Annotated in this window: 79 protein-coding genes, 3 tRNA genes, 3 rRNA genes, 1 pseudogene and 1 riboswitch (2 of these 87 running past the window's edge); of the genes and pseudogenes, 21 read left to right on the forward strand and 65 right to left on the reverse strand. The window is 46.7% G+C overall.

Features of this window, described 5'->3' with window-relative positions; genetic code table 11:
* The 13 genes from MKS89_RS13430 to MKS89_RS13490 form a co-directional block, all read left to right on the forward strand.
* Positions 1–55, forward strand: the 3' end of a protein-coding gene (locus MKS89_RS13430; protein WP_072958130.1) for a glycoside hydrolase family 31 protein. It extends 2321 nt beyond the left edge of the window; 55 of the gene's 2376 nt are visible here — the last part of the coding sequence; its start codon lies off the left edge, out of view; it ends in the stop codon at positions 53–55.
* A 12-nt stretch (positions 56–67) separates the two neighbouring features.
* On the forward strand, positions 68–1543 hold the full coding sequence (locus MKS89_RS13435) for a mannitol dehydrogenase family protein (protein WP_072958128.1): 1476 nt from the start codon (positions 68–70) through the stop codon (positions 1541–1543).
* A complete protein-coding gene (gene uxaC, locus MKS89_RS13440; protein WP_072958126.1) occupies positions 1543–2955 on the forward strand; it encodes a glucuronate isomerase in 1413 nt (470 codons plus the stop codon). The genes MKS89_RS13435 and uxaC overlap by 1 nt, the downstream gene beginning before the upstream one ends.
* 3 nt (positions 2956–2958) lie before the next feature.
* Entirely contained in the window at positions 2959–3915 is a 957-nt protein-coding gene (locus MKS89_RS13445; RefSeq protein ID WP_072958124.1) for a sugar kinase, read from the forward strand.
* A 9-nt stretch (positions 3916–3924) separates the two neighbouring features.
* The gene (locus MKS89_RS13450) at positions 3925–4554 is read left to right on the forward strand and encodes a bifunctional 4-hydroxy-2-oxoglutarate aldolase/2-dehydro-3-deoxy-phosphogluconate aldolase (RefSeq protein ID WP_072958121.1); all 630 of its coding nucleotides are present in this window, start codon (positions 3925–3927) and stop codon (positions 4552–4554) included.
* 838 nt (positions 4555–5392) lie between these two features.
* Positions 5393–6904: an asparagine synthase family protein gene (locus MKS89_RS13455; RefSeq protein WP_072958119.1), complete on the forward strand. Its 1512-nt coding sequence runs from the start codon at positions 5393–5395 to the stop codon at positions 6902–6904.
* Between the two features lie 4 nt (positions 6905–6908).
* Positions 6909–7676 carry an enoyl-CoA hydratase/isomerase family protein gene (locus MKS89_RS13460; protein ID WP_072958116.1) on the forward strand — a complete coding sequence of 256 codons (768 nt, stop codon included), beginning with the start codon at positions 6909–6911 and terminating at the stop codon, positions 7674–7676.
* A 5-nt stretch (positions 7677–7681) separates the two neighbouring features.
* Complete coding sequence (locus tag MKS89_RS13465) at positions 7682–8515, forward strand: TauD/TfdA dioxygenase family protein (RefSeq protein WP_072958113.1); 834 nt, start codon at positions 7682–7684, stop codon at positions 8513–8515.
* 78 nt (positions 8516–8593) lie between these two features.
* Positions 8594–9745: a proline dehydrogenase family protein gene (locus MKS89_RS13470; protein WP_072958111.1), complete on the forward strand. Its 1152-nt coding sequence runs from the start codon at positions 8594–8596 to the stop codon at positions 9743–9745.
* 3 nt (positions 9746–9748) lie between these two features.
* Positions 9749–10021: a 2Fe-2S iron-sulfur cluster-binding protein gene (locus MKS89_RS13475; RefSeq protein WP_072958109.1), complete on the forward strand. Its 273-nt coding sequence runs from the start codon at positions 9749–9751 to the stop codon at positions 10019–10021.
* Positions 10021–10860, forward strand: a complete 840-nt coding sequence (locus MKS89_RS13480) for a formylglycine-generating enzyme family protein (protein ID WP_077316517.1) — start codon at positions 10021–10023, stop codon at positions 10858–10860. The genes MKS89_RS13475 and MKS89_RS13480 overlap by 1 nt, the downstream gene beginning before the upstream one ends.
* A gap of 102 nt (positions 10861–10962) precedes the next feature.
* Positions 10963–11820 carry a DMT family transporter gene (locus MKS89_RS13485; RefSeq protein ID WP_131814888.1) on the forward strand — a complete coding sequence of 286 codons (858 nt, stop codon included), beginning with the start codon at positions 10963–10965 and terminating at the stop codon, positions 11818–11820.
* Positions 11817–12341, forward strand: a complete 525-nt coding sequence (locus MKS89_RS13490) for a carbapenem self-resistance protein CarG family protein (protein WP_072958105.1) — start codon at positions 11817–11819, stop codon at positions 12339–12341. Before MKS89_RS13485 ends, MKS89_RS13490 begins: the two co-directional genes overlap by 4 nt.
* Before the next feature lie 149 nt (positions 12342–12490).
* On the opposite strand, the gene MKS89_RS13495 is transcribed toward MKS89_RS13490, so the two are convergent.
* Positions 12491–13630 (reverse strand): ROK family transcriptional regulator, encoded by a 1140-nt coding sequence (locus tag MKS89_RS13495; RefSeq protein ID WP_072958102.1) that lies wholly within the window; start codon positions 13628–13630, stop codon positions 12491–12493.
* Between the two features lie 41 nt (positions 13631–13671).
* Entirely contained in the window at positions 13672–14547 is an 876-nt protein-coding gene (locus tag MKS89_RS13500; protein ID WP_106406953.1) for a glucosamine kinase nucleotide-binding domain-containing protein, read from the reverse strand.
* Between the two features lie 311 nt (positions 14548–14858).
* Here MKS89_RS13500 and MKS89_RS13505 point away from each other — a divergent pair, with 311 nt between their 5' ends.
* Positions 14859–16007 carry a Gfo/Idh/MocA family protein gene (locus MKS89_RS13505; protein WP_072958098.1) on the forward strand — a complete coding sequence of 383 codons (1149 nt, stop codon included), beginning with the start codon at positions 14859–14861 and terminating at the stop codon, positions 16005–16007.
* A gap of 79 nt (positions 16008–16086) precedes the next feature.
* Here the strand turns inward: MKS89_RS13505 and MKS89_RS13510 are convergent, their stop codons facing one another.
* The 4 genes from MKS89_RS13510 to MKS89_RS13525 form a co-directional block, all read right to left on the reverse strand.
* Entirely contained in the window at positions 16087–17442 is a 1356-nt protein-coding gene (locus MKS89_RS13510; RefSeq protein WP_072958096.1) for a glycoside hydrolase family 28 protein, read from the reverse strand.
* Between the two features lie 99 nt (positions 17443–17541).
* A complete protein-coding gene (locus MKS89_RS13515) occupies positions 17542–18360 on the reverse strand; it encodes a carbohydrate ABC transporter permease (protein ID WP_072958094.1) in 819 nt (272 codons plus the stop codon).
* Positions 18360–19232 (reverse strand): carbohydrate ABC transporter permease, encoded by an 873-nt coding sequence (locus tag MKS89_RS13520; protein WP_072958092.1) that lies wholly within the window; start codon positions 19230–19232, stop codon positions 18360–18362. Before MKS89_RS13520 ends, MKS89_RS13515 begins: the two co-directional genes overlap by 1 nt.
* A gap of 71 nt (positions 19233–19303) precedes the next feature.
* Positions 19304–20629 (reverse strand): extracellular solute-binding protein, encoded by a 1326-nt coding sequence (locus MKS89_RS13525; RefSeq protein WP_072958090.1) that lies wholly within the window; start codon positions 20627–20629, stop codon positions 19304–19306.
* Between the two features lie 509 nt (positions 20630–21138).
* Between MKS89_RS13525 and MKS89_RS13530 the strand changes: the two genes are divergently transcribed.
* Together MKS89_RS13530 and MKS89_RS13535 are read left to right on the forward strand one after the other, a co-directional pair.
* Positions 21139–21738 (forward strand): GNAT family N-acetyltransferase, encoded by a 600-nt coding sequence (locus tag MKS89_RS13530; protein WP_072958088.1) that lies wholly within the window; start codon positions 21139–21141, stop codon positions 21736–21738.
* Positions 21739–21756: 18 nt separating this feature from the next.
* On the forward strand, positions 21757–22851 hold the full coding sequence (locus MKS89_RS13535) for an ABC transporter ATP-binding protein (protein WP_072958085.1): 1095 nt from the start codon (positions 21757–21759) through the stop codon (positions 22849–22851).
* A gap of 232 nt (positions 22852–23083) precedes the next feature.
* Here the strand turns inward: MKS89_RS13535 and rraB are convergent, their stop codons facing one another.
* The 33 genes from rraB to lysC all read right to left on the reverse strand — a co-directional run bounded on the left by rraB (position 23084) and on the right by lysC (position 62910).
* Positions 23084–23503 carry a ribonuclease E inhibitor RraB gene (rraB, locus tag MKS89_RS13540; RefSeq protein WP_072958083.1) on the reverse strand — a complete coding sequence of 140 codons (420 nt, stop codon included), beginning with the start codon at positions 23501–23503 and terminating at the stop codon, positions 23084–23086.
* Positions 23504–23540: 37 nt separating this feature from the next.
* Entirely contained in the window at positions 23541–24992 is a 1452-nt protein-coding gene (gene tldD / locus MKS89_RS13545) for a metalloprotease TldD (RefSeq protein ID WP_072958080.1), read from the reverse strand.
* On the reverse strand, positions 24989–25822 hold the full coding sequence (locus tag MKS89_RS13550; RefSeq protein WP_072958078.1) for a carbon-nitrogen hydrolase family protein: 834 nt from the start codon (positions 25820–25822) through the stop codon (positions 24989–24991). The genes tldD and MKS89_RS13550 overlap by 4 nt, the downstream gene beginning before the upstream one ends.
* Complete coding sequence (locus tag MKS89_RS13555; protein ID WP_072958076.1) at positions 25819–29757, reverse strand: YhdP family protein; 3939 nt, start codon at positions 29755–29757, stop codon at positions 25819–25821. The genes MKS89_RS13550 and MKS89_RS13555 overlap by 4 nt, the downstream gene beginning before the upstream one ends.
* A 19-nt stretch (positions 29758–29776) precedes the next feature.
* A complete protein-coding gene (gene rng, locus MKS89_RS13560) occupies positions 29777–31246 on the reverse strand; it encodes a ribonuclease G (RefSeq protein WP_021019755.1) in 1470 nt (489 codons plus the stop codon).
* Positions 31247–31266: 20 nt separating this feature from the next.
* Complete coding sequence (locus tag MKS89_RS13565) at positions 31267–31836, reverse strand: Maf family protein (protein WP_072958074.1); 570 nt, start codon at positions 31834–31836, stop codon at positions 31267–31269.
* Positions 31833–32321: a rod shape-determining protein MreD gene (mreD, locus tag MKS89_RS13570; protein ID WP_072958072.1), complete on the reverse strand. Its 489-nt coding sequence runs from the start codon at positions 32319–32321 to the stop codon at positions 31833–31835. Before mreD ends, MKS89_RS13565 begins: the two co-directional genes overlap by 4 nt.
* Complete coding sequence (gene mreC, locus MKS89_RS13575; RefSeq protein WP_072958070.1) at positions 32311–33198, reverse strand: rod shape-determining protein MreC; 888 nt, start codon at positions 33196–33198, stop codon at positions 32311–32313. The genes mreD and mreC overlap by 11 nt, the downstream gene beginning before the upstream one ends.
* 57 nt (positions 33199–33255) lie before the next feature.
* Positions 33256–34299, reverse strand: coding sequence for a rod shape-determining protein (locus MKS89_RS13580; RefSeq protein ID WP_021019751.1), 1044 nt, complete (start codon positions 34297–34299; stop codon positions 33256–33258).
* Between the two features lie 178 nt (positions 34300–34477).
* Positions 34478–36412, reverse strand: a complete 1935-nt coding sequence (csrD, locus tag MKS89_RS13585; protein ID WP_373636454.1) for an RNase E specificity factor CsrD — start codon at positions 36410–36412, stop codon at positions 34478–34480.
* Positions 36413–36825: 413 nt separating this feature from the next.
* Positions 36826–38022, reverse strand: coding sequence for a hydrogenase nickel incorporation protein HypB (gene hypB / locus MKS89_RS13590; RefSeq protein ID WP_289781701.1), 1197 nt, complete (start codon positions 38020–38022; stop codon positions 36826–36828).
* Positions 38015–38365, reverse strand: coding sequence for a hydrogenase maturation nickel metallochaperone HypA (hypA, locus tag MKS89_RS13600; protein WP_021019748.1), 351 nt, complete (start codon positions 38363–38365; stop codon positions 38015–38017). Before hypA ends, hypB begins: the two co-directional genes overlap by 8 nt.
* Before the next feature lie 9 nt (positions 38366–38374).
* Positions 38375–39376, reverse strand: coding sequence for a hydrogenase expression/formation protein HypE (hypE, locus tag MKS89_RS13605; protein ID WP_072958063.1), 1002 nt, complete (start codon positions 39374–39376; stop codon positions 38375–38377).
* Positions 39377–39382: 6 nt separating this feature from the next.
* Positions 39383–40537 carry a hydrogenase formation protein HypD gene (gene hypD / locus MKS89_RS13610; RefSeq protein WP_077316409.1) on the reverse strand — a complete coding sequence of 385 codons (1155 nt, stop codon included), beginning with the start codon at positions 40535–40537 and terminating at the stop codon, positions 39383–39385.
* A 4-nt stretch (positions 40538–40541) separates the two neighbouring features.
* A complete protein-coding gene (locus tag MKS89_RS13615; RefSeq protein WP_072958062.1) occupies positions 40542–40793 on the reverse strand; it encodes a HypC/HybG/HupF family hydrogenase formation chaperone in 252 nt (83 codons plus the stop codon).
* 68 nt (positions 40794–40861) lie between these two features.
* Positions 40862–43132 (reverse strand): carbamoyltransferase HypF, encoded by a 2271-nt coding sequence (gene hypF, locus MKS89_RS13620; protein WP_072958060.1) that lies wholly within the window; start codon positions 43130–43132, stop codon positions 40862–40864.
* Between the two features lie 89 nt (positions 43133–43221).
* Complete coding sequence (locus tag MKS89_RS13625; RefSeq protein WP_072958057.1) at positions 43222–43800, reverse strand: HupE/UreJ family protein; 579 nt, start codon at positions 43798–43800, stop codon at positions 43222–43224.
* Between the two features lie 36 nt (positions 43801–43836).
* Entirely contained in the window at positions 43837–44664 is an 828-nt protein-coding gene (fdhD, locus tag MKS89_RS13630) for a formate dehydrogenase accessory sulfurtransferase FdhD (RefSeq protein WP_072958055.1), read from the reverse strand.
* Between the two features lie 14 nt (positions 44665–44678).
* Positions 44679–46760 carry a sigma 54-interacting transcriptional regulator gene (locus tag MKS89_RS13635; RefSeq protein ID WP_072958052.1) on the reverse strand — a complete coding sequence of 694 codons (2082 nt, stop codon included), beginning with the start codon at positions 46758–46760 and terminating at the stop codon, positions 44679–44681.
* Between the two features lie 90 nt (positions 46761–46850).
* Positions 46851–48995 carry a formate dehydrogenase subunit alpha gene (fdhF, locus tag MKS89_RS13640; RefSeq protein ID WP_072958415.1) on the reverse strand — a complete coding sequence of 715 codons (2145 nt, stop codon included), beginning with the start codon at positions 48993–48995 and terminating at the stop codon, positions 46851–46853.
* A 43-nt stretch (positions 48996–49038) separates the two neighbouring features.
* A complete protein-coding gene (locus MKS89_RS13645) occupies positions 49039–49587 on the reverse strand; it encodes a 4Fe-4S dicluster domain-containing protein (protein WP_072958050.1) in 549 nt (182 codons plus the stop codon).
* 239 nt (positions 49588–49826) lie between these two features.
* Positions 49827–50285, reverse strand: a complete 459-nt coding sequence (hycI, locus tag MKS89_RS13650; RefSeq protein ID WP_072958048.1) for a hydrogenase maturation peptidase HycI — start codon at positions 50283–50285, stop codon at positions 49827–49829.
* The gene (locus MKS89_RS13655; RefSeq protein WP_021019737.1) at positions 50282–50734 is read right to left on the reverse strand and encodes a formate hydrogenlyase maturation HycH family protein; all 453 of its coding nucleotides are present in this window, start codon (positions 50732–50734) and stop codon (positions 50282–50284) included. Before MKS89_RS13655 ends, hycI begins: the two co-directional genes overlap by 4 nt.
* A complete protein-coding gene (locus MKS89_RS13660; RefSeq protein WP_072958045.1) occupies positions 50721–51542 on the reverse strand; it encodes an NADH-quinone oxidoreductase subunit B family protein in 822 nt (273 codons plus the stop codon). Before MKS89_RS13660 ends, MKS89_RS13655 begins: the two co-directional genes overlap by 14 nt.
* On the reverse strand, positions 51539–52207 hold the full coding sequence (locus MKS89_RS13665) for a formate hydrogenlyase complex iron-sulfur subunit (protein ID WP_077316405.1): 669 nt from the start codon (positions 52205–52207) through the stop codon (positions 51539–51541). The genes MKS89_RS13660 and MKS89_RS13665 overlap by 4 nt, the downstream gene beginning before the upstream one ends.
* A gap of 7 nt (positions 52208–52214) precedes the next feature.
* Entirely contained in the window at positions 52215–53954 is a 1740-nt protein-coding gene (locus MKS89_RS13670) for a hydrogenase large subunit (RefSeq protein ID WP_072958042.1), read from the reverse strand.
* A gap of 12 nt (positions 53955–53966) precedes the next feature.
* Positions 53967–55571: a hydrogenase 4 subunit F gene (locus MKS89_RS13675; RefSeq protein WP_205409151.1), complete on the reverse strand. Its 1605-nt coding sequence runs from the start codon at positions 55569–55571 to the stop codon at positions 53967–53969.
* Positions 55572–55575: 4 nt separating this feature from the next.
* Positions 55576–56211, reverse strand: coding sequence for a hydrogenase 4 membrane subunit (gene hyfE, locus MKS89_RS13680; protein WP_242656021.1), 636 nt, complete (start codon positions 56209–56211; stop codon positions 55576–55578).
* A 22-nt stretch (positions 56212–56233) separates the two neighbouring features.
* Complete coding sequence (locus MKS89_RS13685; RefSeq protein ID WP_072958037.1) at positions 56234–57673, reverse strand: hydrogenase 4 subunit D; 1440 nt, start codon at positions 57671–57673, stop codon at positions 56234–56236.
* 11 nt (positions 57674–57684) lie between these two features.
* The gene (locus MKS89_RS13690; RefSeq protein WP_278247334.1) at positions 57685–58641 is read right to left on the reverse strand and encodes a respiratory chain complex I subunit 1 family protein; all 957 of its coding nucleotides are present in this window, start codon (positions 58639–58641) and stop codon (positions 57685–57687) included.
* Entirely contained in the window at positions 58638–60671 is a 2034-nt protein-coding gene (gene hyfB, locus MKS89_RS13695; RefSeq protein ID WP_072958031.1) for a hydrogenase 4 subunit B, read from the reverse strand. The genes MKS89_RS13690 and hyfB overlap by 4 nt, the downstream gene beginning before the upstream one ends.
* 1 nt (position 60672) lies before the next feature.
* Positions 60673–61278 carry a 4Fe-4S dicluster domain-containing protein gene (locus MKS89_RS13700; protein ID WP_072958029.1) on the reverse strand — a complete coding sequence of 202 codons (606 nt, stop codon included), beginning with the start codon at positions 61276–61278 and terminating at the stop codon, positions 60673–60675.
* Positions 61279–61548: 270 nt separating this feature from the next.
* Positions 61549–62910, reverse strand: a complete 1362-nt coding sequence (lysC, locus tag MKS89_RS13705) for a lysine-sensitive aspartokinase 3 (RefSeq protein ID WP_072958026.1) — start codon at positions 62908–62910, stop codon at positions 61549–61551.
* 110 nt (positions 62911–63020) lie between these two features.
* Positions 63021–63197, reverse strand: a riboswitch (Lysine riboswitch).
* Positions 63198–63383: 186 nt separating this feature from the next.
* On the opposite strand from lysC, the gene MKS89_RS13710 reads away from it, so the two are divergent.
* Positions 63384–64514: a pyridoxal-phosphate-dependent aminotransferase family protein gene (locus MKS89_RS13710; protein WP_072958023.1), complete on the forward strand. Its 1131-nt coding sequence runs from the start codon at positions 63384–63386 to the stop codon at positions 64512–64514.
* A gap of 2 nt (positions 64515–64516) precedes the next feature.
* Here MKS89_RS13710 and MKS89_RS13715 read toward each other — a convergent pair whose 3' ends face one another.
* From MKS89_RS13715 to MKS89_RS13730, 4 genes are all read right to left on the reverse strand, one after another.
* Positions 64517–66229 carry a PglL family O-oligosaccharyltransferase gene (locus MKS89_RS13715; RefSeq protein WP_072958021.1) on the reverse strand — a complete coding sequence of 571 codons (1713 nt, stop codon included), beginning with the start codon at positions 66227–66229 and terminating at the stop codon, positions 64517–64519.
* Positions 66230–66318: 89 nt separating this feature from the next.
* Positions 66319–69141, reverse strand: a complete 2823-nt coding sequence (uvrA, locus tag MKS89_RS13720; protein WP_072958019.1) for an excinuclease ABC subunit UvrA — start codon at positions 69139–69141, stop codon at positions 66319–66321.
* A 138-nt stretch (positions 69142–69279) separates the two neighbouring features.
* Positions 69280–70167, reverse strand: coding sequence for a UTP--glucose-1-phosphate uridylyltransferase GalU (gene galU, locus MKS89_RS13725; RefSeq protein ID WP_072958017.1), 888 nt, complete (start codon positions 70165–70167; stop codon positions 69280–69282).
* 117 nt (positions 70168–70284) lie between these two features.
* Positions 70285–70932 (reverse strand): response regulator transcription factor, encoded by a 648-nt coding sequence (locus MKS89_RS13730; protein ID WP_072958014.1) that lies wholly within the window; start codon positions 70930–70932, stop codon positions 70285–70287.
* A 272-nt stretch (positions 70933–71204) separates the two neighbouring features.
* Here MKS89_RS13730 and MKS89_RS13735 point away from each other — a divergent pair, with 272 nt between their 5' ends.
* On the forward strand, positions 71205–71741 hold the full coding sequence (locus tag MKS89_RS13735) for a single-stranded DNA-binding protein (RefSeq protein ID WP_072958012.1): 537 nt from the start codon (positions 71205–71207) through the stop codon (positions 71739–71741).
* Positions 71742–71837: 96 nt separating this feature from the next.
* Here MKS89_RS13735 and metH read toward each other — a convergent pair whose 3' ends face one another.
* Entirely contained in the window at positions 71838–75512 is a 3675-nt protein-coding gene (gene metH, locus MKS89_RS13740; RefSeq protein ID WP_072958010.1) for a methionine synthase, read from the reverse strand.
* Between the two features lie 190 nt (positions 75513–75702).
* Here metH and MKS89_RS13745 point away from each other — a divergent pair, with 190 nt between their 5' ends.
* The gene (locus MKS89_RS13745) at positions 75703–77019 is read left to right on the forward strand and encodes a cation:proton antiporter (RefSeq protein WP_072958008.1); all 1317 of its coding nucleotides are present in this window, start codon (positions 75703–75705) and stop codon (positions 77017–77019) included.
* A 70-nt stretch (positions 77020–77089) separates the two neighbouring features.
* Here MKS89_RS13745 and MKS89_RS13750 read toward each other — a convergent pair whose 3' ends face one another.
* From MKS89_RS13750 to dusA, 14 genes are all read right to left on the reverse strand, one after another.
* The gene (locus MKS89_RS13750) at positions 77090–78031 is read right to left on the reverse strand and encodes a phospholipase A (protein WP_077316401.1); all 942 of its coding nucleotides are present in this window, start codon (positions 78029–78031) and stop codon (positions 77090–77092) included.
* 176 nt (positions 78032–78207) lie between these two features.
* A protein-coding gene (locus tag MKS89_RS13755) for an IS630 family transposase (protein ID WP_252518332.1) occupies positions 78208–79234 on the reverse strand; the annotation gives its coding sequence in 2 pieces (ribosomal slippage) (positions 78208–78783 and positions 78785–79234; 1026 coding nt in all).
* Between the two features lie 160 nt (positions 79235–79394).
* Positions 79395–79471 (reverse strand) — tRNA-Asp (locus MKS89_RS13760).
* 163 nt (positions 79472–79634) lie between these two features.
* Positions 79635–79750: ribosomal RNA gene (gene rrf / locus MKS89_RS13765) — 5S ribosomal RNA — on the reverse strand.
* 80 nt (positions 79751–79830) lie between these two features.
* Positions 79831–82720 (reverse strand): 23S ribosomal RNA (locus MKS89_RS13770).
* A gap of 298 nt (positions 82721–83018) precedes the next feature.
* Positions 83019–83094, reverse strand: a tRNA-Ala gene (locus MKS89_RS13775).
* Between the two features lie 95 nt (positions 83095–83189).
* A tRNA-Ile gene (locus MKS89_RS13780) sits at positions 83190–83266 on the reverse strand.
* Between the two features lie 62 nt (positions 83267–83328).
* Positions 83329–84870: ribosomal RNA gene (locus MKS89_RS13785) — 16S ribosomal RNA — on the reverse strand.
* Together the 16S, 23S and 5S rRNA genes with 3 tRNA genes alongside form the textbook arrangement of a ribosomal RNA operon.
* 606 nt (positions 84871–85476) lie before the next feature.
* Positions 85477–86253, reverse strand: coding sequence for a phosphoadenylyl-sulfate reductase (locus MKS89_RS13790; RefSeq protein ID WP_072963491.1), 777 nt, complete (start codon positions 86251–86253; stop codon positions 85477–85479).
* A complete protein-coding gene (gene cysI / locus MKS89_RS13795) occupies positions 86246–87979 on the reverse strand; it encodes an assimilatory sulfite reductase (NADPH) hemoprotein subunit (RefSeq protein ID WP_072963493.1) in 1734 nt (577 codons plus the stop codon). The genes MKS89_RS13790 and cysI overlap by 8 nt, the downstream gene beginning before the upstream one ends.
* Entirely contained in the window at positions 87979–89832 is a 1854-nt protein-coding gene (locus tag MKS89_RS13800) for an assimilatory sulfite reductase (NADPH) flavoprotein subunit (protein WP_106407003.1), read from the reverse strand. Before MKS89_RS13800 ends, cysI begins: the two co-directional genes overlap by 1 nt.
* 83 nt (positions 89833–89915) lie before the next feature.
* Positions 89916–90152, reverse strand: coding sequence for a hypothetical protein (locus tag MKS89_RS13805; RefSeq protein ID WP_027694418.1), 237 nt, complete (start codon positions 90150–90152; stop codon positions 89916–89918).
* A gap of 135 nt (positions 90153–90287) precedes the next feature.
* A complete protein-coding gene (locus tag MKS89_RS13810; RefSeq protein WP_072963498.1) occupies positions 90288–90488 on the reverse strand; it encodes an envelope stress response protein PspG in 201 nt (66 codons plus the stop codon).
* A gap of 156 nt (positions 90489–90644) precedes the next feature.
* Positions 90645–91592 carry a tRNA dihydrouridine(20/20a) synthase DusA gene (gene dusA, locus MKS89_RS13815; protein WP_373636455.1) on the reverse strand — a complete coding sequence of 316 codons (948 nt, stop codon included), beginning with the start codon at positions 91590–91592 and terminating at the stop codon, positions 90645–90647.
* A 338-nt stretch (positions 91593–91930) separates the two neighbouring features.
* On the opposite strand from dusA, the gene MKS89_RS20990 reads away from it, so the two are divergent.
* Together MKS89_RS20990 and MKS89_RS20995 are read left to right on the forward strand one after the other, a co-directional pair.
* Positions 91931–92206, forward strand: a complete 276-nt coding sequence (locus MKS89_RS20990) for a hypothetical protein (RefSeq protein ID WP_306345686.1) — start codon at positions 91931–91933, stop codon at positions 92204–92206.
* Positions 92207–92247: 41 nt separating this feature from the next.
* Positions 92248–92877, forward strand: a complete 630-nt coding sequence (locus MKS89_RS20995) for a tyrosine-type recombinase/integrase (protein ID WP_306345687.1) — start codon at positions 92248–92250, stop codon at positions 92875–92877.
* A gap of 219 nt (positions 92878–93096) precedes the next feature.
* On the opposite strand, the gene MKS89_RS13825 is transcribed toward MKS89_RS20995, so the two are convergent.
* The 7 genes and pseudogenes from MKS89_RS13825 to MKS89_RS13850 form a co-directional block, all read right to left on the reverse strand.
* Positions 93097–93999, reverse strand: a complete 903-nt coding sequence (locus tag MKS89_RS13825; protein WP_072963501.1) for an esterase/lipase family protein — start codon at positions 93997–93999, stop codon at positions 93097–93099.
* Positions 94000–94432: 433 nt separating this feature from the next.
* Positions 94433–95779, reverse strand: a pseudogene (gene rpsA, locus MKS89_RS13830) (30S ribosomal protein S1); the annotation flags it as partial.
* A 468-nt stretch (positions 95780–96247) separates the two neighbouring features.
* Positions 96248–96679: a conjugal transfer protein TraN gene (gene traN / locus MKS89_RS21040; protein ID WP_435303527.1), complete on the reverse strand. Its 432-nt coding sequence runs from the start codon at positions 96677–96679 to the stop codon at positions 96248–96250.
* Positions 96654–97592: a hypothetical protein gene (locus tag MKS89_RS21045; protein ID WP_435303528.1), complete on the reverse strand. Its 939-nt coding sequence runs from the start codon at positions 97590–97592 to the stop codon at positions 96654–96656. The genes traN and MKS89_RS21045 overlap by 26 nt, the downstream gene beginning before the upstream one ends.
* Positions 97593–97698: 106 nt before the next feature.
* Positions 97699–99405, reverse strand: coding sequence for a cyclic peptide export ABC transporter (locus MKS89_RS13840; protein WP_072963507.1), 1707 nt, complete (start codon positions 99403–99405; stop codon positions 97699–97701).
* A gap of 75 nt (positions 99406–99480) precedes the next feature.
* Positions 99481–107733: a non-ribosomal peptide synthetase gene (locus MKS89_RS13845; RefSeq protein WP_072963509.1), complete on the reverse strand. Its 8253-nt coding sequence runs from the start codon at positions 107731–107733 to the stop codon at positions 99481–99483.
* 2 nt (positions 107734–107735) lie between these two features.
* Positions 107736–115343 carry the 3' portion of a non-ribosomal peptide synthetase gene (locus MKS89_RS13850; protein ID WP_252518333.1) on the reverse strand. The gene runs 5265 nt beyond the window's last position, so only the last 7608 of its 12873 coding nucleotides appear in the window; the start codon falls outside the window, past its right edge; its stop codon occupies positions 107736–107738.

A 115343-nucleotide genomic window follows, 5' to 3' on the forward strand; every position in this document is an offset into this window, starting at 1 on the left:
GCAACTTATCGTCAACGGTCAACCGACCGAGAACCATCATCGCATTTCAATCTGAGAAGAGAGCAACATGAATACAATTGCAAATACACAACTGAATTCTGGCGTATCTTTACCAGAATATGATCGAAGCCGTCTGGTCACCAGAATGGTTCACTTAGGATTCGGTGCCTTCCACCGCGCACACCAGGCACTGTTTACCCATGAATTGTTACAAAAAACCGCCAGTGACTGGGGGATTTGCGAAGTCAGTCTATTTACCAGCGAAGACTTGATCACCGCGCTGCGTCATCAGGATCACTGCTACACCGTGGTCGAAAAAGGCGCGCAGGAAACAGCCGTCAAAGTTATCGGTTCGGTGACAGAGTCATGCCACCCGAAACTGGACAGCATTCAAGCCGTACTGGAGAAAATGGCAGAACCTCAAGTGGCAATCGTCTCGATGACGATCACCGAAAAAGGCTACTGCGTCGATCCGGCAACCGGTCAGCTTGATCTGAATCATTCCCTCATTCAGCAAGATCTACAAACACCCGAAGCCCCGAAATCCGCACTGGGCTATATCGTTGAAGCATTGAAACGACGCCGTGACCGCGGCTTACAACCCTTTACGGTCATGTCATGCGATAACATTCAGGAAAATGGACATGTGGCCAGAGCGGCGATACTTGAATTTGCCCAACAACTTGATCCACAACTGCGCCTCTGGATTGAAGAGCATGTCACTTTCCCTTGTACCATGGTTGATCGCATTGTACCGGCGGCAACGCCTGATACGCTCGACGAAATTGCAACCTTACTGGGTTGCCACGATCCATGTGCCATTGCCTGTGAACCGTTCAGCCAATGGGTCATCGAAGATAATTTCGTCGCCGGACGTCCCGAATGGGATGTGGCTGGCGCAGAGTTTGTCGACAATGTCGTCCCCTACGAAGAGATGAAGCTGAGAATGCTCAATGGTAGTCATTCGTTTCTCGCTTATCTTGGCTACCTCGGTGGCTACGAGCATATCTCTGACACCATGACGGATGCGGGTTATCGACAAGCAGCGTTCGACATGATGATGAAGGCGCAGGCACCCTCACTCAATATGCCGGAAGGGACGGATCTACAAGCCTATGCCACACAATTGATCGAGCGTTTCACCAACCCGAGTTTGAAACATCGCACCTGGCAAATCGCGATGGACGGCAGTCAGAAAATCCCCCAACGGATGGGACGTAGCCTAGCCTACCACCTGACGCATGGCAGTGATTTTTCGTGGATTGCGACTGGCATTGCCGGCTGGATGCGTTATGTCTCGGGTGTCGATGAAGCGGGAAACGAGATTGATGTACGCGATCCGATGGCAAAACAGTTGCGTGACATCTGTGATCAACACGGCCTCAACGTCTCAGTCGTGCCGGCGTTACTCGGCGTAGAAGCGATTTTCTCTCGTGAACTGGGCCAAAACCCACAAGTGATTGAGGCTGTCAGCCGTGCCTATCAATCGTTATTGGATAACGGCGCCCGCGCAACGGTCGCCGCGCTGTCAGGAGAAAAATAATGAAAAACTTTATGGATGAAGACTTTCTACTGGAAACAGAGACAGCACGTCGTCTGTACCACGAATATGCCTGTCATCAACCCATCTATGATTATCACTGTCACCTGAGTCCGGCAGATGTCGCCAATGATCGTCACTTTGAAAACCTGACTCAAATCTGGCTGGCGGGGGATCACTACAAATGGCGAGCCATGCGCTCAGCGGGTGTATCTGAGCAGCAGATCACCGGGGATGCAAGCGACTACGACAAGTATCTCGCTTGGGCACAGACGGTTCCACAGACGCTAGGGAATCCTTTATATCACTGGACCCACCTCGAACTGCGTCGCCCGTTCGGTATCACCAATACCTTGTTGGGGCCACAAACGGCTGATGCTATCTGGGAGCAATGCAAAACGTTATTAGCCACCCCCGACTACTCGGCCCGTGGGATCATGCAACAGATGAACGTCGTCATGGCCGGAACCACGGATGATCCGATTGATTCTCTCGAACACCACCAAGCTATCGCTCAAGATGACAGTTTCGACATTGCCGTCCTCCCAAGCTGGCGCCCGGACAAAGTTTTCAAGATTGAACTTGATGGCTTTTCTGACTATGTACAACAGCTGGGCGAAGTCGCTGATATCAATATTGAACGCTTCAGTGATTTATTAAGTGCACTCGATAAGCGTCTGGCTCATTTCGATGCCCACGGTTGTCGCGCAGCAGACCACGGGATCGAGATTGTCCGCTATGCACCGATTCCGGATGACAAAACCCTCGATGCCCTGCTAACGCGTCGTTTCAATGGCGAGACGCTTTCTGAGCTGGAATGTGCCCAATTTTCAACTGCGGTACAGGTTTGGCTTGGTCAACGCTATGCCAAACTGGGCTGGGTGATGCAGCTCCATATTGGTGCCCAGCGTAACAACAATAGCCGCATGTTTACCCAACTTGGCCCGGACACCGGTTTTGATTCGATCGGGGATCGACCATTTGCTTTTGAACTGGCTCACCTCTTAGATGAGATGGATAAAACCAATGCATTGCCTCGCACCATTTTGTATTGCCTCAACCCCAGAGATAACGAAATGATGGCAACCATGATCGGTAACTTCCAGGGTGGCGGTATTGCCGGCAAAGTTCAGTTTGGATCCGGATGGTGGTTTAACGATCAGAAAGACGGCATGCAGCGCCAAATCGAGCAACTCTCACAACTTGGTCTGCTCAGCCAGTTCGTCGGAATGCTGACCGACTCACGTAGCTTTCTCTCTTACACCCGTCACGAGTATTTCCGCCGGATTCTGTGCAATCTGCTAGGGCGCTGGGTTGAAAGCGGCGAAGTGCCAAATGACTTCTCACTGCTCGGTCCAATGGTTGAAAATATCTGTTTTGGCAATGCGCAACGCTATTTTGAGGAGAGGAATTAACTGATGAAACATATCGCCATTATCGGTGAATGTATGATTGAGCTGAATGGCAAACCATTCGGCCCGATGCAACAAACTTTTGGCGGTGATACCCTCAACGCAGCCGTTTATCTTTGTCGCGGTTGCGCAGCCAATGCCGAGCCGGAGAGTATAAAAGTCTCCTACGTCACGGCTTTGGGGCGCGACCCGCTTAGCCAAGGTATGCTCTCGCGTTGGCACCAGGAAGGACTCGATACCGAATTGGTATTGCGTGATGAACAGCGCTCTCCGGGGTTGTATTTAATCCAGCTCGATGAGCAGGGGGAACGAACGTTCTTGTACTGGCGTAACCAATCGGCAGCGCGCTATTTGATGCAACATCCGGAGATTCACCAGATCAAAGCAGCGTTGACCGATGTCGATATGGTATTCCTCAGTGGTATTACCCTCGCCATTTTGCCCGAGCAAGATCGGATGGAACTGCTCAACCTGTTGGCAAAATTGCGTCAACAAGGCGTGGAAATCGCATTTGACAGCAATTTCCGTCCGGCACTTTGGCCCGATGATCATCATGTCACCGTGAAAACGATCTACGAGGCCATGTATCGGCTCACCGATCTAGCCTTGGTGACATTTGATGACGAACAACAATTGTGGGGCGATCTCACACCGACACACACGCTGAATCGCTTGAAAAAACTCGGGGTACAGCGTTGCGTCGTTAAAATAGGGGCGGATGGATGCCTCGTTCAGGGGGATGATACATCGGTTCACACCGTGGCCACGACGCCTGTTGCACAGGTTGTCGATACGACCTCGGCCGGTGACTCATTCAATGGCGGTTTTTTGTCTGCCTATTTAGCCGGATACGGACTGATAGCCTCGTGCCAACGCGGTAATCAACTCGCGGGGACTGTCATTCAACATCGCGGTGCGATTATCGATCCTATCTATACTCAGGCTGCGCTACTCTCTCAATAAGGAACAACCATGTCTGACATTAAACAGCAAATCAAAGCAATCAAAATCATTCCTGTGATTGCGATCGACAAAGCCGAGGACATTATTCCTCTGGGTAAAGTATTAGTAGAAAACGGCCTGCCCGCAGCAGAAATCACCTTCCGTTCTGATGCAGCCGCGCAAGCCATTCGCCTGCTACGTGAATCACAACCGGACATGCTCATCGGTGCAGGTACTGTGCTTAACCGGGATCAGGTTATTGCCGCCAAAGAAGCAGGTGCGACATTCATTGTCTCTCCCGGTTTTAACCCCAACACTGTTCGGGCTTGTCAGGAACTAGGGATTGAAATCATTCCGGGCATCAACAATCCGAGTGTCGTTGAAGCCGCGCTTGAAATGGGCATCACCACCATGAAATTCTTCCCGGCAGAACCATCGGGCGGCATCAGCATGGTTAAATCTTTGCTTGCCCCATATACCAATCTGGAGCTGATGCCGACCGGCGGGATTAAACCATCCAACGTCAAAGATTACCTCGATATCCCCCGCGTGATTGGCTGTGGCGGAACTTGGATGGTCGAGAAGTCACTGATTGAAAATGGCGACTGGGAAGAACTCGCCCGTCTCACTCGTGAAGCTGTCGCTTTGATTCAGGAGTAATGCCTGAAACACCCTATCGATAACAACTGAAAAAGCCTTGTGATAACAAGGCTTTTTCTTCATCACCAACCACAACGGATACGGAGCATCAGACGCTTCATCACCGTCTAATACACATCTAATACAGGGCCTTTCCCAATATTACTTTTCCCTGAACAGCGAAAACACAACAGTCATAGATGTCGTACTTCTCTATCACATGTCTTCATTTTTCAGCTTTCTGATGATCAATTATTTCCTCATTCAGAGACGAGCATATTGTTGTCTCGTAACCAAACAGTAGTAACTCATTTTTTGAATCAATTTTTATTGCCATATATAATGATTCGGTCAATAAGTAATAAAACGAATCAAATACTGACAACTCGAATAATTAAATAATTGATAGAAAACAGTTCAAATATCATCAAAAAACACAATAAAATATATTTTATAATTAGTGAATAAAATTCAAAAATATATATTAACTAAACAGAAATTTACACACAATGTAACAAAATAAATAACATCTTAACATTTATAAAAACCATTATAAATCATATAGTTATACAAATGGATTAGCCAAAAAATACAGAAAAATCAAAAAAAACCATAGAAAAAACTAATTTAACTTATTATTCATATAGATAAAAAAATAGTTTTAATAATTAAGAAATGCATGATAATTATTTAAACCTGGTTGCAAAATTTAATTTATTTAAATTGTGTTAATAAATTATTAATAATGTGATCTATATATCATTTAAATATTTATCAACATTGACAAAAAATTAATGTCGTTTAGATTACCCAGCACAAAATAATCACTTAAAATAAATTGAATTAAATAGAGGTTTCCATGGAGACAGGATTTTCTTTAATCAAAAAACCCGGTGTAAATATAGACAAAAGAATAGAAACATCTTTTAATTGCAATGTAATCTCCATTTCTGATGGAATATTGTGCGTAGGAAAAAGAGAGAATTACAGCCAGTATAATGAAGAAAAAATCATTCATTTAATTGGCGATATACATAACTTGGATTTTATTAACGAGCTTATATCAAACTTGTGTTCAAATGCGAAAAATGCAGAACCTGCTCACATCATCATGATCATGATAAAGCAATTAGGTATTCAATCGCTGTCTTTACTTGAGGGTGATTTCTGTATCATCATTGAGAATAACAATTCAACATACCAAGTTATTACCAATCCATTTGGAATGAATCCTGTAAGTATTATTTCATCTCACGATGAGCATTCATTATGGATTACAAATAATCTAAAAGTATTTGCAAGTGTTGAAGGCGACAAAGCCATTCACTTCAAAAATCCGAGTCTAGTTTGTATCGATGGCCCAAGACAAAATAATTATTCTCCGATCCATAATGCAATTAAATTGAAACCGGCCAGTATTAATGAAATATCTTTTGATCGTAAAGGATATTTTTATAACAAAGTTTCAGACCTACTCTTTTGTAGCAATCATTGTGAAACAAATTTTGATGAAGATCTGCTTCTTCAAATTATTGACAATTATATACAATCACCGATCAGTGATTCGTACAATCAGTATAAAAAGGTCGGAATCCCCCTCTCTGGCGGACTGGATTCCAGCCTCATCACGCTCCTAGCAAGTGAGCAGTTTGACAATATTTATACCTACTCAATTGGTACAGAGTCCTTCAATGAGTTTCCATACGCAGAAATCGTTTCTGAGTGTCTACATACCAACCATGAAAATAAAATATTAGATGAGAAAGATATTATCAACGGTGTCATTGAATCTATTTACTACAATGAAATTTTTGATGGGCTTTCGGCAGAAATTCAATCTGGCTTATTTAATGTCTACAAAATGGCAAATAAAAACTCCGAACTGCTATTGACTGGTTACGGTTCAGATCTACTGTTTGGTGGTGTAATCAACCCTAGCAGTCAGCATGATCCAAACCAAGAATTGAGCCAATTAGTCTATAGAACTCAGTGGACTTCAGAATTTTCAACGCTTGGCCCTCGTGAATTCGGCATTGATGTCAGACACCCATTCTGGACAAGACGGTTGATTTCATTGTGTGAAAATATGAATCATAAATTAAAAATCAGAGACAATGAAAACAAATATATTCTTAGAAAATATGTTGATTCATTTAAAAAATTACCCGATGAAATTGTTTGGCGTAAAAAAATTGGTATCCATGAGGGGTCTGCTGTCGACCAATCGTTTGCCAATACACTTGGTGTCAAAGTTGATAATTATTATGAGAAGAATTTATTTACATACAAGATGTATCAGTCATTGATATTAGGCAGAATTAATATTAACGATTACAACTTAGATGAAATAAAAAAAATAATTACGGAGTAATATCATGACAATCAAAACATCTGACATTAATTCTGTCAGAGTGATTACACTCAATCATAAAAGTATTCATAACCCATTTAGTGAAGCGCTTGAAGATGCAATGAAAGCCGCTTTAGTTGAAGCAGATCATGATACCAATATCAGTGCCATCGTGGTTTATGGTGGTGATAATCGTTCTTTCAGTGCCGGCGGTGACTTCAATGAAGTCCGCAATCTGAAAGGCGGGGCAGAAGTGGATCGCTGGATAGATAGAGTGATTGACTTGTATCAAACCGTACTCAATGTCAAAAAGCCAACCGTTGCAGCAATCGATGGTTATGCGATTGGGATGGGTTTTCAATTCGCCATGATGTTTGATACCCGCATCATGTCATCCACCGGTAAGTTCATTATGCCTGAATTAAAACACGGGATTGGTTGTTCTTTGGGCGCTCAAATACTATCACACTGCATTGGCTATAACGCGATGAAGTCTATTGTTTACAGTTGTGATGAGTTGGATGCCGCCGAAGCGACTCAACTTCACCTCGCTGATTCAATAACACCGCCAGAGCAACTTTTATCAACCGCGATAAGCGAAGCACAAAAATTGTCGGCCTACCCTACGTCATCTTTCCGCTCGACTAAAAAAGTAATGAACCATGGCTATTTTGAGCTTTTGGAAACCGCAAGAAAAGAATCGAAAGAAGTTCACCGACTTTCGTTTGGTGCCGGAGATGCACAGCAACATTTTAACCGAGTATTAAAAACAACGTCAGAAATAGGAGCATAAAACCAATGGATTATGAACCAATCATGAGTACCAGCTTTGGTGCAAAAATGACCGAAGAAAGCTTTAAGCAATCAACACCTGAAGAAATCAAACAGCTTTTGAGAGAAAAAGGATTCTTGGTTGTTCAAGATATTAAACTCGATGCCAATGATTTCCGGGATTTTTATACCGCCTATGGTGAAATTGTTGAGTATTCAGAGGAGCGAATCGGGGTTGGATTTGGTTATGTCGATACACTCAAACTCGATGGTGAAAAAGGAAAAATTGTCACCGGTCGAGGACAATTACCACTCCATGCGGATGGTGGATTACTACTCACGGCTGTGGACCATGTTTTTCTTTATTCTAACACCATCGAAAACATGAAATTCAGAGGTGCGACAACCGTTGTCGATCATGTTCTTGCAAACCAAGAAATGCCGAACCACCTGAAAGATATACTTGAAAATGAGACATTCCAAGCGCGTGTTTTAGAAAAAGGGTATTACTCTGATGTCTCACCGGAAGGTTGGTTTGATGTGCCAGTTTTTACAGATTTAGGCTGGATTAAAAAAATGCTGATTTATTTTCCATTCCATGAAGGTCAGCCAGCAAGCTGGGAATCCAGAATCGTTGGTTTTTCACAGGAAGAAAATGACAAGTTCTTCAGAGAACTTGAAGCGTTCTACAAGCAAGACCGATATTATTACAAACATTATTGGAAAAGTAATGAACTCCTCATCATGGATAACCGAAGAGTCATTCACGAAAGAGAAGAGTTTCAAGATGACAATATAGTTCGACGTCTATATCGCGGCCAAACATCTGAAGCTGAAGAACTAGCTGAATTATCTGCTTAAAATAATAGAGGCAAGCAATATGCAATATAGTGCTTGCCTTATTTTTTATAATGATAAATATCTCATGGAGAGACATTCATGTATTATCGACACTCAAATTTAGAATTAATATTTAAATATTTTTCATCTGTCATTTTATCCAACCGATATATTGGCGTTATATTCGTAAAAATATTTAAATGGTTAATCACTAAAGGTGTCCGTTCAAAGTTCCATGAAATTATATATAAAATATATTTTGGCGGAGAAAATATCAAGGAAGCGATTGACACATCCGATAAACTCAGCCGAGATGGAACTGCCAGTTTACTCGACTATGCTGTCGAAGGTATTGATCACTCATCTGGGTTCCAAGCTGCACTCGACAATACAATAAGATTAATCAAACTATCGAGCCATAATAAACATCTCCCATTTGTTGTTATTAAGCCTTCTTCAATTGGTTCTAGTCTGATTTATCAAAAGATATCTCAACGGCAATGCCTTTCGGCTGGTGAAATCAATGACTGGAACCAAATCAAGCAACGTTATGAAGATATCTTTCAATTTGCATCTCAACATAATGTAAAAGTCATGGTCGATGCGGAACAGTCTTGGATTCAACCCGCCGTGGATGAGCTGGTCATTCAATCGATGAAGAGATATAACACCACCCAAACCGTGATTTATTTAACGATCCAATGCTACCTTAAGGATAAATTGACATTTCTCCAGCATTGCTATCAAGAATCTATTCAACATCACTTCAAAGCAGGTATTAAATTAGTTCGCGGGGCCTATTTGGAAGATGAGCGAAGACATTGTACGGATATAGCTGAGTTTCCTATTTTTTCAACAAAGGAAGAAACTGACAATAATTATTCATCTGCTATTGAATTTATTGCCAATAATATTAAAAACTTTTCTCCTTTCTTTGCGACACATAATAATGAAAGTATTGATAAAATAGTTCAATACCCTGTACTCTCTCATGCTTGGTCTGGCCAACTTTATGGGCTTTCTGATCATTTAACTCTTCGTCTTAAACAATATGGATTTAAAACAAGTAAATATGTTCCCTATGGCCCGATGGAAAGCTCCCTTCCCTATCTACTGCGACGAATTGAAGAAAATTCAATCTCTACACAATCTTTCATTGAAGAGCAAGAAACGATTAGAAAAGAGATAAAAAACCGACTATTTCATAGAAAGTCATCTTCAAAATTAGATCAATTAGATAACAAGAGATAAAGAATGCAAAATAATAAATGTATCATCAATGAAGAAATAATTGAGTTTCCTCTTGATAAGGAAAATTCAATATTAGACACTGCATTGAAACATGGCATTGATTTACATTATAATTGCCAAGCCGGATTTTGTGGTCGATGTAAAGTATTATTAAAAAAAGGGCAAGTAGACATGGATCACTCCGGTGGTATTTCTCGGACAGAAATAAAAGAACGCTACATTTTAGCTTGCTGTTCCACGCCCCTGACTCCAATTGAAATAGAGGTTGTTAATTGATGCGTTACTTATTATTTTTATGCATTTATTCTATCAATTTTTCTGTCTTCTCATCGACTAAAAATATACCGAAAGTAGAAGAGTCCCTTGTTCAAGCAGGAGACTATTACGTTGGTGACGTTTTTGGTCAACAACCGTATGAAAAGCACACAAATGTGACGATAAAGTCTTTCTATATCATGCAAAATGAAGTGACACGTTCATTGTTGGATCAGGTCAAAAATTGGGCAATCCAGCATAGTTTAGTGAAAGGCGATATGATTAAAGAATCAAATAAAGAAGAATCAAATATAGCTGCTGCGAATGTGTCATGGTGGGATGCTATTATTTTCTCAAATATGATCAGCCGTTATTATGATCTATCTCCTTATTATTTAGACAAGTCAAACCATCCTATTTTTGAACGCCCCGAAGATGGAATCGTCACAGTCGATGATTCAGCTTCCGGTTATCGTCTTCCTAGTATTTTTGAATGGCAAATTGCAGCGCGAGGGGGACAAGAAGCATTAAAAAATCAGACCTATGGAACATTATTTGCCGGTTCAGATCAGAGAGATTCTGTGGGTTGGTTTCCAACCGATGATTTATCACAACAAGAAATGCCTTATCTTGTCAGACAGAAAAAACCGAATGAACTTAATCTATTCGATATGTCTGGCAATGTTGCGGAATGGACTGGAGAAGCCTTTAATCTCGATGACAATAACATCCTTTACTTCTATTGCGGAGGAAGTTTTATCATCAGCGATGACTCTCTGGCAAATTGTGATATCCATTCCCGCGGTCATAAAAGACCTGACTTAGGTTTTCGATTAGTGAGATATGCCTCGCAGCCTTGAACATCCCACAACGGACACGGTGAGAACTCTATTTTGAATCATGCCTACAAATATTATATTGGCGTACTAATTGCTGTCATCCTATGGGGAAGCAATTTTGTAGTGATAAAAATCGCACTACAACAAGTGGATACATTAGCGCTACTCTCGATTCGTTTTGTGTTGAGCACCATCATTCTTGGGGGGATCTGCCTTTTTAGACAGCAAGCAACCACACCACTGTCATTGAGAAACTATGTTTTCCTTTTTTTCCTTGGGATACTCGGAATTGCGGGGTTTAATCTGGGGCTGTTTTACGGACTCAATGACACATCACCTATCCATGCGTCACTGATTGTGTCTCTTTCACCTTTGATGACCTTATTTATTGCCAGTCGATTTAATATAGAGCGAGTTAATCTGTCTCACATTATCGCCCTTTTACTCTGTATGATTGGCGTTGTTTTAGTGATAGGTTCACCACTGGATGATAGTCAATTTATGATTAAGGGCGATTTGATTATTTTTGCAGGCACACTGTCGTGGAGTGTCTATACCATTTTTTCAACGAAAATAAAATCTCAACTAGAGCCACTTCAGTTAACATTCCTTGTGATGCTCTTTGGTTCAATTTGTATTGTCTTGCTGAGCTCATTTCAGCTGAATTTGTTCAGTGTATTGACAGAAATAAACACTCAGACTTGGGGGCTCATTCTATATATGGCGATATTTACAACCTGTATTCCTCACATCTTATGGGTTCACTCCGTAAGAAAAATCGGACCAACTGAGTCTTCTTTGTTTTTCAACTTAATCCCTGTCTTTGCCGCTATATTTACAATTTTTACCGGTTTCATCCCAGATCAATACCAAATCATCGGTATTATCATCTCGTTTGCAGGATTAGCGCTCCCGAACCTATACACCTATCTCATGAATCGCTCTCATTTGTTAACTAAAAAAGAGGCGATCAACAAATGAGATATCTATATTTATTCATACTGTTGTTACACCCTTTTAATACTTACGCTGCGGCCACTTTTTTTGAACTCAATAGTGGCTTAAATCACTTGGACTTAAACTCAGATGGCATCCTTGATGCTGTTTTTTATTCGCGGTTTGATAACAACACATCTCATCCGGATCCGACACTCTCGGTTTATATCAAGAATAGCGACGCAACCTACTCGATTGTACCGACACCGGTAGGTGACCGATTTACGCTATTTGGTATTAATGTCTCTGTTTCAAATGTCTTGGTGAGAAGTTTTGGTTTTATCAAAACATCAAAGAAGGTCTATCTGGTTGTTGCAGTTAAATCCGGGGACTCACCTCACTTAAAGCAACACTTCAAATTCAAACTTTATCAGATTGAGAAGAACTTGGAACACCCGGGCATTCCGCTATACGGCTGGGTCCAAACATCGGAAAAAGTCAGTAAAGACAAATATATGTCAGCAGATGTCGCAATCCGCGAATGCCCCCGAACATGTTTTGAGTAACCGGAGCTATAAAGAACCTTCATCGTCTTCGAGATACAGAGCATCTCTCATTTTCTCATTAAAAGAAAAACTCGGAAAATATGTGAATTGCCATCCGATAAGATTCTCACTTTTGGATAATGTGGAACGACTTGGACAATAACAACAAATCAGTTTGCCTGTTTTTCATTATCTATCTCACTAGCTAACATATCCAATAATCGATTAACTGCAAAACCGGCGGCACCTTGTGCCCACATCCGTGATTCAGTGAGAAAATGAAGCGGCGTCACCTGAGGCGTGACACGCAGTCGGTATTTTTGAAAGCTCTGAAGAACTTGATCAAATAAAATACGCGATACCGTTTGAGGCTCTGTGGTCAAATAAACAATATCCGGGTCAAAGGCAATGGATAAATTCGCCAAAGACACACCGAGGTGATGTCCTGCATTCGTCAGAGTCTCAATCGCCATCGGGCTCGGATTAAGCTCTAGCTCTTGTAAAGTGCGTGGTGGATTTCGTTTATCAATATCTGGGTCATGATCCAACAAATACTGCAAAATTGCCCGTGACGAGGCCACGCTTTCTAATTCTCTTTCAGAACCATCGCCCAACAACCCATTCCCTATTTCACCGGCATTACCATGACGACCACGATACAACTGGCGATTAATAATAATCCCCGCGCCGATGCCCTGACCAAAAGTAGCAAGAATTGCTGACGAGGACTGCCCAATCTGGCCAAATACGACCGAAGCCAGCGCTAATGCATTGGCATCATTCTCAATAAATACCGGAATCGAAAAACGCTCAGTCAACTGCGAAGCAATATCGACATTATTCCAATCAAGCAAAAATGAACGCAAACAGCGGCCGGAATCAGGATCGACAACCCCTGATATAGCAAGGCCAATGGCACCGATGTTTCTATGTGACGCAGTCGATTTCATAAACTTAGCTAACGCATCACCAAGCTGCTTTGGTGTTAATTTGCCGATTGAAATCTGTTGCTCACCAATCAAAGTACCGGCCAAGTCAGTCATCACAATAAGATTACGCTCTGTATTAAGCTGAACACCAATCACACATGTAAAATCAGGGTTGATACCCAACAGCGTTTTCGGTCTCCCCATTGAGACCTTACGTAATCCTAACTCACGAATAATACCTTTGTTCAATAGCTTATTCGTCGCTTGGGAAACAGCTGACATACTCAGTGAACTACGCACTTTCAAGTCTGACTGACTGATTGAAGCATGTTCAACAATCAAACGAAGTAAACGAGTAGTGATGGATGGTGGTGTCGGCATAATTAAACTCAAAATTATCTAGTGGTTACGGCGTTCGTGCATTATATGTATTCACAGGACAAACGCGACAATATCAATGCGCCATCAAGCGCATCACCTTTGGCATCGATTAGAACCGCCTGATTACGAGGTGATAGCCATGGCACAATCGGCTTCGCCAGCCCACCCATCAAAGTCGCTCCGTTCTCACCTTGATGTGTTAAATAGTCCAGCATTTGATCTATTTCACTTGCAGTCTTTCGCACAAGTTGTGTTGCAACGACATCTCCAAGTTCAGCGTAGTGAAAAATTGTAGGCGAAAACTGGCCCCAATCAGCTGGAGTCGCGTTGGTCGACCAAGTAAGCATTTGTTCTGGCGAGTTGTCAAATTGACTCATTATTTTTCGAGTTAGGGCTGTCGGTTCAATTAAATTCTCATGAGCTTGTAGTGCGCACCGAACCGCCCGGCGTCCTAAAATCGCACCGGATCCTTGATCGGCAAGACTAAACCCCCAGCCTCCGATTCGACTAAATTGCGTACCATCCCATCTCACACCTTGACTGCCCGTACCTGTGATTAGCACAGCACCGCTTTCACCTAAGTGACCGCCAACACAAGCAATTTCAGCATCAGACACGACTTTCACATGTGCAAAACCTTTAAGAGCTTTTTGAACACACTGACGATAGGACTCAACGTTGGCTCCCGCTAAGCCAAGTACCACACTAGTACAAGCAGAGGATTCAAAAGGCAAATTGGCCTGTAAGTAAACATCAGCGATCAGACGGCTTACGGTTTCGAATGCTTTATCAAACGCAGAATAGATATTAGCTGAACCCGCGACACATTCAGCGAGAATCTCACCATCAACATTCATTAAACGAGCTCGACATTTAGTGCCGCCACCATCCACACCGATAAAATATTGACAATCCAAATTGTGTTTCCCCTTGATACATGGTTGAAATGGGTCACCTGCCATTTGTAACCTTTAGCCAAAATAGATAAAAACAACTCCAATATCAACAAAAAAGATTTCATATAAAAAAACTAAATAAAATAAAATAACTTTAAGATATTGATTTATATACATACATTAAAAATCACACCAAAAATAACTCATTAAAAATCTTTATTTACTTTTTTTTGTGAAGTAAATGAGATAGATTAAATAACATTCATCTATTGGTACTATTTGTCTTACCAGAACTGAGCTCGGCTCATCACGTAACTGGTCAGGGAGGAAAAATGAAAGTAGGGATAATTGGATTAGGGCATCGCCTTTCTCACGTCCTTAGAGACATGAATAAAGCGGACCCAGACTTTTCAATCACAGGTTATGTCGACCCGGCGCCAGCCGGACTACCAAATTTACACCAATTTGGCATAGAGCCCGGCCAGTCTTATGAAAATCTTGACGCAATGCTAAGTGCCGGAGGCTTTGATTTGCTGATGGTGGGCACACCCAACTTCATGCATCTTGAGCATATTCGTGCTGGTCTACAAGCAGGTTATACCGTGTTTACGGAAAAGCCGGTGGTCATCAACCAGGAACAAAGCCTTCAGCTAGCCAAACTGGTGAAGGAATACGGTGAAGATAAAATTATTGTGGGGCTGGTACTACGCTATTCTCCGTTATATCAGGATTTAATCATCGCGAAAGAACAAGGTACACTGGGCGAAATCACCTCGATTGAAGCGACCGAACATATTCCTCCCCATCATGGTGCCTTTTTCATGCGAGACTGGCGCAGAATGGAGAAATACGCCGGACCTTATATTTTAGAAAAATGCTGTCATGACATCGACCTTTACCAAGGGCTCGTTGGTGAGCGTCCGGTGCGCGTTGCCAGCTTCGGCGGTAAAAAATCATTTACGCCCGAACATGCACCGACAGGAGCCGTTACCGTAGATTCTGAGATGTACCACACTAAGCCCAGCGGCTGGAATAGCACTGACGCCGTATTTGATAGCGATGCTGATATCATTGACTACCAAAATGCCATCATTGAATATCAAGGCGGCGCCACACTCTCGTTTCATGCCAACTTAAATGTCCCTGATGAGTTCCGTCGTTTTTGCGTGATCGGTACCGACGGAATGGCAGAAGGTGATTTTGTCCGTAACTTTTTTAAAGTCCACGATGCTCGAACCACAAACTGCTTAACCGACAAGCAGTATGAAGGCACAGCTTATGATGGTCACTACGGCTCAGATGAATTAATGGCACAAGAAGTCGTCAATCACATGCTTCATGGTACACCGCTTAAAGTTTCTGTTGTGGATGCTCTGGAAGCGGGCTTAACGGCTATCATGATCGACCAAGCAAGAAAAGACAAAACCGTCATCGATATGACGGAATGTTGGGCTGAATTCGATAAAGCACTTGGGCGCTAACGATTTACGGTTAGCAAAAAACATGTTCGAAATGAAGCCGCAGCACTAAGCTGCGGCTTTTGTTCTATCTACACAAACCTTATATTTGGACGTCCCCCTTCAAATCGTGCACAAAGACGACTTGTTCCGGATTCCAACTTGAGCCTTCTTGCTGAGTAAAGCAGCAAGACTCTAACCTGATCTCCGTCTTACAGATGTTATGAGCAAACACGGCTGGTAATCCATTTGGGTAGAGCCAAACGCCCCAAGGACGAGTCTGTCCTTCTAATATGGTATAGGCATTGTCCATCCCTGAATTATCACTTTGATGAGGGTTACATGGCGGACGAACGTCATAAGTGCCACGATCGGGGTGATGGTGCCCAAGCTGAGCTTGACTGACATTAAACAAACGAATGTCTTTAATCAGCCCTGCCTGCTCGGCATGGAAGTTAATCGCGCCCTCTGACCGAATCGTAATATTAGACATAGTAATATGTTTAATGACACCACAAGGGCGAGCGGCTTGACGTCTTTTTGCAGTGATATAAATAGAGTCAGCTTTCCCCCAATGACATGGCGCTGTAAACTTGGTTTCGATTGAAATATTGTCAAAGCTAACATTGCGAATATCCCCACCATCACGAGAAACCAACGCTAAGCCTCGATTTGAGTCACTGATAATGCAGTTGCTAAATTTGATGTTTTTGAAATCATTGAAACTTTCAGTGCCTATTTTCAACGCAGAGCTATGCGAGTGAATCAAGCAATTATCGACTAAAATATCTTCGCATGCCTGATCCATTCGAGCAGCCTTACGACTGGTTTTAAGGCACACGCCGTCATCGGCAGTGTGTAACTGACAGCCACTAACGATAAAATGGCGGCAACCATCTAAGTCAATCGCATCGGTATTCGTGTATTTAAAGCTATTTTTCACCTTCACATTGCTAATCCGTCCGTACTCACATGAGACCATATGCAATGTCCACATTGGCGAATCAATAATGCTGATGTCCTCGATCACCACATCGCGACACTCTTCAAAAATAACAGTACGAGGCCTTTCAGCATCTGGCTTACGGTAGCCAAGTTCATCTGCTATTTCAGCGTTATAAGCCGGTGCGTTACCATTGATCTTACCTTGCCCCAAAAGCCCAACATTTTGTTTGCCTTTGGCAAAGATAAAACCGTAGTAACTCCCTTCAGCGGCGACTTCACTCACCCCCGCAGAAAAATCGCTATAATTGGGAGAAGCAATTAACTCCGCCCCAGCACTTAAATACAGTAATACATTGTTTTCTAGGCAAATACTTCCACTTAAATAGCGCCCCGGTGGTACATACAAGATACCGCCACCTTGTGCGCTCACCGTTGCAATAGCCCGCCGAAATACGTCAGTATTTAAGTTATGCCCATCGGCAATTGGGTGAAAATCATTAAGATTGGTATACATGATAATTCTCTTTGCTTCCTCGGCGCTGCTGAACTTTCGTGGTTGAATTTCGTTCAATCTGAACGGGCATTGATCACGGCACGGGTCAACAGCCCCGAATTATTTCACCGCACCCTCAGTGACACCACTAATGAATTTTCGCTGGAATATCAAAAAGATAATAATAAGCGGAAGAATAACAATCATGGCACCAGCCATCAGAACAGGGATGTTTATAGTATTCCTGTTCTGAAAAAACATCATGCCAATAGGTAGTGTGCGCAATTCTTCTTTATTCACTAATACCAACGGGATGAGGAACTCATTCCAAGTCCAGATGAATAGCAACAGCCCCAACGTTAATAAGGTCGGACGAATAGCCGGCAACAAAATTTTCCATAAAATCGTAAATCGTGGCGTGTTATCCATAACTGAAGCTTCAATGAGCTCTTTCGGTACTTGATTAAACGCAGTCGCTATCATCAAAGTACTAAACGGTATCGAAAGTGCTACCTGAGGCAAAATAAGTGCTAAACGGGTATTTATCAGTCCGAGCCAGTGCATTTCATGATACAGCGGAATCATAAATGCCTCAGAAGGCAAGACCATGCCAAGTGCAAGCAACAAAGCAAGAAAAGGCTTCCCGGGCAACTTCAAAAACGCGAATGCAAACCCAGATAAAGTACCAAGCGCCATACTGGCAATCACAACCGGAAATACGATCAAAAGCGAGTTCACAAAATATGTTTTAAAGTGTCCTTCCTGCCATGCAGACACATAGTTCTGAAAGCTAAAATGTTCTGGAAGAGAGAAAAAACCTTGCAGCATTTCCGATTGAGACTTAAACGATGCCGATAACACCAATAAAAACGGTGCGATGGTCAAAATGGCAAAAAACCACAGTAACATGCGAGATAGCATGGGGTTATTCGAGGTCATTAATGTCGCTCCCTAAGCACAAAATGCAGAAATCCATTTACCGCAAATACAATCGCCATACTGACTAAGGCAACAGCAGAAGCATACCCAAAATGGTGTAAATCAAAACCCTGCTGGTACATATACATATTCGTAATTAAAGTTGATGTTCCCGGACCACCTTGGGTCATCACATAGATCAGATCAAAAGCTTTCAGACTGGCAATAACGGTAAGAATCAAGGCAACACGCACTTCTGGCAGCAATGCTGGTAAAGTAATACGAACGAATTTTTTCCAGTGCGTTGAACCATCCAGTTCTGATGCTTCGTGAATTGACGGATCCATACGTTGGATGCCCGACATAAAAAGAACCAAACAAAAACCGAAGAAATACCAAACTGCAACAAAACCAGTTGCCGGAAGTGCCCAATCAAAATCCCCAAGCCAAGCTTTGGCCATTGACGGCATACCAATATATCTAAAAAACTGATCAATCGGTCCAAATGCTGGGTTATAGAGCCAGCGCCAAACCACACCCAATACTGCCATCGGCATAATATAAGGCATGAAAAATAAAATTCTCATCATGGTGAGTTCTTTTTTATTTTTCAATTCGTTGAGAAAACTACACAAGACCAGCCCCAAGCCAATCGGTATTACGGTGTAAAATCCCATCAGTTTGACATTGTTACCGATCGCTATCCAAAATTTCGGATCATTGAAAATCCCGATGAAATTTTGCAGACCGACAAACACAGGATAGCTACCGCCATCCCATTCTGTCACGCTAACACCCAGTGAGGTCATCAGTGGGAATAAAAGAAAAACGCAATAAATAAACAATGAAGGTAATACATAGAGCGCATTTCTTGTAATAGAAAGGTTAAGCATGGTCACAATCCCTGTACGACAAGAGGCTGGCTCGTAAGCGCCATGCGCTTACGGCCTCACTGAGATAAAAACTATTGGTGAAGAGACTTCATATAACTTTGGTAATTTTCATCTAGATGACTCGACAGTTGCTGTGGTGTAACTCTGTCCGCCATTAACATCTGTACATTTTCATTCAGTGTAGCCAGCATACTTGGCGTAGACCAGTCGACGTAGTGACCCAGTGCATTATCCTTGTTCACTTGGACCCAAGCTGTATAAATATCACCAAGTAATTGATTATCTTCTGGTAAAACGACTTTATCAGCTTGAGCAGCAGGAAGAAAACCATGACTTAACCAATTCGCTGCCACTTCGCTTGAAACAAGATAATCGATAAACTTCGCAGCAGCTTGTTGCGTTTGTTCAGTGTTAGCGGTAGTGGTAATTGAGAAAGGTAAATCCGTGCCACCGACCATTAAAGGTTTGTCGACGCCATCAAATTTAGGCATGCCAATAAAATGGATATCTTTGTTCGCTTTAAACTGACCGGAGTACCAAGTACCGCTGATGAAGAATGCCGCTTGACCATTTTGAAATAACGTTGCTGCGTCATCCTTACCAATCCCTTGGAAACCTGGGAAAAAATAACCTTTTTTATTCCAGCTTTGCATCAACTCTGCAGCATGTTCAAGCGCTGCATTTTTAAAAGTACCGCCTTTGCCGTAAATCAGCTTATCCAGAGACTCACGTTTGCTAGCATCAATCTGGCTTTCCCAGATAGCACTTAACATTTGTTGCCCGGCGTTACCATCAAGCAACCCAAGTATGATTGGAGCGATACCTTTTGCTTTGAGTTTAGCCATATCCGCTTCAAATTCAGCCATTGTTTTTGGAGCGGTAAGGCCGGCTTGATCAAGCAAAGCTTTGTTATAATACAAACCTATCATTTCGCCCAGACAGGCAACACCATACAACTCGCCGTCACCAAACTGACCACTTTTTGACCAGCGATTCCGTTTTAAAATCGATTCAGGGAAGCGGGTTGTCCAGTGGTAAGTTTTGTCAAGATCGTCCATTGGTACTAACAAATTTTGCTTGACCAGAGCCCCCATATCTCCAACCCCTTGGTTAACCTGAGCAACCTGAGGACCGTCACCGGAGGTCAGCGCAAGTTTTAGCGGAATACGCATATCGGCAAAAGAGTGGATCGAACGTTCAACAGTAATATTTGGATTCTGCTTACTAAAGGTCTTAATCGCATCTTGAATCACAGCCGATTGACTGGGGTAATTATATATATCCCATGTATCCACAGCCGTTTTGGCTTGAGTCGAAAACGCCAAGCCTGACATAACAATCGGGGTGATTAGCGCACATATTTTCTTACGGTTAAAAAAGGGGAATTTACGATCCATGTGGAATCTCCAATAACACAACTCATCATTTCACTAGACGAACCAAATCTTACTTCCTGTACGAGCTTTCGCCTAACCCACAAATAGACTTACTTCTTTTCATGAACAAAGTAAAGCTTTATTTCAAAAATGTTAACAAAATTGTTGTCACGTCAAACTATCCATCAACCAGGTGAATATTCGATTTATAGCACCTGCTCCACACCGCCATCCTTTCGCCCCCCGACAAAGGTGTTTACCTTAGAATTAACATATAACTTATTGTTAATTTATATTTTTCCTAATATCCAAAAGAAATAAGTTTGGTTCTATATCAGAGTCAACACTGAAAATCACATCGCTTCCCAGAGAATTTTTCATTTGAAATACCCGCTTGAAAATGAACAAAATTTCGCCATGTTGCACTTTACATATCCGTAATTAAATCTTGCTTAATGTTTTTATTTATTATTTACTGAGAATTAAGTTGATTAACATTCACTCGTAAAGTACAGAAAAGGAGTTCTGTAATGTCAACCCGCTGTTTTATTCGTCAGGCTCGCGTAGAAGATGAAGAAGCCCTTTATCAAATTTGTCTTAAAACCGCTAAGGCAGGTGATGACGCCAGTGATGTCTATAGCGACCCTCACTATCCCGGTCAACTATATGCAGTGCCTTATGCCCGTTTTGAACCTGAATTAGCATTTGTCCTCATCTGTAATGAACAAGTGGTCGGCTACGCCGTTGCTACTTCAAATACTCGGCAATTTGAACAGACTCTAGAAAATAAGTGGTGGCCGGTACTGCGTCAGGCATACGCAAATCGCGAAGAGCAAAAGCCATTTGACCATAAGGTACTGAATCAAATTCGTCATCCTCATGTTGCCGCCCAAGAGCTGGTATCAAAGTGGCCTGCACACCTACACATTAACTTACTTCCTCAAGTACAAAGTGGTGGATGGGGAAGTAAGCTCATCAGTGCTGTGGTTGATGTCCTTCAGAAAAAGCAAGTCCCCGGGGTTCATTTAGGTGTTAACCTACAAAACGAAAAAGTATGTGAATTTTATAAAAAACAAGGATTTATCCATATCATTCGCAGTAATGCGATCTATATGGGTCGCGAACTGTAATGCATAGGAAGGCAGAAAATGGCAAAGCTTGAACTTATCGGCATTAGAAAAAGCTGGGATAATCAGGAAGTCATACACGGCGTTGACTTAAAAATCAAAGATGGCGAATTTATTGTATTTGTCGGCCCATCAGGATGCGGAAAATCAACCTTATTACGTATGATATCCGGACTAGAAAAAATCAGCGAAGGCTCTCTAGTGATCGGTCGCAAAGAAATGACGAATACCCCAGCGGCGAATAGAGGCATTGCGATGGTATTTCAGTCATACGCACTGTATCCCAATATGTCAGTCCATCATAACCTCGCTTATCCGCTCGAAATGGCCAAACTACCTAAAGCAGAGATTGAACAAAAAGTTGCCGAAGTAGCAAAAACACTGCATCTTGAACCAATGCTTGACCGGCTCCCCAAAGCACTTTCCGGCGGTCAAAGACAGCGTGTGGCGATTGGCAGAGCCATCATCCGCGAACCTGACATCTTCTTATTTGACGAGCCACTATCTAACCTTGACGCTGAACTACGCCTCCAAATGCGGATTGAGATAGCCAAACTGCATGAATCTCTGGGGACAACCATGATCTATGTCACTCATGATCAGCTAGAAGCGATGACGTTAGCCGATCGCATTGTCGTACTTCGTGATGGAAGAATTGAACAAGTTGGCTCACCACTTGAGATCTACCATAACCCGAACAATATATTTGTTGCCGGATTTATTGGCTCACCCAAAATAAACTTACTTCCGGCAGAAGTGGTCAATGCCTACCAAGGCCAAATACAAGTTCGCGTACCTGCTCTTGGGCTTGATCACCTTATTTTTAGTCTGGAAGCTCCCGTGAACGAAGGCCAGAAAATTTCTATTGGTTTCCGACCGGAACATATTATTGACGACATCAATGATGTTGCAAATAGTCAAGTATTTAAAATGCCAGTGGCCTATAGCGAGCATCTTGGACATACCAATTACCTTTACCTTAATGTGGGTGAAGAAGATATGTTTGTCGTTGAATCGCGCCAAACCGAAACTATCGCCAATCATAAGCTAGTCTCGTTTGCTGTAGATCCGCAAAAGGCACTGATATTTGATGAAAACGGTTTACGACTTCGCTAATGTCTCAGCGTAATCGGATTACAATACATAAAAAAACCAGCGATCATTCGCTGGCTTTTCATTCTTATAGAATGGCTATGACTCAAATCTCGGCCTTCTCTGAGCCCAGTGATTCTCGCTGAAACTGCATCTTGAGGTCATTTGGGTATAGCTCTTATTATTTTCGATTAGATATAAAAAACCTTGCTTTGCAGCAAGGTTTTTTATTTGAATATTCATCTAAATCAGATCATTATTCATCGTCGTCGTCATCATCATCGGGATACAGGGCATCCTCACCTTCGTAGTAAGTCCCCCAACCGTCATAGATAATGTCGAACTTCTCAGCCAGATGGATTAGTTTTTCAGCCTGCTCATCAATGGCTTCGGCATTCAGCGCTGACTGCATTGTTGCGTCGCAGCAAAACAGTATTTCGCCATCTTCTTCATCTTCAACTTCTTCGGCTTCCAACACTTCAAAACCCATCTTAAATGCTTCAACTGCGACTTTTTCAAGCTGCTCAAAAGTTTCAGCAAACAGGTGGTGCTCTATCTCATAGAGCGCTTCGGGGTCACTACCATCTTCCAATAGTGCCTGAATAATTTCTCGGGTATCTTCTTTCTGTAATTCGATTAACGACTCAACAGAAACATAATCGTCTTCATGGGACATGTTCATACTCCAGCTTGATATTTAAAAATATTGATGATTAATCCGTCCCACCAACAGTAATTGCATCGAGTTTGAGTGTTGGCTGTCCGACACCGACAGGTAAGCTTTGTCCGGCTTTACCACACACACCAACCCCTTTATCAATTTGTAAATCATTACCGACCATCGAGACTTGTTGCATCGCTTCAATTCCGGAACCGATTAAGGTCGCCCCTTTGATAGGTCGAGTAATTTTGCCGTTTTCGATCAAATAGGCTTCAGATGCAGAAAAAACAAACTTTCCGGAGGTAATATCCACCTGACCGCCACCAAAGTTTGGTGCATACACACCCTTTTCAACCGTTGAAATAATTTCTTCCGGTGTATGCTGACCGGGAAGCATATATGTATTGGTCATTCTCGGCATCGGTAAATGGGCATAAGACTCCCGGCGACCATTGCCGGTCGGTGCCATCCCCATCAGGCGTGCATTCAATTTATCTTGCATATATCCTTTCAGCACACCATTTTCGATCAGGACATTATACTGTCCCTGAACCCCTTCATCATCAACATTCAATGATCCACGGCGATCTTTTAACGTGCCGTCATCGACGATGGTACAAAGATCCGAGGTGACTTTCTGCCCGATCTTACCGGCAAATACCGACGATCCCTTGCGATTAAAGTCGCCTTCAAGCCCATGACCGACGGCTTCATGTAGTAATACACCCGGCCAACCGGCTCCGAGAACAACAGGCATAGTACCCGCAGGTGCGGCAACCGCTTCGAGATTGACCAGTGCCTGTCGAATCGCTTCATCAGCAAATTCATAAGCCACGGACATGCCGTCTTGCCCAGTCAAGAAGTAGTCATAACCGACTCGACCACCGCCTCCGGCACTGCCTTTTTCACGACGATCACCTTTTTGTGCCAGTACACTAATGGATAATCGCACTAACGGCCGCGTATCTCCGGCATATGTACCATCGGAAGCAGCAATTAAAACTTGTTCATAGACGCCGCTCAGACTGATCGACACTTCTTGAATCAGCGGCTCTTTGGTGCGGATATAAGCATCCAACGCTTTCAGTAATTCAGTCTTCTGTTGCTTTTGCCAGCTATCAAGCGGATTATCCATACCGTAATAATCCTGCGTATTGCTGCGAGAAAATGGCCGGACCCGATGTTGACCACTTTGGCCTTGCTGAGCAATCCCTCTTGCTGCGGTTGCACTCTGCTGCAAAGCCTCTTCGGTCAACTGGTCTGAATAAGCAAAACCGGTTTTTTCACCACTGACCGCCCGGACACCAACGCCCCGATCAATATTGAAAGATCCGTCTTTAATCAAACCATCTTCCAGAACCAGCGATTCATGCCAACTGGACTGAAAATACAGATCCGCATAATCGATCTGCCGAGCCATCATAGTCGACAACGTTTGCTCAATGAATTGTTCAGAAAGCCCGGTCGGATGAAGCAGTGCTTGTTCTATATGTTCAATTGTCATAATTCGCTCTTTTGTTCCAAAAACTGATTGCTAAATCTTGTATGCGATAATACCGGCATTGAAGTTCTCACCTGAGCCAACAAATCAAGATCAATATCGGCGACCAATGTCGCTGCGGTTTGTGCCAGACTTGCCACGATCTCTCCCCAAGGGTTAATCACCATGGAGTGCCCCCAAGTTTCCCGGCCTCCCTCATGGACGCCCCCCTGATTGACCGCGACCACCCAACATTGGGTTTCAATCGCTCGGGCTCTCAGGAGTATCTCCCAGTGAGCCCGTCCGGTCACAGCGGTAAACGCGGCCGGAACCAATATAACCTGAGCACCTTGCTGGCGTAACATAGAATAGAGATGGGGGAAACGGACATCATAACAAATCGAAAGCCCCAACTCACCAAACGGTGTGGACGCGAGCCGAACTTCCGAGCCGGGAAGAAAGATATCTGACTCACGATAATGACAGTGTCCATCGGCGACATCAACGTCAAACATATGCAGCTTATCATAAGAGGCGACGAGCTGACCGTCAGCGGAATACACCAGCAGAGTGGTCGTCACTCCCTGTGGCGTTCTCACCGGAAAACTACCAATGACGAGCCAGACTGAAAAGGCTTTTGCAATTCGACTCAAAGCATCCTGTAAAGGGCCGCTCCCCAACACTTCAGCATGATGATGATAGTCCTGTTTAGAACCCAAAACGATGGCATTTTCCGGTGTCACAATCCACTCAGCTCCCTGAGCAGATAACGCTTCAACCTGTGTTTCAATCCATCGCATATTGTGCTCCGGATCAGATCCGGATGTCATCTGAATTAAACCGACTCGGCTCATTGGGTTGCTCCTTGTTTGTGTTGCTGTGCTTCTTCTCGTAGTTTTTCCGGTAGTTTGAACTCACCTTTACTACGGGAGATCTCTTTCACAACAGGGCTGTCAATCGGCCCTTTCACTTCGTAATTGACTTCTGTGAATACCTCAACCACCGGGGAGATCACCGTTGTGATGGCCAACACATAGATTGCTGTCACCGGGTTGACCGCAAAAGCACTGAGGACAGGTAATCCTGACGTCACATCAGGCACAAAATTCACTTCAGCATCAATGGTATTGGCGTTCAGGTCAACCATACCTTTAATTTTCATATTGCCAGCCAAAGCATCCATCTCAATATTATTGGTCACGAACACACCCTGTGATATTTCTCCGCTCCCTTGAATTGAGTCAAACGACATTCCCTGATCAAACACATCACTGAAATCGAGCTGCATCTTACGAATAATAGAATCTAAACTAAATAATCCCAGAAAACGTGCCGCACCACTGACATCGGAGATACTGCCTTTACCAAGTTTTGAACTGACCGAACCGCTGAGGGTATCAACCTGTGCCGCCCACGGAGCGCCATCCCATGACATCTGCGTCTTGATCGAGAATGGGGCATTCTGAATCCCCGACGTGATCCCAAAACGTTCCATCAGATCACTATTGTTATCGCCTTTCAAATCCATGTTTAACACAGTATGGGACTGTTTCCCATCCAGTGTCCACTGACCATTGGCATGAATTTCATTACTTCCGCTGACGATATCAATTTTCTTCCATGCCAGTGTTTTCCCCTGTCGCTGGAAGTCCATGTTCAAATGACCAACTTTATACCCTTGAAACCAGAAGTCTTTGATCACTAATGTCAGGTTTGGCATCAACAGATGAAACTGACGATCAAAATTGGTAATCCGACGCTCATTTTGACGGGATTCATCAACAAATAATGAATCATGCTCTTTGCGCTTTTCCAATGCAGGAACATAAAGATGCAGTTGATCCAAAGCCACACTCAAATCATAGGGCGCAATATAATTGGCTTTCCCTTTCACTTCTTGGCTCTGGAGGTTCATACGCCAGCCAAAACTTTTATGTCGGGCAAGAAAATCCACATCATGCCATTCCAGTGACGCCAGTGTCAGATCTTTCACCTGCAATTCAACATGATCCGGTACCGGAATTTGTGGCATTGACATCGCTTGACGGACATTGGTTTTCGGTGCACCAGAAGACGCTTCTTCTTGGGTCAGCAAGGTAATCCATTGATCGAGATCGAAATGGTCCAGACGGATGGTGGCTGAATGGCCGACAATCGGACTGACTTTAAAGCTCCCGTTCCCCAGAATCAGGTTGGTTGCCGTGAGCACTGGCTCGGATTGTGTGACATCGATTTCTGTCTGATACTTGCCATGAGGCACCTGAAGCCGGGCACTGATTGTTTCCTGATTACCAGAAATCTGTAGGACGCCTTTCCCTGATTCCTGAGCCTTTTTATTGAGTGGATAAGGATACAGACTGGCTATCGCTTGCAAATCAGTGTTCAAGTTTGCCTGATAAGAAAAACCAATATCATTGAGTTGAATATCAACGCCCATCTCCCACGGTGCATGCCCGGAGAGCGGTGCAATCCATTTTTGGCCGACATAAGATGCCAAGGGCGTGACTTCCCAATCGCCGACCGTATCGATATGAACATTGTATCCCTTGCTGCTGCTTTCTCCCTGAAAATCCCATGTAACAGGTTGACCGAGCATCTCCCCCTGCAACGATGACGCAGTGACTACATCATTATCAAACCGGATACGTCCGGAAACTTTGCGTAAATCAAGTGGCGGGGATTGAATATCAACGCGGTTGTTCTTGAGGTCAGCCCAGCCCCATGCTCTCGGCTCTTGGTGGCTTTCAAAAGGAATATTGAGCTGAAACTCAGATTGAATCTTGCCGTTAACCTGCACAGTCGTTAATGCGGCACCGACCGAATGAACCAACGGGGTCGATGTCATAAAGTCACGCAGCGCATTCCCTTGGGCTTGGGCTTTTGCTTCAATTTCAATATGGCCCGAATGCATTAATGCCGGTATCCGTCCGGTTATCCGTAGCGCGTTCACATCCATCAGATGCGCCTTTCTCGAATCAAGATACATGGACTCATTCTGAAACAGCAGATTTAGCTGTAAATCGGTTAAAGGTGGCCATGCCGTATTGTAACTGAACCGGGCATTTTTCAACCCGACCCAAGCCTGAAAAATACCGTTATTACGCTGATAAGGAAAATCCTTGAGACGCCCGTACCACAATATTTTCGCCGTTTTAACCTTCCCGCCCTGAATGGCAGTCGACAGATAATCGGTCAACTCATCGCCTAATGCCCGGACCGGCAAATAACGCCATGTTTCTCCGGCTTGAAAGAGATCAACTTCACTATATAGTGACAGTAACGGACTCTGATCATGGAAAACATCCAGTTTAAATTGACCAACAGTCTGTAAATCCGGCGTGCGTACGGCTACGTGATCTGACCATAAGGACCAGCCATCCGCCGTAGACTGCCAGACTAAATTAACCTGACCTTTTTGGATAATCAGCGGTGCCTGAAACACATCACCGTAAGGGAGCGTGTCATCATCCAGATTGGCACGAATCACCGCTTTATCGGTGTTGCCACGGATACTTGCCTGAAGATGATGCACTTCTGGCAATAAATACCACTGCTGAATCGCGCCTTCGGAAAGTTGCGCGGAATATTGTCGGATGCCCTGCATATCACCGGCTAAGCGAATATCATGCAAGGTACCTTCCGGTTTCAGTTGTGTCAGCACTCCTTGCAATTGCTCTGACAAAGGCATCCGTTTAATCAACGGCACTAATGAACCGATGTTAATCTCACCGATATTCATCAGCCAATGATCAGGCTGCCATTTCATCAAAAAATTGAGTTCCGGCCATTGGGTCTCGTCTGTTTGCAATACCACAGACTGAGCTTGAATCACCATGCCATCTTGCTTCGGAATCAGCCGGAACACCCCTTCTTGCATATGTAAACGGTGTTGTTTACTTGTCGCTGAATCTGCATGTTGAGTGGATAAATCCGACCAGAACAGATCGGAAGGACGAACCTGCACATAGCCATCTTTCGGGGTATTGTGTTCGAGCGTCAACCAGCCATCAAAACTAACCTGCCCACTATGAATACCTGTCTCTTTTTTCAGGTACTGAGTCAGCCATGGACCAACGCTAATTTTGTCCGAACTGACATAGAACTGGCCAGAAATATCATGGAATGAGTCAAAATCTTCAAAGTCAGCACGAACAGAAAGAGAGTTAATACCGGTATTGGTGACACTGACCACGCCTTGGGCCTGATGGTGGTGACCATTATTCTTCCATTTCAGTCTGGCAATTTCCAACTGTCGGACATCACCCGAGATTGAACGGTAACGAATAGTCGAGTCCAGAACCGAAAAATCATCAAGTTGACGCAGAAAAATATTGTCCAGATGACGAATGGTTTCCTGTTGTACTTTCTTTTGCTCTTGGGAATCATTGGATGACTGTTGTTGAAACAGATCAACCGAACTCACATCTAGTTTTGACTGGTGAATGACTAAGTTGGCAATCACGGGCTGCCATTGCAGCAATGATTTAAATAAATCGAATTCAATATCAACCCGATCCGCGGCAAAATGAATATTCGATTCATCGGGTAAATGCGCTCGAAATCCCGTCAAAGACAGAGATGGGTGACGGTTACGCCAGAATCCTTGTATATCCTTCACAGAAAACTGAATTTCAGCCTGCCGGTTCATCCATTCGGTCATCGGTATCTGATACTGATTCATATGAGGTAAAGCTACTCTCAAAGCTGAAATCAGAATCGCAAGCAAAACCAACAGGCTTAATAAAAGCCATAATGATGTCCGAACAAGACGAGAAACTATAAAACGCACAATACCCTACTCAGTTAAGTCACATCATGACAACGTCAAACTGTTCCTGGACATATAAATGTTCCGCTTGAATCCGTACCTGTTTGCCGATAAAGACCTCAAGCTCTGCCAATGCATGCGATTCATCACCCTGTAGAGAATCCGCGACCGCTGGCGAAGCATAGACGACAAAGTTATCGGCATCATAAGCACGGTTAACTCGGGTGATTTCACGCAAAATTTCAAAACAAACGGTTTCAACAGTTTTGACTTGTCCACGTCCTTCACATGTTGGACAAGTCGAACACAATACATGTTCAATACTTTCCCGTGTTCTTTTGCGTGTCATCTCGACCAATCCCAAATGCGTGAAACCATTGATATTGGTTTTAACACGATCTTTACTCAGTGCCGTTTCTAAAGAGGTCAGCACGCGAGTCCGGTGTTCTTCCGAGACCATATCAATAAAATCAATAATAATGATACCACCCAAATTGCGCAGCCGAAGTTGACGGGCAATCGCTTGGGTTGCTTCTATATTGGTGTTGAAAATCGTCTCTTCCAGATTACGACGGCCGACAAACGCACCGGTATTAATATCAATGGTGGTCATGGCTTCTGTTTGGTCGATAATCAGATAGCCACCGGATTTCAGCTCAACCTTACGCTCCAGAGAACGCTGGATTTCATTCTCTGTATCATACATATCAAAAATAGGTTTATCGCCTTCATACAACACCAGCTTTTCGGTCAGTTCCGGCACATATTCAGAGGTAAATTCTTTGAGGTTTTCAAACTCCAGACGCGAGTCTACTAACACTTTGGTTAAATCGGTTCCGACGAAATCTCTGAGGATCCGTTGTGACAGTCCCAATTCGCCATAAAGGGTAGTACGCGTTTTATACTTTGCCCGCCGCTCGATGATCTTGCTCCACAAGCGCTTGAGAAAAGCGGCATCCTGAGAGAGTTCTTTCTCATCCGCACCTTCTGCCGCAGTACGGATAATGAAGCCTCCCAATTCATCACAATAATTGGCGACGATATTCTTGAGACGTTCTCTTTCACTCTCACTTTCAATTCGTTGGGAAACACCGACATGACTAGCTCCGGGCATGAAGACCAGATAACGGGAAGGTAACGTAATATCCGTCGTCAGGCGGGCGCCTTTTGTGCCGAGCGGATCTTTGACAACCTGTACGACGATATCTTGTCCCTGACGGACAAGTTCAGAGATATCGCGCACCTGAAACTGCTGCTTTTCATTTTCCGCCACACACTCAGTGTGAGGAACAATATCCGAAGCATGAAGAAAAGCGGCCTTATCCAGACCGATATCAACAAATGCAGCCTGCATACCGGGCAGCACCCGGCTCACTTTTCCTTTATAGATATTTCCGACGATACCGCGTTTTGCATCCCGCTCGATATGGATTTCCTGAAGGACGCCACCCTCTATCATCGCCACGCGACTCTCACTCGGAGTTACATTCAACAACAACTCTGCACTCATGAGCGCACCTCAATTTGATTTTATAAAAATTTATGCAAGAGCTGGTCAGTTTCAAATAGCGGTAGCCCGACAACGGCAAAATAACTACCTTCAATCCGAGTTACAAATTTTCCACCCAATCCCTGAATTCCATAACTGCCAGCCTTATCACACGGTTCACCCGATTGCCAATAACGTTCTATCTCATCATCCGACAACGGCTTAAACCATACATCGGTGGTTACAACTATCGTGTGTGTTTGTTGGGCATCGGTCACCGTCACTGCGGTCATGACCCGATGGTTTCGCCCAGAAAGCTGTAAGAGCATCTGCCGAGCATGCGTCAAACATGTCGGTTTTTCGAGAATATGCTGATCAATCACCACAATCGTATCAGCACCTAAAACAACCGCTTGCTCCGACCTCACCATGTCCAAACCCGCGATCGCCTTCTCTCGGGATAATCTCGACACATAGGCTTTTGCTGATTCATGGGCCTGATGCGCTTCTACGACCTCAGGTAAAATAATGTCGAACGAGTAACCTAACTGCGTCAGGAGCTCTTTTCGTCTCGGGGAAGCTGATGCAAGATAAAGTATTCGGTCATTCATCGAATATTCCAGTAGCGTCTCACTCGTCTCAGCAGTAGGAAAAGCCACGGCCACAGAATGCAACTAATGATCCCGCCCCATAAAGAAAGCGCATTGAACTCAACGGGCCTGAACAAAAATTCGCCTCCCAGAACCATGACATCAAGTGCGATTGTCAGTAATCCGATCACGATCGCCTGCTGCCACAACGCCATATTCCGCAGAATCAAAAAATTCATCGCAACAATATACACAATAATAGACAACATCATGCCACGGATTCCCAAGGTCGATCCGAGAATCAAGTCCCAGAGTAACCCAAGTACCAGCGCAGTTCCGACATTCACACGATGAGGCAGTGCAAGTACCCAATAACAGAGAATCAGTAGAATCCATGAAGGGCGCAATAACTCAAACGTTCCCGGCCATGGGATAGTCTGTAAAACGAGTGCACAAAAGAAGGATATCCAGATCACAACATGCCCTTTCAGGACTTTATTGGCCACGCTGCCCCTCCTTATCCAATGTATCCATTAAAGACTGACGGGCGTTCTTTTGTCGATCCTCATTCGGCCAGACCAGCAACAAATAGCGTAAGCGATCAAAATCAACCACCGGCGTTGCTTCAATCACAGCGAACTCACGACGAGTGTCTTTATCCACTTTGGACACTTTGGCAACAGGATAACCTTCCGGATAAATGCCCCCTAACCCTGAGGATGCTAATAAATCTCCCACTTCAATATCGGTACTACTCGGAATATGTTCCAGTTGAATATACTCCGATTGACCATTACCGGAAGCAATCACCCGAATATCATTACGTAGATCCTGAACAGGAATCGCACTATTTGCATCAATCAGCAATAAAACCCGGCTATTATGCGCTGCCACAAAAGTCACCTGACCGACAATTCCGTTTTCATTAATGACGGGTTGGCCTTCATAGACACCATCAGTGCGGCCTTTATCAATGACAACTTGGTGGGTATAAGGTGAAGTATCGACAGCCATCACTTCCGTGACCATCTTGCGCTCATCCCGGACAAAAGAAGATCCCAGTAGCTTTCTTAAGCGCTGATTCTCTTCTTTGTACTGATTGAATAAAATCAGATCACTTCTGAGCGTCAACACTTCTTGTTTCAGGCGTTGATTCGATTTCAATAGCGTCCGATGACTCTGCATTCGCTCATATAAACCATCAAATAAAACTCGTGGCAGGTCAGCAGCATACTGAATGGGTGCAACGAAACTGTTGAGGAAATAACGTACGTGAGAAAAAGTATTTAAACGACTATCAGCCAGCATGAGACTGGCTGATAAAACAACGGCAAAAAATAGACGTAGCGAAAGAGATGGACCTCGCCCAAAAATTGGCTTCATGATGACAATCCCGTATTGCAGCGTTTCTTCATCTCAAACAATGACACAAAGATGGCACTACTCTTCACTAAATAAATCACCGCCATGCATGTCGATCATTTCTAGTGCTTTACCACCACCTCGGGCGACACATGTCAGTGGGTCATCGGCGACGACAACAGGGATCCCCGTTTCTTCCGTCAGCAGACGATCAATATCTTTCAACAGTGCACCACCACCTGTCAGCACCATTCCGTTTTCAGAAATATCGGATGCCAGTTCCGGTGGACATTGCTCTAATGCAATCATCACGGCAGAAACAATTCCCGTGAGCGGCTCTTGAAGGGCTTCCAGAATTTCATTCGAGTTCAGCGTAAAGCTACGCGGTACACCTTCGGCTAAGTTACGGCCACGAACTTCGATTTCTCGGACATCATCTCCCGGATAAGCCGTCCCGATTTCATGTTTGATTTTTTCAGCCGTCGCTTCACCAATCAAACTACCGTAGTTCCGACGTACATAATTGATAATGGCTTCATCAAATCGGTCACCGCCAATCCGTACTGAAGACGAATACACGACACCATTCAGAGAGATAACCGCAACTTCGGTCGTACCACCACCGATATCAACAACCATTGAACCGGTCGGTTCTGAAACTCGAAGTCCCGCACCGATGGCCGCAGCCATAGGTTCATCAATCAAATAAACTTCCCGTGCACCGGCACCTTCTGCCGATTCTTTGATCGCGCGCCGTTCAACCTGAGTTGAACCACAAGGAACACAGATCAACACCCGTGGGCTCGGTTTAAGAAAACTATTGTCATGGACTTGTTTGATAAAAGTTTGCAACATTTTCTCAGTGACGTAAAAATCAGCGATTACACCATCTTTCATCGGGCGGATCGCGGAAATATTTCCCGGAGTTCGTCCCAGCATCTGTTTCGCCGCATGTCCGACGGCAGCGACACTACGACCACCACGCCCTTTATCTTGGCGAATTGCTACAACGGAAGGCTCATCAAGAACAATACCTTGTCCTTTGACGTATATAAGCGTGTTGGCAGTCCCTAAATCAATCGATAAGTCGTTTGAAAACATGCCACGAAGTTTCTTAAACATATTCTTCGTTCATCCTGCAAGAAAATTGAAGATTAAAATTCCGTTAAATGTACCAATGCCTTGCTGTCACAGCAAGATATAGACACAGAAACATGGACAGAAACACGCAATTTCTAACAGATTTCTTACTCAAGGCTAAGATTCCGTCTGAAATAGCACCGAATCTTAGTCTGTTCTGTCAGCGCAGAGCGGGTTTCGTTTTCCAGCGTTTCCGTTTCCCCGGTTTAACATTTGTTATTCGAGGCTTAGGAATCCATTGAGATTCGACATCAAATAATCGTCCTTGAACACCGTTGACCCCCAAAGACTGAAGTATTTTCCATTCGCCTTCGGATTCAACACCAACGGCGATAATCTGAGTGTCCGCACCACGGCAGACACCAACCATACTCCGAACGAACAACTGGTTCTCGGAACGTCGTTCGATCCCTTTGACCAGACTACGGTGAAGTTTCAGATAGTCAATTTTGAATTCTTTGATGTAATGCGTACTGACAATCGTGCGCCCGACCTGTCCAACCACAATCTGGCAGTTGAACGCCGCAATCATTTTTAGTACGGGCCGCATATAGTCAAGATGTTTGACTAAATGACTTTCCGTAAACTCAAAGCAGAGCCGCTGACGATACGCTTGAGGCAGTTGCATCAACAAATTCCTGAACCAGATAAAATGCGTACGCTGAGCAAATGAAGTGACATATAAATTGATCGAATATATATCAGTTCCTGCGCCTTCCTCACGGAGAAACCGTACGACGCGATGAGTGGTAACACGATCCAGCACCATCTCGTATCCGACAGCGACAATCGCTGAGATAAACCGAGACGTTTTCATAAAGCCCTGCCCCGGTTCGGGAATTCTGACAAAAAGTTCTCGATGAGCAACCGAGAGTTGCTTTTGACGAGAGATGACATAACAGTCCTGTTTGAACAAACATATTTTCTCTTCTGTCAGATTATGTTCAAACAAACTCCGCCACCGGACGTTGCCTCTTTCATCATCGACCGTTTTAACCTTGTTAAAACGACTCCACGCATTGACGCCTTCCAGTTGGGCGCTTTTTAATGCAGTCTCCACCTCATCAATAATTTTCCCCCATTGTTCACCTTCGGTGTACATCGTGATGCCGATATGGCACCAGTTACTCCGATCCAGCGGCACAGGCGGACTAAGCCGATCGATACCTTTCAAGCATTGAACCGCGACTTGAGCCACTTCTTTTGAACTTTGGTGGGGGATCAACACCGAGAAAACCGCATTATAATAACGCGATAGAATGGCATCCGGATAACGTTGGATCACATTCGAAATACATTCCCCGACCTGAACAACCAAATGATCGAATTCCGCTTTATCAAGCCCGTCCAGTTCATCGATCTGTAACATCAGTACACCGCCACGTGCATCATTTTCAAGTAAAGCGGCTTCCAGCTTGCTATCAAATAACACTCGGTTGGCTGTGCCCGTCAGTTGATCCAAGAATGTCTGCGTGCGGATAAATGTATCAAAACGACTTCGTTCCTGTCGGGCATCCTGAAGCTCTTCAATCAGTCGGTCGAGCGCCTCACTCGCGGTATAAGGCCATTCTCTTTCATCCCCCTTTGCATAACGTTCTACCTGCCCTGCAAGGATCATTCTGCCGCGTTCTTCAAGCAATTCAGAACCAAGCAATTGAGCCTGTAACCATTTCACACCTCTGAGCAGACACACAATGATCAAAATCACTGCAAAGGTTGTAGACCACATGGCACTGAAAGAGTAAGTAAAACCGATATAGGGCGGGACAGCCTTAAAATGTAAGGTGTAATCATGATTGCGTTTCAGATCAAAATTCGCATGATACAACCGACTTTCCTCAACCGAGGAAGTGGTATCTTTAAATCGGTACACGACACCTGCTTTCGAAGTGAGTGTCATTTCAACGATATTACTGGCATGAAGTAACTTGGGAACCCAGCGCTGCATAGAATAGGCAGCATCAGGTTCATCTAATTCTTTATCAATAACTTCAACCACACCATATAGGTAATGATTGAGATATTCATGTCCCAACCGTTGAAAAGAAAGAGTTCCGCCAATAAACAAGATAAAAATCGCCCCAGTCACAATCATCGTGACCACCGCAACCAATCGGGTGCTGAGCTTGAGCGTTGGCGTATATCTCATGAATATCAAATCCTTTTATATTCATTGAAAAATTGAATTGTCTTTCATTCAGGATACAACAAATCATGTCATATGACGGTGAGTCGTATAACATGATCAAAAATAACAGGGAAACACTGACCATTCCATCGAGGACAATATATACCTGAACCGAAGTATCCAAAAGAACACCTTCATTCACTTTTTACGCGCAAGCTTGGTTTAATTCTGCCTGTTCCTTTCTTTTCTCAGATAATTCCCCCTATTTCATCAAGATATCCGTCGTAATAACCGATTTTCTCTAACTTAGCTTCATCGAGATAGTTCAACGTAAATTTGAGAGATCCCTCCCATAAAGCAGCGTATCAACCACCGCACAGTCAGGACGCGAGTTGCTTCTGCTGCTGAGAGAGCCAATCAATCCAAGCAGACATGCCTTCACCGGTGGTGGCAGATAATTTGATCACTTGAATTTGCGGATTGATCTGACGCGCGTTCGCAATACAGGCTTCGATATCAAAATCGACGTAATCTAACAGATCAATCTTATTCACCAGCATTAACTGAGAAGCAGCAAACATATTTGGATACTTCAATGGCTTATCTTCCCCTTCCGTGACAGATAAAATAGTCACTTTATGCTGCTCTCCCAAATCAAAACTCGCAGGGCAAACTAAATTACCGACATTTTCAATGAACAAGATACCGGATGTTTGCATGTCAAGCTGATGATAGGCACGGTGAATCATCTGAGCGTCCAGATGGCAACCTTTGCCTGTATTGACCTGAATCGCCGGCACATCTGTTGCCCGAATTCGGTTCGCATCCTGACTGGTCTGTTGATCCCCTTCAATCACCGCACATGAATAGTTGGATTGCAACTGCTTCAGCGTTTCGACCAGAAGGGTCGTCTTACCGGATCCCGGACTCGACATCAGATTCAAAACCAGTTGACCATGTGCTTGAAAATGAGCTCGGTTCTCATCAGCGATTCGATCATTCTGGCTCAGAATATCTTGTTCCAGATGGATTAACTGACGCTGAGATACCCCGGTAACATGTGTTTGAGCGGCCCCCTGACCATAGTGAAGATCTCCCTGCACCGTCACTGTCGGCTGATGGGGTTCTTCGTGGTGATGATGGGACTCATGATGATCAACTGCATGATTGAGTGCTTCGTCAAAATGAGCTTCGTGAACATGAGCTTCATGAAAATGAGCACCGTGAGAATGCGTTTCATGATGATGGGGCGTGTGGTGATGAGCACCCGCAGGCTCATGCACCGTCTTCATCTCTGACGGCAATTCATCCTGATGCACATGATAGTGAATATGATGGTGGACATCGCCCTGATGACTGTAATGATGATGAACGACCAACGGCTGTACTTTTGACGGTTCAGCATGTGTATGAGGATGAGAGTGACCATGATGGTCATGATGGTCATGATGGTCATGATGGTCATGATGGTCATGATGGTCATGATGGTCATGATGGTCATGATGGTCATGATGGTCATGATGGTCATGATGATGCTCGTCCAAGTGACTTTCGCCACAACCGCAAACACTACACATAAGATTCTACCTCTATCGATTTAATTTTTAATTCTTGTCCGGTTTCAACGATTAACTGATATGAATGGCAAAGCGGACATCCGGTATAATGGGTCTCAATATCAACTTGCTGTTGGCACACTTCACACCAAGCGGTGGCAGGAATCATCTCCACTAAAAATTGCGCACCTTCCGCTAAAGTCTCGCGACTCGCAAATTGCAGGCCGGTCAATAACGCATCCGGCTCAATACAAGAAAGCACACCGATTCCCAAGGTCACTGCCGTTACCCGATGAGATTGGCGCTGATGGGCATGTTCAACGACAAGATCAATCGTTTTCAGACTCAGAGATAATTCATGCATGATTGACTCCTAGCAAATGCGCGGTAATAACTCGCCTGCGGGGAAATCAAGATAGCGCCGACTTCCCCACGCGGTATGCAAGACGGGTTTCGCCGGCGATAACGAGACGGCTTCGCCAATCACCGCTGCCTGTGAATGAAACTGCTGCAAGACTTCAAGCGTCCGCTGTGCCTGTGCCGCAGGGACCGCAATGACAAACGTCCCTTCATTCGCCAAATCACAGGGCTCAAACCCACATAATTCACAGATACCCCGCACGGCATCATCGACCGGGATTTGTGCTTCCTCAATCGCCAGTTGCAGCCCGCTACTCTGACACCATTCATTCAACACCGCAGACAGTCCACCACGCGTTGCATCACGCATCGCATGGATATCGATGGAATCGGCTAACAACGCCTCAACCACTGGCCACAATACGGCACAGTCACTGATGATGGGGTGAGCAAGCCGTAATGATTCTCTGGCAGCCAGAATACAAGCGCCGTGGCACCCGATATCCCGGGAAACCAAAATCACATCCCCGGCCATGATTCGGTGAGCCGAGACATCCGCTTTTTGTATTGCACCGATACCCGTGGTATTGATGAACACCTTATCAGCCATGCCTCTGGGCACGACTTTGGTATCACCACAGACGATTTGGGTCTGACCGACTGCAAGCTCTGTTGCCATGGCATCGACAATTGCCTCTAACTCACGGATGAGCGTGCCTTCTTCAATGATAAAGCTACAACTCAAATAAGTCGGTTTTGCTGCAACCATCGCCAAGTCATTACAAGTCCCGGCGACCGCAAGTGTCCCGATGTTGCCACCGGCAAAAAAATGGGGAGAAACGGTGAAACTGTCGGTGGTCATAGCCAGTGGTGACGGGATATTCAATGTTGCAGCATCTTCAGCCTGATTGAGAATATCGTTACCAAACCGTTGCCAAAACAGATGCCGGATCAGGTGATTCATCTCCACACCGCCACCACCATGGCTCAATTGAACTGTCGGTTGTTTGTTCATGAATGATTACTCCTGTGGCGCTGTATGAAAACCGGCATAACGATAATAAGCATTGCAAGCACCTTCAGAGCTCACCATACAACTCCCCATCGGCCGACTCGGTTGACATGCTTTACCAAAAACTTTGCAATCCGTCGGGCTGGCAAGCCCGCGTAAAATATCCCCGCAGCGGCACGCTTTGTGATCCGGTACCGGGGCTTGTGGTAACAGCGATTCAAACAATACTTCCGCGTCCATATCCGCATATTGCGCCCGAAGCTTCAGGGCAGACTGCGGAATATTCCCCAACCCACGCCAGTTAAATGCAGCGCGGACATCGAAAACATCGGCAATACATGTCTGAGCAACAGCATTTCCCTCAAATGAAACCGCTCGCGAGTATTGCGTCTGCAAAGCAGGCTGGCCACTCAAAGCGAGTTCAACCAGCATCAATACCGATTCCAACACATCGACAGGCTCAAACCCGGCCACCACCACCGGAATTTGGTAATGCTGAACGATCGGTTGATAAATCTTTGCACCGGTTATCACGCTGACATGCGACGGGCCGAGAAATGCATTCACGCGCGTCATTGAATCCGCCATCACTGCATCCATTGCAGGAGGCACCAGTACATGATTAATGTGAAAACTGAGATTGGTCAGTTGTAGACGTCGCGCTTGTTGTACTAAAACCGCAGTCATGGGGGTTGTGGTTTCAAAACCGATAGCGAAATAAACCACCTTCTGCTGTGGATTCTGTTGTGCAATCTCAAGCACATCCATCGGGTCATAAATCGGCACAACCGAACCGCCATTGGCCCGACATTCCGCCAAAGACAAACGAGAACCCGGCACCCGAATCATATCGCCTAAGGTCACCAGAATGACCCCTTCGGTCTGTGCCAGAATAATGGCATGGTCAATCCGTTCTTTCGGCATGATACAAACCGGGCACCCCGGCCCATGCACAAAATGTAAATTCTCCGGCAATAGTTGTTGAATGCCATATTTCATAATGGTGTGCGTGTGCCCGCCACACACTTCCATCATGTAAAGCGGCTCCGGTAAATCACGCGCTTTATGTCGAATTTGCTCCGCCAAAGCACGAATCACAGCCGGTTGCCGAAAGCCCTGATACAAAGTCCGGACCGAATCTGTCACCGTTATTTCGTCATTCATCACTTTACCCGACCCACATTTCATCAGAACCAACCTGACTGATCAGTTCGCGATAGGTTTGCAGACTTTCCTTTGCTTCTTGCTGATCAATTTTACTGATCGCAAATCCCACATGAATCAGTAAGTGTTCACCAACTTGAATGGGTTCTGATATCAAGTGGGTACTAACTTCTCTCTCGACACCTAATGTATCGACGACAGCGGTCATCTGTTCTTGATCGACACTGACAACACTCGCGGGAATACATAAACACATCTCTCATTACTCTCTGTTGCCCGATCAATCAGCCCCAAGGACTGCCCCATCGGATAATTCTCAATTACTCAGCGCTGGTGAATGCCATACCAGAGCTGTCCCATCGCAATACCGCTATCATTGACCGGAACCATTGTGCCGCTATATATCGGCTGTGTGTTTTCATCCCAGTTGTGCCACAAGATATCCATCAACAATCGGTTCTGAAAAACGCCGCCACTGACAATCACCGGCAGTGATGGATAACGACCCGCCATCTGCTGAATCGCCCCGGCCAGCGCTTCAATCAGCCCCTGACAAGCATCGGACACGGCCTCTTGGCTGAGCCAAATTTTCGATTCAATCCCCCGAATCAACAGCGGTTGCCAATCCAATACCGAAGTGCCGTCTTCCCAGTTCATCTCCCACGGCGTATCGGTTTGCCCCGCTGTCATTGCCGCGGATTCCACCAGTAAGCCACTTTCGCCGTCAAAATCAGGCCGCTCCAGCAATGCGCCTAAACAGGCCCACGCATCGAACAGTCTCCCGACAGAAGTACACAGCGGAGAGTGTTGACCGGACAGCCACAGTTGATGAAGGTTGAAAAAATCATGTTCATGCCACGATTGAAATGCCGGATGTGCCAGTGACTGGATGTCTTGCAGCGAATAATATTCAAGTAGCATCGCCAGAAGAATCCGGGCGGGCTCACGAATGGCCTGCTCTCCGCCAATCAAGCGAAACGGTCTTAAACAACCACAACGTTGATAACCTTGCGTATCCGCCAGCAAGACTTCCCCGCCCCAAACCGTGTCATCATCCCCCATGCCGGTTCCATCAAATGTAAATCCTAATACGGGGCCGGTTAACTGATATTCCGCCATTACCGCCAGAATATGAGCGTGATGATGCTGTACCTGTAAAAGACTACCGGATTGTGTTTTAGCAAACTGGGTCGAAAAATATCCCGGGTGATAATCACAAACCCATTGTGAAGGCTCACATTGGTATAAATGTTGAAATAACGAAATCGTCTTTTCAAATCGTTGTTGTGTATCCAAATCATCCAGATCACCGATATAGGGCGACAACATCGACTGCCCGGACAAGGCCATAGCGATCGTCGATTTTTGCTGGGCCCCCATTGCCAGAATAGGTGCGCTCTGGTAATCACAGTGATGACTGAATGGTGCATAACCTCTTGCCATCCGCAGTACCCGAATGGCGTGACCGGCCTGATGAACAATGCTATCGTCACATGGATTGGCAATCGGCCGATCATGATCCAATACACCATCTAAAACCTCGCCAAACAAACGCAGCATCTCATCGCTGTCAGTCACTAATGGCATCCCGGAAAGATTGCCGCTGGTCATAACGAGAATCGGCTCACTCCGGTAGCGACGATATTGCTCAAATAGCAGATGATGTAACGGGGTATAAGGGAGCATCACACCCAAATAAGGACTGTCGCACGAAACGTCGGGGACAATATGAGGATGAGAGCGACGCTTCATCAACACGATCGGTGCAGCACTGGCGGCTAATGCCTGCCATTCGGCAGTTTCCCCACTGACATATTGCATCGCGGTTTCGACACAATCGACCATGACTGCAAAGGGTTTACGCTGACGGTGCTTCATTTGGCGCAATTTCATCACACTGGCTGGCAAGGTTGCATCACAAACCAGATGGAAACCCCCAATCCCTTTCACAGCGATCACACCGCCCCGGCTGAGTATCTCGGCAGCGTGTTCAAATACCTCATCATACCGGGTAGCCTGGGTGTCACGCAGAGAAACCCTCGGTCCACAATGATGACAACTGGTGGGCTGAGCATGATAGCGTCGATTGCTCGGCTCTTGATAGGCCTGTAAACATGACGGGCAGAAATCAAACGCTTTCATCGATGTATTCGCCCGATCATAAGGCAGTTGCTCAATAATCGAATATCTGGGACCACAATGGGTACAGTTGATAAATGGATAGTGATAATAAGGAGAACGTTCATCGTTCATTTCAGACAAACATTCAGGACAGATCGATTGATCCGGAGCAACACTGACGGCAACATGCGTCTCATGCTGACTCGGATGAATGGTAAACCCTTGTGCGCGCCCCAGATGCTGACGCGAGCAAGCAACATCATCAACTCGGGCAAGCCGGGGCGGACGTTCATGCAGCGCCCGAACAAACAAATCAAGTGCCTCTTTGCGTCCCTGAACGTCAATTTTGACACCGGCAGAGCTATTCATCACCCAGCCGGATAAATGATGCTGAACCGCAAGTTGATAGACAAAGGGGCGGAAACCAACCCCCTGAACAACCCCGGAGACACAAATAAAATATCGTTCATTCATGGCACAACCAGCCCTGAGAACTAAAGAGACTAGAGAACGAAAAGCCCGCTCACTGAGAACACTTTCTTACGGAAGAAAACCCTGCCCACTCAAGAGAGTAGAAACGAACCGCCCAGCATAGCAACAATAACGCCGAGCATTTTGACCAAGCGGCCGCTGGCTGAAAAACGCAACACAGCGCTGCCAATGACAATGCCCGTCATATGTAACAAAAACGTGGAGAGCACAAAGCCACTGAAATAAGCCAATGCATGGCTATTGAACGGCATCTCTGCACCGTGTGCCATCCCATGAAATACTGCAAATGCCATGACTAGAACCGTTACCCACAAATGAGAAACCTGCACACTACGCCAGAGCAAAATACCCATCACGACGACACTGAGTGCGATATACAGTTCTACGCTCGGGATCACTAAACCGGATACCCCTAAAATACCACCCACAATCATCAATGCGATGAAAGAAAGCGGCATCTGCCAGCGACTTCTTCCCCCAAATAAAGCCGCCAAGACACCAACACTGATCATCACACTAAGATGATCGACACCAGTCAGTGGATGCAAGATGCCACTTTCAAAACCATGATCTCCCCCATGACCGGAGTGTGCGAATGCCAGTGGAGAAAACAAAACCAGTAACCCGAGGAGTAAATTCTTTATTTTCATGTTTCTCTCTTTATCTAAGACTAAATATATTCCCAACTATTGATTCAACCCGAGAATCCTTTCTGCGTGCGTATAAATATTGGCTTGTCCCGGCCGACAGTAACCACACAACGTGACATTGAGACGTTCCGCTAAATCAACCGCCATATCAGTCGCGGCTGAGATAGCACATAAAATTTCAACCCCACCGGCTGCGGCTTTTTGCACCATTTCAAAGCTGGCTCGGCTCGTGACCAATACCACCCCTTTCCGTTTATGATGCTTGGTGACCCAACCGATTAATTTATCGAGCGCAATATGCCGTCCGACATCTTCAAATACTGCTTCCAACTCACCGTGTGTATTCATATATGCCGCAGCATGACAAGAGCCGGTCAGTTGATTCAGTTGCTGGCTCTGCTGCAAACGATTTAAAGCATCATCCAATTTCTGCAAATGAAATGTTGTATGGCTTTCCAGTGGTGTTTGTACACGACAAACATGAGCCAATTGGTCCGTACCACAGAGACCACATCCGGTCATGCCCGCCATTGTCCGCCGTTTTTCCTGAAGACGGCTGATACAGCGATTGGCAATATCGATCGAGAGCGTGATGCCATCAGGGCTCATCTGAATGTTGATATCATGAATATCACGATCATGATCAATGATGCCTTCCGTCAGTGAAAAACCGACAGCAAACATAGCTAAATCTCTGGGGGTACACATCATGACGGTATAAGCCACCCCGTTATATTCCAAAGCAACAGGCACTTCCTGAATCAGCGTATCGTCAACCAGATGACACTGATGCTCCTGCCGATAGCGAACAATTTTTTTATGACTGACAGAATCAATGTTCTGTACCGTGAAAGATTCATTCATAGGTCAATCCTGATTCATGACGAGGTTGATTCAGTCTCAGGCAAATAGTCCTTGCTGCTAATCCCCATCCGTTGCATTCGTGATAGTAATGTGGTTCTTTTTAAACCAAGCTTTGCAGCCGCACCACGGGCGCCAGCGACAATGCCATTACTTTCTTTAAGCGCCTGAATCACCGTATCACGATTTATTTCAATCGTATCGGTTTTCTCTCGCTGAGCGTCTGCGGCATGCTCCTGTTGCTGCGATTCAGCTTTCGGGACTTCCAGACCTAATTTCACTAATTCATCCAATGGAACATTCAGCACATCGCCACGCGTTAAAATCACGGATCGCTCAATAAAGTTACGTAACTGCCTGACATTACCCGGCCAGGCAAACGCGGTCAGTGCACGCATCGTTTCATTGGTAATCGCAGTAATATCTTTCCCCATTTGCTTGGCAATCACCCGTGTAAAATGCTTCACCAATAAGGGGATATCTTCCGGCCGCTGACGGAGCGGCGGGATTTCTATCGGAAAAATATTCAATCGGTAATACAGGTCATTGCGAAACGTTTTTTCCTGAACCATGGAGAGTAAATCAGCATTGGTTGCAACCACAATCCGCACATCAACCTGAATCAACTGGTTTTTCCCGACCCGTTCAATTTCATTTTCCTGCAATACCCGCAACAACTTCGGTTGCAACGCCAACGGCATATCACCGATTTCGTCTAAAAACAGCGTCCCTTGATGGGCCTGCTCAAAACGCCCAACCCGCTGATGGACGGCTCCGGTAAATGCACCACGTTCATGCCCGAAAAGCTCACTCTCAAATAACCCCTCCGGCACGGCGGCACAGTTCATTTTCACCATCCGTTTTTGGCTACGCCGACTCATCTTATGAATCGCCCGGGCAACCAGTTCTTTACCGGTTCCGGTTTCACCCAGAATCAAAACTGTACTATCACAATCAGCGACCATCGCAACCTGATCAAGCACTCGGTTCATCGCCTCACTCTGGCTGATAATATCGTCAAAAATACGCTGCTTCTCATCTTTTGACTCAATCGAAATGTATTCACTTTTCGGCAGCACTTTCGTGTGCGTTTCATGCACACTTAAACTATGCATCGCCATCGCAACCCGCGCCGCAATTTGCTGAAGCAAGTCAAGATCGAGCGCCACATTTTGATCGTTCTTATGCAGCATATAGGCAATGTATCCGACGCGATTGGTCCGGAATACCATGGGAATCACGATCAGCTGTTCGATATCTTCTGCAAACTCAATTGCATTCTTCTGAAAGAATAATGGCCTTAAATCATCGCCCTGAATGAATACGGGCGAATAAGGATCTTTCGTGTTGTGAAACGCACTGTCATCACTAAAAAAATGGCAATGATGATGAATATTGCCCTGATTCAGATCACTGGTGTACTGTATATAATGCCCTTGATAAGGTTCAATCAGTGCTAAATGATGCATCGCAAAATGTTGCTTCAGACAACGGAGCAAAGAATTGAGTAATGTTTCTTTACTATTTTGGCTGATAACCGCATTCGTCACGTCCACCAGAATATGATAGTTATCTCGCTCATGGCTCAGTTGCTGAGCCACATTTGACGCTAATTCATGCTCGACAACATGCGCAATGAAAGAGACGAGAATACTACTGACCATGCGAAACTGCTTTTCACCATCCGCCATATGACTGAGCTTAGGGTTGATAAACTCAATCACTCCCAGTTGCTGACTGACTGTGTTCAGCGGCATTTTGCAATAATGACCAATGTCCCGGTAAGCCGGATGATCAGCAAAATGAGGATAGTAATAAGCAAAGCCGTCACGATCGAGTTCGTAGACGCCATCATCATAAGACTGATGATATAAACCTATCTCTTGAGGATGAAATGTCTCATGCTGAACTTGCTGATCGCTATCAACATAGTAAAGAAGCAATTCATCAGAAACGTCCCGATGCAGGATAATGTTGATCCGCTCGACTTGCAGAAACGAACATTCCTCATCATTTAGAAATTTCAATAAGTCAGACATATCGTGAATCGATAGCATGGCTTTTGAAAAATTCATCAACTCTTGAGCAATTCTATTCATAATCAGTCACGACTCAATCAAAGGCTCTTTACACCAGATGAATATATACAAAACATTGTACACATACGTAAAGAGCCCATATTGATCTAATCACGCATATGCAACATGTGATTTAAGTCGCGCTTTCATTTGACTATATTCAGACTGAACATGGTTTTCAGCCCATGCCTGATCCTCAATCGCCTCAACCTTGACAGCACAATACTTGAATTCAGGTGTGCTCGAAATCGGATCAACATGCTCAATCGTCAGCTCGTTACATGCACCGATCCACCATTGATAAGTCATGTAAACCGCACCGACATTAACCCGCTCTGAAACATTGGCGCGCGTAATCACTTTGCCTCGCCGAGAAGAGACCCAAACTAACTGCTGATCAGCGATGCCCCGTTGCTTCGCATCCTGTGGGTTCATCTGTACGTATCCCGGTTCATCTGCCAGCGTTGAAAGTGCTTTGCAGTTGCCCGTCATCGAACGACATGAGTAATGGCCGATTTCACGAACAGTAGAGAGAACGAGAGGATACTCGGCATCCGTTTGTTCCAACGGTGGACGCCAAGGCGCACCGATAAACTTCCCTTTTCCTGATGGGGTGGCAAACTTATTGCCTTCAAACAAGAACGATGTTCCGGGGTGGTCTTCCGTCGGGCAAGGCCACATCACAGATTTCAGTCCTTCCATTTTTTCGTAGGTAACCCCGGCAAATAACGGGGTCAGTGCCCGCATTTCATCCCAGATTTCTTGCGTATTTTCATACTGCATCGGATAGCCCATGCGCGTGGCTAGCAGACTGAAGATCTCCCAGTCAGGTTTGACACCTTCTGGCGGAGTGACCGCTTTGTAAAAACGCTGGAATCCCCGATCAGCACTGGTATACACACCTTCATGTTCACCCCAACTGGTTGATGGGAAAATAATGTCAGCCATTTCAGCGGTTTTGGTCATGAAGATATCTTGCACAATGACGAGGTCTAACTGACGCATGGTCTCGCGCATCGCATTCAGATCAGCTTCGGTCTGCGCAGGATCCTCACCAAAAATATAAAACGCCTTACAAGTGCCGTCAGCAACTTTATGACCGATGTCAGTCATACGATAACCGGGGGTTGCTGATAACTTCACGCCCCAAGCCTGCTCAAATTTTTCACGAATCTGGTCGTCAGCAACTGATTGATACCCGGGAAATTGATGGGGTAACATCCCCAAATCACAGGTTCCCTGAACATTATTCTGGCCTCGAACCGGACCACAACCAACACCACGACGGCCAAAGTTACCCGTCATTAACGCCAAAGCCGCCAAACCGCGTACCACATCAACAGCCTGACCGAACTGGGTAACGCCCATGCCCCATAAAATCATCGCACCGGAAGATTTGGCATAAGTCCGAGCCGCTTGCCGAACTTCAGCCGCTTTCAGTCCGGTCAGATGTTCGACTTTTTCAGGCGCATAATCCATGACGATCTTACGGAATTCATCAAACCCTTCGGTGTAATTTTGCACATACGATTTATCATAGAGGTTTTCATCAATCAGCGTATAAGCCAACGCATTGACAACCGCCATGTTGGAACCGTTTTTAAGCGCCAGCCATTGATCAGCCACCCGAACCGATTCAATTTTTCGCGGATCACAGACAATGACTTTTGCACCATTGTCACGCGCTTTAAAGATGCGTCTCGCAATCACGGGATGAGAGTCAGCAACGTTGTAACCAAAGATCAGCAAACATTTGGCTTCTTCAATTTCAGGAATGGCATTACTCATCGCACCATTACCTACCACGGATTCCAAACCGGCAACCGAAGGGGCATGACAGACCCTTGCACAGTGGTCAACGTTATTCGTGCCTATCACCGCGCGGGCTAATTTTTGCATCACATAGTTGGATTCATTACCCGGCCCACGAGCTGACCCTGTAGTCATAATCGCATCAGGACCATATTGCTGCTTGATTGCCAACAACTTCTCTGCTGCAAAATCCAATGCTTCATCCCAAGAAACCGCTTCAAGCTTGTCACTTTTGGTGCGACGAATCATCGGCTGTTTCAAACGCGGTGTCAGCAATTGGGTGTCATTTAAGAAATCCCACCCATAGTATCCTTTTAAACACAGTTGGCCTTCATTCGTTCTGCCATTCGCTGGCTCGGCACCAACCACCTTATTGTTTTCAACCAGTAGGTTTAACTTGCATCCTGTACCACAATAGGGGCACACGACTAATTTTTTTTCGATCATAATTTTCTCACTATCCCCGATGTTCCATTCTTATGCCGCTTCAAACCGAAATGATAGAAGCCTGACTCGCTGCCGCTTCTCGTTTCTGTTGGCTGGTTTGTTGCAGTGACTCAGGTACGATCAAACGAATAGCCTCTGTCGGGCAAACCTCAACACAAGCAGGACCTTCTTCTCGCTGTGAACACAAATCACACTTCAGCGCTTGGGACTGAGGCACTTGTTTTTGGAAAAGCGCGCCATGTTCAGACACCGTATTTTTCATTCGGGTCACGACACTCATCGCGCCATACGGACAGGCAATCACACAAGTCTTACAGCCAATACAACGGGACTGAATCACCTTCACGTAACCATCTTCATGAACAATGGCATGATTAGGGCAAACTTGCGCACATGGGGCATCGTCACACTGACGACACATCACAGGAACGGAGACTTCCGCGTTTTTCACCAGTTGTAAGCGAGGCGCAAATTCCTCGGTTCCATTCAAAGTACCCGATGACTCATCCTGATGAGCGACCGCACATGCAATCTCACAGGTTCGACAACCAATACACTTATTGGCGTCAGCAAAAACAAATCGATTCATGCTGTATCCTTTTTGTGTCAATACAACAGAGTATCTTCAGACTCTGGGGGTGGTTAATCATTACAGGCACAACACGTGCCAATCCGGGAGTTACGATTTAAAATCATTTAAGATGATGATTTATAAAAATAAATAAGTGATAAATAACAAAACAAATCCAATCAGGAAGCTCAGTATTTCTTTTGACCTGATTGCCCAATGACAAAAGTGTCGAACTTCGACACTTTTGTCATCACGCATTAGCAATGCTCAAAATCCATGTCGTCATGCCATTCAGACAAAGTTTGATAAATTGTATCGACGGCGTCTTTGACCATATCGGTCATTGGTGCCGAAAATGCCACAATCGCGGGTTGAATACCGATAAACGTGACATGAGGCACAAAGGTTTTCAGTTCATCGATTAGAAAGTTCAGCGGTAAGCTATGGGTGGAGACCATAAACATCTCAGCAATCGTGTCGGGATCAATGATGCGAATCTCTCCGGCTTTTTCACCGAAATCTGCCGCATCAACAACGAGTACACGCTCTGGCTTGATATGACGAATCCGATGCAATGTATCTTCTGGCATCGTGCCGCCTTCTAACACTTCCCAACGGTCTATCGGTTGCTCCAGACAACGCTTGGCCAGCAAAGGGCCCGCTCCGTCATCGCCCATCATGGTGTTCCCGACCGTCAACAATATTTGTCTGCTCATTGCACCGTTCCTCGAATCATCAAATACATTGTCGGCTCCCGATGAATGGCATTGAGAATCTCGATCAACCCGGCGGTCAAACGCTGCGACGTCTCAGACTGTGTCGTCGGACTAATTTTCTGGAATGCCAACGCCAACATATGAATGTGCTCCGGAAAAATCGTGATCTCTCCAAATTTGAGAAATCCTTCCATCTTCCGGTATGCCTCACTGTCTTTCGGTAATCCCTCAATCCACGCCAAATATTCTTCACCATGACAATCCATCTCTGACTGAAGACAATCCACAATGCCAAGGTGATGTCCAATTGCCAGACTGTAGTACATGATCTGTTGCGCTTCTTTAGGCACCTCTTTTTCATCAACAAACTTGCGCGTTAACCGATAAAAGCGCACCCGCTCCTTTAAGTGCCTTGAATGTGTTTCGGTTTGCGTATCAGCCACAACCATGACAAGAACCTCCTTCTTTCAGCGCATCACCGACAAGCTGTTTCATCACTGACCGCATGAGCGTTTCAACAATCTCGGTCAAACGCGGATCGTTATGTTGATGAATATAGGCTTGGATCTGCGCATCGACATTGTCGGCATGACACCCTTCCAGCACAGACATCAGCTCATCGGCAATCCGGTTGCCCTGACGATAACCGGCCAATAAACGCGCCTCCCGTTCGATCATGACGCGAATATCCTGAGGAATACCGGTATGACTGATGCTGGCAGGGGTTGCCTCTGCATCATGGGTTTTGGCATGCATTTTTTGTTCAAGTAACCCTAAAGCGACCGCGAATCCATAAAGCGTGGCGGCGGGTGTCGGAGGGCAACCGGGAATATAAACATCAACCGGCACAATTTTGTCTGTACCGCCCCAGACACAATAGAGGTCATGAAAAATGCCGCCATCACACCCACATGCGCCATACGACACGACAATTTTTGGATCGGGGGCGGCTTCATAGGCGCGTAACGCAGGCGCACGCATTGCCCGCGTGACTGCACCGGTAAAGAGTAAAATGTCGGCATGACGAGGACTGGCAACCACCTTGATACCGAATCGTTCGGTATCATAAACGGGCGTGGTGGCTGCAAAAATCTCAATTTCACAACCATTACATCCCCCACAGTCCACCCGATAAACATAGGCTGACCGTTTGATCTGTTTTAAAAGTGTTTGCTTCAATGCTTGATGTTCAGGGGTGACTTCAACAGGCTGTGTCTGCGTATGATGAACACCCGATAATTGCTGAATACCTTTCACTGTACCTCCTCACGATGAATATCGGTGGGATTGATGTTGGGCATGTGGTTCGCAGAACAACGGTTCTCTGACGGACTGGGATCTGGCTGATGCGTTGCAGCGATATGTTTGACCGGTATCGGCTCGGCAGTAACGTAGCGGTGACATGCTAAATTCTGCCCGTCAAGCATGTTGGCCTGACGCCGACATTCAGGGCAACTTTCCAACTGATGGCGACGCATTTCCAGCGACTCACCACTCAACCCAGCGTGCTGAAGCGTCTCCATAACATAATCGAATAATTTTTTAGCGATGAAGGGGCGATCACATTCTCTGCAATTGACCAGCTCGAACTCGGCCTGTTCATATAAATCGGCTTTGTTGGTCACAGCCAGTTCAAACTGTTGTGACAGGACCAACGCATGAGTCGGACAGACTTCTTCGCAGCGTCCGCAATAGATACAACGCGCCAATGAAAGCTCCCAGCGACGGGTACCCTTCTGTTCATCGGTCTCCATCACTAACGCATTGGCAGGACAGGCCCTCATGCAGGCACCACACGCAATACATTGCGCGGGGTCCAGTTCCGGTTTACCCCGAAAGTCGCTAGAGACTTCATACGGTGCAAACGGATACTTGGCCGTTGCATCTCCTGTTTTTAAAACGGTTTTGAGTAGCTTTAACATCACAACCTCACATTGATTTCAGGGGTGATTTTTTGCGATTGATGCTGTACTGCTCAATCGTTTTATAAGGCACGGTTTGAGACCGCTTTTTCTTGGTATCAATGATGGTGACGCGATCCGTACAGGAGTAACAGGGATCAAGGCTCCCGATAATCAGAGGCGCATCGGCAACCGTATTACCCCGCAGCATATAACGTAACGTCGGCCAGTTGGCATAAGTCGCCGCCCGACAGCGCCAGCGGAATAGCTTCTGATTATCCCCCGTCATGCTCCAGTGGATATTTTCACCCCGTGGAGCCTCGGTATATCCCAAAGCAAACCGGTGAGGCACGTACTGAAAGTCTTCAGTCAAGATAGCGCCCTCGGGGAGATGGTCTAAACCAAACTCAGCAATATTGAGTGAGTCGAACACTTCACGAATTCGAATCAGAAGACGCGCCTGCACATCACCACTGTCAAAATGGTGTAAATCAAGCGGTACCTGACCGTAAGATTCCAGTGATTGACCGTGCACAATCCGGGCATCCCGGGCAAACCCACTCCCGCGTACCAAAGGCCCCACCGGACTAAAATCACGGGCAATGTCTTTCGCAAGTACACCGACGCCTGAAATCCGGCTGTCAATATTCGGGGTCGAAAGCAGGACATCGACTAACTCGGTAAATGACTGACGAACTTCACGAATCATGGCAATGCCCTTGGTACGCTGTTCTTTGAGAAAATCACGCCGCACCCCGCCAATCAAGTTCATACCATAGGTTTTTCTGGCACCGGTCAGTAGCTCCGCGAGTTCCATGGTTTTCTCGCGAACGCGGAAAAATTGCATGAAACCGGAATCAAAGCCGACAAAGTGACTCGACAAACCGATATTGAGTAAATGGCTATGCAAGCGCTCGACTTCCAGTAATACCGTCCGAATCATCTTGCCGCGCGCCGGGACTTGAATATTCAGAGCCGTCTCGACGGAATTGTTATATCCCACGCTATGGGTAAATCCACAAATCCCACACACCCGATCCGCAAGAAAGCCCACTTCGTGGTAGCCCATCCGCGTCTCTGCTAATTTTTCCATGCCGCGGTGGACATAAAACATCCGGTAATCGGCATCGATAATATCTTCACCATCAACAAATAAGCGAAAATGGCCGGGTTCATCACTGGTGATATGCAAAGGGCCGACGGGAACGATGCGGTCAGAATCACTCCCCAATTCATTGATAAACGGATAAGTTTCCGTATCAGTTGTCGGCTGCGGACGCTGACGGTAATCCATGGCGTCTTTACGTAAAGGGTGCAAATCCTCCGGCCAGTCATCGGGAAGAACCAGACGACGCTCATCCGGCAAACCGATGGGGCGCAGACCGAACATATCCCGAATCTCACGCTCTCCCCACACGGCGGCTGGGATCTCAGGCGTGATTGAGATAAATTCCTGATCGTTGGCATTGACCAAGACTTTGACGATCACCCAGCTTTTGACTTCACCTTCCATCGATAAGGCATGATAAACACCGAAGCATCCGTTCAATACACGTTCATCATTGCCAAAAGAAACCGATAACCATCCCCCTTGGTCATAGTAGAGCCATTTCATCACCTCAACCAACGAGGTCATTTTGACGGTCAACGTCACCTGATTGTCAGCCTGCCAAGCTTCATCCTCGATTGCCGCTGGAAAATATTGACGCACCCCATCGACATAGCGCTTCCCGATCTGATGTTGCGTATTTCTATTCAATTGGTCCATGTCATAAGGCCTCTAGTTGATCGATTCAGTCAGAGAAACAGCCGATAGACTGTCACTGCTTGAAGAAATATGTTCTATCCCTTGTTGCCAAGGGAGATTGAGTGTTTCAAGGAGGGGTTGATCGGGTTGATTAATGACAATTTGTGTCGCTTGCTCGACACCATGCAAAATCGTGTTCGGAATATGGGTCCCCATCACAACCATTAGCACAATCAGCACCACCAGCGGACACACGGTCAGATAATTCACTTCCCCTTTTTCAACATGCTCAGGGGCGGCTCCCATCACGCATCCCGCAACCATCCGGGCAAATCCAGCCAGAACCAGCGTCAACAGTAGGAGTAAAATGATGATTAACACCGGATGTTGGGCATACAACCCGGAACAAATAATCAAAAATTCACTGACGAAGAGATTAAATGGAGGCACACCGCCAAGCGCGAGGGCACCGGCGCCAAACAGAATACCGGTCCATGGTGCAATCCGGACCACACCTTTGATGATACTCATGTCCCGGGTACCGTACTTCAACATGATATTGCCGGCGCCACAGAACATCAGTGTTTTACCAAGACTGTGATTCATCATATGCAGCAGTGCGGCAAAAATCCCCAGCGGACCAAGACCAATCGCGAAGGCGATTAATCCCATATTTTCGACACTGGAGTAAGCTAACAACCGCTTGATATCTTGCTGAACCAAAATGAATAATGCAGCCACCCCAACCGATAGCAGCCCGAATCCGAGCATCAGAGAGCGGGCAAAATCACTGCCAAGCACGATAGAACTGATGGCGAAATGACGCAAAATGATCAGCAGCGCGCAGTTTAACAACCCTGCTGAAAGCAATCCGGAAACCGGGCTGGGCGCTTCGGAGTGCGCATCCGGCAACCAAGTGTGCATGGGAAATAAACCGGTTTTGGTCCCAAACCCAATGACGATAAAGATAAAGGCAATTTGCATCAGGCGCGGATCAAGCAAATGCGCGTGATCCCGTAGCGTTGTCCATAGCAACGCCTGCTCCGGCGCATCGAATACGGCAACGGCATTAGCATAGGTCATCACGGTGCCGAATAAGCCAAATGCAACCCCGACACTGCACAACATGATGTATTTCCAGGCCGCTTCCAGTGATGAACGTTGATAGTACAAGCCAACCAAAAAGACAGAACTCACGGTTGTTGCTTCAATCGCGACCCACATCATCATGATATTGTTGGCCGTTAAAGCAACCAGCATGGTCGCCAAAAACAGGTTGAACAGCCCGTAAAACAGCGAGACTTGCTTACCTGACAATTCACCGTGTTGATACTCATGCCCGATATAACCGACCGAATGGATCCCGGTACACAATGCCACCAGCCCGAGCACTGCAAGGAACAGTGCGGATAGTCCGTCGAGCATCAGCCAATTCCCGGCAGAGAAAATCGCACCATGCTCGAACACTGCCGCGGCCATCCCCCAACTGATGCCCCAGGTTGCCACGACACTGACAAGATGGATCACCATAGATAATTGCCGGAATTGGTCTCGTAGCGCAATACAAACAAAAGCAATCATTGCTGCGATGAAGGGAATGCCAAGCAAAAACGGAAATAGATTATTCATTGACATCATACAATTACCCTTTCAATACAGTCAGTTGTTTCACATCCAACGTATTGAGTCTGCGAAAAATTAACCGAGCCAGAATCACCATCACAATCACCGCAAAGATCGCGTCAATGGTGATACCGATTTCCAATAAGTGAGGTGCGCGATGTGCAACCAGCGCTAACATCAGCGATGAGCCATTCTCCATCAGGCAATAGCCGAATAACTGCTTGAGAATGTTTCTTTGCGTGATAATACAAAGCAGCCCAATAAAGAAATGCGCCAGCGATACGGCGAGAGCCGGTTTGAGTGTTTCAACCATCGGCAGTGCCACGGGCTGGATGATATAGAGACAGACCAGACTAATCACCACGACGAAAACAGCAATCAACGCCGGGTGAAACATGACCTTTTCCGCCTCTGCATCCCGCATTTTTCCTAACTGGATATATAAAATCGTCGGTAACAAAACCACTTTCGAAATAAAAGCAGTCATCGACCAAAGGTACAAATCACTCGCGTCATAATGGTCAGCAATAACCACAAAGAGCAGTACCAACACCAAAGACTGACAGGCATATAGCCAAGATGCAGTTCTAGCCTGACGGGCAATCACCACAAAATAAGACGTGATGACTAACAATCCGGCAAGATTATTCATCATGAGATCATCCATTATGCATCTCCTATTGAAGCCATGTTGAAGCAATCACACTCGATAGCACCGACATTGCGATTAATACAACTAACGTTATTTTCATTGAACTGGGTAAGGGAGACATTCGCTCAACCGCTTCAGAAGGCTCACCGATAATAGTTCGGCCAAACCAATACAACAGCCAGCCAAATGTCGCGATAGACTCAACCAGCGCCAGAATCAACAGCGGCGTCAGCCAGGCATGTGTCGCAGAGAGATGGAATCCGGCCTCAAACAACGGAAATTTACTGAAGAAGCCATTCAATGGCGGAACCCCTGCGATTGCCATGGCAGCGATACAAAACGCAACGCCTAATAACGGTGATTTACGAATCACCCCTTTCAGTTGAGGAAGCATTCGGGTGCCGCAGGCATAGCTGAATGAGCCCGCAACAAAGAAGAACAAACATTTGGCAAAGGCATGGTTGAAGATGTAAGCAACACCGCTTTCCAGTGCCAGAGATGATCCCATCGCCGCCATCGAAAGTGCCAGAAAAATGTAGGCTAACTGGGTGATCGTTGAGTAAGCCAACAACCGCTTCATATCTTTCTGCGGCAAGTACATCAAAAAACCGTAGATCATGGTGATCATCGCCCCGACGATCCCGACGATCCCGACAACTTCAGGAATCGTGCCGGCAGACAGAATGCTGCGGGCAAAAATGTAAACACCGACTTTGACCATCGAAGCAGCATGCAAATAGGCACTAATCGGCGTCGGTGCATTCATCGCATCGGGAAGCCACATGTGCATCGGTAGTTGAGCCGATTTCCCCCACGCGGCAAACATGATGCCAAACAACACCACCATTTTGGCGATTGGGTTTAGCCCTGCAATTGCGGTCAGTTCAAACGTCCCCGCCTGAACAAACAGGGTCGCCGCAGCGATGAATAACCCCAATGAAGCAATATGAGTGACAATCAGGGCTTTCAGTGCCGAACGAAACGCCAACGGTGTCTGGTAATAACCGATCAGAGACCAAGAACAAGCCCCCGTAATTTCAAAGAACAGCAATTGCCCCAGAATGGTTGAAGAGAAGACCAGACCAGCCATAGCACCGATAAAGATCAGCAGAAACACATAATATCGTTTCGCGCCATGTTGTGCGTGTTCTTTGTTCCCGGCGCTCATATACCCCAGAGAATAGAACGCAACGATCAGCCCTAACCCGACAACAGCCACGGCGATCAGGGTGCTGACTTTATCGAAAACCAGACCAAAAATCAGGACATGTCCTACATGCAACAGAGGCACCGAAACCGCTTCGCCACCTGTCGAGAAAAAGAGATAAGACAATCCCCATGTTCCCAATGTCGCCAATACTGCAAAAAACTGACAAATCCACTTTGCAGACTGCTCAGAGGCAAACAAGATGAGTATTGCCCCCAGAAAAGGAAGTCCAATAGTGAGTAATCCAATGATTTCCATCGTTTAATACCTCACAATCGAATGATATAAAATGCGAGTGCCAGAACCGCACAAGCAAAGGCGGACCAGGTCAGCCGGTGAGTATTCAGAAAACGGACACGTGCCATACTGTTTTCAACCAATGCCGCCAGAAAGAACACCACGATGAGCTTGACCACCAGAATCACACCCGCGATCACCAAAGCAGTCAAAGTCAGTTCGGCAGCCTTTCCCCACGGAAAGAAAATCGCCAAGAATAGCTGAGCAACCACCAGTTGTTTCAGCCCCAGTCCCAACTTCACCATCGCTAATCCCGAACCGGAATATTCAGTCACCGGACCTTCCTGCAATTCTTGCTCGGCTTCGGCAGCATCGAACGGTAGTTTGCCCATTTCGATAAACACAGCAAAAGCACAGGCAACACCGGCCAGAACCACAGGAATCGGTTGATTGAGAGTTTCAGTTAACATGCCCTGACTGATGTACCCCAAATCGGTCGAACCCACCATTAAAGCCATCAGAAAAATGGCCAGCATTAAAACCGGCTCAACCAGAACCCCCAATGTGAGCTCACGACTACTACCGATACCACCAAACATGCTATTGGCATCAATCCCGGCTAAGGCAAAAAAGAACCGAAAAATCGCCAACAGATAGATATCCGTAATCACATCACCGGAGATCGGAAACGGCGACACTTGCGTCAGAGTCGGCAATGCCATCGCAATCAGTAACATCGTGACGATCAGGATCCACGGCATCGCCCAGAAAATGCCGCCGGCATTCTCCGGAGCAACCGGCTGACGACGCAGTAACTTGGCGATATCCCGATAATCTTGTAGCAACCCCGGTCCGCGTCGGGAATGAATTCTGGCTCTGAGTACACGTGAAAATCCGGTGGCTAGCGGTGTCAAAAGCAGCATGAATAGAGCCTGACCAAACGCAAGCACCATCCAGCTCATCTCAGGCATATGTAGTTCAGGCATCATTTCACTCCTGATTCAAACGGAATAATAAGTAACACAATCAGTGCTATCACAATGTAGAGACAGTAGATTCGGAAATCTCCGCCCTGTAGCTTTCTCCCCCAGTCACCGAGCTTCAGCGCCGCATCACAACAAGGTCGAACTAAGAATCGGTCAAATACCGGCTCAACAGCCGCCGCTGAAATCGTCGCCTGCCGGTAGGTTCGTTTCATCCAGCCAGACGGGTCGAGCGAGATCCGCAAACGATAGATCGGTGAGAACATATAGCGCAGGGGTTGCGTAAATCCGCTCGCAGAAACCGTCATACGTTGTTCATAAGCATACCCACACGCCCATGGATGACCTTGATGACGCCGTTCGAGACGATGTTTCTTAAACAGAGACAAGACCAAAAACGGAACAATCAACAGGACAATCAAACTGATGGTAATGACCGGTGTCGAAAGAATGGCCTGCGTGGTTGAGACCGGATGAAGTGCCATTCCCTGCTGGACATCAATCGGGGTGATGGCCAGCGTGTTGGTGGCAACGTCAGAAATGTAAGGCGAAATCCACGGAGAGCCGACACCGAGAATCATACACAGCAAAGCAAGAAATCCCGTGCCAACAAGCATCGACCATCCGACTTCTCGTGCCTGACTGCCTATTCTGGTTCGCGGCGCTCCGGTAAAACAGATACCATAGACTTTCACAAAACACATACATGCCAAAGCCCCGGTTATCGCCAGCATAACAACAGCGCCGAGTCCCGCGGTCACCATAAAGACATGATGTTGCTGACTCATTTGAAACAAAGATTGATAAATGAACCATTCACTGACAAAACCATTGAGTGGCGGTAATGCAGAAATCGCCATGGTGCCAATCAAGAAAGTGATTGCGGTATAAGGCATCAGCTTGCCTAGCCCACCCATGCTTTCCATATCTTTGGTATGAACCTGAGAGATAACCGAGCCGGCACCAAGGAAAAGTAAGCCTTTGAACACAGCATGATTGAGCAGATGATAAAGCCCGCCCAGCAAACCTAAGGCCGCGAGAACCGGGTGACCGGATGCCGTCCCGATCATCGCCACACCAACGCCCATTAAGATAATCCCGACATTCTCCACGGTGTGGTAAGCGAGCAAGCGTTTGATATCATGCTCTGCCAGTGCATACATGACGCCCAGCACAGAAGAGAAAGCGCCAAAGGCGAGCACCAGATATCCCCACCAGACTTCTGCACCACCGAGAAAAACAAGCCCGACTTTAATGATGCCGAACACACCAATTTTGACCATCACACCGGACATCAGTGCCGATGCATGCGAAGGAGCGGCAGGGTGCGCCTGAGGTAACCAGCTATGTAACGTGATCATGCCGGCTTTTGCCCCAAAACCAAAGAATGCCAGTAAGAAGATAACTGACGACTCCCACGCAGACAGGGACAGGTGGGAAAAATCGGTGAAATTGAGCGTTCCGGCGGCCCGGTAAAGCATAAAGAAGGCAATCATGATCAGCACAGAACCGGCATGGGCAATAAGAAAATACTGTAAGCCAGCACGAATACTTTTTTCACTCTGCTCAACCAACACCAGAAAGTAAGATGCCAGAGACATCATTTCAAAAAAGACGATGAAGTAAAATGCATTATCTGCCACAACTAACGCAACCATCGACGCGACAAACAGATTAAGAAAAAGGCTGATCCCCCATGCCCCTTTGCCCTGATACTCTTTCATGTAATGTAAGCCGTATATAGAGGCAGCAATGACAATCAGAGAAATAACCAGCACCATAAATGCCGCTAATCCGTCAAAACGAATGAGTAATTGCGCAAAAGGAAAAGGACTAAAAAGCTGTGCCTGCCACACCTGATGGCTGACCAGCGCATACCCAGCGCTGATCGCACCGATAATGCCACCAACTGTAGAACACAGACTTGCAAGAGAGACACAAAAAGATTCTCGTCGAGAATTGCCAAACAAGGCCACGACACAGGCGATGAGATAACACCCCATCGATAAAGCCAACAGCGATAAAGGACTCATCATGTTATTTCTCCATATCCACAATCGGTGAGCTGTTGGCCGTCACTTCTCGCTTGAGCTTGCGGGCACGCTCCGTTGTATCATCACTCACCAACACAATTGCCTCGGTCGGACAGACTTCCATACAGGCGGGTCCTTCCTCTCTGAATTCGCATAAGTCACATTTCACCGCGATACTTTTAACCCCCGGTTCCCAAGCCAAGAGATCATGCCCAAACGTTTGGGGCACAGAAGTCGATGGATTGCTGGAACGTGGTGTTGACGGTATATAAGTGTCATAACTATTGGCATGAGAAACCGGACGACTCCCATCCAGTGCAATCGCACCAAACGGACAAGCCACCGCGCACAGTGTGCATCCGACACAAATGGATTCATTCAGAAAGATCCGATCAGCCTCTTTGGTGATTGCCTGTACCGGACAGACCGTTGCGCACGGTGCATCTTCACAATGACGACACATGACCGGAACCGTTGTATCGTTATTTTTCACCACAGTCAGACGCGGGTGACTTTGCAATCCGACTTTCTGGTGAACATCAGAACAGGCAGCCATGCATGTTTGACATCCGATACACTTCTTAGGATCGGCAACTACAAATTTTTTCATAGCATCCCCTGACAGCTAAATAATCAACTCAGGGGGCAATAACCATGCCATTCGTATTGGTTTTATTTTTATCCATTAAAAATCAATACGTTAAAAACAAACAAGTTCTAAAACCCTCGATATCGCAAACAAATCATCCACCAAATTAATCATGCTCGACACTTCGTCTCGACACTATTGACGAAGCACGAGCAAACCGAAAATGGCATAAAAAAAGAGGTTGGCATCGCCAACCTCTTGTGAATATTCTGACTTGTTTTCTCGATGGTTTTAGTCGTTGTCTTGCGGCTCAAACAGATCTTGATGCAGTTTCTGGATGACACTTTTTGCGTCGTCAGCATCAACAAGAAAACACAGATTATGATCACTGGCGCCATAACAAATCATACGCATGTTGTAATCGCCCAGCGTGCTGAAAACTTCTTTGGCATACCCCTTGGTCTCCATATGGTTCCCGATCAAAGCCACCAGACTCAGGTTTCGTTCGACTTCAATATGAGCGAGTTCTTCCAACTCTGCTCGGGCTGCCGCAGGAAGCTCTGGCGCACCACCAGCCGTGTCCGTTTTATCCAGCGTGATCGATACACTAATCTCTGACGTGGTAATCAAATCGACTGAGATTTTATGCTTAGCCAGAATTTCAAAAACTTTGGCCAAAAAGCCATATGCGTGGAACATTTTAGCACTGCGAATCGTCACCATGGTTTGATTGGCCCGTAATGCCAGCGCCCGGAAATAAGGTGAGTTTTCAACGCGTTTCCGAATCCATGTGCCCCCCTTCTCCGGCTCTTTCGATGAACCGACAAAAACGGGAATCCCATGCCGAAGCGCAGGCAGCAACGTTGAAGGATGCAAGATTTTTGCGCCAAAGTTCGCCATTTCTGAAGCTTCATTGAAGCTAATTTCAGGAATCGGCGCAGCATTAGGCACAATGCGTGGATCCGTGGTATAAATTCCGGGAACATCCGTCCAGATTTCCAGCCCGGATGCCTGAACCGCTTCTGCAATCAGTGCCGCTGAGTAGTCACTCCCACCGCGGCCCAACGTGGTTGTATTGCCCTGCTCATCGGAACCGATGAATCCCTGTGTCACCACCAGATGTTTTTTACACAATGGTGCCAGTTTCTCTTTCGCTTGCATGCCCGTGGCTTCGACTTGTGGTTCAGCCCTGCCATAGTAATCATCGGTGCGTAACACATCTCGAATATCAAATCTGACGGCATCGATACCCCGTTCTTTGAGAACTTGAGTCAAAATATGCGTCGAAATTAATTCACCACAGGCAACCAAATGGTCGGTCAGTTTATTACTGGTCTGAAACGATGCTGCGTCTGCCAGGCTCGTCACCGTGTCAAGAATAGCCTGAACCGCTTCTTTGACTGAATCTTGTTCTTGCAACGATTCAATAATTGAAAAATGGATATTAGCTAATTGTTCTAAGATAGAGGTACGTCTTTCTGTATCCTGAACACCGTTGGCAAGTTCAACCAGCAGATTTGTCACACCAGAGCAGGCACTACTGACAACAAGCTTGGTGTCAGGATTACTTTCGATGACGGCAGCACAACGACTCATTGCTTCGAAGTTTGCCACGCTTGTTCCGCCAAATTTGGCGACATTGAATGCACTCACGGCATTTCTCCCACGACTTCCTAAAATAAAAATATTGTGTTGGGTAACCAACGTCCAATGTTCGAAGAGAGTATTTCTAGAGCAAAAATAGAGGCGATTCGATGAGAGTAGACCTCAGAAGCTCTTCATCAGTTAGCACTGATGACAGTTGACGGGATTCAGCCCATTCACCCGACAATCCAAATCCACAACTCTGGACTGTCTCGGCACTACTCCCCCTGAATATTCTGTCTTGGAGTTGAGGCTCCACAGAATACCTGCCTGGGCAGTGCTCCTCTTCTGCTTAATAGCTTAGGTATTGAACGTTTTTGTCCTATCAATGTCAATGACAAATTGAATCAAGTAGGTCAATTTTTACCCAAATACTCAAATCGTAGAAAAATACACAACTAGACTTGTGTCGGATAGCTTTCCTTACGGATAAGCGTTAGCCTGATAACTTGCCGATCAGTGTCAATGAAAGGAGTCAGCTTGTGACTGTACAAAGTTTTTTCCCACCGCAAAGAACACTTATGGGCCCCGGCCCGTCTGATATTCATCCTCGGGTTTTACAGGCCTTAAGCCGACCGACAATCGGGCACCTTGACCCGTTATTTATTCAAATGATGGATGAATTGAAGTCTCTCTTACAATATGCATTTCAGACCGAAAATGAATTTACGATTGCGATTTCTGCCCCCGGCAGTGCCGGAATGGAAGCCTGTTTCGTCAATTTACTGGAACCGGGAGACAAGGTAATCGTCTGCCGAAACGGCGTTTTTGGCGAACGAATGCGGGAGAATGTGATCCGTTGTGGTGCCAACGCAGTGCTGGTGGATAACGCATGGGGAGAAAGTGTTTCCGTTGAAAAAGTCGAACAGGCCATTCAAGAACATCCGGATGCGAAAGTATTAGCGTTTGTCCATGCCGAGACGTCAACCGGAGCACTCAGTGATGCAAAAGCGCTAGGTCATTTGGCCAAGCAGTACGGTTTGTTGACCATCGTAGATGCAGTCACTTCATTAGGCGGTGTCCCTTTAGCAGTAGATGAATGGCAGCTCGACGCAGTTTACTCGGGGAGCCAAAAGTGTCTTTCCTGTGTTCCCGGCCTGTCTCCCCTGACATTTTCTCAGGCAGCAATTGAGACCATCAAAGCCCGTAAAACCCCGGTCCAGAGTTGGTTTCTCGATCAAACTTTGGTCATGGGGTACTGGAGTGGCCAACAGAAACGAAGCTATCACCACACCGCACCGGTGAATACGTTATACGCACTCCATGAGTCGCTAGTGCTGTTACAAGAAGAATCACTGGCGTCGTCATGGCATCGCCACCAGCAAATGCATCAACAACTGAAACAGGGACTCGAACAACTGGGGCTGACGTTTGTCGTTGAAGCATCAGAACGGTTGCCACAACTGAATACCGTCCGAATTCCTGAAGGGATTGACGATGCGTGGGTCAGAAGTTATTTATTGCACCAGTATAATTTGGAAATTGGTGCAGGATTAGGCCAGTTTGCCGGTAATGCGTGGCGAATCGGGCTGATGGGATATAGCGCCCGACCCGAAAATATCGCACTCTGCCTGAAAGCATTGGAAGATGCGCTCACACAGAGCAAGCAATGAAATTACTCAGGATCGGACTGTACGATAGGCTGTTTGTCCGGGAGCACAAAAGGATAGTGAGGAAATAAAAACTCAGCCTCGATCCGTGATTGCTCTGCACGATTGATATCTCCGATATGCTGATATAACGCCATGAGCAACTGATAGTATTCTGGCCTTGGCTGCCGCTGGATCAACTCAAGCAGCCAAGGTACGTAGGTACTCAGCGGCTGCCGATGCTGTTGCGGATTCTTTTGCTTCAACTGGTCAATCAACTGCACTTTCATCAATTGATCATGCCAGACGACAGGCACATACTGTTGTGCCTGTCGTGAGATATATTGCCCCTGTTTGTATTGCATCAATAAGCTTTGTGCCCGAAGCAATTCGCCACAATAAAGTAATGCTAAGATAGGAAGTAAGATTCCCACTCCATTTAACCCTCGGGTTGTCAGGCGATGGATAGGCACACTTCTATATTTTGCGACACGTTGGTCAACCCAAAACAAGAGAATGATGAAGGTAACCCAGTGAATCGCAGACTGACTGAACACATCATCGACCTGACTGGTCATGACAATAGGAAAAAGCAATGACAAGGTTGCAAGACGGGTTTTAGGTTTCGCACCATAAATACGCCCCAGTACAAATAAAGCGGCTAATGTAATTGCGAAAATCGGCAGAATACCACCTTCAATGCCCCAATAAAGCACTTCATTATGCGGATGTGACAACCCGGCTAACGGTGATGGATAACTCGGGTTTAATTGATGTTGCCGGGCGCTATAAAGCACATATTCTTCTTCAAAGTGACCGTAGCCATACCCCGTAAACGGTTTCTCGATGAACATATCAGTGGTCTGAGCCAGACTGTCCGATAACGGTGATAATCGCTTGATGTATTGAGCGTTAAACGGTGTGGTGTAAAGCACCTGAATCAAAATAAGTCCGCTCAGCAGACCCAGCATAATGGAGATGCCCCACCCCCAAAGTCTTTTCCGACTGGCAAATCGATACAAGTAAGGAAAAATCATCACAATGCCGATCAGTGTTACTCCCCACCCCGTAACCGAGCGGAGTAACACCAATAAAGGCATACACAGTAATGGCGTGATATAGAGCAGACTGGCAATGCTAAATTGAGCCTGATACTTTTTCAAATACCGGGAAAGCAAATATCCAGATGCCAAAAGACCTGTTGCAAGGTACGTCGCGAATGTATTGACCGAGGGAAATACGCCCAGTGGTACTTGGGCCGGATCGACGAATAACTGATAATAAGCCAGTCCGCTCTCAACCAATGCAGACAATACGATCAACCAGATGAGCCGGTGTTTATGCTTGTTGCTAAAGCGAAACTGCTGAAGCACCACAAAGAGAAGAAATCCGCCCCATAAAGCAATCACACGATATGCTGACAGTGAAACCGAGGCGTGATCATAAAACAGCGGTAGTGTCAGCAGTAAACAGCAGACCAAGAGACCGAACGTCAGTTTTGAATACCTGATCTTCTCGGCCCGGATCATCTGAAATACACCGACTGAAATAGCAATACTGACCCAAAACCAAGTCGTCATATTAAACAGTAGTGTTAAACCAGCACCGACATTCAGATCACTCGGGAAATGCAGAAAAATGAGGTATAGCATCCCGAGAACAAATAAAAAAGGTCGATTTAAAGGCAGTTTTACCGGAGATGGCTCAAGCCTTGTTCCCCGCACGATCAGTATCGCCATAGTCTCATTCATGTTGTGGGGGAGACGATGTTGCCACGTAAAATTGCTTCGTTACGCTTCGTCTCCCTACAGGAAGTATGTTATGGAAGCTATTCTAACATAGGTTTCAAGAAACGTGCGGTATGAGAACCCGTCACTTTGGACACCGCTTCCGGAGTCCCTTGAGCGATGATTTCTCCGCCGCCTTGACCACCTTCAGGACCCAGATCGACAACCCAGTCGGCCGTTTTAATCACATCTAAGTTATGTTCGATGACCACCACTGTATTGCCATGGTCTCTCAACCGATGAAGTACCGTAAGCAATTGCTGAATATCATCGAAATGCAGACCAGTTGTCGGCTCATCAAGAATGTACAAGGTTTTACCGGTATCGCGCTTAGACAGCTCTCTGGCAAGCTTGACCCGCTGAGCTTCACCACCGGAAAGCGTGGTTGCTGCCTGACCTAAACGAATATAAGAAAGCCCGACATCCATCAATGTCTGCAATTTTCTGGCAATCACAGGAACCGGATCAAAGAAAGTTCTGGCATCTTCCACTGTCATTTCAAGTACTTCGTCAATGGTTTTGCCTTTATATTTCACTTCCAAAGTTTCTCGGTTATAACGTTTCCCTTTACAGATATCACATGGCACATAGACATCCGGCAGGAAGTGCATTTCCACTTTAATCACGCCATCACCCTGACATGCTTCACAGCGCCCGCCCCGGACATTAAAGCTGAACCGCCCGGGCTTATAACCTCTGGAACGAGACTCTTGTGTTCCGGCAAATAACTCACGGATCGGCGTAAAGATTCCGGTATACGTTGCAGGATTAGAACGCGGTGTCCGACCAATAGGGCTTTGGTCGATATCAATAACTTTATCAAGCTGATCCAGCCCTTTGATTTTTTTGTAAGGCGCTGGCTCTTCAGCACTGGCACCATTGAGTTCAATGTGGGCAATTTTATAGAACGTATCATTGATTAAAGTCGATTTACCCGACCCTGAAACGCCGGTTACGCAGGTAAAGAGTCCAATGGGAACCGTCAACGTAACATCTTTGAGATTGTTACCGCTGGCTCCGGAGAGTTCGACAACTTTCTTGGCATCATACGGTATTCTTTGTGCAGGAATGGCTATCGATTTTGCACCACTCAAATATTGTCCGGTCAATGATTCCGGTGTCGCAATCACTTGCTCGACATCGCCCTGAGCAACAATATGTCCGCCATGCACACCGGCTCCCGGCCCAATATCAACAATGTAGTCGGCAGTCCGAATGGCGTCTTCATCATGTTCAACGACAATCACGGTGTTGCCTAAATCACGCAAGTGCGTCAGCGTTTGCAGTAATCTTTCGTTATCACGTTGATGCAACCCAATCGAAGGTTCATCCAGCACATACATCACCCCGACCAGACCCGCTCCGATTTGGCTTGCTAAGCGAATTCTTTGCGCTTCGCCACCGGACAGCGTTTCGGCGCTGCGAGAGAGATTGAGATAATTCAGGCCGACATTAACCAGAAACCGGAGTCGGTCATTGATCTCTTTCATGACCTTTTCAGCTATTTGTGCTTTTTGCCCCGTCAATTGCAACGACTCAAAGAAAGTCAGTGCTTCTGCGATACTCAGCTCAACAACTTCAGGAAGCGTGGTTTCATTGACAAACACATGGCGAGCTTCTTGTCGAAGCCGAGTTCCGTGACAGCTGGCACAAGGTTTAGTCGAGATAAATTTAACCAGATCTTCCCGGACTGAATTCGATTCAGTCTCTCGGTATCGCCTTTCGAGATTACTTAGAATTCCCTCAAAAGGATGAGATTTTATCCGGATATCACCGCGATCATTGACATATTTAAACTCAATCGACTGTGTTCCTGAGCCTTGCAGAACGACATTTTGGATTTTCTTCGGTAATTTTTCGAAAGGCGTCGTCAAATCAAAATTGTAGTGCTCAGCAAGTGACGTCAACATTTGAAAATAATAGAAGTTCTTCTTGTCCCAACCACGAATTGCCCCATTTGCCAAACTGAGACTTTTATCCTGAACGACGCGGGATGGATCAAAATATTGTTGCACGCCTAACCCATCGCAAGAGTGACAGGCACCGGCTGGATTATTAAATGAGAACAGTCGCGGCTCCAGTTCCTGCATACTGTAACCACAATGTGAACAGGCAAAATTAGATGAAAATACGATTTCATCACCCGCCTCATCCATCGGTGCGACAACCACAATCCCACCGGACAGTTCTAACGCGGTTTCAAAAGACTCAGCCAAACGCTGCTGCAAATCTGAACGCACTTTAAAACGGTCGACAATCACCTCAATCGTATGCTTCTTATGAAGTTCTAATGTCGGTGGATCGGAAAGGTCACTGATTTCACCATCAATTCTGGCGCGGATAAATCCCTGTGCAGCAAGATTTGCCAGTGTTTTAACATGTTCTCCCTTCCGTTCTTTGACAATGGGAGAAAGCAACATCAGCCGAGCCCCTTCCGGAAGCTCAAGAACTTTATCCACCATCTGACTTATCGTCTGTGCAGCCAGCGGGGTATGATGCTCCGGACAGCGGGGCTCTCCAACCCGGGCATAAAGCAGACGCAGATAATCGTAGATTTCAGTGATAGTACCGACCGTTGAACGCGGGTTATGTGAGGTTGATTTTTGTTCAATAGAAATGGCTGGAGACAAACCTTCGATATGATCAACATCGGGTTTTTCCATTAAAGACAGAAACTGTCGGGCATAAGCCGACAGAGACTCAACATAACGTCTTTGCCCCTCAGCATATAACGTGTCAAAAGCGAGGGAAGACTTTCCTGAACCGGATAACCCAGTGACAACGATGAGTTTGTCACGCGGAAGTGTCAGACTGATATTTTTTAAATTGTGGGTACGAGCGCCCCGAACGTCAATACTATCCATCTTCTATGCTCTGGTAACATGTGGCAATAACCTAGTATTACATAGAGTCAGATATGAGCAAAGTATTGCTGTATAAAAAAACAGTATTTTGATAAAAGAATGAGCGCCGGATGTCGCTCATTCTCGCGGGTCGTTAGATCAAGCTGAAACCGCTTGTTCACCTTTCTGCGTTGAATGTTTATTGAGTTCAACTTGATCCGGATTCTTCTGATAAAGATGTTCAAAACAGTAGTTCGTGGCTTCAATATAACCTTCGACACTCCCACAATCGAAACGATGTCCTTTAAATTTATAGGCCAGCACGCAACCAGATTTCGCCTGTTTTAGCAAAGCATCGGTAATTTGAATTTCTCCACCTTTACCCGGTTCGGTTTGTTCGATTAAGTCGAAGATATCCGGCGTCAGAATATAACGACCAATAATGGCCAGATTACTTGGAGCAGCACCCGCCTCTGGTTTTTCAACCATATCATCGACCCGGAACAGATCATCTTTGATCATTTCACCAGCAATCACACCGTACTTGTGTGTTTCATCTTCAGGTACTTCCTGCACCGCGACGATTGAACAGCGGAATTGTTTGAACAACGCCACCATTTGGGCAAGAACACCATCTCCTTCACTGACACACAGGTCATCAGCAAGTACAACAGCAAACGGCTCATCTCCGACGAGTTCCCGACCGGTAAGAATGGCATGACCCAACCCTTTCATTTCACGTTGACGAATATAAGTAAAATTCGTGGTTTCAATGATTTTACGAATATCGACAAGCAACTTTTCTTTGTTGGTTCCCTTAATCTGGTGCTCCAGTTCATAGTTCATATCAAAATGATCCATGATCGAGTGCTTTCCTCGCCCAGTCACAATACACATCCCATTCATGCCTGCCTGAATTGCCTCATCAACCCCGTACTCGATCAAAGGTTTGTTCACGACCGGCATCATTTCTTTCGGCATTGATTTAGTTGCGGGCAAAAAACGGGTTCCATAGCCGGCTGCAGGGAAGAGACATTTTTTAATCATATTTCATTACCTTGTTGTATTCAGGTTTTCCATCAACTTTATTCACTGTATCACGACTTACTCAGCAGGGTGATTTAGGGATTGAAAAGATACCGTCAAATCATACTACTGACTCATTTATGAGACTAGATTCTGTTTTGCCCATGTTGTGGCTTGAGTGCGGTTTTTCACAGAGATTTTCTTAAAAATCTGATACAAATGTGATTTGACCGTAAATTCACTGATAAACAGATTATCTGCAATTTGTGTGTTCGATGCCCCCGTTTTCAGACAACGCAGGATTTCCAACTCTCTAGACGTCAAAGATATCGCCGCACTGACATTTTTATTGTTAAATAAATGGCGATAGTAATGAAGAAGCTGGCCACAAATATGTCGCGGTAAATAAATTTGCCCCTCTCGGATTTCGCGCAACGCAGCAATGATCAATTCAATCGGATCACTACGATAAAACAGCCCTTTCAAATTACCGAGCTGGAGAAGCTCTTCTGTTCTCGGGCGCTTCTCAACATTGATAACTACGGTTTCGAGGCACAAATCCAGTGCGTCATCCATATTCAAGCGGGATAGCAATACTTCTTTTTGTTGATAATCAAACAGGAGTATTTTGTGCCGATCGGTCTGATGAGACAGCATAAATTGCCGGGGTTGAATTTTGGGGAGTATCTGTCCTAGTGCGACCTCGATTTCATGATAGAGCGTTGAGGGTTCTTGATTATCGGGATAGAGGACATAAAGCACTCTGCTGTAATTTGATCTTTTCATAGGTCTGTCGGTGTGCTGATGGAATATCGAACAACATGCCAGAACAGAAAAAACTCTTCTAATTCAATCAATTGTTTATCGTGCAACGTCTTGCGACCTTGAAAATATGAAGTCTATCAGTTTTAAAAAAATCGAGTGGGATTGAAAAAGTGGTGTAATTTCCGAGACTTTTAGATGAATTGCGATCAGAATTCAGTAAGGTAGTTGAGACCTTTATCAAGCGTGGTATCCTATGCGCTGAATAGATACATCATGAGATGACGGAGCAAAGCATGGCAAGCCGTGGAGTAAACAAAGTTATATTAGTTGGGAACCTTGGAAGTGATCCTGAAGTTCGTTACATGCCAAGTGGCGGTGCAGTTGCGAACATCACGATTGCAACATCGGAAACATGGCGCGATAAGACAACGGGTGAGCAAAGAGAAAAAACCGAGTGGCACCGTGTCGCCCTGTTCGGAAAGTTGGCAGAAGTCGCAGGAGAATACCTACGCAAAGGTTCTCAGGTATATATTGAAGGACAGCTGCAAACGCGGAAATGGCAGGATCAAAGCGGTCAGGAGCGTTATACAACTGAAGTTGTTGTTCAAGGGTTTAACGGTGTGATGCAAATGCTAGGTGGTCGCCAAGGCTCTGGTGGTCAAACGCAGTCTCAGCCGGGGATGCAAGCTCAACAACAAAACAGTGGATGGGGACAGCCTCAACAGCCGCAATCACAAGCAGCGCATCAGCAGCAACCTCAGCAACAATCGACACCACAACCACAATACAATGAACCACCAATGGATTTCGATGACGATATTCCATTCTAAGCTTATGTTTTTAATACCCTGACTATCGGGTAAATCATATAACAATAAGGCCCCGCACTGCGGGGTCTTATTGTTACTCAGTCATGCCAAAATTGGTTATGCCATATTCGGTGCAAGCCATTTTTCAGCGTCTTCCCGCTCCCAACCTTTTCGTTCAACATAGCTCAGCAGTTGATCTTCCTGAATCCTCGCCACAGCAAAATAGCGGGAATCGGGATGAGAGAAATACCAGCCAGACACAGATGCACCAGGCCACATTGCATAACTTGTTGTTAAAGACATCCCGATCTTTTCTTCAACTTGAAGCATGTCCCAGATGGTGGCTTTTTCCGTATGCTCCGGACAAGCAGGGTAACCGGGAGCAGGCCTGATACCCTGATACTTTTCTCGGATCAATTCATCATTCGTCAAACGCTCATCCGCGGCATAACCCCAGATCTCTTTGCGCACCCGTTCATGCAAGTATTCAGCAAATGCTTCAGCCAATCGGTCGGCAACAGCTTGAACCATGATGGCATTGTAATCGTCGCCTTGCGCTTTATATGCATCGGCCAGTTCTCGTTCACCGATTCCACCCGTGACAGCAAAAGCACCAATCCAGTCTTTTTTACCACTGCTCTTTGGTGCAATGTAGTCAGACAGACAATAGTTATACCCTTTCGGCTTTTGTGTTTGCTGCCGCAAGTGGTGTAAACGATGGGCGACATCTTGACGAGATTCATCATGATAAACTTCAATATCATCACCAACACTTGCCGCAGGGAACAAAGCACAAATGCCTCGTGCTTTCATGAGACCTTCGCGCTCAACGCGATCGAGAAATTCATTAGCATCATTGAACAGACGACGCGCCTCTTCGCCCACCTCTTCATGATCCAGAATAGCCGGGTACTTGCCCATCAGTGACCACGTCATAAAAAATGGTGTCCAGTCGATATAACGACGTAATATCCCAATATCAAAATCATCAAATACGTGTACACCACTTTTCACCGGTACAGGTGGCGTATAATTGTCCCAATCAATCGCGACACGATTCGCCTGCGCTTCCTCCAGTGTGACCGGGCGGGTTTTAGGCGTTTTACGGGCATGTTGATCCCGCGTCCGTTCATAGTCAATATTCAGCTTCTCAACAAACCCCGGCCGTAACTCATTCGAAAGCAAAGATGTACAAACACCAACTGCCCGGGAGGCATTGTTTACATAAACCACTGGTTGATGGTAATTTTGCTCAATCTTCACCGCTGTATGCGCCTTCGATGTTGTTGCACCACCAATCAGCAACGGCAGCTCAAACCCCTGCCGTTCCATTTCTTTGGCAACATGAACCATCTCATCTAATGATGGCGTAATTAATCCAGATAAACCGACAATATCAACCTGCTCTTCTTTCGCAACTTTGAGTATCTGTTCACAAGAAACCATCACCCCAAGATCAATGATCTCATAGTTGTTACATTGCAATACAACACCGACGATATTTTTCCCAATATCGTGTACGTCACCCTTCACGGTGGCCAGCAATATTTTTCCGTTGGTACTGCCGACTTGTTTCTCCGCATTTATGTACGGTTCAAGAAAGGCAACCGCCTGTTTCATCACCCGAGCCGATTTAACCACCTGAGGGAGAAACATTTTCCCTTCACCGAACAAATCTCCGACGACGTTCATCCCATCCATGAGAGGACCTTCGATCACTTCTAATGGTTTCGACGCTTGTTGTCTCGCTTCTTCTGTATCTTCAGTAATAAACTCCGTAATACCTTTCACTAATGCATGTTCAAGACGCTTAGAAACAGGCCATGTCCGCCATTCTAATGCTGAGGCATCGTCCGCTTTACCCACCGCATTTTCACGATACTCATCTGCAATTTCCAGCAAACGCTCCGTACCGTCATCTCTTCGATTGAGAATGACATCTTCAACCGCATTCCTCAGTTTTTCAGGCACATTGTCATAGATCTCAAGCTGACCGGCATTGACGATCCCCATATCCATACCATTCTTAAAACAGTGATAAAGGAATACGGCATGAATCGCTTCCCGCACATAGTTGTTGCCGCGAAATGAGAAAGAAACATTCGAAACTCCACCCGAGACCATCGCATAAGGCAGTTCTCTTTTGATATCACCGACAGCATTAATAAAATCAACCGCATAGTTGTTATGGTCGTCAATCCCCGTTGCAACGGCGAAAATATTGGGATCAAAGATGATATCTTCCGGAGGAAAACCAACCTCATCAACGAGTATGCGATAAGCTTTGGTACAAATTTCAATTTTCCTCTCGCGGGTATCTGCCTGACCCATTTCATCAAATGCCATCACAACGACGGCTGCACCATAGCGACGAATCAATTTAGCCTGATGAACAAATTTATCTCTGCCTTCTTTCAAAGAAATTGAATTCACAATCCCTTTGCCCTGAATACATTTTAATCCGGATTCGATGACCTCCCATTTGGATGAGTCAACCATCACCGGAACTTTGGAAATGTCAGGCTCAGAAGCACACAAATTTAAGAAACGTGTCATACAGGCTTCCGCATCGAGCATTCCTTCATCCATGTTGATATCAATAATCTGAGCACCATTTTCGACTTGTTGTCTGGCAACATCTAAAGCTTCATCGTACTGCTCTTCTTTAATGAGACGTTTAAATCTGGCCGAACCCGTTACGTTTGTCCGTTCTCCGACATTGACAAAAAGCGAGTCCTTCTCAATCAACAGCGGCTCTAATCCTGATAATCGACATGCTATGGGAATATCTGGTAAGGAACGAGGTGCAACCCCTTCTACAGCTAACGCGATATGACGGATATGCTCAGGAGTCGTCCCACAACATCCACCGACTAAATTCAAGAAACCGGCCCTGGCCCACTCACCGATATGCTCCGCCATCTCTTCGGGAGACAGATCATATTCACCGAAAGCATTGGGTAATCCGGCATTGGGGTGAGCTGAGATAAAAGATTCAGAAATTCGGGATAATTCTTCAACATAAGGCCGCAATTCATCGGGACCAAGCGCACAATTTAATCCGAATGATAAGGGCTGAACATGGCGTAGTGAGTTATAAAATGCCTCTGTTGTCTGGCCAGATAGGGTTCGGCCGGAAGCATCGGTAATGGTGCCGGAAATCATAACAGGCAAAGTCGTATTTAATTCTTCAAACACGCTATCAACAGCGAAGGCACAAGCTTTCGCATTCAACGTATCAAAGATTGTTTCCAGCATAATCAGATCAACACCACCTTTAATCAGGGCACGAGTCGATTCAGAATAAGCTTTGACTAAACTATCAAAAGTGACGTTACGAAACCCCGGATCATTCACATCAGGAGAAATAGAACATGTCCGGTTAGTCGGCCCCAGTACACCTGCAACATAGCGAGGGCGATCCGGGGTTTTCGCGGTCCATTGATCTGCCGTCTCCCGAGCCAACTGAGCAGCGGCAAAGTTGATCTCTTCACTATATGACTGCATATCATAGTCAGCCATAGCAATGGCGGTTGCGTTGAATGTATTAGTTTCAAGAATATCAGCGCCCGCTTCAAGATAACTCGAATGAATTTCTTTAATTAAATCGGGTTGGGTCAACACAAGAAGATCATTATTACCTTTTACATCGCAGTGCCAGTCAGCAAAACGTTCTCCGCGATAATCATCCTCTTGTAAGTTGTATCCCTGAATCATGGTGCCCATACCACCATCGATCAATAAAATACGTTGTTGAAGCTGCTTTGCTATCCGATGCTTTATACAAGTCACTTTTTTCGCCCTATCCCTGCTTTTTGTTCATCCTACCACACAATCATTAGAAATCTAGACGTCTATACGGTTATATGGTAGAACAATTTAACCGAAAAGAGATCTTCTCACGACCAGAAAAAGTGATTGCTATTTATCCGACATCAAAGGAAAATTTCAGCCTCCGTGTTCAAGATGTGAAGAGAAAAAAATGTCGGTCTACCATACACTATGCTTTCTTGCTGCTGCTGCAATGCTGATTGCTTTTTTAAACAGTAAAATAAGTAAGATGCAAACCACTATCGCGATTACTGCTGGTTCAATGATGCTATCTTTACTGATCTTAATTGCTGGTCAAAATAATTGGTTCCATTTGACCCAAATTGCAACAACGACCATGAGTAGTATCAACTTTGAAAACTTTCTTCTCAAAGGTATTTTAGGGTTTCTTCTTTTTGCCGGTGGTCTGGGCATCAAACTCCCTAACTTAAGGGATCAGAAGTGGGAGATCGCTATACTTGCTCTTGGTGCCACACTTTTCTCAACTTTCTTTATCGGTTTCTCTTTATATGGCATCTGTCAATTGATCGGGATTCAGTTTGATCTAGTGTACTGCCTACTATTTGGTGCGCTGATCTCTCCGACTGACCCGATAGCTGTTCTCGCCATTGTGAAAAAGCTGAATGCCCCCAAGAGAATATCAACGCAAATTGAAGGTGAGTCCTTATTTAACGATGGTTTCGGCTTAGTCATCTTCGTCACGATATTTACGATTGCTTTCGGTTCAGAGCCGCCAACGGTTATCAGTGTTTCCCAATTGTTTATGCAAGAAGCGATTGGCGGTATAGCATATGGCTTCGTTCTGGGAATGATCTTCCATTATCTTATCAGTGCGACTGATGACCATTCGATGGAGTTATTACTCACAATCGGTATTCCCACAGCCGGTTACGCATTTGCCGAAATTCTTCATGTATCAGGCCCGCTGGCAATGGTTGTCTCTGGAATTATGATTGGTAACTGGACGCGGTTTATCGGTTTTTCCAAAGAGAGTGAAGAACATTTGGATCATTTCTGGGAACTCGTTGATGAATTCCTCAATGGTGTGCTTTTCCTTTTAATCGGGATGTCGATGCTACTTTTCAGATTCCACGAAGAAGATTGGATCATGATGGCGATTGCTGTCCCATTGGTACTGCTAGCACGCTATTTAAGTGTTTACGTGTCATATATCGGATTCAAACGTTACCGCAAGTACAACCGATGGTCAGTGAAAATATTAACTTGGGGTGGACTTCGCGGTGGATTGGCGTTAGCAATGGCACTTTCTATTCCATCGGGTGTTCTTATCATTCCGGAAAAGCTTATTGATGTGAAAGAAATTATTCTGGTAATGACTTATGCTGTTGTTGTCTTCTCAATTCTGGTTCAGGGGTCAACCATTACACCAATGGTTGAGAAAGCCAAAAAAGTAGAACTCGATAAAGAAATAGAAGAAGCAGCTCAAGCTAAAGAAAATCAGGTTTAATAGATTCAAAAAAGATGGTTCACGAGCGTGAACCATCTTAAAAATAAAGTAGAGATCCCAATACAATTCATCACAACAAATCATTCAATGCAATACCAATTCCAATCCGCTGAGTATGGACATTATAATCAACCAAGCTTTCCCCATAACCATTAAAGTACTGCATATAAAATCTCAGATTATTAGCATCTTTTAATATTGGATAGCTCCAACTCAAACGTAATGCACCACGGTTATTTTTCTCCAAATTATCCCGGAGTAGTAAGGTAAAGCGATGTTGACCGACACCATACAGAGAGACAAATTCAAAGTTCCCCATATAATGTTGGATATCTGGATTATCATCTCCCGATGTATCCGTCGGAGAACTCTTGTCTCGCTCAGGAATCCGCCACCACGTTTTCAGACTCAAAGCTAGTGGGCCATTATCAAAAACCATTTGACCATAAATTCGGTTCCAACTTCTTGATAATGTTCCAGATTGACCATTGGACTGATGGTTAATCCCCAATAACCATAAAGAGTTGGTCAAATTACCGATCTTCCAGTCATTATCAAATTGCATAAAGAGTTCTGGCTCATGAACAATCTCACGAAATGGTGATGAACTTCCCCTATTGTAAACTTGCCACCAGGACTGATTTGTATAGGCGAAATAAAGATCTCCCGTATCACCAATTAAATGACTGGATATTGGCATCTTAAAACTAATCTGAAATTTTGCCTCATATTTATCCAGTGGTTTATGGTTAAATGTATCAACATCAGAATAAGGATCACTATTGGGATGTGGGTTATATGTAATAGGAAGTATGTAGTTTTCCTTATGGGGAATAATGACAAATTCTTTATTCTCTACTGACTTTTCTTCAGCAACCCTTTGCTCGATTAAAGACTCATCATTTATTCTCTCTTGATCTTTATTTTCCGCTGCTTGAAGGAGATGACAATAACCACAAAGCCCCAGAAAGATCAGAAGTAAATACTTAAAATAGCTATATATTCTTGTCATTAATCAATATCTCTTCATCCAAATCAGCAAATAAACTAACATCATTTAACAGTAAAACAATAGCGTAGGTAGCAATTGTATTCTCAAAAACAGAAGACGCCTCACACCTTGATGTTGTTATAAAGCTAACAAAAAAAACTGACATTACTGTCAGGGAATTATACCAATCGCACTAATTAATTGGTCAACATGGTCCAATCTCTAAAGCAGAGTGAAATGACTCTGCTTTTGTCTGCACAAAAACGATTCCAAGCACTACACAGCTTGTCGACAATATCGTCATAACATTCAAAACACCTATTGGCTATTTCGTTCTGACGTAACCAACTCCATACCTGCTCTATTGGATTCAGTTCCGGTGAATAGGACGGTATATGAATGATAGTCACGTTCTTGAATGAATCGGCAAGATAACTTTGATGCCAACTGGCTTGATCCATGATGACGACAGCATGTTTGTCCGTGGGTGTTGATTGAGAAATGAGCCTGAGTTGCTCTTTCATTGCTTCCATGTTGCTCATCGGCACAACAATAGCTTCAGTTTCTCCGGTATTAACGCACACCGCTCCAAAGAGGTACGCATACTCAAATTGCTGTTGTTGTACCGCTCTGGGGCGAGTCCCTTTTTCTGCCCATATTCGGGTGGTTGTGTTGCGCTGGCCAAATCTGGCTTCATCTTGAAACCAGATTTGAACATCTTTTAAAGCCACATGTCCTGGGATCTTAAGGATCGTTTCGATTTGGAATTTTTTTAAAAGCTTCTTGCGCTTCTACAGATTGCTTTGGGTGCTTTGAACGCGTTGTTATCCAAACTAAATCAAGCTTTCTCAATATTTTATAGATACCTGATAAGCTGTACGATAGGCCAAATTCCTCATGTATGAATTCAATAATATCTGTTCCCTGTAGTCTTCCACCTTCAGGCTTAATCGCATTGGAAGTTATGTACAGCTTTAACTGAGATAGCTGGTCTTCAGTCAGTCGTGGAGGACGGCCTGTATGCTGCTTTTCTACTAAGCCTTCAACACCGTTCTTCAAATAAGTCACCACCCAGTTATTGACACTGGTACGACTGACTTTTAAATATTTGGCGATCTGAGTGCGGCTTTTTCCATCCACGAAATGAGATATAGCAAGAAGTCTCGTACGCATCCTAGCATCAGATGTTTCACGAATAAGTTTTGGGAAGTCAGAGGTCATCATATCAGCTCCTATTGAAGTTGACATTAGATCATAAAATTAGTGCGATTGGTATAACCCACTGAACGACCGCGCCACTCGGACTATCGATGAAACAATAGGAATCGGTCTTTACGCCAAATACAAAAAAACCTTGGTATCACGACCAAGGTTTCAAAATAAGTGGCGGAGCGGACGGGACTCGAACCCGCGACCCCCGGCGTGACAGGCCGGTATTCTAACCAACTGAACTACCGCTCCACAAATAACTGCCTCTCAATAAAGTCTTACAATCTCATTGCTTTATTGAGACGTTTGTCGCTGTGCGATGAGAATTTTGAAGTGAGACGCGCAGTGTGCAAGTGCACATGAGCATCGCAGCTATCAAAAGCATCAAGCTTCAGTAGACAAACGATAAATTAAAGCCTGGCGATGTCCTACTCTCACATGGGGAGACCCCACACTACCATCGGCGCTGTTTCGTTTCACGACTGAGTTCGGCATGGAGTCAGGTGGGTCCAAAACGCTATCGTCGCCAAGCAAATTCTTTCAATTCGAAAAGCTGATTCTCTCTACACAATCAAGTCTCTTACTGAGCCCTAAAACCCCTTCGGTGTTGTATGGTTAAGTCTCACGGGCAATTAGTACAGGTTAGCTCAACGCCTCACAGCGCTTACACACCCTGCCTATCAACGTTCTAGTCTCGAACAACCCTTCAGGACGCTTTAAGCGCCAGGGAGAACTCATCTCAAGGCTCGCTTCCCGCTTAGATGCTTTCAGCGGTTATCGATTCCGAACTTAGCTACCGGGCAATGCGATTGGCATCACAACCCGAACACCAGAGGTTCGTCCACTCCGGTCCTCTCGTACTAGGAGCAGCCCCTTTCAATTCTCCAACGCCCACGGCAGATAGGGACCGAACTGTCTCACGACGTTCTAAACCCAGCTCGCGTACCACTTTAAATGGCGAACAGCCATACCCTTGGGACCGACTTCAGCCCCAGGATGTGATGAGCCGACATCGAGGTGCCAAACACCGCCGTCGATATGAACTCTTGGGCGGTATCAGCCTGTTATCCCCGGAGTACCTTTTATCCGTTGAGCGATGGCCCTTCCATTCAGAACCACCGGATCACTATGACCTGCTTTCGCACCTGCTCGAGCCGTCACTCTCGCAGTTAAGCGGGCTTATGCCATTGCACTAACCTCACGATGTCCAACCGTGATTAGCCCACCTTCGTGCTCCTCCGTTACTCTTTGGGAGGAGACCGCCCCAGTCAAACTACCCACCAGGCACTGTCCTCACCCCAGATAATGGGGCCAAGTTAGAACATCAAACATACAAGGGTGGTATTTCAAGGTCGGCTCCACAATCACTAGCGTGACTGCTTCAAAGCCTCCCACCTATCCTACACATGTAGGCTCAATGTTCAGTGCCAAGCTGTAGTAAAGGTTCACGGGGTCTTTCCGTCTAGCCGCGGGTACACTGCATCTTCACAGCGATTTCAATTTCACTGAGTCTCGGGTGGAGACAGCGTGGCCATCATTACGCCATTCGTGCAGGTCGGAACTTACCCGACAAGGAATTTCGCTACCTTAGGACCGTTATAGTTACGGCCGCCGTTTACCGGGGCTTCGATCAAGAGCTTCGACCGTAGTCTAACCCCATCAATTAACCTTCCGGCACCGGGCAGGCGTCACACCGTATACGTCATCTTACGATTTTGCACAGTGCTGTGTTTTTAATAAACAGTTGCAGCCACCTGGTATCTGCGACTCTCATCAGCTCCATCCGCAAGGGACTTCACCGTCAAGAGCGTACCTTCTCCCGAAGTTACGGTACCATTTTGCCTAGTTCCTTCACCCGAGTTCTCTCAAGCGCCTTGGTATTCTCTACCCGACCACCTGTGTCGGTTTGGGGTACGATTTCTTGTGAACTGAAGCTTAGAGGCTTTTCCCGGAAGCATGGCATCAATGACTTCACATCCGTAGATGCTCGACATCGTGTCTCAGCCTATTGTAGAGCCGGATTTGCCTAACTCTACAGCCTACGCACTTGAACCTGGACGACCGTCGCCAGGCCCACCTAGCCTTCTCCGTCCCCCCATCGCATTCACAACAAGTACGGGAATATTAACCCGTTTCCCATCGACTACGCTTTTCAGCCTCGCCTTAGGGGTCGACTTACCCTGCCCCGATTAACGTTGGACAGGAACCCTTGGTCTTCCGGCGGGGAGGTTTTTCACCCCCCTTGTCGTTACTCATGTCAGCATTCGCACTTCTGATACCTCCAGCATGCTTTACAACACACCTTCAACGGCTTACAGAACGCTCCCCTACCCAATGCGATAAATCGCATTGCCGCAGCTTCGGTTTACAGCTTAGCCCCGTTACATCTTCCGCGCAGGCCGACTCGACTAGTGAGCTATTACGCTTTCTTTAAATGATGGCTGCTTCTAAGCCAACATCCTAGCTGTCTGAGCCTTCCCACATCGTTTCCCACTTAGCTGTAATTTGGGACCTTAGCTGGCGGTCTGGGTTGTTTCCCTCTCCACGACGGACGTTAGCACCCGCCGTGTGTCTCCCGGATAGTACTTACTGGTATTCGGAGTTTGCAAAGGGTTGGTAAGTCGGGATGACCCCCTAGCCTTAACAGTGCTCTACCCCCAGTAGTATTCGTCCGAGGCGCTACCTAAATAGCTTTCGGGGAGAACCAGCTATCTCCGAGTTTGATTGGCCTTTCACCCCTAGCCACAAGTCATCCGCTAATTTTTCAACATTAGTCGGTTCGGTCCTCCAGTTGATGTTACTCAACCTTCAACCTGCCCATGGCTAGATCACTCGGTTTCGGGTCTATATCCAGAGACTAAACGCGCAGTTAACACTCGCTTTCGCTACGGCTCCCCTAATCGGTTAACCTTGCCACTGAATATAAGTCGCTGACCCATTATACAAAAGGTACGCAGTCACACCACGAAGGTGCTCCTACTGCTTGTACGTACACGGTTTCAGGTTCTATTTCACTCCCCTCACAGGGGTTCTTTTCGCCTTTCCCTCACGGTACTGGTTCACTATCGGTCAGTCAGGAGTATTTAGCCTTGGAGGATGGTCCCCCCATCTTCAGACAGGATATCACGTGTCCCGCCTTACTCGTTTTCACTTAAACAACGCCGTCGGTTACGGGGCTATCACCCTCTATCGCGTGCCTTTCCAGACACTTCACCTAACGCTGTAAAAGCTTAAGGGCTACTCCGATTTCGCTCGCCGCTACTGTCGGAATCTCGGTTGATTTCTTTTCCTCGGGGTACTTAGATGTTTCAGTTCTCCCGGTTCGCCTCATCAGGCTATGTATTCACCTGATGATACATGCTGCTGCATGTGGGTTTCCCCATTCGGAAATCGTAGATTCAAGTGGCTCTTACTGCCTCATCTACGCTTATCGCAAGTTAGTACGTCCTTCATCGCCTCTGACTGCCAAGGCATCCACCGTGTACGCTTAGTCACTTAACCATACAACCCGAAGAAGTTTCGAGCTGCATATCAGTAACCTAGGTGTCTCTCATTATTTTACATGAGCGAGAGACTGGTTTTGCCGGACTCAATTGAATAGACACTAAATTGTGTCATTCCAAGAACACTTGATTGTGTTGGTCTTTCTCTTTCGAGAAAGTATTGAGAACTTTTACAAATAATCGTCTGTTTCCAAAGAAACACACATTATTTTGTCAGCTTTCCAAATTGTTAAAGAGCAAAGATTTTGTATATTACAAAACCATTTTTAAAGATTCTGTCTAAAAACCCTTAAAGATGGTGGAGCTATGCGGGATCGAACCGCAGACCTCCTGCGTGCAAGGCAGGCGCTCTCCCAGCTGAGCTATAGCCCCATCTTTAGAGATAAATCATTGAAGAGCAAGGCAGTTTTCGAGGACGTGTATCGTTTATACACGACGAGGAAACTAACGCCGCTATTCGAAGATTTTGGTGGGTCTGAGTGGACTTGAACCACCGACCTCTCGCTTATCAGGCGAACGCTCTAACCACCTGAGCTACAGACCCAAACTCTCTTTGCTTATAAACCAAATCAATCTGTGTGGACACTCATCCAAAATATCTCTTCGTAAGGAGGTGATCCAGCGCCAGGTTCCCCTAGCGCTACCTTGTTACGACTTCACCCCAGTCATGAACCACAAAGTGGCAAGCGTCCTCCCGAAGGTTAAACTACCTGCTTCTTTTGCAGCCCACTCCCATGGTGTGACGGGCGGTGTGTACAAGGCCCGGGAACGTATTCACCGTGGCATTCTGATCCACGATTACTAGCGATTCCGACTTCATGGAGTCGAGTTGCAGACTCCAATCCGGACTACGACGTACTTTTTGGGATTCGCTCACTTTCGCAAGTTGGCAACCCTCTGTATACGCCATTGTAGCACGTGTGTAGCCCTACTCGTAAGGGCCATGATGACTTGACGTCGTCCCCACCTTCCTCCGGTTTATCACCGGCAGTCTCCCTGAAGTTCCCACCCGAAGTGCTGGCAATCAAGGATAAGGGTTGCGCTCGTTGCGGGACTTAACCCAACATTTCACAACACGAGCTGACGACAGCCATGCAGCACCTGTCTCTCAGTTCCCGAAGGCACAAGACTGTCTCCAGTCTCTTCTGAGGATGTCAAGAGTAGGTAAGGTTCTTCGCGTTGCATCGAATTAAACCACATGCTCCACCGCTTGTGCGGGCCCCCGTCAATTCATTTGAGTTTTAATCTTGCGACCGTACTCCCCAGGCGGTCTACTTAACGCGTTAGCTCCGAAAGCCACGGCTCAAGGCCACAACCTCCAAGTAGACATCGTTTACGGCGTGGACTACCAGGGTATCTAATCCTGTTTGCTCCCCACGCTTTCGCATCTGAGTGTCAGTATCTGTCCAGGGGGCCGCCTTCGCCACCGGTATTCCTTCAGATCTCTACGCATTTCACCGCTACACCTGAAATTCTACCCCCCTCTACAGTACTCTAGCCTCCCAGTTTCAAATGCAACTCCGGGGTTAAGCCCCGGGCTTTCACATCTGACTTAAAAAACCACCTGCATGCGCTTTACGCCCAGTAATTCCGATTAACGCTCGCACCCTCCGTATTACCGCGGCTGCTGGCACGGAGTTAGCCGGTGCTTCTTCTGCAGCTAACGTCAAAATATAACTCTATTAAAGCTATATCCTTCCTCACTGCTGAAAGTACTTTACAACCCGAAGGCCTTCTTCATACACGCGGCATGGCTGCATCAGGCTTGCGCCCATTGTGCAATATTCCCCACTGCTGCCTCCCGTAGGAGTCTGGACCGTGTCTCAGTTCCAGTGTGGCTGATCATCCTCTCAGACCAGCTAGAGATCGTCGCCTTGGTGAGCCTTTACCTCACCAACTAGCTAATCCCACCTGGGCATATCCCGACGCGAGAGGCCCGAAGGTCCCCCTCTTTGGTCCGTAGACGTTATGCGGTATTAGCCATCGTTTCCAATGGTTATCCCCCACATCAGGGCAATTTCCCAGGCTTTACTCACCCGTCCGCCGCTCGTCAGCAAAGAAGCAAGCTTCTTTCTGTTACCGCTCGACTTGCATGTGTTAGGCCTGCCGCCAGCGTTCAATCTGAGCCATGATCAAACTCTTCAATTAAAGTTTTTGTGACACCGAAGTGTCGGCTCAATGAATACTGCTTTTCGTCTCCGCTTTTTAAAAAAGCAGAAGCAAAAAGTCACATTACATACGTAATGCTGAATTGACTGTGCTCTTGTCAGATAACAGTAAACTGCTTTCCAACTTGATATTGGTCACTCGGTTCATTGATAAAATCTTATTGGATATTTATCGACGAGTGCCCACACAGATTGATTGGTCTATATTGTTAAAGAGCAACTCTTCAGAACATTTACCGTTTGAAGAGGCGGCTATTCTAGCGAGATAAATCTTGGTGTCAAACACTTTTTTCAGATTGTATCCACATTCTTTATAACCTTGTTGACGTTGCTCAAATTCCGTAGAAGCCTTGCCTGTCAACGAGTGCGCATTATAGAGATCCAGTTCACATCCGCAAGTCTTTTTTTCCAAAAAATGTAAAAATAACAGTTAATCGATGAATAAACCTCCAATGGCTTGTTTATACCAATTTACTCAAAGATAAGTCACAAGTTATCCACAGAATTATCCTTTTTGACATGGATGGGATATAAAAAGAGAGATATAAAAAAAGCTGCAATCGCAGCTTTTTTTATTCAGTGAAGGTTAAATACCTGAGCCATGAGATTCACCATCATCTTCATGAAGCCCACATTCTCTTTTCAAACCAAAGAAGCGTGTTTCTTCTTCTGACATACCGGGCTCCCATTTTTGAGTGGTATGCACGTCACCGACAGAGAGATAACCTTCATCCCATAGCGGATGATAAGGCAAGTCATATTCTTTCAGATAATAATGAACATCTTTATTCGTCCAATCGATCACTGGCAAGAATTTAAAAACACCATTCTGGATCGCAAGCACCGGTAGATGAGCACGAGATTTCGACTGCTCACGACGCAGTCCAGAGAACCAAGTACCAACTTCCAGCTCTTTCAGTGCTCTTCTCATCGGTTCAACTTTATTGAGTCGGTTGTATTTCTCAATCCCCTCAACGTCCTGTTCCCACAACTTGCCGTAACGAGCTTCCTGCCAAGCAGGTGTAAGCGCCGCACGATATATTTTCAGATTGAGGTTCAACCTTTCCGTCAACAAGTCAATAAACTGATATGTTTCAGGAAACATATATCCTGTATCAGTCAGGATCACCGGAACATCATTTTTAACTTGAGAAACCAGATGTAACATCAATGCAGCTTGAATACCAAAACTAGAAGAGACTGCAAATGTTCCCTGTAAGTTCTCAAATGCCCAAATGATCCTTTCTTGAGCTGACAAACTTTCCAGATACCCGTTCAATTCAGCCAAGTGCAGCGACTGCTCCACTTTTGTCATACTGAGTAACTCAGCAAGCTGGGGCTGATATAACATATTATCAGGCATAGAAATCCCTCTTTGAGATGACGACTTCGTCAATGATTCCACTTCGAATCACGAAGTCACCAAAATATTCACCGTCATTACGCTCTGTCGCCCAACGTCCTACTAATTGGTCGAGCTCTGCTAATATCTGTCGTTCTGTAATATTTTCTTTGTACATTTTCGGGATGCGCGTACCTGCGCGATTTCCACCAAGATGCAGGTTATAACGCCCCGGCGCTTTTCCGACGAGTCCAACTTCCGCGAGCATGGCTCGGCCACATCCATTGGGACAGCCGGTGACGCGCAAAATGATATTCTCATCTTCTCCTAACTGATGTTTTTCCAGAATACCTTCAACATCGGTGACAAATTCAGGTAAGAAACGTTCAGCCTCAGCCATGGCTAACGGGCATGTTGGGAATGCAACACACGCCATTGAATTCTTGCGTTGTTCACTCACACCGTCATCCATCAAACCATGCGCTTTGGCAATTAATTCAATCTGCTCTTTTTGCTCAGCGGTAACCCCAGCGACAATCAGATTTTGATTGGCGGTCATCCGGAAGTCTCCCTGATGGATTTTCGCGATTTCAGCAACACCTGTCTTTAATGGCTTACCCGGATAATCCAGTAGCCGCCCATTTTCAATAAAGAGGGTCAGATGGAATTTGCCATCAATCCCTTCTACCCATCCGATACGATCACCACGACTGGTGAACTCGTAAGGTCGGCTTTCTGCAAAATGGGTACCGGCCCTTTTTTCAACTTCAGCCTTAAATACGTCGATACCAACGCGATCTAATGTGTACTTAGTCTTCGCGTTCTTACGGTTAGAACGGTTTCCCCAATCTCTCTGTGTCGAGACAACCGCGGCAGCAACATCGAGTGTCTTTTCCAGCGGGATGAAGCCAAAATCATCTGCACGACGAGGATAGGTTGAAGTATCACCATGCGTCATCGCTAAACCGCCACCCACCAGCACATTGAATCCAATCAACTTGCCAGCTTCAGCAATCGCCACAAAATTTAAATCATTCGCGTGCACATCAATGTCATTATGCGGTGGAATCACAACGGTTGTTTTAAACTTCCGGGGTAAATAGTTACTTCCCAGAATCGGTTCTTCATCCGTTGTTTCCAGTTTTTCGCCATCCAGCCATATTTCAGCATAAGCCCGGGTTTTCGGCAGTAAATGCTCACTTATTTTCTTCGCCCATTCATAAGCTTCTTGATGAAGTTCTGATTCAACCGAGTTCGATGTACACAGCACGTTACGGTTTACATCACCGGCAGTAGCAATCGAATCAATCCCGGTTTTATTGAGCATCTGATGCATCATTTTAATTTGAGGCTTCAGCACACCATGAAACTGAAAGGTTTGCCGGGTCGTCAGACGGATACTGCCATATAGCGTATGTTCCGTTGCAAACTGGTCGATCGCGAGCCATTGTTGAGGCTGAATAATGCCACCGGGCATCCGAGCACGAAGCATCACATTATGCATCGGTTCCAGCTTCTGTTTTGTCCGCTCAGCCCGAATATCACGATCATCCTGCTGATACATCCCGTGAAACCGGATCAACTGAAAGTTATCTGCCGTAAATCCACCGGTAAGCGGATCCTGAAGATCTTGCGTGATCGTGCCACGTAAAAAATTACTCTCTCTCTTCAGGCGCTCGTTATCAGACAATGGCCCCAGCACTTGTCCCAATACTTCTTGGTCTTTGGTTTCTTGATTCGCACTCATTAGTAGACATCCCTTTGATAACGTTTCGCTTTACGGAGTTCGTTGACATATTCTTCAGCTTGTTCCCGACCCAAACCGCCTTGCTGTTCGGCAATCGTAATCAAGGCTTCGTGAACATCTTTTGCCATATGGGTTGCATCACCACAGACATAGAGATAGGCCCCACTCTGTAACCATTCCCAAATCTGCTCGGCTTTTTCCAGCAAGCGATGCTGAACGTAAACTTTTTCGGCCTGATCGCGGCTAAACGCAACATCCATCTGAGTGAGAGCACCTGACTTCAGATATTTCTGCCATTCAACCTGATAGAGAAAATCTTGCGTGAATGTCCGGTCACCGAAGAACAACCAACTTTTCCCTGAAGCGCCACGGTTATCTCTTTCCTGAATAAAGCTTCTAAATGGCGCAATCCCCGTTCCCGGCCCCACCATGATGATTGCAGTATCATCATCCTGAGGAAGTTTGAAGTTATTATTATGCTCAATGAAAACTTTGATGTTGTCGCCTTCTTCAAGACGATGCGTCAAAAATCCGGAGGCGCCTCCCTGACGGGCTTCACCATTTTGGTCATATTCAACCACCCCAACCGTCAGATGAACTTCTTCATCGACTTCACTTTGACTGGATGCGATGGAATAGAGACGAGGGGTCAAACGGCGTAGTAGTCCTACTAATTCATCTGCCGATAACTGCACAGCGGCTTGTTTTAACACGTCAATAATCTGTGTATGCGCGGAATACTCACGCAGTTTATCTTTATCTTCGACAAGCTCTTTCAAGAATGTCGATTCAGATAACGCCGCCACCCGAGTAATCAACTGAGGATTGGATGAGGTAATTTCGAACTGGCGAATTAAAGCACTGTGAACCGAAATACTTTCACCATCAACTTCGACACTCTCCACGCCAGATAATCCGACACAGCTCAAAATCTGGCTGGATAAGTCAGCATCATTTTCATACCAAACCCCTAATGCATCGCCCGGTTGATAAGTAATTCCTGATCCTTCAAGGTCAATTTCAACATGGCGAACATCTTTACCCGAATCGCGGCCGGTAATTTTCTGATTGGTCAGCAACGTCGCAGTATAAGGTTTCAGCTTGGTATATTCGGCCGTAGCACCGCCTGCGGAATGAATCGGTAGCGGCACAACCTCACCCTGTCCTTCCGACATCGATTCTTTAAGAATCCCCAGCGCTTGTTGACGCCACTCTGCTGCCGGAGCGTCATAGTCCACGTCACAGTCAACCCGTTCCAAAAACGGTTTTGCACCCAATTTAGCGAGGAAAGCATCAAAATCTTTACCCGTCTGGCAGAAGAACTCATAGCTTGAGTCACCCAGACCAATCACACCATACTGTAGATTCGGTAGTTTCGGCGCTTTTTTGGACTGTAAGAATTCATGCAGCTCAAGAGCATTATCAGGCGCTTCACCTTCACCGTTGGTTGAAGCCACGATGACAACATGGGTTTCCTTGGCAAGATCTTTACCTTTGTAATCACTGGCATCAAAAATCTGTACCGGCAGCCCCTGTGCTTGTGCCTCATGTTCCAGTGCTTCGGCAACCCCTTTTGCATTCCCGGTTTGGGAAGCATAAATAATAGTGAGTTTATCGGCAGGTTTTGCGGCAGCAAGCGGAGACATCGTCGCCGCACCGGCAACCTCACCAGTCTGAGACTGACTCAATCCCCAGAAATATCCGCTGACCCAAGCTAATTGCTGCGGCGACAGTTGTGAAACACTGTGTTGCAACTGATTAAGTTGCGTATCGTTGAGTGGACTAGAAAATAAACCACTCTGGTTAGAAATATTATTGTTAGCTGAAGACATCGTCACGACTTCCCTATTCATTGCATGACGATAGAGTAACCAAGCTCACTAATAACAAGAAAGAATAGATGAGAATGTTTTATAACTTTTGGGAGTAAGAAAGACTATAACTCAAGAGATTCGATTCGGACTTGTTTAAAACCGACATCCATTGCGGATTTAGAAGCCATATCTAAATTGGTGTAATGGCACTCTTCGCCATCGTCATCGGTTAACAGAATAAAAGGTCCGTGCGCGTGTCTGAACTCAACAATCCACATACCATTGTCAGAAAAAGGCTCGACAATCGCTTCCACCAAAAGGTTTTCCCGATACAGGGCCCTCAGTTCTTCAAGCGTCATCTCTTGTTCCTCCATGCTGATCACCAACACGCTTATTTCATCATGGAAGATGATGGACGAAAAGTTAAGCTTTTACCGATAAATATATAAAAATAAAATATAAAAATATTAATTAATAACTAAAGGAAATAGCAACTATGCATATTTCTTAAATAACCAAATACCAAGCACAATCACGAGTAACCAAGGCAGCATCTTAATCAACATGGCGAACATACCAAATGCCAAGACAAACAAGAATGACAAGCCAATCGACAACATAATCCCAAACAGCGTCACACCTGTAAAAAATAGCACGCCTGCAAAGATCAACAAATACAGCAGTTCAACCATCATTATTTTCCTTTATTTTCCCAGCTTTATTTTCTATGAATAAGCAGAAATCAGGCCAACTCAACACAACCTGAACCCACTGATTTTCCGAGCCTCAGAATAACCTTATGCCAAATCAATCGCTGACAATTGGTCAATCTAACGAATCTCAGGTCAAATTTACACATTTAAAGATTCAGGGATTTTCAACAGTGCTGTTTGAATCACTTCGATTCCCGCGCCTTTTTTATGCGCATTCTCACTAATGTAACGACGCCATTGTCGGGCTCCGGGCATATTCTGAAACAACCCGATCATATGACGAGAGATGTGCCCAAGATACGCACCTTTCGATAATTGCGATTCAATATACGGATACATTTCCTCGACAACCTGTGAGCGCTTTTTCACGGGCGTCTCTAGCCCAAAGATCTGCTGATCGACTTCCGCCAGTAAATATGGATTCTGATATGCTTCACGACCAACCATCACGCCATCAAGTTGCTCCAGATGGGCTTTGGTTTCTTCGAGGCTTTTGATACCGCCATTCACGGCAATCTGCAAATGGGGAAAATCCCGTTTCAGCTGATAAGCTCTGGGATAATCTAACGGTGGGATCTCCCGGTTCTCTTTCGGGCTCAGGCCATTCAACCAGGCTTTACGCGCATGGATGGTAAACTGTTCACAGCCACCTTGTTCAGCCACGATCGTTATGAAATCCGTCAGAAATTGATAACAATCCTGCTCATCAATCCCGATTCTTGTTTTCACCGTCACCGGAATATCGACTTCAGCTTTCATCGCAGCGACACACTCGGCAACCAACTGAGGCTCAGCCATCAAACACGCACCAAACCGGCCATTCTGAACTCGGTCAGACGGACAACCAACGTTGAGATTGATTTCATCATAGCCACGTTCAGCAGCCAATTTAGCACACGTTGCCAGATCCTGTGGATTCGAGCCACCGAGCTGAAGTGCAACCGGATGTTCCTCATCATTGTAAGCGAGAAAATCACCTTTTCCATGAATGATCGCCCCGGTCGTTACCATCTCGGTATACAACAGCGCCTGCGAAGTCAGCAATCGATGGAAATAGCGGCAATGACGGTCCGTCCAATCAAGCATGGGAGCTACACTGAATCGACGACTGAACGACACATCAATATCACTAGATAATCGGCTGTCTTGCAAAGATTTATCTATATTTTGTTTCTGGCTCATTCTTTACTAATCTCAACTATTTTTACTATTACGTGCCCCATATGTGTCCCTTAAAATATGGGACACGTAATTCAAATTCCCTGATTTTAAAATAATGGCCAGCTTTACGATAGAAAAACGCAAAACCAGTAAAGTCATCATTCGCTTCCGTTGCACGGTTTAAAAAAGGAAGTGACGTAGTATACCGTGAATCCTGTACTTTCGGGAAACGATCCGATGCAAAAGAATGGGACACGCTATTGGTGTCCAAGCTCAATACGCATGGTTTACCGGGAAGGACTGAAAAACCGACCATCAAGGAATTGATCCTGCTTTATCTGAATGACTCTCTGACCGCAGAGAAAGTTGGCCGCTCGAAACAGTACGGGTTGAATATGCTGGTTGATACTGATCTTGCCAAAATCAGGGCAGATAAACTCACCGTCTCCGATTTAGTCGCCTACTGTAAAGATCGCAAATCTTCCGGCGTGAAATCGCAAACCATTGGCGGTGATATTCCTATCTCCGCAGTGTGTTGAAATCCGCCCGACCTATCTTCAACATTGACGTGGATGACTCGGTGGTTCGTGACGCTTACTACACGCTTTATCAGTTGAACCTGATTGCCAAGTCAGAACGCCGCAGCCGACGGCCAATCGGCGATGAGCTGGATCGTATCAGATCTGAACTGTTGAACCGACAGGAGCACCGTTCCGCACATATCCCTTATCTCGATATTCTGGAATTTTCGATTCTGAGTTGTATGCGTATTGGCGAAGTATGCAAAATTCTATGGGAAGATGTGGATGGAAAAAGTAAGGCCGTGAAAGTCCGGGATCGAAAAGACCCGCGTAAGAAGGAAGGCAATCATATGTGGGTGCTATTGCTTGGTGATGCCTGGGAAATTCTGCAACGCCAGCCAAAAACAGCAGCATGCATTTTCCCTTACAATAGCAAAAGCGTTTCTGCCGGTTTCCAACGTGTCCGGAGTAAACTCGGCATCCATGATCTGAAATACCACGACCTGCGCCGCGAAGGAGCCAGCCGCCTGTTTGAACAAGGCTTTTCAATTGAAGAAATCGCCCAGGTTACCGGCCATCGTAACCTCAATACGTTATGGCTGATTTATACCGAGCTTTATCCGAACCGGGTACATGAGAAGTTTAATTTGCTTCAGCGGCAGAGGGGTATGGATGTAGAGAGAGGGTGATCTAATTCTATCAAACCTCTGGACAAAAGTCTGTCAGCGGCTTTCCTAAATTAGCGATTCATGAATAACTACTGGTATGGGAAGTTGCTTGATTCGGTTCCCCGTTTTGATAGTACAGATCAGAAACGGTGGAGGTGTTCATCCTTCCAGTGTTAATAGAGATTCATTCAACTAAATAACATAAAACATACCCAACGTTACAGTTAACCAGCAATATTATCAGCCATCAGAACTGGGTATATTTTTAAGCCATGCAACAATATTTAGACCTACTACTTGACTATTTACGAGGTGGCTATGATTAACATATTTATAATCAGAGTAATTATTTTGGTGCAGGCTCAATGGGTGAGGTTCAAATTTTGAGTTTGAAAATGGGGTTGAACTATCTTCTAAAACCAATCCATCATTTTCACTTTTGAGCTGATCTTGAATGTACTTGTTTGCTGCATAGTTTAAAATTGGGTTACTGCCAACTTCTAAATATCGACGTCCTCCTGAAATACTAAGAATTGGTAATTCCTTCAACTCGTCGGCTTTTAGCTCTAAAGAGTCAAGTAAGCCAATGTTATTGTAGTTATCTACCCCCATTAACTCTTTAGCTGAACAACCATCAGGCCTATAACTTGTTGGTTTTCCACATAAATACTCCCCTGCATTTATCAAGTGTTGCAGTACTTTAGCATCGGTTAATGTTCCTTGATGAGGGGTTCCTATCGTTACTAACGAAGACACAAAACACTTAGCTGCCGTCAATAAATACAAGCTTTTTCCGACAAGCCCTCCCATGCTATGACATATAAGACTAATTTTGTTACGTTCTAGATCGCCATCTGTAAGCTCATTAAGTAGAACTAATCTTTCAGCCAAACTCTCAGCAGCCCGTAAAACCCCATTAAGTGAATAGTAATTGTAAATGAGGACGTTGTAACCATACTCTACTAATTCGGTTGCTAAAGACTCGAGGTAATCTCCATGCGCAGTGAACCCGTGAATGAGAATTACGGTTTTATCAACTTTAAAGTCAGAAGGCTTGGCTCGTACCTTATCATCGAACCGAATTAACTCATCACCTTGTCGGGCATAATCGGTTATAGAGTGACGGTTATCATTTTTACTCATTTATTACCCCAAAAATGGCTACTAAACAATCAAACTTCGAAACTATTATTTTGTCAGCATTAATATTCAATCCATGGCTTTGAATTTTGTTTGCATCAACATCACTAACTGCACTGGAATCAAGTGGATCTAAAAGACTCATATTATTAGTAAAAATTTCAATGCTATTATTTTCTTTTCTGAGCTTAAAACCATAAGAGCGAATTGTCTTACTTGTACTGTAACCAGCTAGGATACTTAACTTAACGTCTTCACCAAGCCGTGGCTCGACCGAAAGTTTTACAGAGAACTCTTTATTTAAGAAGTCGGTTAAAGACTGTAGTGTATACTTTTCATTACAAACAATTTTTGCTTTACAAATGTTGGTAGCGATAGAGGTTTCTATCGGTTTCAAAAAGGAGAACTCAGACGAGTCGGATAAAGATGCTAGATATTCTTCTTCAATATAAACGCCTCTATTTCGCGATGCTTTTATCTCCTGATTAATACCTAAAGAAATACGTTCACGATCTGCATCAATTGATAGAATAAAAGTTGAGATCTCGTCACCTTTGTTGTACTCGGGAATAGCTCCTTCGCTAGTTGCGTCGCAAGAAATGTCAGATAGGTGTACTAGACCCTCGATGCCACCTTCTAGACCGATCAACATGCCATAGTCAGTGATAGACTTGATCATACCAGTAACTTTGTCGCCCTTGACATGCGTTTTTGCAAATGATTCCCATGGATTAGTTTTACACTGTTTCAGACCTAGAGAGATACGACGACGTTCTTCGTCGATTTCAAGAACCATAACCTCAACTTCGTCGCCAACATTAACGACTTTAGATGGTTGAATGTTCTTGTTAGTCCAATCCATTTCTGACACGTGTACTAGACCTTCAACACCTTCTTCGATTTCAACGAAGCAGCCGTAGTCAATTAGGTTAGTTACGCTACCAGTTAGCTTGTGACCTTCTGGGTAACGCTTAGCGATTGCTACCCATGGATCTTCGCCTAGTTGCTTAAGACCTAGTGATACGCGAGTACGCTCACGATTAAAGTTAAGAACTTTAACTAGGATTTCGTCGCCAACGTTAACGATTTCTGATGGGTGCTTAACGCGTTTCCATGCCATATCTGTGATATGTAGAAGACCGTCAACACCACTAAGGTCAACGACTGCACCGTAATCAGTAAGGTTCTTAACGATAACTTTAACTTCAGCACCTTCTCGGAGAGTTTCAAGAAGTTCTTCACGCTCAACGCTGCTTTCTGATTCGATAACAGAACGACGAGAAACAACTACGTTGTTTCGTTTCTGGTCTAGCTTGATAACTTTGAACTCTAGCTCTTTGTTTTCTAGGTGAGCAGTGTCGCGGATAGAACGTACGTCTACCAGAGAAGCTGGAAGGTATGCACGGATACCGTTTATTAGTCCAACAGTGAAACCGCCTTTAACTTTACCGTTGATGATACCAACAACAGTTTCACCTTCTTCGTAAGCTTTCCCAAGAACGATCCAAGCTTCGTGACGCTTCGCTTTCTCACGAGAAAGTTGAGTTTCACCGAAACCGTCTTCAACAGCGTCTAGAGCAACATCTACTTCAGAACCAACTTCAACTTCAAGTTCGCCAGCAGCGTTCTTGAATTGTTCAGCAGGGATAGCAGATTCAGACTTAAGGCCAATATCTACAAGAACGAAACCGTTCTCGATAGCTACTACAGTACCTTTGACGATAATGTTACTTTGGAGGGACGTGCCTTGAATAGGCCGATCTAGTAGATCTAAATATCTAATGCTTTTTATAGTAGGCAAAATATAGTACCTCGTAACAATGACGGCTTGAGAGTAGTGATAAGCATAGGCTTGTAGGGTAACTAGTTACAACCCTTTAATAAAGCAATGTGAATCAAGTAGGATATCAGGCCTGATGTCACTCCACATTGCATTGATTAGAAAAAGTAGGCCAAGTCTTTATCTTTAAAAGATTACGAATAAATGCTTTAGCTTGTAATGGGGCAGAAGCTTGTCAGCAATTGTCCGTTTCAATAACCGGATTTGAACTCGACAGGTTCCAAGAATATACTACAGATGCTTGCTATGAGAAACGCGGCTTCGGCTCCACTCGTAGACAGATGAATTCAAATAGCCCTGTTCTCTTCCGCTCATAGAGTATTGACCGCAGGTAGCGCGTGATAGAGCCATTCCAGTGGCTCTTATCGTTTTCGCTTGTTGTGAATCTGTATATTGAGGACGAGATACACATCACTCCCCCTTCCAATCCGGAAAAACCTGCTGCGCCGCCTCTCTGCGTTTAGCATCAACATCAATTCCATTCAGGCGATTCAACGTTCTTTCCTCTGTATTCAGACGACCGCCATCGATATTGAAATCACTGCCGGAGCCGGTGAGTGATTCCAGATTGACAGAACTTGGATCTGGGAACTTACCGTTTTGTTGCAGAATCCCCAACCATTCGTCCAGGTTCACTTTGCTCCAGTCGATCTCGGCAATTTTATCCAGCGGGATACCGCCGCACTGCGGGTTCTTCGGAGAACCAAATGACATGCCCAGCTGCGGGCGAACTTGCTCCTGAACGATGCGGGACAACGGAGAGTTGAAACAACAGTAAGCTTCCCGCTTTTCAATACAGGCTCCGAGCACTTTTGACTTACAGTAAGAACCAACAAAAGTCATAGCTCCCTTTCACGCTGACTTTTTTGCATAACGGGGGAATATTGTTGATCGGAGAAGGGGATAGTTGAGATCCACAGATCCGGACGCCATTCACAACCGTACATCCGGAAGCATCGGTTGAATTGTCGATACACGATACATTTCCTTCAGCAAAGCCGTCTTTCAGTCCATCAATCACCGTATTGGCAGCACTGATACAAGTTTGGGGAGACCACTCATCTTTGGTAATCGCTTTGGCAGGATCATAATGAATACGAATGCGGCCAAACCCTTCTCCATTCCCGGAAACGGACACCCGGATTTTAAAGGTGACGACATCTCCAGGATTCACGTTTTTAAAATACTGCGTCACATCGGTATTTGGATTGCGTTCCCAACTGGTACTCAGTTCGCATCGACCATCCGTTTCGGGCGGAAAGTTGCCGTTCGGGCCTTGCCAAACTTTTTTCTCCTGTCCGGACTTTCCAACCCAGACCTGCATATAGTCATCCCACTTGGCATACTCTAAGGTAGCCGAGACAATCGCGGCAGGGTTCGTGACCTGCACCCGGGTGTATTGTTCGTAAATCTTGCAGTACCCTCCCCAGTAATTATCACCCACTTTGCCAATCCAAAGTTCCGCACAACCTGTCCCACATGATTTGAGGTTATACGGACCATCGTAGTGTTTAATCACTGATGCATCGTAGCGATGAGTAATTTCACAATCTGCACTTTGATCTTCGACTCGCTGACAGTGTTGATAGTCAGGGACATGTGTTTGTATCATTGATTTTTTAACCGTGGTCTCAGCAGAACAATCGCCAAATCCGGAGGAAATCACATCAATGTTGTCATCGGTATTTTTACTGAGGTTAAGCACTGGATCATTACTGAAGTCTGGACGAGAGCGGTTCGTAGCATCGAGAAGCACTTTATACGCTGTAATTGATATATTGCTGACCGCTTTAAAAACGCACTAGGGCGGCAGTTGATCAACTGCCGCCCTAAAGTTATTCCGGTTCAATTGTCGCTTGACGTTAAACCGATATCGTCATCATTTCTTCTTCCTCAACGGCTTCGGTTGCTGCGCCCTCGTATCTATTCTGAATGTGATTTTCCACAATATTGCCGCTTTCGAACTTAATCAGCTGATCGGCAAGATGGAAATAACGATCATCATGGCTGATGACCAACACCAGTTTATTCTGACGTTTCAGTTCAGGAATGATCCGGGTATAGAAGATCTCGCGGAAACGCGGGTCTTGATCCGCAGCCCACTCGTCGTAAAGACAGATCGGCGTATCTTCGATATATGACATCAGTAATGCCAACCGTTTTTTCTGTCCCTGAGACATCGCAACGGAGGAGAGCTTACCGTCTTTGGAAGTGACTTTCGTAGTCAGTTCCAGATCAGCGAGATATTTTTGGATCACTTCGTCTTTTTCCGGTTCACCCTCACCATTGAGAACATGCTCGAATAAATGGAAATCCGAGAAAATAGTCGAGAACATCTGTTGATATTCATGCGTATCAATTGCCTCCGAAACCACTTTATCATCGAGCTGAATCGTACCTTGATTCGGGCGATACAAGCCGACCAACAATTTGGCAAATGTCGATTTACCACTACCGTTTCCACCGGTCAGGAAAATCGCCTCACCACGCTGAAATTCAGCATTCACGGGGCCGACATGGAATGAATATTCATCATCTTCCGATTGATATTGAAACATCATGTCCCGAACGGTCAGGCGCTGCCATGATTCATTTTCCGCTGGTGGTTTTTTCTCCGCTTCCGTGGTGCGCTGAAAATCTTCCAACTCCGCCAGTTCAAGGCTCTCGATATTGCGGTAAGAGCTTGAACAGTCACTGAAGCGACTCATCGAATCAATCACGCCCTGCAATGGATTCACCATATACAGAATGGTCAGGACAAACGTGACGATCACTTCCAGCGGCACATTGGGAAAATAAATCCGACTACCGAAGACAATAATGCCAATCACGAAGAACACTAACGTCGAAGCCATACTGCCCATCATGGTAAAGATCACCGACACTTTAACGCTCCGCTCACGAATCGCTTTAAAGTTTGGCTCCAGGAGCTGATTGTAGGTAAAACGGCGACGATTGGCATTGATACTCAGCTCTTTAATCCCGTCAACCAAGGTTTTGAGGCCACTGAACATGTCATCTTCATACTCACGTAGCAGCATGTAATGGTGGAATCCGCGTTTCAGGAAAAACTTAGCAATCACGACAATCAACGCAATCAAGACGAAAACGACCGAGAACAGTTCCCATGAGGTATACACCATATATCCGAGACACAGCATCACCGTCACTAGACTGTAGATAAAGCCCGGCAACATCAACAGTCCGTCAGATAACTTGGCTGCATCCGTTTTCATCGCCGCCATCACACGGTGACCACCAATCTGTTCCAGCATCGCATACGATGTTGAAAGCAGCCGCTTCGCCAGTGAATCACGAAACTCATACACTACCCGGGCACTCAATTTTGCCAACAGATAACGGGAGGCGAGGCTGAATAATAATACCGTCGCCACCACACCGACAAAAATCAGAAACGCGTTTGGACCGGGCGATTTTCCGGCACCAATCAGGCCAACCTGAGCCGTGATGATTCTCAGCATCATAATCCCCGCTAACGCACCAACCACACTCAGGACGGTTGCTGCGAATATCTGCCATTTAAAACGACTTAAAATGGATTTAAACATCTCAATTCCTCATCTATTTGAATGTGGCTGCACTATCGATAACATGCTCGAATACAGTGGCCACAACATCTTCAGTTAAATAGCAGTCTTACCCTGAATCGTATCCGTCAGCAGACGAACGTCGGGTTGCTTTAATAATGTCATATGATTTCCCAAACTTTGTCGCACGCTGATGTCTGGCATCAGTGTCTTCCAACCGACAAAACGTTCCGGTGACGAACCTTGTGCGATCACCAGCGTGGTCGATGTCTTCGGTAAAACCTCCGGTGTAAACCAAATACGAATATGCGTCGCAAAAGCGCGATAAATCGCTTCAAAGTCACGGCTCCGGGTGCTTTTCGGCAATAATCCGCTGTCAATCAAACGACTTAACGTCAATGCAAGACGCGCATGATACGAGAGCGGTGCCAGCTCGCTTGATGTTAAACCGAGTGAACAGCCGCGCATTTCAAATAACTCAATCAGACGGATCAAAGCCTGAAGATCACTGTATTCCTGATGATAGGTGCGCATCGGCACCCGGGAATCTGCGATTGTCAGTGATTTCACCGGAATGCCCTGCGCCTCCATCTGAGTCACCAGCGACAGAGCGACCCAGCCACCGAATGAGTGACCGACAATGTGCAGCTCATGTGCGCCCAACTGGTCTCGTAATGCATCGAGATAGAAAGATGCCGCCGCCTCAACACTGCTATGAGGAATACCGCCACCCCATAATCCCCGCGGTTGAATCGCCAGAACCGTCCAGTCAGATGGCATGGTCTGAACAAAATCAACAAACGAGAACACATTATCCCCGGCACCGGGAATACAGACGACGAGTGGTTGACCGGATTTCCCGTTCTGCAATTTCATCACCGGTGTTTCATCAGCGACCTGATGTGCAGGGTTATGTCGATAAAAATCTGTGCGACGGACAATCACTTGTGAAATTGCTGCACCGACATCTGAAATATAAGGGGCACTCATCAACTCATAATGTGTTCCGGGGACGGTGACACAGTGGATATTCTCACTCGGTAGAATCTGTGACCACCCAAGCAGCGGCTCAATCGCCAGTGATTGTTGTGTCGCAATCAAGTCGAGGTGAATCGGTAAAGGCAACGGCTGATACGCTGCACGAAGAAAGTCTTTCTGATGGATTAACATCTGATGAAAATACGTTTCCGTCCACGCCTGAGGTAAATACCCCTCAGTACATCCGATGCGATAGTAGTCCTGCCAATGGTCTTGTTGTGGCAGTTCAACAGCAGCGCCGCGCATCTGTCCGGCAAGATATTCGACGATATTATGGCTCAGCGCCGTGATCATCTCGTCATCAGTCTGCACCGGCTGTTCAATGATGCCCGGTACCCAGCTATCTAACATACCGATAAATTCAATCTGCTGATCCTGACCGAGTAACTGCGCTGCCACTTCATAAGCCAACACACCACCGGAAGACCAGCCAAACAGCCGATATGGCCCTTGCGGCTGGATCTGACGGATCATACTGACATAACGCTCTGCCATCCGTTGATAGGTTTTCAATGAGGTCTGCATTCGATCCGGTGCCGATAGTCCGTAGACCGGAACATCTGGATCGATGTTCGCTGTCAACGTCGGTCCGTATAACAATTCTCCACTGAATTCAGGGACAATAAACAGCGGCAGTTGTTTCCCGGTGGTACGGAACGGGATGACTTGATCGTGCTGCGCTATACTGTCAGCGTCTTGTGTCGCTGCATCCTGCGCCTGAGCAAATGTTGCTGCCAGTTCATGCAGAACGGGCGTAGTCATTAGTCTCGCCAAGTCCAGCGTCATCCCCTGCCGCTGCGCTTCACTGACCATCCGCACCGCCAGCAAGGAGTGACCGCCCAACTCAAAGAAGTTGTCGGCACGCCCCACCTGTTCAACACCCAGCAGCGCTGACCAAATCGCTGCCAGTTGTTGCTCCGCATCACCCACCGGTGCTTGATATTCATGCCGCACCACCGAGCTGATATCCGGCTCCGGTAATGCCTTACGGTTCACTTTACCGTTCGGCGTCAATGGCATCGCATCAATCACCACATATACCGCCGGCACCATGTGCGCCGGTAAGCGCTCAGACAACTCGGCTTTCAGTGTCGCCACATCCGGCACAACATTCGTGTCAACCGCCGTGTAGTAACCGACTAACTGTTTATCAGAGCTCTGTTTTTCAGAACGGGTACCGAATGCTCGGGCAACCACCACGCCATCCTGTACGCCTTCACAACCTTGCAAGGCTGAGCTGATTTCACCCAGCTCGATACGGAAACCACGGATTTTCACCTGGTCATCATTGCGGCCCCGATACTCAATTGTGCCGTCCGGTAACCAGCAACCCACATCGCCGGTACGGTACATCACCGGATGAGCGTGCTCATCAGCGGTATACGGATTAACAACAAACCGCTCAGCCGTCAGTTCATCACGGTTGAGATAACCCCGTGCAACCTGAACACCACCAATGTATAACTCCCCTTCTACACCCACCGGTACTGGATGCCCCTCACTGTCGAGGACATACATCTGAGTATTGGCAACCGGACGACCGATTGAGACTCGGTCACCCGTCAGTTGCCGTGGACAGTGCCATGCCGTCACATCCACTGCCGCTTCTGTCGGGCCATACAGGTTGTGTAATTCAATCTGGGGTAAGCGTGCATAACTCTTGCGTATCGCTTCCGCCGGTAGCGCTTCACCACTACAGAACACCAGACGCAGGCTCGGACAATCATTCGGGCTGACCACCTCAAGGAAGCTCTGCAACATTGGGGGGACAAAGTGCACAATCGTTACCCCTTGGGTGGTCATGAGGGTTTTCAAGTAATCCGGGTCTTTGTGCCCTTCGGGTTTCGCCATCAATAATGTAGCCCCCGACCAAAGCGGGCAGAAGAACTCCCACACCGACACATCAAAACTGAACGGGGTTTTCTGCAACACCACATCATCCGGACCAAAACCGTAGTCTTGTTGCATCCAGTGCAGACGATTGACCACCCCACGGTGCTCGTTCATCACCCCTTTCGGTAAACCAGTCGAGCCCGAGGTGTAAATGATGTATGCCAGATGACGGTTGGTCAGCTCAGCTACCACAGGATTGGTCGCGGGACTATCAAGCCATGGTTGCACCGGAGAGGCTAAATCGACTAAACGGGTTGTCGCGGGTATCTCTCCCAGACGTTCAACTAAACTGCCGCAGGTCAACAGAGCCACCGGCGCACTGTCGGATAACATATACGTCAGTCGCTCACTCGGATAACCCGGGTCGAGCGGAACATATGCGCCGCCCGCTTTGAGAATTGCCAGCAGAGATACCACCAGCTCACAACTTCTTTCCAGACAGACCGCAACCCGGCTATCCGGACGCACGCCTTGTTCAATCAGCCAGTGCGCCAGTTGGTTCGCCTGCGCATTGAGCTCGGCATAACTGAGCGACTGGTCTTCAAACACCACCGCGGTCGCGTCTGGGCTGCGAGCCACCTGCGCTTCAATCAGCGTATGCAGACAGGATGCGTCAGGGAATGACGTTTGGGTCTGGTTGAACTGATTGAGCACAAGGTCGCGTTCAGCATGGGGCAGAACGATTAACTGACCAACCGGACGCGCCGGTGCATCGGTTAAGGTCGTCATTAACGCGGTCAGCGCTTGCTCGACCATTTCCGCCATCCGTTTCGCGCCGATACGGTGATCAACTTTGAAATCTAAACTGAAACCCACGCCTTCGAGATCATCGACCGACAGCCCGACCGGATAGTTGGTCCGCTCTTCATTGGCGAGCATCTCAATGCCTTCCCACGCCGAAACCGATTGTGCAGCGTCGATATCCGTTTGGGCACTTCCGCCTTGATAACGGTAATTTAAAAGTGACGTGAATAATGGTGCCGGGGCACTGACGCCACTGCATTTCTGTACTTGAGATAGCGGTGCATGCTCATAGTTGAGTAATTCGGCCAGTCGCTGATGGGTCATCTGCACCGCTTCCCCGGTTTTCATCTGCCCAAGAGACAAGCGCAGCGGTAAGGTATTGAGAAACATCCCTAACGCGCGATCCGCCCCGTCACCGCCGGCCATCCGGCCGAACAATACGGTGCCGAAAACCACATCATCTCTCCCCGTGGTGGCCCGAACCACCAATCCCCAAGCTAGATGGAACAGGCTCGCTGCACTGACGCCATATTGCCGGGCCTGAGAACGGATCTGCTGTGCCAGCCGATCATGAACCGGGTGGCGTAACGATTCAATCTCATAGCCATGACTCTGTGTTTCCAGCCAATCAAACGGTGCAGAAGGCTGCTCGATGTCAGCCAACTGCTCACGGAAATAATCGAGATATGTTTGCTGACTCAGTTCGGTTCGCGCCTGAGCGACAAAATTCCTAAATGGGATGGGCTGTGGTAATGCATGCTCCTGTCCCAGCAAATGTGCCTGCACTTCCTCGATCACTAATTCCAGCGTGGTGTGATCCATACACAAATGGTGCTGAAGTAAGCACATGACCCAACGTTGTTGCGCCGGATCGGCAATATAATGAACCGCTAACATTGGGGCTTGAGAGACATCCATCTGCACGCGGGAAGGCGCAAAATAGGCCTGTAGTCGCGCCACCAGGTCGGGCGACGACGCAGCGTTGTTGTCCGCTCCGTCATGCGAAGATGAAACCGCCAATAGTTGCTCCATCTGTAGCGCATGAATCGCAAGTGGCGCTTGACGCCACACCACCTGATGCGCTTCCCGTAGTCCGTCCCAGACGATACCGGTCCGTAAAATATCATGACGCTGAATCACAGCCTGTAATGCATTGAGAAAATCCGTCATCCGCGATTGTTGATCAAAGGTGAGGATCACGGGCGTAATGTATGGGTCACTCTCCTTCTGCAGGATATGGTGATACAAAATGCCTTCTTGTAACGGGGCCAACGGATAAATATCCTGAATATTGGCGGCGCCACCCGACACACTGGCGGTAATCACGGCAATCTCTGCGGCGCTCAGCTCGGTGAGCGGCAACATCTCAGGAAGAATCTGCGTACACGCCTCAGGAATCTGATTGCTCGGTACACTCGCAGCCAGTGACACAGCGTTTTCTGTTAGTGCGTTTGCCAGCGCAGCCAGCGTCGGATAATTGAACAACGCTTTGACACTCAGATGATAGCCACGCTGACGCAGTTGTTCGATCAACTGAACCGACAGGAGTGAATGCCCGCCCAGTTCGAAGAAATGATCTTGGCGACCAATCTGTTCCAGACCCAATAAGTCACACCAGAGGGTAGCAAGTAACTGTTCAACATCGGTTTGTGGCGCTTCATAGATCCGGTGGGCAAATGCGCTTTCATCAGCCGGAGGCAAAGCCTTATGATCCACTTTACCGTTCGGTGTCAGCGGTAATTGTTCCAGTAACATATAAGCCGATGGAATCATGTAATCCGGCAGACTCTGATGTAAACGAGATTTGAGCGCAGCCAAGTCAACGGTGACACCAACAGTCTGCGTGTAATAGCCGACCAAACGTTGATTGCCGCGCTGATCTTTTTGCGCGGTGACGACCGCTTCCTGAATCCCCTCGCAGCGACGCAGTGCGGTTTCAATTTCACCCAACTCAATACGATAGCCGCGGATTTTGACCTGATTGTCACAACGTCCCTGATAGTGGATCAGGCCGTCTTGCTTCCAACATCCTAAATCACCGGTACGATACATCCGCGCATCGGCTTGGGGTGAGAATGGATCGGGCAAGAAGCGCTCGGCCGTCAGTTCAGGACGATTCAGATAACCGCGGGCAATCCCGACACCACCGATGTAGATTTCACCGGTCACACCATGGGGCACAGGCTCACCGCTGGCGTCAAGAATATAAATCGTGCTATTGGGTCTTGGTAACCCAATCGGTGGCTCACCGTTAAACCCTTGATGTAACGCGCATGTTGTCCCCCAGATGGTGGTTTCTGTCGGTCCGTAACCGTTATACACCATACGCCCTTCGGTCAGCCAAGGTTCAATCACCGTCCGGGTGACGGCTTCTCCCGCGGTTAACAGCATTTTCAAATCCGGTAACGGCACATCGGTGCGCAGACTCCCCAGCGCTGCGGGCGGTAAAGGGGCATGCGTAATGCGGCGCGATTTGAGAATCGTCAGTAACGCTTCTCCGAGCGGCTGCTCCGACCCGGCAAAATGTAACTCGGCACCAGAACAGATTCCCAAGACTATCTCAAACAGACTCGCATCAAAGCTGATTGAACTGAACTGTAATACCCGACTTCCCCGGCCGACAGCGAGCATATTTCGCTGCGCATATGACACGTTACATACCCCTTGGTGGGCAATCATCACCCCCTTCGGTTTGCCAGTCGAGCCTGAGGTATAGATGATATAGGCCAGATGCTGTGCCGTCAGGCCAAGTGCTGCAACACTCAAATTGGTCGTCGCGTAATCAGCCCACATATGGCGATGGGCATCCACATCCACGACCGTACAATCCGGCGCGATTTCACCGAGCCGCGGCAGCACGTCTGCATGTGTGATCAACACCTGCGGCGCACTGTCGGTCAGCATATGAATCAAACGCTCGTCAGGATAATTGAGATCCATCGGCACATACACCCCGCCCGCTTTCATCGTCGCTAACATCGCAATCAACAAATCAGCACTCCGAGGGAGAGAAATTGCCACACGGCTGTCGGGAGCGACACCGTGTTCAACCAGGCAATGTGCCAACTGATTCGCCCGTAAATTGAGTTCACCATAGGTCAATGATTCACAATCAGTAACCAGCGCGGTTGCCTCCGGTGTTTCATCAACAAACGATTCGAACAGTTGATGAATACAGGCATCATCAGGAAATGCCATAGCGGTCTGATTCAACGTGGTAATGAGATAATCCCGCTCGGATTGCGGCAAAATCGGCAACGTGCGGACATCGGCATCGCGCTCAGCAACCATCCCTTCGAGCAGGCATTTCCAGTAACCGAAATAACGCTTGATCGTGGCGGGATCAAACAGTGCTGTCGCATAGTTCAGTATCCCGGATAAATGGTCATCACATTCAGTCATGATCAGCGCCAAATCTACTTTGGCGGAGTGATCGGGGACATCAACATGAGATAACCGCATCTCGTCCAATGCTGCTTCAACACGGGGCTGATTCTGCAAGGTAAATAAGACCTGAAAGACCGGAGAATAAGACAAACTGCGTTGCGGTGCGACGGCCTCTACCACTTGTTCAAACGGAATATCCTGATTGGATTGTGCTGCCAGTGAAGTCGCTTTGACCTGAGCCAGTAACGCCTCGGTATTCAACGGTTGCGATAAATCCACTCGCAACGCCTGCGTATTGACGAACATACCGATCAGGTGAGCGACTTCTTTGCGGGTCCGACCGGCGACCGGCGTGCCGATCACCACATCATCCTGCCCTGCCAGACGTCCCATCAGGGCTGCCCAACTGGCGAACAACGTCATATACAAAGTACATCCATAGCGTTGACTTAACGCTCTCAGCCCAGCGGTCAGTTCAGCATCCAGCGTGACACTAACATTGTCACCAAGATAGTCGCGCTGTTCGGGACGAGGGCGATCGCTCGGTAATGACAGCAGTTCAGGCGCACCTTGCAGATGAGAGACCCAATACTGCTGCTGTTGCTCAAGCACTTCGCCTTGGATATGGTCTTGTTGCCACTGTGCGTAATCACCAAACTGGATGGGCGGTTTCGGTAGTGGATCGACGCCATCCTGTACATACGCATGATATAACGCACTTAACTCTTCAGTCAGGATGCCCATCGACCAACCATCAGCGACGATGTGGTGCATCATGATATACAGGGTGTGATCAGTATCCGTTTGACGAATCAAACGCCCTTGCACCAACGGCCCTTGGGTGAGATCAAACTGGGGAGCTTCATAAGCGGATTCAGCCTCACCCGCAACCGAGTGACAAATCTCCAACGGGAAACCGCAATCCGGTGCACCGATGATTTGCATCGGTTGCCCCTCACGAACCTCAATATGCGTTCGCAAAGCGGCATGGCGAACCACCAACTGATCCAACGCCTGCGTTAAAGCCGTCATATTCAGCGGCCCTTCAATGCGCAGCCCGGCGGCAATCACATAAGCCGCGGTTGTCGCAGAATCCATTTGTGACATCACCCATAACCGCTGCTGGGCCAGCGACAATGGAAATTCTCGTTGGCTTTCATCAGCAGCCACGATGATATCTTGCCTAGGAAGTTGGGGCTGTGATGCCCCGTCTTGTTCAAGTTGTTCCAGAATTGCCATCATTTCTTCAGGTGACAATTCATCAATAGAAAAGCGTGTATCAGTCATGGTTATTTCTTTCCTTTGGCTAAACGCTGCGCCATATTTTCAATATCTTGTGATGCAAAAGCAGAAAGTTTGATGTAAGCCAGCTTCATCGCTAACGCAGATAGCACTGAGTGCTCAAAAAGTTCCGTAATCGTCACCTCAATATGGAGGCGGTGTTGTATTTCCGAAATCAGCCGAACCGCCAATAATGAGTGTCCCCCTAATTCAAAGAAGTCATCCTGACGTCCCACTCGTTCAACATTGAGTAACTGACACCAAATATCAGCCAGCGTCGTCTCCATAGCATTTTTCGGCGCTTCGTATTGTCGGACGACAAACGCCGTTTCATCCGGCTCCGGCAGCGCTCTGCGGTCAACCTTACCGTTGGCCGTCAACGGCATCTCTGCCAGCGCAACATACGCCGTCGGCACCATGTAACTCGGTAAACATGCCGCCAAACGGGATTTCAGCTCACTCGCGGTCAGTGCCTCTTCTCCCTGAGTGAAGTAAGCCACCAGACGTTTTGATGCAGAATCACCCGTAGCGATGACCACCGCTGAAGCCACGCCACACGACACTAACGCTGACTCGATCTCGCCCAGCTCAATCCGGAAACCGCGCACCTTGACCTGAAAATCATTGCGACCGACGAACTCAATCGTTCCGTCTGCGCGTAAATACCCCAGGTCTCCGGTCCGGTACATCCGCGCATTCGCTGACGAGGCATACGGGTCCGGCACAAACCGCTCTGCAGTTAATTCCGCTTGATTGAGATAACCCAACGCCACCCCGTCACCGCCGATATACAGCTCACCAACCACACCTTGCGGTACCGGCTGACCATGACTGTTGAGTAAATACACTTGGGTATTGCCTATCGGACGACCCAATGGAATGCTCACCGCATGTTCATCCACCGCGGTAATTTCATGGGTCAGGGCGAATGTTGTGGTTTCCGTCGGGCCATAACCATTCAGCAGATGCTGCGGGGCACTCTCGGACAGCACTCTACGAATTACCGCCGGGTCAAGCGCATCACCGCCGACCAACAAATAGCGCAGGTTGGGGAATACCGATTGCAAACCTTGGGCATACTGATTAAATAAGCCGACCGTCAGCCACAGAATGCTGACCTGATGCTGTGTTAATGCTTGGGCGAAGGCATGGACGTTCAGGAGCGTCTCTTGCTCAATCACCACCACCGCCGCGCCATTGAGCAGCGGTGCCCACACTTCTAATGTAGTCGCATCGAATGCGGGGTTGGCCGCCAGCGCAATCCGGTCTGAAGGTTGCACCGCCATATAGCCGTTGTTCAGGACTAACCTTGCAATGGCTCGGTGTGGCACGACGACACCTTTTGGCTGACCGGTTGAGCCCGAGGTGTACATCACATAGGCAGGTGAGTCACCTTGTACCGCAACCGACACGACTTCTTCACAATGTTCGCTCAGCAGTGATTCATTCAGCGTCAAGACTTTGAGTGATAAGCTATCCGGTGTCGTTTCCGACTCAGTCAATAACACCTCGGCGCCACAATCATCCAGAACATAACGCTGACGTTCGGCAGGCGCATTTGGATCAAGCGGTACATACACCCCACCACATTTTAAAATCGCCAGCTCAGCCACCACTAACGCAGCTGAACGCGGCAACCGCACTGCGACTCGCTGACCGGGGGCCACACCCAATGTTTGTAAGCGGTGCGCCAACGCATTAGCACTTCCCTCTAGCTCGCTATAACACCATTCACCCGCTTCGGTGATGAGCGCGATGGCATCCGGTGAAGCACTCGCCTGTTGGCTGAACAGCGTATGAACCCCACAATCGGACGGGTAGTCAGAGTCGGTTTGATTGAAGTGTTGCAGCACATGCTGCTGCTCACTGTCGGTCAGCATCGGCAGAGCACCGACAGATAACTCAGGCTGACGAACCATCTCTTCTAATAAGGTGATCCAATAGCTGAGATAACGCTGCACGGTTTCCGGCTCAAACAATGCACTCGCATAGGTTAAATAACCATTGAGGCCGCCGTCATGTTCATGAATTTCAAGACTCAGATCAAACTGGGCCGTTGATAGTTCATTGTCTAACGCTTCCAGTGTCAGTTCAGGAAGTTGTATCTGATCCGTCGGCGTATTTTGCAACGCGAACATCACTTGGAAAATCGGTGCATGAGACAAACTGCGCACCGGTGCAACAGTTTCAACCACTTGTTCGAACGGCATATCCTGATTGGCTTGTGCCGCCAGTGCCGTCTCTTTGACTTGCGCAAGCAAATCTTGTGTATTGAGCGCTTCGGTCAACTGAACCCGCATTGCCATACTATTGACAAACATCCCGATCAAGCCTTCCACATCACTCTGGGTTCGTCCGGCGATCGGAGAACCAATCACGATGTCGTCCTGACCGGAGAGACGCCCCATCGCCACGGACCACCCGGCCAATAGCGTCATGTAGAGCGTACAACCACGACGTTGACTCAATTGACGCAGTTGCTCGGTCAACTCGCGACGGATAACAACCGGCAGACTTGCCCCACTGTAATCTTGATGCGCCGGGCGAGGCCGATCCGTCGGCAATGTCAGACAATCCGGAATATCACGTAACTGCTCGTGCCAATACTGTTGCTGACGTTGCAACACCTCGCCTTGTAAATGCGTCTGTTGCCATGCCGCATAATCACCATACTGGATCGTTAGTGGCGGCAGCGGATCAACCTGACCATTGCAGTGAGCGGTGTACAGTGCAGCCAACTCACGATTAAAGATCCCCATCGACCAGCCATCGGTAATCATATGGTGCATGACAATCCGTAACCAATGCTCCCGATCAGATACGCGAATTAATTGTCCCTGAATCAAGGGGCCCTGAGTGAGATCAAACGTTGGCGACAGTGGCGCAAGCTCATCCATCACGCCTTCTCCGTCAAGGTAGGTTAACGGGAACCCGACACTCGGTGCACTCACCACTTGTATCGGCTCATCAGCAACAAGTGCAAAATGAGTCCGTAATGCAGCATGTCGGGCAACGATCTGATCCAGCGCCCGTTGCAATGCATCGACATCTAATTTGCCTTGCAAACGCACACTTCTCGGCACGGTATAAGCCGCCGTGGCCTGTGCATCCATCTGAGATAAGAACCACAAGCGTTTTTGCGCCAGAGATAGTGGAATGGCTTGCCCCTCTGGCAGTGGCGTAATCGCAGGTAAGGTTGAACCTTGTGCATCCTCAAGCAGCGCTGCCACTTCATGTAATGTCGAATGAGAAAACAGTGTCGTCAGTGATAATTCCCGCCCCAACTGCTCACGCACCCGTGACACCATCCGCACCGCCAGCAAGGAGTGACCGCCCAACTCAAAGAAGTTGTCGGCACGACCCACTTGCTCAACACCCAGCAGCGCTGACCAAATCGCTGCCAGTTGTTGCTCCGCATCACCCACCGGTGCTTGATATTCATGCCGCACTACCGAGCTGATATCCGGCTCCGGTAATGCCTTACGATTCACTTTACCGTTCGGCGTCAATGGCATCGCATCAATCACCACATACACCGCCGGCACCATGTGCGCCGGTAAGCGCTCAGACAACTCAGCCTTCAGGGCTGCCACATCCGGCACCGCATCTGCCTGTGCCGCCGTGTAGTAACCGACTAACTGTTTATCAGCGCTGCCACCGAAGGCTCGCGCAACCACCACGCCATCCTGAACACCGGTACAACCTTGTAGCGCTGAGCTGATTTCACCCAGCTCGATACGGAAACCACGGATTTTCACCTGGTCATCATTGCGGCCCCGATACTCAATCGTGCCGTCCGGCAACCAGCAACCCACATCGCCGGTACGGTACATCACCGGATAGTGATGCTTGTCGTACGGATTGGCAACAAACCGCTCCGCCGTCAGCTCATCACGGTTGAGATAACCCCGTGCAACCTGAACACCACCAATGTATAACTCCCCTTCAACACCCACCGGTACCGGATGACCCTCACTATCGAGGACATACATCCGGGTATTGGCAACCGGACGACCGATTGAAACCCGGTCACCCGTCAGTTGCCGTGGACAGTGCCATGCCGTCACATCCACCGCTGCTTCCGTCGGGCCATACAGGTTATGTAATTCAATCTGTGGTAAGCGCGCATAACTCTTGCGTATTGCTTCCGCCGGTAGCGCTTCACCACTACAGAACACCAAGCGCAGGCTCGGACAATCATTCGGGCTGACCACCTCAAGGAAACTCTGCAACATTGGGGGGACAAAGTGCACGATAGTCACCCCTTGGGTGGTCATGAGGGTTTTCAAGTAATCCGGGTCTTTGTGCCCTTCGGGTTTCGCCATCAATAATGTAGCGCCCGACCACAGCGGGCAGAAGAATTCCCACACTGACACATCAAAACTGAATGGGGTTTTCTGGAGCACCACATCATCTGCGTTGAACCCGTAGTCTTGTTGCATCCAGTGCAGACGATTGACCACCCCGCGGTGCTCATTCATCACTCCTTTCGGTAAACCGGTCGAGCCCGAGGTGTAAATGATGTATGCCAGATGACGGTTGGTCAGCGCTGCCACCACAGGATTGGTTGTCGGACTATCGAGCCATGGCTGCACCGGAGAGGCTAAATCGACCAAACGGGTTGTTGCAGGAACCTCTCCCAGACGTTCAACTAAACTGCCGCAGGTCAACAAGGCTACCGGCGCACTGTCGGACAACATATACGTCAGTCGCTCACTCGGATAACCCGGGTCGAGCGGAACATACGCGCCGCCCGCTTTGAGAATCGCCAGCAGAGATACCACCAGCTCACAGCTTCTTTCCAGACAGACCGCAACCCGGCTGTCCGGACGCACGCCCTGTTCAATCAGCCAGTGCGCCAGTTGGTTCGCCTGCGCATTGAGCTCGGCATAACTGAGCGACTGGTCGTCAAACACCACCGCGGTCGCGTCTGGGCTACGAGTCACCTGCGCTTCAATCAGCGTATGCAGACAGGATTCGTCAGGGAATGACGTTTGCGTCTGGTTAAACTGGTTGAGCACAAGGTCGCGTTCAGCGTCCGGGAGGATATTCAGTGAGCCAACCGCTTGGGTGGGTGCCGAGACCATCTGCTGTAACAAAGCGTGCCAGTATCCGAGATAGCGTTTAACGGTGCCTGCATCGAAGAGAGCCGTGGCATAGTTCAGCGTTCCGGAAAGCTGACCATCCATTTCAAAGAGATCTAAGCTCAGATCAAACTGCGCGGTCCGACGTTCGGTTTCCAATAAGGAAAGAGTGACACCAGATAGCGCCTGCGTTTCTTGAGGTGTATTTTGCAAACTCAGCATCACTTGGAACAGTGGCGGATGAGACATATTTCTTGTTGGTGCAACCGACTCCACCACCTGCTCAAACGGAATATCCTGATGGGCCTGTGCCGCCAGTGCCGTGTCTTTCACCTGCGCCAGCAGATCAATCGTGTTCGGATGATCAGACAGATCAACTCGGATCGCCTGCGTATTGACGAACATGCCGATCAAAGGTTCAACCTCAGCACTGGTACGTCCGGCAATCGGCGAGCCAATCACCACATCATCCTGACTGGCAAGGCGTCCCATCAATGCCGACCAACTGGCTAATAAGGTCATGTAGAGCGTACAACCTTGACGACGGCTTAAATCTCTCAGCCCGTCAGTGATAGCCTGATCAAGCTGCACCGGAATGACTGCACCGTCATAGGACTGATAAGCAGGCCTGATATGATCGGTCGGTAAAGTCAGACATTCAGGAATGCCCTGCAACTGTTGCGCCCAATAAGCTTGTTGCCGTTGCAGAACGTCCCCTTGTAGATAGCGCTGTTGCCATACGGCAAAATCACCATACTGAATGCTCAGCGGTGGCAGCGGATCTGCATCACCTTGAGTAAACGCGTTATACAATTCTCCCAGTTCACGGATGAACACATTGACCGACCAACCATCGGAAATGATGTGATGCATCGCAATTCTCAACCAATGCTCTTCGTCACTGATACGAACCAACTGTCCTTGAAGTAAGCGTCCGCTATCCAGACTGAATTGAGGCTGGAAAGGGACGTCCGTTTGCGTGTCCATCACCAAAGGGAAACCAACGGTTTCAGATGCGATGACCTGCGTTGCCAGCCCGTCACATTCAATGAAATGTGTGCGTAGAATTTCATGCCGGGCGACAATCCGGTCCAGCGCCTGTTGAAGTGCTTCGATGTTCAATCGTCCGTGCAGTCTGGTGCCACCGGCAATAATATAAGCCGATGATGCTGCCGGATTCATCCGTGACAGGAACCATAGCCGTTGTTGTGCCAACGACAACGGTGGGGTTTGTTGACTGGCATCTCGCGTAATCGCAGGAAGACGTTGCTGTGATGGCGTCAGATCGCGGTCTTGCAATGTGGCAGCCAACTCAGACAGTACCGGATGAGCAAACAGCGTGGTCAGCGAGATTTCAAGCCCAAGTGCAACTCGGATCCGAGACACGAGCTGAATAGCGATTAATGAGTGCCCGCCCAGTTCGAAGAAGTCATCATGACGCCCCACCTGACTCACACCCAACAGACCCGACCAAATCTCAGCCAGTTGAACTTCCACATCTCCCTGTGGCGGCTCATAAGCCCGGTGCGGCAAATGACTTGCATCGACCGCCGGTAAAGCCTTCCGGTCAACCTTGCCATTCGGGGTTAACGGGAAGGCATCCAACGCGATATAAATCCCCGGCACCATGTAATCCGGCAAGCGGCGGCGTAACTCGGCCTTTAATCCTTCCTCAAAACCCTCACCGGATTGCGCAGCGTCTTCCGCCACATAATAACCCACCAGCCGTGGCTCTCCGTCCGCCATCTCAGGCGCAGTAACCACCGCATCAGCAATACCGGCATAACCCTGCATCAGCGACTCGATTTCACCCAGCTCGATTCGGAATCCCCGAATCTTGACCTGAAAGTCACTCCGCCCTAAACAGCGAATCCGACCCTCACTATCCCAACGACCCAAGTCACCGGTTTGGTACATCAACGCACCGGATTCAGCAACAAACGGGTCCGGGATAAACCGCTCGGCGGTTAAATCATCGCGATTGAGATATCCGGCCGTTACCCCGGCGCCGGCAATGTAAATCTCACCACTGGCACCCACCGGAACCGGCTGGTGTCTCTCATCCAGAATATAAATTCGGGTATTCCCAATCGGTTGACCAATCAGGACGCCCGTATCACTGACGCGCAAAGGATGGGTCGCTGACCAGACTGTCGTCTCTGTCGGGCCATACATATTCCACAAACGACCGACGCGACTAAGAATCTCATCCGCCAGCACTTTCGAGAAGGATTCTCCGCCAATCAGTCCGGTTAACCGGGGCGAGCCCTGCCACCCTGCTGCCAGTAAAAGTTTCCATGTCGCCGGGGTTGCCTGAAACAGGGTAATCGCCTGATTATCCAGATAAGCAGCCAATGCTTCACCATCACGAGACAGCGCTTTATCGGCCAAGTGCAGGGCGGCACCACTTAACAGCGGCAGATAAATTTCAAGCACATGAATATCAAAGGATATCGTTGTCACCGCTAATAAACGGTCATCACCACTCACCTGATGTTGCTGCTGCTGACCGGTCAGGAAGTTGACCACCGC

The sequence above is a fragment of the Vibrio gazogenes genome (assembly GCF_023920225.1).
In the GTDB taxonomy this organism is placed as follows: domain Bacteria; phylum Pseudomonadota; class Gammaproteobacteria; order Enterobacterales; family Vibrionaceae; genus Vibrio; species Vibrio gazogenes.

What these genes read in the sequence shown, in the direction of transcription:
- MKS89_RS13435 (WP_072958128.1), top strand. Translation starts at nt 68, where the DNA reads ATGAATACAATTGCAAATACACAACTGAATTCTGGCGTATCTTTACCA.
- uxaC (WP_072958126.1), top strand. Translation starts at nt 1,543, where the DNA reads ATGAAAAACTTTATGGATGAAGACTTTCTACTGGAAACAGAGACAGCA.
- MKS89_RS13445 (WP_072958124.1), top strand. Translation starts at nt 2,959, where the DNA reads ATGAAACATATCGCCATTATCGGTGAATGTATGATTGAGCTGAATGGC.
- MKS89_RS13450 (WP_072958121.1), top strand. Translation starts at nt 3,925, where the DNA reads ATGTCTGACATTAAACAGCAAATCAAAGCAATCAAAATCATTCCTGTG.
- MKS89_RS13455 (WP_072958119.1), top strand. Translation starts at nt 5,393, where the DNA reads ATGGAGACAGGATTTTCTTTAATCAAAAAACCCGGTGTAAATATAGAC.
- MKS89_RS13460 (WP_072958116.1), top strand. Translation starts at nt 6,909, where the DNA reads ATGACAATCAAAACATCTGACATTAATTCTGTCAGAGTGATTACACTC.
- MKS89_RS13465 (WP_072958113.1), top strand. Translation starts at nt 7,682, where the DNA reads ATGGATTATGAACCAATCATGAGTACCAGCTTTGGTGCAAAAATGACC.
- MKS89_RS13470 (WP_072958111.1), top strand. Translation starts at nt 8,594, where the DNA reads ATGTATTATCGACACTCAAATTTAGAATTAATATTTAAATATTTTTCA.
- MKS89_RS13475 (WP_072958109.1), top strand. Translation starts at nt 9,749, where the DNA reads ATGCAAAATAATAAATGTATCATCAATGAAGAAATAATTGAGTTTCCT.
- MKS89_RS13480 (WP_077316517.1), top strand. Translation starts at nt 10,021, where the DNA reads ATGCGTTACTTATTATTTTTATGCATTTATTCTATCAATTTTTCTGTC.
- MKS89_RS13490 (WP_072958105.1), top strand. Translation starts at nt 11,817, where the DNA reads ATGAGATATCTATATTTATTCATACTGTTGTTACACCCTTTTAATACT.
- MKS89_RS13495 (WP_072958102.1), bottom strand. Translation starts at nt 13,630, where the DNA reads ATGCCGACACCACCATCCATCACTACTCGTTTACTTCGTTTGATTGTT.
- MKS89_RS13505 (WP_072958098.1), top strand. Translation starts at nt 14,859, where the DNA reads ATGAAAGTAGGGATAATTGGATTAGGGCATCGCCTTTCTCACGTCCTT.
- MKS89_RS13510 (WP_072958096.1), bottom strand. Translation starts at nt 17,442, where the DNA reads ATGTATACCAATCTTAATGATTTTCACCCAATTGCCGATGGGCATAAC.
- MKS89_RS13515 (WP_072958094.1), bottom strand. Translation starts at nt 18,360, where the DNA reads ATGACCTCGAATAACCCCATGCTATCTCGCATGTTACTGTGGTTTTTT.
- MKS89_RS13520 (WP_072958092.1), bottom strand. Translation starts at nt 19,232, where the DNA reads ATGCTTAACCTTTCTATTACAAGAAATGCGCTCTATGTATTACCTTCA.
- MKS89_RS13525 (WP_072958090.1), bottom strand. Translation starts at nt 20,629, where the DNA reads ATGGATCGTAAATTCCCCTTTTTTAACCGTAAGAAAATATGTGCGCTA.
- MKS89_RS13530 (WP_072958088.1), top strand. Translation starts at nt 21,139, where the DNA reads ATGTCAACCCGCTGTTTTATTCGTCAGGCTCGCGTAGAAGATGAAGAA.
- MKS89_RS13535 (WP_072958085.1), top strand. Translation starts at nt 21,757, where the DNA reads ATGGCAAAGCTTGAACTTATCGGCATTAGAAAAAGCTGGGATAATCAG.
- rraB (WP_072958083.1), bottom strand. Translation starts at nt 23,503, where the DNA reads ATGTCCCATGAAGACGATTATGTTTCTGTTGAGTCGTTAATCGAATTA.
- tldD (WP_072958080.1), bottom strand. Translation starts at nt 24,992, where the DNA reads ATGACAATTGAACATATAGAACAAGCACTGCTTCATCCGACCGGGCTT.
- MKS89_RS13550 (WP_072958078.1), bottom strand. Translation starts at nt 25,822, where the DNA reads ATGAGCCGAGTCGGTTTAATTCAGATGACATCCGGATCTGATCCGGAG.
- rng (WP_021019755.1), bottom strand. Translation starts at nt 31,246, where the DNA reads ATGAGTGCAGAGTTGTTGTTGAATGTAACTCCGAGTGAGAGTCGCGTG.
- MKS89_RS13565 (WP_072958074.1), bottom strand. Translation starts at nt 31,836, where the DNA reads ATGAATGACCGAATACTTTATCTTGCATCAGCTTCCCCGAGACGAAAA.
- mreC (WP_072958070.1), bottom strand. Translation starts at nt 33,198, where the DNA reads ATGAAGCCAATTTTTGGGCGAGGTCCATCTCTTTCGCTACGTCTATTT.
- MKS89_RS13580 (WP_021019751.1), bottom strand. Translation starts at nt 34,299, where the DNA reads ATGTTTAAGAAACTTCGTGGCATGTTTTCAAACGACTTATCGATTGAT.
- csrD (WP_373636454.1), bottom strand. Translation starts at nt 36,412, where the DNA reads ATGATTGTGACTGGGGCGATTTTTATCTTGTTTATTGGCGGAACTCTT.
- hypB (WP_289781701.1), bottom strand. Translation starts at nt 38,022, where the DNA reads ATGTGTAGTGTTTGCGGTTGTGGCGAAAGTCACTTGGACGAGCATCAT.
- hypA (WP_021019748.1), bottom strand. Translation starts at nt 38,365, where the DNA reads ATGCATGAATTATCTCTGAGTCTGAAAACGATTGATCTTGTCGTTGAA.
- hypE (WP_072958063.1), bottom strand. Translation starts at nt 39,376, where the DNA reads ATGAACAAACAACCGACAGTTCAATTGAGCCATGGTGGTGGCGGTGTG.
- hypD (WP_077316409.1), bottom strand. Translation starts at nt 40,537, where the DNA reads ATGAATGACGAAATAACGGTGACAGATTCGGTCCGGACTTTGTATCAG.
- MKS89_RS13615 (WP_072958062.1), bottom strand. Translation starts at nt 40,793, where the DNA reads ATGTGTTTATGTATTCCCGCGAGTGTTGTCAGTGTCGATCAAGAACAG.
- hypF (WP_072958060.1), bottom strand. Translation starts at nt 43,132, where the DNA reads ATGAATGAACGATATTTTATTTGTGTCTCCGGGGTTGTTCAGGGGGTT.
- MKS89_RS13625 (WP_072958057.1), bottom strand. Translation starts at nt 43,800, where the DNA reads ATGAAAATAAAGAATTTACTCCTCGGGTTACTGGTTTTGTTTTCTCCA.
- fdhD (WP_072958055.1), bottom strand. Translation starts at nt 44,664, where the DNA reads ATGAATGAATCTTTCACGGTACAGAACATTGATTCTGTCAGTCATAAA.
- MKS89_RS13635 (WP_072958052.1), bottom strand. Translation starts at nt 46,760, where the DNA reads ATGAATAGAATTGCTCAAGAGTTGATGAATTTTTCAAAAGCCATGCTA.
- MKS89_RS13645 (WP_072958050.1), bottom strand. Translation starts at nt 49,587, where the DNA reads ATGAATCGATTTGTTTTTGCTGACGCCAATAAGTGTATTGGTTGTCGA.
- hycI (WP_072958048.1), bottom strand. Translation starts at nt 50,285, where the DNA reads ATGAGCAGACAAATATTGTTGACGGTCGGGAACACCATGATGGGCGAT.
- MKS89_RS13655 (WP_021019737.1), bottom strand. Translation starts at nt 50,734, where the DNA reads ATGGTTGTGGCTGATACGCAAACCGAAACACATTCAAGGCACTTAAAG.
- MKS89_RS13665 (WP_077316405.1), bottom strand. Translation starts at nt 52,207, where the DNA reads ATGTTAAAGCTACTCAAAACCGTTTTAAAAACAGGAGATGCAACGGCC.
- MKS89_RS13670 (WP_072958042.1), bottom strand. Translation starts at nt 53,954, where the DNA reads ATGGACCAATTGAATAGAAATACGCAACATCAGATCGGGAAGCGCTAT.
- MKS89_RS13675 (WP_205409151.1), bottom strand. Translation starts at nt 55,571, where the DNA reads ATGATGTCAATGAATAATCTATTTCCGTTTTTGCTTGGCATTCCCTTC.
- hyfE (WP_242656021.1), bottom strand. Translation starts at nt 56,211, where the DNA reads ATGATGAATAATCTTGCCGGATTGTTAGTCATCACGTCTTATTTTGTG.
- MKS89_RS13685 (WP_072958037.1), bottom strand. Translation starts at nt 57,673, where the DNA reads ATGGAAATCATTGGATTACTCACTATTGGACTTCCTTTTCTGGGGGCA.
- MKS89_RS13690 (WP_278247334.1), bottom strand. Translation starts at nt 58,641, where the DNA reads ATGATGCCTGAACTACATATGCCTGAGATGAGCTGGATGGTGCTTGCG.
- hyfB (WP_072958031.1), bottom strand. Translation starts at nt 60,671, where the DNA reads ATGATGAGTCCTTTATCGCTGTTGGCTTTATCGATGGGGTGTTATCTC.
- MKS89_RS13700 (WP_072958029.1), bottom strand. Translation starts at nt 61,278, where the DNA reads ATGAAAAAATTTGTAGTTGCCGATCCTAAGAAGTGTATCGGATGTCAA.
- MKS89_RS13715 (WP_072958021.1), bottom strand. Translation starts at nt 66,229, where the DNA reads ATGGCGATACTGATCGTGCGGGGAACAAGGCTTGAGCCATCTCCGGTA.
- uvrA (WP_072958019.1), bottom strand. Translation starts at nt 69,141, where the DNA reads ATGGATAGTATTGACGTTCGGGGCGCTCGTACCCACAATTTAAAAAAT.
- galU (WP_072958017.1), bottom strand. Translation starts at nt 70,167, where the DNA reads ATGATTAAAAAATGTCTCTTCCCTGCAGCCGGCTATGGAACCCGTTTT.
- MKS89_RS13730 (WP_072958014.1), bottom strand. Translation starts at nt 70,932, where the DNA reads ATGAAAAGATCAAATTACAGCAGAGTGCTTTATGTCCTCTATCCCGAT.
- MKS89_RS13735 (WP_072958012.1), top strand. Translation starts at nt 71,205, where the DNA reads ATGGCAAGCCGTGGAGTAAACAAAGTTATATTAGTTGGGAACCTTGGA.
- MKS89_RS13745 (WP_072958008.1), top strand. Translation starts at nt 75,703, where the DNA reads ATGTCGGTCTACCATACACTATGCTTTCTTGCTGCTGCTGCAATGCTG.
- MKS89_RS13750 (WP_077316401.1), bottom strand. Translation starts at nt 78,031, where the DNA reads ATGACAAGAATATATAGCTATTTTAAGTATTTACTTCTGATCTTTCTG.
- MKS89_RS13790 (WP_072963491.1), bottom strand. Translation starts at nt 86,253, where the DNA reads ATGCCTGATAATATGTTATATCAGCCCCAGCTTGCTGAGTTACTCAGT.
- cysI (WP_072963493.1), bottom strand. Translation starts at nt 87,979, where the DNA reads ATGAGTGCGAATCAAGAAACCAAAGACCAAGAAGTATTGGGACAAGTG.
- MKS89_RS13800 (WP_106407003.1), bottom strand. Translation starts at nt 89,832, where the DNA reads ATGAATAGGGAAGTCGTGACGATGTCTTCAGCTAACAATAATATTTCT.
- MKS89_RS13805 (WP_027694418.1), bottom strand. Translation starts at nt 90,152, where the DNA reads ATGACGCTTGAAGAACTGAGGGCCCTGTATCGGGAAAACCTTTTGGTG.
- MKS89_RS13810 (WP_072963498.1), bottom strand. Translation starts at nt 90,488, where the DNA reads ATGATGGTTGAACTGCTGTATTTGTTGATCTTTGCAGGCGTGCTATTT.
- dusA (WP_373636455.1), bottom strand. Translation starts at nt 91,592, where the DNA reads ATGCTTGATTGGACGGACCGTCATTGCCGCTATTTCCATCGATTGCTG.
- MKS89_RS13825 (WP_072963501.1), bottom strand. Translation starts at nt 93,999, where the DNA reads ATGAGTAAAAATGATAACCGTCACTCTATAACCGATTATGCCCGACAA.
- traN (WP_435303527.1), bottom strand. Translation starts at nt 96,679, where the DNA reads ATGACTTTTGTTGGTTCTTACTGTAAGTCAAAAGTGCTCGGAGCCTGT.
- MKS89_RS13840 (WP_072963507.1), bottom strand. Translation starts at nt 99,405, where the DNA reads ATGTTTAAATCCATTTTAAGTCGTTTTAAATGGCAGATATTCGCAGCA.
- MKS89_RS13845 (WP_072963509.1), bottom strand. Translation starts at nt 107,733, where the DNA reads ATGACTGATACACGCTTTTCTATTGATGAATTGTCACCTGAAGAAATG.